The 104,851-nt window shown below is 62.6% G+C and carries 114 protein-coding genes; 51 read left to right on the forward strand and 63 right to left on the reverse strand.

What is annotated here, in order from left to right; translation table 11 throughout:
* The first annotated feature begins 392 nt into the window (after positions 1 to 392).
* From EV664_RS15265 to EV664_RS15285, 5 genes are all read left to right on the forward strand, one after another.
* Entirely contained in the window at positions 393 to 725 is a 333-nt protein-coding gene (locus tag EV664_RS15265; RefSeq protein WP_133496587.1) for a hypothetical protein, read from the forward strand.
* 157 nt (positions 726 to 882) lie between these two features.
* Positions 883 to 1,068, forward strand: a complete 186-nt coding sequence (locus tag EV664_RS15270; protein ID WP_133496588.1) for a hypothetical protein — start codon at positions 883 to 885, stop codon at positions 1,066 to 1,068.
* A gap of 162 nt (positions 1,069 to 1,230) precedes the next feature.
* Positions 1,231 to 1,443, forward strand: a complete 213-nt coding sequence (locus tag EV664_RS15275) for a cold-shock protein (RefSeq protein WP_133496589.1) — start codon at positions 1,231 to 1,233, stop codon at positions 1,441 to 1,443.
* A gap of 76 nt (positions 1,444 to 1,519) precedes the next feature.
* A complete protein-coding gene (locus tag EV664_RS15280) occupies positions 1,520 to 1,720 on the forward strand; it encodes a hypothetical protein (RefSeq protein ID WP_133496590.1) in 201 nt (66 codons plus the stop codon).
* Between the two features lie 57 nt (positions 1,721 to 1,777).
* The gene (locus EV664_RS15285; protein ID WP_133496591.1) at positions 1,778 to 2,167 is read left to right on the forward strand and encodes a cupin domain-containing protein; all 390 of its coding nucleotides are present in this window, start codon (positions 1,778 to 1,780) and stop codon (positions 2,165 to 2,167) included.
* A gap of 13 nt (positions 2,168 to 2,180) precedes the next feature.
* On the opposite strand, the gene EV664_RS15290 is transcribed toward EV664_RS15285, so the two are convergent.
* Together EV664_RS15290 and ispG are read right to left on the reverse strand one after the other, a co-directional pair.
* Entirely contained in the window at positions 2,181 to 2,654 is a 474-nt protein-coding gene (locus tag EV664_RS15290; protein WP_133496592.1) for a GNAT family N-acetyltransferase, read from the reverse strand.
* Between the two features lie 3 nt (positions 2,655 to 2,657).
* Entirely contained in the window at positions 2,658 to 3,782 is a 1,125-nt protein-coding gene (ispG, locus tag EV664_RS15295) for a flavodoxin-dependent (E)-4-hydroxy-3-methylbut-2-enyl-diphosphate synthase (RefSeq protein ID WP_133496593.1), read from the reverse strand.
* Between the two features lie 173 nt (positions 3,783 to 3,955).
* On the opposite strand from ispG, the gene EV664_RS15300 reads away from it, so the two are divergent.
* Both EV664_RS15300 and EV664_RS15305 read left to right on the forward strand, forming a co-directional pair.
* Complete coding sequence (locus tag EV664_RS15300) at positions 3,956 to 5,107, forward strand: acyltransferase family protein (RefSeq protein WP_162848879.1); 1,152 nt, start codon at positions 3,956 to 3,958, stop codon at positions 5,105 to 5,107.
* 44 nt (positions 5,108 to 5,151) lie between these two features.
* Entirely contained in the window at positions 5,152 to 6,000 is an 849-nt protein-coding gene (locus tag EV664_RS15305; RefSeq protein ID WP_133496595.1) for a S1/P1 nuclease, read from the forward strand.
* Positions 6,001 to 6,002: 2 nt separating this feature from the next.
* Here EV664_RS15305 and EV664_RS15310 read toward each other — a convergent pair whose 3' ends face one another.
* The 9 genes from EV664_RS15310 to EV664_RS15350 all read right to left on the reverse strand — a co-directional run bounded on the left by EV664_RS15310 (position 6,003) and on the right by EV664_RS15350 (position 12,004).
* Positions 6,003 to 6,302 (reverse strand): hypothetical protein, encoded by a 300-nt coding sequence (locus EV664_RS15310; RefSeq protein WP_133496596.1) that lies wholly within the window; start codon positions 6,300 to 6,302, stop codon positions 6,003 to 6,005.
* Complete coding sequence (locus EV664_RS15315) at positions 6,299 to 6,511, reverse strand: type II toxin-antitoxin system antitoxin (RefSeq protein ID WP_133496597.1); 213 nt, start codon at positions 6,509 to 6,511, stop codon at positions 6,299 to 6,301. Before EV664_RS15315 ends, EV664_RS15310 begins: the two co-directional genes overlap by 4 nt.
* Positions 6,512 to 6,520: 9 nt before the next feature.
* Entirely contained in the window at positions 6,521 to 7,423 is a 903-nt protein-coding gene (locus EV664_RS15320) for an SPFH domain-containing protein (protein ID WP_133496598.1), read from the reverse strand.
* Positions 7,424 to 7,567: 144 nt separating this feature from the next.
* Positions 7,568 to 8,083: a peptidoglycan-associated lipoprotein Pal gene (gene pal / locus EV664_RS15325; RefSeq protein ID WP_133496599.1), complete on the reverse strand. Its 516-nt coding sequence runs from the start codon at positions 8,081 to 8,083 to the stop codon at positions 7,568 to 7,570.
* 77 nt (positions 8,084 to 8,160) lie between these two features.
* A complete protein-coding gene (gene tolB / locus EV664_RS15330) occupies positions 8,161 to 9,495 on the reverse strand; it encodes a Tol-Pal system beta propeller repeat protein TolB (protein WP_133496600.1) in 1,335 nt (444 codons plus the stop codon).
* Between the two features lie 22 nt (positions 9,496 to 9,517).
* On the reverse strand, positions 9,518 to 10,393 hold the full coding sequence (locus EV664_RS15335; protein WP_133496601.1) for a cell envelope biogenesis protein TolA: 876 nt from the start codon (positions 10,391 to 10,393) through the stop codon (positions 9,518 to 9,520).
* A 13-nt stretch (positions 10,394 to 10,406) separates the two neighbouring features.
* The gene (gene tolR, locus EV664_RS15340) at positions 10,407 to 10,841 is read right to left on the reverse strand and encodes a protein TolR (RefSeq protein ID WP_133496602.1); all 435 of its coding nucleotides are present in this window, start codon (positions 10,839 to 10,841) and stop codon (positions 10,407 to 10,409) included.
* Positions 10,842 to 10,846: 5 nt separating this feature from the next.
* Positions 10,847 to 11,539, reverse strand: a complete 693-nt coding sequence (gene tolQ / locus EV664_RS15345) for a protein TolQ (RefSeq protein WP_133496603.1) — start codon at positions 11,537 to 11,539, stop codon at positions 10,847 to 10,849.
* Positions 11,540 to 11,545: 6 nt separating this feature from the next.
* Positions 11,546 to 12,004 (reverse strand): YbgC/FadM family acyl-CoA thioesterase, encoded by a 459-nt coding sequence (locus EV664_RS15350; RefSeq protein ID WP_133496604.1) that lies wholly within the window; start codon positions 12,002 to 12,004, stop codon positions 11,546 to 11,548.
* A 141-nt stretch (positions 12,005 to 12,145) separates the two neighbouring features.
* On the opposite strand from EV664_RS15350, the gene EV664_RS15355 reads away from it, so the two are divergent.
* Positions 12,146 to 12,343, forward strand: a complete 198-nt coding sequence (locus EV664_RS15355; RefSeq protein ID WP_133496605.1) for a hypothetical protein — start codon at positions 12,146 to 12,148, stop codon at positions 12,341 to 12,343.
* A gap of 1 nt (position 12,344) precedes the next feature.
* On the opposite strand, the gene ruvB is transcribed toward EV664_RS15355, so the two are convergent.
* Positions 12,345 to 13,370 (reverse strand): Holliday junction branch migration DNA helicase RuvB, encoded by a 1,026-nt coding sequence (ruvB, locus tag EV664_RS15360; RefSeq protein WP_133496606.1) that lies wholly within the window; start codon positions 13,368 to 13,370, stop codon positions 12,345 to 12,347.
* A 97-nt stretch (positions 13,371 to 13,467) separates the two neighbouring features.
* Between ruvB and EV664_RS15365 the strand changes: the two genes are divergently transcribed.
* Positions 13,468 to 13,989, forward strand: coding sequence for a hemerythrin domain-containing protein (locus tag EV664_RS15365; protein WP_133496607.1), 522 nt, complete (start codon positions 13,468 to 13,470; stop codon positions 13,987 to 13,989).
* 21 nt (positions 13,990 to 14,010) lie between these two features.
* Here EV664_RS15365 and ruvA read toward each other — a convergent pair whose 3' ends face one another.
* From ruvA to EV664_RS15410, 9 genes are all read right to left on the reverse strand, one after another.
* Entirely contained in the window at positions 14,011 to 14,607 is a 597-nt protein-coding gene (gene ruvA, locus EV664_RS15370) for a Holliday junction branch migration protein RuvA (protein WP_133496608.1), read from the reverse strand.
* Positions 14,608 to 14,776: 169 nt separating this feature from the next.
* A complete protein-coding gene (locus EV664_RS15375; protein ID WP_133496609.1) occupies positions 14,777 to 15,892 on the reverse strand; it encodes an MFS transporter in 1,116 nt (371 codons plus the stop codon).
* Entirely contained in the window at positions 15,885 to 16,430 is a 546-nt protein-coding gene (locus EV664_RS15380) for a TetR/AcrR family transcriptional regulator (protein ID WP_133496610.1), read from the reverse strand. The genes EV664_RS15375 and EV664_RS15380 overlap by 8 nt, the downstream gene beginning before the upstream one ends.
* A 130-nt stretch (positions 16,431 to 16,560) precedes the next feature.
* Positions 16,561 to 17,052, reverse strand: coding sequence for a crossover junction endodeoxyribonuclease RuvC (ruvC, locus tag EV664_RS15385; RefSeq protein ID WP_133496611.1), 492 nt, complete (start codon positions 17,050 to 17,052; stop codon positions 16,561 to 16,563).
* The gene (locus EV664_RS15390) at positions 17,049 to 17,462 is read right to left on the reverse strand and encodes an endonuclease domain-containing protein (protein WP_229668298.1); all 414 of its coding nucleotides are present in this window, start codon (positions 17,460 to 17,462) and stop codon (positions 17,049 to 17,051) included. The genes ruvC and EV664_RS15390 overlap by 4 nt, the downstream gene beginning before the upstream one ends.
* Positions 17,463 to 17,540: 78 nt before the next feature.
* Entirely contained in the window at positions 17,541 to 18,284 is a 744-nt protein-coding gene (locus EV664_RS15395) for a YebC/PmpR family DNA-binding transcriptional regulator (RefSeq protein ID WP_133496612.1), read from the reverse strand.
* Between the two features lie 174 nt (positions 18,285 to 18,458).
* Complete coding sequence (locus tag EV664_RS15400; RefSeq protein ID WP_133496613.1) at positions 18,459 to 18,779, reverse strand: heavy metal-binding domain-containing protein; 321 nt, start codon at positions 18,777 to 18,779, stop codon at positions 18,459 to 18,461.
* A gap of 248 nt (positions 18,780 to 19,027) precedes the next feature.
* Positions 19,028 to 19,270, reverse strand: coding sequence for a DUF2312 domain-containing protein (locus tag EV664_RS15405; RefSeq protein WP_133496690.1), 243 nt, complete (start codon positions 19,268 to 19,270; stop codon positions 19,028 to 19,030).
* Between the two features lie 168 nt (positions 19,271 to 19,438).
* On the reverse strand, positions 19,439 to 19,819 hold the full coding sequence (locus tag EV664_RS15410) for a DUF1244 domain-containing protein (RefSeq protein ID WP_133496614.1): 381 nt from the start codon (positions 19,817 to 19,819) through the stop codon (positions 19,439 to 19,441).
* 72 nt (positions 19,820 to 19,891) lie between these two features.
* On the opposite strand from EV664_RS15410, the gene pyk reads away from it, so the two are divergent.
* Positions 19,892 to 21,349, forward strand: a complete 1,458-nt coding sequence (pyk, locus tag EV664_RS15415) for a pyruvate kinase (RefSeq protein ID WP_133496615.1) — start codon at positions 19,892 to 19,894, stop codon at positions 21,347 to 21,349.
* 452 nt (positions 21,350 to 21,801) lie between these two features.
* On the opposite strand, the gene EV664_RS15420 is transcribed toward pyk, so the two are convergent.
* The 3 genes from EV664_RS15420 to gpmA all read right to left on the reverse strand — a co-directional run bounded on the left by EV664_RS15420 (position 21,802) and on the right by gpmA (position 24,291).
* Positions 21,802 to 22,869 carry a 5-(carboxyamino)imidazole ribonucleotide synthase gene (locus tag EV664_RS15420; protein ID WP_133496616.1) on the reverse strand — a complete coding sequence of 356 codons (1,068 nt, stop codon included), beginning with the start codon at positions 22,867 to 22,869 and terminating at the stop codon, positions 21,802 to 21,804.
* Positions 22,866 to 23,351 (reverse strand): 5-(carboxyamino)imidazole ribonucleotide mutase, encoded by a 486-nt coding sequence (gene purE, locus EV664_RS15425; RefSeq protein WP_133496617.1) that lies wholly within the window; start codon positions 23,349 to 23,351, stop codon positions 22,866 to 22,868. Before purE ends, EV664_RS15420 begins: the two co-directional genes overlap by 4 nt.
* 253 nt (positions 23,352 to 23,604) lie before the next feature.
* The gene (gpmA, locus tag EV664_RS15430; protein WP_133496618.1) at positions 23,605 to 24,291 is read right to left on the reverse strand and encodes a 2,3-diphosphoglycerate-dependent phosphoglycerate mutase; all 687 of its coding nucleotides are present in this window, start codon (positions 24,289 to 24,291) and stop codon (positions 23,605 to 23,607) included.
* A gap of 225 nt (positions 24,292 to 24,516) precedes the next feature.
* On the opposite strand from gpmA, the gene EV664_RS15435 reads away from it, so the two are divergent.
* Together EV664_RS15435 and EV664_RS15440 are read left to right on the forward strand one after the other, a co-directional pair.
* Entirely contained in the window at positions 24,517 to 25,143 is a 627-nt protein-coding gene (locus EV664_RS15435; RefSeq protein ID WP_133496619.1) for a YqiJ family protein, read from the forward strand.
* A gap of 39 nt (positions 25,144 to 25,182) precedes the next feature.
* Positions 25,183 to 26,898, forward strand: a complete 1,716-nt coding sequence (locus EV664_RS15440; RefSeq protein WP_133496691.1) for a flotillin family protein — start codon at positions 25,183 to 25,185, stop codon at positions 26,896 to 26,898.
* A gap of 396 nt (positions 26,899 to 27,294) precedes the next feature.
* On the opposite strand, the gene EV664_RS15445 is transcribed toward EV664_RS15440, so the two are convergent.
* The 3 genes from EV664_RS15445 to EV664_RS15455 are packed head-to-tail and all read right to left on the reverse strand — an operon-like array spanning position 27,295 to position 29,512.
* A complete protein-coding gene (locus EV664_RS15445; protein ID WP_133496620.1) occupies positions 27,295 to 27,753 on the reverse strand; it encodes a GNAT family N-acetyltransferase in 459 nt (152 codons plus the stop codon).
* A 50-nt stretch (positions 27,754 to 27,803) separates the two neighbouring features.
* Positions 27,804 to 28,922, reverse strand: a complete 1,119-nt coding sequence (locus EV664_RS15450) for a M14 family metallopeptidase (protein ID WP_133496621.1) — start codon at positions 28,920 to 28,922, stop codon at positions 27,804 to 27,806.
* Positions 28,919 to 29,512, reverse strand: coding sequence for a DUF4136 domain-containing protein (locus EV664_RS15455; protein WP_133496622.1), 594 nt, complete (start codon positions 29,510 to 29,512; stop codon positions 28,919 to 28,921). Before EV664_RS15455 ends, EV664_RS15450 begins: the two co-directional genes overlap by 4 nt.
* 155 nt (positions 29,513 to 29,667) lie before the next feature.
* Between EV664_RS15455 and ykgO the strand changes: the two genes are divergently transcribed.
* Both ykgO and EV664_RS15465 read left to right on the forward strand, forming a co-directional pair.
* A complete protein-coding gene (ykgO, locus tag EV664_RS15460; RefSeq protein WP_133496623.1) occupies positions 29,668 to 29,793 on the forward strand; it encodes a type B 50S ribosomal protein L36 in 126 nt (41 codons plus the stop codon).
* Between the two features lie 5 nt (positions 29,794 to 29,798).
* The gene (locus EV664_RS15465; protein WP_133496624.1) at positions 29,799 to 30,419 is read left to right on the forward strand and encodes an HAD family hydrolase; all 621 of its coding nucleotides are present in this window, start codon (positions 29,799 to 29,801) and stop codon (positions 30,417 to 30,419) included.
* 262 nt (positions 30,420 to 30,681) lie between these two features.
* Here EV664_RS15465 and EV664_RS15470 read toward each other — a convergent pair whose 3' ends face one another.
* The 3 genes from EV664_RS15470 to EV664_RS15480 all read right to left on the reverse strand — a co-directional run bounded on the left by EV664_RS15470 (position 30,682) and on the right by EV664_RS15480 (position 35,254).
* Complete coding sequence (locus EV664_RS15470) at positions 30,682 to 31,281, reverse strand: superoxide dismutase family protein (RefSeq protein ID WP_133496625.1); 600 nt, start codon at positions 31,279 to 31,281, stop codon at positions 30,682 to 30,684.
* 131 nt (positions 31,282 to 31,412) lie between these two features.
* A complete protein-coding gene (locus tag EV664_RS15475; protein ID WP_188656448.1) occupies positions 31,413 to 33,326 on the reverse strand; it encodes a CocE/NonD family hydrolase in 1,914 nt (637 codons plus the stop codon).
* Positions 33,327 to 33,337: 11 nt separating this feature from the next.
* Positions 33,338 to 35,254: a CocE/NonD family hydrolase gene (locus EV664_RS15480; RefSeq protein ID WP_162848880.1), complete on the reverse strand. Its 1,917-nt coding sequence runs from the start codon at positions 35,252 to 35,254 to the stop codon at positions 33,338 to 33,340.
* A 214-nt stretch (positions 35,255 to 35,468) separates the two neighbouring features.
* On the opposite strand from EV664_RS15480, the gene EV664_RS15485 reads away from it, so the two are divergent.
* The gene (locus EV664_RS15485) at positions 35,469 to 35,789 is read left to right on the forward strand and encodes a hypothetical protein (protein WP_133496626.1); all 321 of its coding nucleotides are present in this window, start codon (positions 35,469 to 35,471) and stop codon (positions 35,787 to 35,789) included.
* Between the two features lie 119 nt (positions 35,790 to 35,908).
* Here the strand turns inward: EV664_RS15485 and EV664_RS15490 are convergent, their stop codons facing one another.
* The 3 genes from EV664_RS15490 to EV664_RS15500 form a co-directional block, all read right to left on the reverse strand.
* Positions 35,909 to 36,211, reverse strand: a complete 303-nt coding sequence (locus EV664_RS15490; RefSeq protein WP_133496627.1) for a hypothetical protein — start codon at positions 36,209 to 36,211, stop codon at positions 35,909 to 35,911.
* A gap of 115 nt (positions 36,212 to 36,326) precedes the next feature.
* Positions 36,327 to 37,304: a hypothetical protein gene (locus tag EV664_RS15495; protein WP_133496628.1), complete on the reverse strand. Its 978-nt coding sequence runs from the start codon at positions 37,302 to 37,304 to the stop codon at positions 36,327 to 36,329.
* Positions 37,301 to 38,038, reverse strand: coding sequence for a glycosyltransferase family A protein (locus EV664_RS15500; RefSeq protein WP_162848881.1), 738 nt, complete (start codon positions 38,036 to 38,038; stop codon positions 37,301 to 37,303). The genes EV664_RS15495 and EV664_RS15500 overlap by 4 nt, the downstream gene beginning before the upstream one ends.
* A gap of 89 nt (positions 38,039 to 38,127) precedes the next feature.
* On the opposite strand from EV664_RS15500, the gene EV664_RS15505 reads away from it, so the two are divergent.
* Positions 38,128 to 39,186 (forward strand): glycosyltransferase, encoded by a 1,059-nt coding sequence (locus EV664_RS15505; RefSeq protein WP_133496630.1) that lies wholly within the window; start codon positions 38,128 to 38,130, stop codon positions 39,184 to 39,186.
* A complete protein-coding gene (locus tag EV664_RS15510; RefSeq protein WP_133496631.1) occupies positions 39,183 to 39,980 on the forward strand; it encodes a glycosyltransferase family 2 protein in 798 nt (265 codons plus the stop codon). The genes EV664_RS15505 and EV664_RS15510 overlap by 4 nt, the downstream gene beginning before the upstream one ends.
* A 321-nt stretch (positions 39,981 to 40,301) precedes the next feature.
* Here EV664_RS15510 and EV664_RS15515 read toward each other — a convergent pair whose 3' ends face one another.
* Positions 40,302 to 43,271, reverse strand: coding sequence for a M16 family metallopeptidase (locus EV664_RS15515; protein WP_133496632.1), 2,970 nt, complete (start codon positions 43,269 to 43,271; stop codon positions 40,302 to 40,304).
* 211 nt (positions 43,272 to 43,482) lie between these two features.
* On the opposite strand from EV664_RS15515, the gene clpB reads away from it, so the two are divergent.
* Positions 43,483 to 46,062 (forward strand): ATP-dependent chaperone ClpB, encoded by a 2,580-nt coding sequence (gene clpB / locus EV664_RS15520; protein ID WP_133496633.1) that lies wholly within the window; start codon positions 43,483 to 43,485, stop codon positions 46,060 to 46,062.
* Between the two features lie 87 nt (positions 46,063 to 46,149).
* On the opposite strand, the gene EV664_RS15525 is transcribed toward clpB, so the two are convergent.
* Entirely contained in the window at positions 46,150 to 49,308 is a 3,159-nt protein-coding gene (locus tag EV664_RS15525; protein WP_133496634.1) for a TonB-dependent receptor, read from the reverse strand.
* A 388-nt stretch (positions 49,309 to 49,696) separates the two neighbouring features.
* Here EV664_RS15525 and EV664_RS15530 point away from each other — a divergent pair, with 388 nt between their 5' ends.
* Positions 49,697 to 50,182 (forward strand): hypothetical protein, encoded by a 486-nt coding sequence (locus tag EV664_RS15530; RefSeq protein ID WP_133496635.1) that lies wholly within the window; start codon positions 49,697 to 49,699, stop codon positions 50,180 to 50,182.
* Between the two features lie 261 nt (positions 50,183 to 50,443).
* On the opposite strand, the gene EV664_RS15535 is transcribed toward EV664_RS15530, so the two are convergent.
* The 4 genes from EV664_RS15535 to xseA form a co-directional block, all read right to left on the reverse strand.
* Positions 50,444 to 53,218, reverse strand: coding sequence for a TonB-dependent receptor plug domain-containing protein (locus tag EV664_RS15535; RefSeq protein WP_133496636.1), 2,775 nt, complete (start codon positions 53,216 to 53,218; stop codon positions 50,444 to 50,446).
* A 224-nt stretch (positions 53,219 to 53,442) separates the two neighbouring features.
* On the reverse strand, positions 53,443 to 54,369 hold the full coding sequence (locus EV664_RS15540; protein ID WP_133496637.1) for a M23 family metallopeptidase: 927 nt from the start codon (positions 54,367 to 54,369) through the stop codon (positions 53,443 to 53,445).
* Positions 54,366 to 54,566, reverse strand: coding sequence for a DUF2093 domain-containing protein (locus tag EV664_RS15545; RefSeq protein WP_133496638.1), 201 nt, complete (start codon positions 54,564 to 54,566; stop codon positions 54,366 to 54,368). The genes EV664_RS15540 and EV664_RS15545 overlap by 4 nt, the downstream gene beginning before the upstream one ends.
* A gap of 22 nt (positions 54,567 to 54,588) precedes the next feature.
* Positions 54,589 to 56,001 carry an exodeoxyribonuclease VII large subunit gene (gene xseA, locus EV664_RS15550; protein WP_133496639.1) on the reverse strand — a complete coding sequence of 471 codons (1,413 nt, stop codon included), beginning with the start codon at positions 55,999 to 56,001 and terminating at the stop codon, positions 54,589 to 54,591.
* Here xseA and purD point away from each other — a divergent pair.
* From purD to EV664_RS15565, 3 genes are all read left to right on the forward strand, one after another.
* Complete coding sequence (purD, locus tag EV664_RS15555) at positions 56,000 to 57,265, forward strand: phosphoribosylamine--glycine ligase (protein ID WP_133496640.1); 1,266 nt, start codon at positions 56,000 to 56,002, stop codon at positions 57,263 to 57,265. The genes xseA and purD overlap by 2 nt on opposite strands.
* 84 nt (positions 57,266 to 57,349) lie before the next feature.
* Complete coding sequence (locus tag EV664_RS15560) at positions 57,350 to 58,039, forward strand: helix-hairpin-helix domain-containing protein (RefSeq protein ID WP_229668297.1); 690 nt, start codon at positions 57,350 to 57,352, stop codon at positions 58,037 to 58,039.
* A 23-nt stretch (positions 58,040 to 58,062) separates the two neighbouring features.
* A complete protein-coding gene (locus tag EV664_RS15565; protein ID WP_188656446.1) occupies positions 58,063 to 58,410 on the forward strand; it encodes a hypothetical protein in 348 nt (115 codons plus the stop codon).
* Between the two features lie 13 nt (positions 58,411 to 58,423).
* Here EV664_RS15565 and EV664_RS15570 read toward each other — a convergent pair whose 3' ends face one another.
* Entirely contained in the window at positions 58,424 to 59,734 is a 1,311-nt protein-coding gene (locus tag EV664_RS15570; protein ID WP_133496642.1) for a hemolysin family protein, read from the reverse strand.
* Positions 59,735 to 59,900: 166 nt separating this feature from the next.
* On the opposite strand from EV664_RS15570, the gene EV664_RS15575 reads away from it, so the two are divergent.
* Positions 59,901 to 60,593 (forward strand): YiaD family glycine zipper/OmpA-like lipoprotein, encoded by a 693-nt coding sequence (locus tag EV664_RS15575; RefSeq protein WP_133496643.1) that lies wholly within the window; start codon positions 59,901 to 59,903, stop codon positions 60,591 to 60,593.
* A gap of 36 nt (positions 60,594 to 60,629) precedes the next feature.
* On the opposite strand, the gene EV664_RS15580 is transcribed toward EV664_RS15575, so the two are convergent.
* Positions 60,630 to 61,079: a nucleoside deaminase gene (locus EV664_RS15580; protein WP_229668296.1), complete on the reverse strand. Its 450-nt coding sequence runs from the start codon at positions 61,077 to 61,079 to the stop codon at positions 60,630 to 60,632.
* 46 nt (positions 61,080 to 61,125) lie between these two features.
* Positions 61,126 to 61,377 carry a hypothetical protein gene (locus EV664_RS15585; RefSeq protein WP_133496644.1) on the reverse strand — a complete coding sequence of 84 codons (252 nt, stop codon included), beginning with the start codon at positions 61,375 to 61,377 and terminating at the stop codon, positions 61,126 to 61,128.
* Positions 61,378 to 61,556: 179 nt separating this feature from the next.
* Between EV664_RS15585 and rpmB the strand changes: the two genes are divergently transcribed.
* A complete protein-coding gene (gene rpmB, locus EV664_RS15590) occupies positions 61,557 to 61,853 on the forward strand; it encodes a 50S ribosomal protein L28 (protein WP_133496645.1) in 297 nt (98 codons plus the stop codon).
* A gap of 35 nt (positions 61,854 to 61,888) precedes the next feature.
* Here the strand turns inward: rpmB and EV664_RS15595 are convergent, their stop codons facing one another.
* The 4 genes from EV664_RS15595 to EV664_RS15610 form a co-directional block, all read right to left on the reverse strand.
* Positions 61,889 to 62,869, reverse strand: a complete 981-nt coding sequence (locus tag EV664_RS15595) for an esterase-like activity of phytase family protein (RefSeq protein ID WP_133496646.1) — start codon at positions 62,867 to 62,869, stop codon at positions 61,889 to 61,891.
* Between the two features lie 255 nt (positions 62,870 to 63,124).
* Positions 63,125 to 63,847, reverse strand: coding sequence for an acetoacetyl-CoA reductase (gene phbB, locus EV664_RS15600; protein WP_133496647.1), 723 nt, complete (start codon positions 63,845 to 63,847; stop codon positions 63,125 to 63,127).
* A 38-nt stretch (positions 63,848 to 63,885) separates the two neighbouring features.
* Entirely contained in the window at positions 63,886 to 64,890 is a 1,005-nt protein-coding gene (gene hemH, locus EV664_RS15605) for a ferrochelatase (protein ID WP_133496648.1), read from the reverse strand.
* The gene (locus EV664_RS15610; protein WP_133496649.1) at positions 64,887 to 67,136 is read right to left on the reverse strand and encodes a xanthine dehydrogenase family protein molybdopterin-binding subunit; all 2,250 of its coding nucleotides are present in this window, start codon (positions 67,134 to 67,136) and stop codon (positions 64,887 to 64,889) included. The genes hemH and EV664_RS15610 overlap by 4 nt, the downstream gene beginning before the upstream one ends.
* Before the next feature lie 140 nt (positions 67,137 to 67,276).
* Here EV664_RS15610 and lgt point away from each other — a divergent pair, with 140 nt between their 5' ends.
* The 5 genes from lgt (at position 67,277) to EV664_RS15635 (ending at position 71,977) form a co-directional block, all read left to right on the forward strand.
* Positions 67,277 to 68,173: a prolipoprotein diacylglyceryl transferase gene (gene lgt, locus EV664_RS15615; RefSeq protein WP_133496650.1), complete on the forward strand. Its 897-nt coding sequence runs from the start codon at positions 67,277 to 67,279 to the stop codon at positions 68,171 to 68,173.
* Between the two features lie 64 nt (positions 68,174 to 68,237).
* Complete coding sequence (locus EV664_RS15620) at positions 68,238 to 69,296, forward strand: class I SAM-dependent methyltransferase (protein WP_133496651.1); 1,059 nt, start codon at positions 68,238 to 68,240, stop codon at positions 69,294 to 69,296.
* Entirely contained in the window at positions 69,296 to 69,802 is a 507-nt protein-coding gene (locus tag EV664_RS15625) for a GNAT family N-acetyltransferase (RefSeq protein WP_133496652.1), read from the forward strand. Before EV664_RS15620 ends, EV664_RS15625 begins: the two co-directional genes overlap by 1 nt.
* Positions 69,803 to 69,837: 35 nt before the next feature.
* Complete coding sequence (pgeF, locus tag EV664_RS15630; protein WP_133496696.1) at positions 69,838 to 70,563, forward strand: peptidoglycan editing factor PgeF; 726 nt, start codon at positions 69,838 to 69,840, stop codon at positions 70,561 to 70,563.
* 103 nt (positions 70,564 to 70,666) lie between these two features.
* The gene (locus EV664_RS15635) at positions 70,667 to 71,977 is read left to right on the forward strand and encodes a cystathionine gamma-synthase family protein (protein ID WP_133496653.1); all 1,311 of its coding nucleotides are present in this window, start codon (positions 70,667 to 70,669) and stop codon (positions 71,975 to 71,977) included.
* 185 nt (positions 71,978 to 72,162) lie between these two features.
* On the opposite strand, the gene EV664_RS15640 is transcribed toward EV664_RS15635, so the two are convergent.
* The 8 genes from EV664_RS15640 to EV664_RS15675 all read right to left on the reverse strand — a co-directional run bounded on the left by EV664_RS15640 (position 72,163) and on the right by EV664_RS15675 (position 78,162).
* The gene (locus EV664_RS15640; protein ID WP_133496654.1) at positions 72,163 to 72,627 is read right to left on the reverse strand and encodes a hypothetical protein; all 465 of its coding nucleotides are present in this window, start codon (positions 72,625 to 72,627) and stop codon (positions 72,163 to 72,165) included.
* Positions 72,628 to 72,827: 200 nt separating this feature from the next.
* A complete protein-coding gene (locus tag EV664_RS15645; protein WP_133496655.1) occupies positions 72,828 to 73,838 on the reverse strand; it encodes an asparaginase domain-containing protein in 1,011 nt (336 codons plus the stop codon).
* Complete coding sequence (locus EV664_RS15650; RefSeq protein WP_133496656.1) at positions 73,835 to 74,293, reverse strand: OsmC family protein; 459 nt, start codon at positions 74,291 to 74,293, stop codon at positions 73,835 to 73,837. Before EV664_RS15650 ends, EV664_RS15645 begins: the two co-directional genes overlap by 4 nt.
* A 9-nt stretch (positions 74,294 to 74,302) precedes the next feature.
* Positions 74,303 to 75,058 carry a 3'-5' exonuclease gene (locus EV664_RS15655; RefSeq protein WP_133496657.1) on the reverse strand — a complete coding sequence of 252 codons (756 nt, stop codon included), beginning with the start codon at positions 75,056 to 75,058 and terminating at the stop codon, positions 74,303 to 74,305.
* 54 nt (positions 75,059 to 75,112) lie between these two features.
* The gene (locus tag EV664_RS15660) at positions 75,113 to 75,661 is read right to left on the reverse strand and encodes an AAA family ATPase (protein ID WP_133496658.1); all 549 of its coding nucleotides are present in this window, start codon (positions 75,659 to 75,661) and stop codon (positions 75,113 to 75,115) included.
* Positions 75,661 to 77,046 (reverse strand): phosphoglucomutase/phosphomannomutase PgmG, encoded by a 1,386-nt coding sequence (gene pgmG / locus EV664_RS15665; RefSeq protein WP_133496659.1) that lies wholly within the window; start codon positions 77,044 to 77,046, stop codon positions 75,661 to 75,663. The genes EV664_RS15660 and pgmG overlap by 1 nt, the downstream gene beginning before the upstream one ends.
* Positions 77,047 to 77,099: 53 nt before the next feature.
* Positions 77,100 to 77,366: a J domain-containing protein gene (locus tag EV664_RS15670; protein WP_133496660.1), complete on the reverse strand. Its 267-nt coding sequence runs from the start codon at positions 77,364 to 77,366 to the stop codon at positions 77,100 to 77,102.
* A gap of 1 nt (position 77,367) precedes the next feature.
* Complete coding sequence (locus EV664_RS15675; protein WP_229668295.1) at positions 77,368 to 78,162, reverse strand: division plane positioning ATPase MipZ; 795 nt, start codon at positions 78,160 to 78,162, stop codon at positions 77,368 to 77,370.
* Positions 78,163 to 78,245: 83 nt separating this feature from the next.
* Here EV664_RS15675 and panC point away from each other — a divergent pair, with 83 nt between their 5' ends.
* Positions 78,246 to 79,094, forward strand: coding sequence for a pantoate--beta-alanine ligase (panC, locus tag EV664_RS15680; protein ID WP_133496662.1), 849 nt, complete (start codon positions 78,246 to 78,248; stop codon positions 79,092 to 79,094).
* A gap of 119 nt (positions 79,095 to 79,213) precedes the next feature.
* The gene (locus EV664_RS15685; protein ID WP_133496663.1) at positions 79,214 to 79,504 is read left to right on the forward strand and encodes an SEL1-like repeat protein; all 291 of its coding nucleotides are present in this window, start codon (positions 79,214 to 79,216) and stop codon (positions 79,502 to 79,504) included.
* Positions 79,505 to 79,742: 238 nt separating this feature from the next.
* Here the strand turns inward: EV664_RS15685 and topA are convergent, their stop codons facing one another.
* Both topA and EV664_RS15695 read right to left on the reverse strand, forming a co-directional pair.
* A complete protein-coding gene (gene topA / locus EV664_RS15690; RefSeq protein WP_133496664.1) occupies positions 79,743 to 82,289 on the reverse strand; it encodes a type I DNA topoisomerase in 2,547 nt (848 codons plus the stop codon).
* A 111-nt stretch (positions 82,290 to 82,400) separates the two neighbouring features.
* On the reverse strand, positions 82,401 to 82,916 hold the full coding sequence (locus tag EV664_RS15695) for a hypothetical protein (protein ID WP_133496665.1): 516 nt from the start codon (positions 82,914 to 82,916) through the stop codon (positions 82,401 to 82,403).
* Positions 82,917 to 82,983: 67 nt separating this feature from the next.
* Between EV664_RS15695 and EV664_RS15700 the strand changes: the two genes are divergently transcribed.
* Together EV664_RS15700 and EV664_RS15705 are read left to right on the forward strand one after the other, a co-directional pair.
* The gene (locus EV664_RS15700) at positions 82,984 to 83,682 is read left to right on the forward strand and encodes a DUF4396 domain-containing protein (RefSeq protein WP_229668294.1); all 699 of its coding nucleotides are present in this window, start codon (positions 82,984 to 82,986) and stop codon (positions 83,680 to 83,682) included.
* A complete protein-coding gene (locus tag EV664_RS15705; protein WP_133496666.1) occupies positions 83,679 to 84,728 on the forward strand; it encodes an NAD(P)H-dependent flavin oxidoreductase in 1,050 nt (349 codons plus the stop codon). Before EV664_RS15700 ends, EV664_RS15705 begins: the two co-directional genes overlap by 4 nt.
* On the opposite strand, the gene dprA is transcribed toward EV664_RS15705, so the two are convergent.
* Both dprA and plsY read right to left on the reverse strand, forming a co-directional pair.
* A complete protein-coding gene (dprA, locus tag EV664_RS15710) occupies positions 84,714 to 85,820 on the reverse strand; it encodes a DNA-processing protein DprA (protein ID WP_133496667.1) in 1,107 nt (368 codons plus the stop codon). The genes EV664_RS15705 and dprA overlap by 15 nt on opposite strands.
* A complete protein-coding gene (gene plsY, locus EV664_RS15715) occupies positions 85,817 to 86,419 on the reverse strand; it encodes a glycerol-3-phosphate 1-O-acyltransferase PlsY (protein ID WP_229668299.1) in 603 nt (200 codons plus the stop codon). The genes dprA and plsY overlap by 4 nt, the downstream gene beginning before the upstream one ends.
* 112 nt (positions 86,420 to 86,531) lie before the next feature.
* Between plsY and murI the strand changes: the two genes are divergently transcribed.
* The gene (murI, locus tag EV664_RS15720; RefSeq protein WP_133496669.1) at positions 86,532 to 87,329 is read left to right on the forward strand and encodes a glutamate racemase; all 798 of its coding nucleotides are present in this window, start codon (positions 86,532 to 86,534) and stop codon (positions 87,327 to 87,329) included.
* Between the two features lie 3 nt (positions 87,330 to 87,332).
* On the opposite strand, the gene EV664_RS19335 is transcribed toward murI, so the two are convergent.
* Entirely contained in the window at positions 87,333 to 87,509 is a 177-nt protein-coding gene (locus tag EV664_RS19335) for a hypothetical protein (RefSeq protein ID WP_162848882.1), read from the reverse strand.
* Positions 87,510 to 87,733: 224 nt separating this feature from the next.
* On the opposite strand from EV664_RS19335, the gene hemA reads away from it, so the two are divergent.
* Positions 87,734 to 88,978 (forward strand): 5-aminolevulinate synthase, encoded by a 1,245-nt coding sequence (gene hemA / locus EV664_RS15725; RefSeq protein ID WP_373287524.1) that lies wholly within the window; start codon positions 87,734 to 87,736, stop codon positions 88,976 to 88,978.
* 75 nt (positions 88,979 to 89,053) lie between these two features.
* Complete coding sequence (locus EV664_RS15730; RefSeq protein ID WP_133496670.1) at positions 89,054 to 90,130, forward strand: endonuclease/exonuclease/phosphatase family protein; 1,077 nt, start codon at positions 89,054 to 89,056, stop codon at positions 90,128 to 90,130.
* A gap of 73 nt (positions 90,131 to 90,203) precedes the next feature.
* Here the strand turns inward: EV664_RS15730 and EV664_RS15735 are convergent, their stop codons facing one another.
* From EV664_RS15735 to EV664_RS15745, 3 genes are all read right to left on the reverse strand, one after another.
* On the reverse strand, positions 90,204 to 90,857 hold the full coding sequence (locus EV664_RS15735; protein WP_133496671.1) for a class I SAM-dependent methyltransferase: 654 nt from the start codon (positions 90,855 to 90,857) through the stop codon (positions 90,204 to 90,206).
* Positions 90,854 to 92,086, reverse strand: a complete 1,233-nt coding sequence (locus EV664_RS15740; protein ID WP_133496672.1) for a BtaA family protein — start codon at positions 92,084 to 92,086, stop codon at positions 90,854 to 90,856. The genes EV664_RS15735 and EV664_RS15740 overlap by 4 nt, the downstream gene beginning before the upstream one ends.
* A gap of 287 nt (positions 92,087 to 92,373) precedes the next feature.
* On the reverse strand, positions 92,374 to 92,856 hold the full coding sequence (locus EV664_RS15745; RefSeq protein ID WP_133496673.1) for a hypothetical protein: 483 nt from the start codon (positions 92,854 to 92,856) through the stop codon (positions 92,374 to 92,376).
* A gap of 51 nt (positions 92,857 to 92,907) precedes the next feature.
* Here EV664_RS15745 and rpiB point away from each other — a divergent pair, with 51 nt between their 5' ends.
* Positions 92,908 to 93,351 (forward strand): ribose 5-phosphate isomerase B, encoded by a 444-nt coding sequence (gene rpiB, locus EV664_RS15750; RefSeq protein ID WP_133496674.1) that lies wholly within the window; start codon positions 92,908 to 92,910, stop codon positions 93,349 to 93,351.
* On the opposite strand, the gene EV664_RS15755 is transcribed toward rpiB, so the two are convergent.
* Positions 93,348 to 93,809 (reverse strand): DUF3429 domain-containing protein, encoded by a 462-nt coding sequence (locus tag EV664_RS15755; protein ID WP_229668293.1) that lies wholly within the window; start codon positions 93,807 to 93,809, stop codon positions 93,348 to 93,350. The two genes, rpiB and EV664_RS15755, sit on opposite strands and share 4 nt — an antisense overlap.
* Before the next feature lie 155 nt (positions 93,810 to 93,964).
* Between EV664_RS15755 and glyA the strand changes: the two genes are divergently transcribed.
* From glyA to EV664_RS15825, 14 genes are all read left to right on the forward strand, one after another.
* The gene (gene glyA / locus EV664_RS15760) at positions 93,965 to 95,272 is read left to right on the forward strand and encodes a serine hydroxymethyltransferase (protein ID WP_133496675.1); all 1,308 of its coding nucleotides are present in this window, start codon (positions 93,965 to 93,967) and stop codon (positions 95,270 to 95,272) included.
* A 97-nt stretch (positions 95,273 to 95,369) separates the two neighbouring features.
* Entirely contained in the window at positions 95,370 to 95,831 is a 462-nt protein-coding gene (nrdR, locus tag EV664_RS15765; protein WP_133496676.1) for a transcriptional regulator NrdR, read from the forward strand.
* Between the two features lie 64 nt (positions 95,832 to 95,895).
* Entirely contained in the window at positions 95,896 to 96,474 is a 579-nt protein-coding gene (locus EV664_RS15770; RefSeq protein ID WP_133496677.1) for a NifU family protein, read from the forward strand.
* A 39-nt stretch (positions 96,475 to 96,513) separates the two neighbouring features.
* Complete coding sequence (locus tag EV664_RS15775) at positions 96,514 to 97,107, forward strand: malonic semialdehyde reductase (RefSeq protein ID WP_133496678.1); 594 nt, start codon at positions 96,514 to 96,516, stop codon at positions 97,105 to 97,107.
* 10 nt (positions 97,108 to 97,117) lie between these two features.
* On the forward strand, positions 97,118 to 97,738 hold the full coding sequence (gene tsaB, locus EV664_RS15780; RefSeq protein WP_133496679.1) for a tRNA (adenosine(37)-N6)-threonylcarbamoyltransferase complex dimerization subunit type 1 TsaB: 621 nt from the start codon (positions 97,118 to 97,120) through the stop codon (positions 97,736 to 97,738).
* A complete protein-coding gene (locus EV664_RS15785; RefSeq protein ID WP_133496680.1) occupies positions 97,735 to 98,217 on the forward strand; it encodes a GNAT family N-acetyltransferase in 483 nt (160 codons plus the stop codon). Before tsaB ends, EV664_RS15785 begins: the two co-directional genes overlap by 4 nt.
* A gap of 105 nt (positions 98,218 to 98,322) precedes the next feature.
* Complete coding sequence (locus EV664_RS15790; RefSeq protein WP_133496681.1) at positions 98,323 to 98,736, forward strand: Ros/MucR family transcriptional regulator; 414 nt, start codon at positions 98,323 to 98,325, stop codon at positions 98,734 to 98,736.
* A gap of 119 nt (positions 98,737 to 98,855) precedes the next feature.
* The gene (locus tag EV664_RS15795) at positions 98,856 to 99,278 is read left to right on the forward strand and encodes a Fur family transcriptional regulator (RefSeq protein WP_133496682.1); all 423 of its coding nucleotides are present in this window, start codon (positions 98,856 to 98,858) and stop codon (positions 99,276 to 99,278) included.
* Complete coding sequence (locus EV664_RS15800) at positions 99,250 to 100,161, forward strand: lysophospholipid acyltransferase family protein (RefSeq protein WP_133496683.1); 912 nt, start codon at positions 99,250 to 99,252, stop codon at positions 100,159 to 100,161. Before EV664_RS15795 ends, EV664_RS15800 begins: the two co-directional genes overlap by 29 nt.
* Positions 100,162 to 100,230: 69 nt before the next feature.
* Positions 100,231 to 101,538: a tRNA (N6-isopentenyl adenosine(37)-C2)-methylthiotransferase MiaB gene (gene miaB / locus EV664_RS15805; protein ID WP_133496684.1), complete on the forward strand. Its 1,308-nt coding sequence runs from the start codon at positions 100,231 to 100,233 to the stop codon at positions 101,536 to 101,538.
* 94 nt (positions 101,539 to 101,632) lie between these two features.
* The gene (locus tag EV664_RS15810) at positions 101,633 to 102,634 is read left to right on the forward strand and encodes a PhoH family protein (protein ID WP_133496685.1); all 1,002 of its coding nucleotides are present in this window, start codon (positions 101,633 to 101,635) and stop codon (positions 102,632 to 102,634) included.
* A gap of 66 nt (positions 102,635 to 102,700) precedes the next feature.
* On the forward strand, positions 102,701 to 103,213 hold the full coding sequence (gene ybeY / locus EV664_RS15815; protein ID WP_133496686.1) for an rRNA maturation RNase YbeY: 513 nt from the start codon (positions 102,701 to 102,703) through the stop codon (positions 103,211 to 103,213).
* Between the two features lie 9 nt (positions 103,214 to 103,222).
* Positions 103,223 to 104,128 (forward strand): hemolysin family protein, encoded by a 906-nt coding sequence (locus EV664_RS15820; RefSeq protein ID WP_133496687.1) that lies wholly within the window; start codon positions 103,223 to 103,225, stop codon positions 104,126 to 104,128.
* 92 nt (positions 104,129 to 104,220) lie between these two features.
* Positions 104,221 to 104,772, forward strand: coding sequence for a RelA/SpoT domain-containing protein (locus tag EV664_RS15825; protein WP_133496688.1), 552 nt, complete (start codon positions 104,221 to 104,223; stop codon positions 104,770 to 104,772).
* Positions 104,773 to 104,851: the final 79 nt, after the last annotated feature.

Raw genomic sequence — 104,851 nt, forward strand, 5'->3', positions numbered from 1 at the left:
CCCCAATACGGTTGTTGCCATCACGCCCAGTGAAGGGCATCAAAACGGCCCAAGGCTCTACTCGTAAATGGTAGAAACTACGGGCTCAGACCACTGCCCGGTTCCCACGTCGCCTGATCCGCGTCGCGCTACCCGCCTGTGCGCCATTCGCTGCCGGGATGGGGGATCGAGGGGGGACGTAGTGTGAACTTCCACAACTTCCGATCCACGCTGCCCCGGCATCGGAGTGAATCCGATGCCGTCAGACGCGGCTGCGCCGCGCTGGCCGGGCGCGCCGCGCGGGCTTCCGCGCGCCTTGGATTAGCTGCGCTAATCCTGCGGTGCGCGCGCCGGAACCGCCACCCCCTCCTCCTCGTTCTTCCCGCAACCCATTGAACCGAAGGACACCAGCAATGCCGAACGCCCGTTCCACCGCGAAGCCTGCCGCTTTTTACCGCCGCACCCGCACCGCGCTGCTCGGGCTCAGCGTCTTTACGACCGGTGCCATTCTGGCGGGCGGCGTTGCGCTGTGGCGGCGCGCGCGGCGTCCGTCGGAGGGGCATGCCGCGCCCGATCTCACCGGCGACCGGCATCCCGACGGTTCGACCCGCGCGCCAGCGGACTTCCGCCCCGATCCCACCGCAAAGGTAACAAAGGCCGATCGCGAAGCGCTTCGCCCCGCAACCCGCCCCTCCCCCGGCTTCGACCATCGCAGCGAAGAACTTAACGGCACCACCACCCATTAACCCACATGAAGCGCGGGCGGTGGAGCCCCGTTCGCGCTTCGTTCGACTTTTCACGCCGTCTATGCTATAAGGGTTGCACCGTTGGCAGCTCTTATCCGTAAGCGCCGACGGCTGGAGAGACTATCGCGCTCCCGCTTACGAAGCACAGGGGCCATTTATGGACATCATTTATCTACGCGAACGACAGCGCGTTTCCCTCGAACGGGCACGCGCCGCGACCAACGCCGTTGCGGGCGCCGCACATGCCAGCCTTGCCGGGCTGTATGCAGAGTGGATTCAGCAGCATGAAGATATCGCGGCGGGCCGCAGCGTTATCCGCAAATACCCGATCCACCGCGTCTGAGATATGGCGTTTGCCAGCACCGGGCAAAGCGTGTACAAGCGTACTTGCTACAGTCGCAAATCGACGGACTTTTGTTGCTTTGCGGCTTCGATATCCTTCTTTCCCTACGCTTAGCGATGATGACGCCCGATTCTCCGGCGCGTCCCTAAGAAGGAATATCCAATGGCTTTCACCGGCACCGTAAAATTCTTCAACGCTGACAAGGGCTATGGCTTCATCCAGCCCGATCAGGGCGGCGATGACGCATTCGTCCACATCTCGGCAGTGGAAAAGGCTGGCATGGCGACCCTCGACAAGGAACAGCGCGTTTCTTACGAGCTCGAAAATGACCGCCGCGGCAAGCCCGCGGCCTGCAATCTGCAGCCCGCCGACTAAACGGCTTGAAAGGGGCGGCTCGGCAACGGGCCGCCCTTTTTGTTTGGGGGTATAACGGGAATTTGAAGGGAAGATTATGAGCACTGAATCCGAACTCTTCCGCAACCGCGCCGAACTCGATCACGAAGCCGCCGCCGCCGCGACGCTCGACAGCGTCCGCGACCGCCACCTGCGCTCCGAAGCTGCATGGAAGGCGATGGCCGAACGCTCCGAACGCGTCGCCGAAGCCCGCGTCCGCAACGAACAGGCGAAACAGGACGCGCAGGCGCTGGGCTGACGCTTGCCCGGCACATCCGCTGCGCCTACAGTCAGCGGGACCGATCGGGAGCGAGCGATGCCGCGTCTGGAAGAAAGCTTCATCCATCTCGGCCGCGGCGGCACCGCCTGCGCCGAACCGCTTTTCACCGGGATGGAATGGTATGCAGCCTATGCCGCCCGCCACGCCGATGACGGCGCTGAGGGACGGCTGGTGTCGCATTATCGCTTCACCGAAGACTGGCCGATGTGGGAAATGCACCCCCACGGTGCCGAGGTCGTGATCTGCAGCGAAGGCCGGATGACGCTATATCAGGAGCATCCGGACGGCACCCGCTCACAGGTGGCGCTGGCACCCGGCGACTATGCCATCAACCCGCCCGGCATCTGGCACACCGCCGATGTCGATGAACCGGTCGCGGCCATCTTCATCACGTCCGGGCTCGGCACCGAACACCGCCCCCGCTGACGCCGGGGCTCAGTCAGCCCGCCGCGAGCCGCTGCAACGCCGCGCCGCTCACCCGCTGCACGGTCCATTCGTCCAGCCCGACCGCGCCCATCTTTCGATAAAATGCGATTGCCGGTTCGTTCCAGTCGAGCACCGACCATTCGAACCGCGCGCAATTGCGCTCCACCGCGATTGCGGCGAGCCGCCGCAACAGCGCCTCGCCGACCCCCGCACCACGCGCCGCCGGGGTGACGTACAGATCTTCGAGATACAGCCCCTTGCGCCCCTCCCAGGTCGAGAAATTGTGGAAGAACAGCGCAAAACCAACCGCTTCCCCTTCCCGCTCCGCGATCAGTGCTTCAGCGGCTCGCTCGTCAAATAGCGCAGCCTCCAGCATCGCGACATCTGCCGTCACCGCATCCGGCTCCCGCTCGAACGCGGCCAGTTCCTTCACGAAACGCAGGATAGCCGGCACATCACCACGCGCCGCAAACCGGATGTCAGTCATCGATTACTCGGCAGCCTGCATCGCATCTGCCTCGCCCGCCTCGATCTCGGCAGCCTTGGCCTCGACCAGCTTGACGATATGCTCGATCATATCGGCATCCTGGACATGATGGTCGGTGACACCCGCCAGATAGACCATATGCTTGCCCGCACCGCCGCCGGTAATGCCGATATCGGTCTCCCGGGCTTCGCCGGGACCGTTGACCACGCAGCCGAGCACCGACAGCGACATCGGCGTGCGGATATGGCTCAGCCGCTCCTCCAGCGTCTGCACGGTGCGGATCACGTCGAACCCCTGTCGCGCGCAGCTTGGGCAGCTCACCACCCGTACCCCGCGATTGCGGATGCCGAGCGCTTTGAGAATCTCGAACCCGACGCGCACTTCCTCTTCCGGTTCGGCCGAAAGCGAAACGCGGATCGTATCGCCGATCCCGAACCACAGCAGCGAGCCGATGCCGATCGACGATTTCACCGTCCCGCCGATCAGCCCGCCCGCTTCGGTAATGCCCAGATGCAACGGGCAATCAGTCGCCTCGGCCAGCCCCTGATAGGCAGCGACGGCAAGAAACACGTCCGACGCCTTCACCGCCACCTTGAATTCATGGAAGTCATGATCTTCGAGGATGCGGATATGGTCGAGCGCGCTCTCGACAAGCGCCTCGGGACACGGCTCGCCATATTTTTCGAGCAGATCTTTTTCGAGGCTGCCCGCATTCACGCCGATGCGGATCGAACAGCCATTCGCCTTCGCCGCGTTCACCACCTCCTGAACGCGCGCCGCCGATCCGATATTGCCCGGATTGATGCGCAGGCACGCAGCGCCCGCATCCGCCGCCTCAAGCGCGCGCTTATAGTGGAAATGGATGTCCGCGACGATCGGCACGCGCGAGGCGCGCACGATCTGCTTCAGCGCGGTGGTGCTTTCGACATCGGGACAGGAAACGCGGATAATGTCCGCCCCCGCCTCTTCGCACCGGCGGATCTGGTCGATCGTCGCCTTTGCGTCAGACGTCACCGTATTGGTCATGGTCTGCACCGCGATCGGCGCGTCGCCGCCGACGGGCACATTGCCGACCATGATCTCGCGGCTCTTTCGGCGCATGATATCGCGCCAGGGACGAACGGACATGAAAGAAATTCCCGCAAATCAGCTTGCTGTCAGAATGAACCATATAGCCGTTCGAAAGCGTTGAGGAAAGGCGGTGAAGACCGGTCGCTGCCCCGAACCGAATGCGCTTCGGGTGGCGGCAGCGGCCTGGCGCTGCTAGGCGAGCCGCCCTGCGGCGCCGTTGGAGAATCGAATTGGAACGCCATTACGGGATGGACTGGCTGCGGGTCGGCGCATTCGCCCTGCTCATCCTCTACCATATCGGCATGGTGTTCGTGCCCTGGGGCTATCACGTCAAATCGCCCCTGATCGCGGACTGGGCGGTGGTGCCGATGCTGGCGGTCAACGCGTGGCGATTGAGCCTGTTGTTTCTGGTGTCCGGCTTTGCCAGCCGGGCATTGCTCGAACGGTCGGGCGGTATCGCCCCGTTCGTGCGCAATCGCAGCTTTCGCCTGCTGGTGCCGCTATTGTTCGGCATGGCTGTAATCGTTCCGCCGCAGGCCTGGGTCGAGCTGGTAACGCAGCGTGATTATTCGGACGGCTTTTTCCATTTCTGGACCGCCGATTATTTTCGCTTCGGCACGCTGGACGGCATGGTGCTCCCCAATTGGAACCATTTATGGTTCGTCGCCTATCTGTGGTTCTATACCATGGTCGTGGCGAGCATCACGGCGTTGTTGCGACCGCGCTGGATGCAGGCCGTGTTTGACCGGCTTTTCGGAACTGTAGCGATGCTGATCCTGCCGCTTGGCTGGCTGATCTGCGTCCATGTCTTCTGGTTTCCGATGGTCGGGGAAACGCACAGCTTTGTCGGCGACGATATCGCGCATTTCTCTTACTTTCCGCTGTTTCTGTTCGGCATCGGCCTTGCCCGGTCGGTACCTGCGATGCAGGCAATACGCCGCTGGGCAAAGCTTGCCGCGCTGCTGGCGGTGGCGGGATATGGCTTTATCGTCTGGTGCGAAGTGCATTGGGCGAATGGCATGGCGCGCTGGGCAGTGCGGCCCTATCTGCTCGCCCATGCGACGCAGCAATGGTGCGGGATCGTCGCGCTGATCGCGATCGCCGACCGTTTCTGGAATCGTGACCATCGCTGGCGGGCCGTGCTGACCGAGGCGGTGTTTCCCTTTTACATCATTCATCAGACGATCATCGTCGTGGTGATGTGGGTATTGCTGCGAAACGGCATAAGCGGCCTCGGTGCGTTCGCCGCACTGGTCGCGGCGACCGTGGCGGGGTGCTGGGCCTTTTACCTGATCGGGCGGAAGGTCCGCCCGCTGCGTCCGCTGGTCGGGCTGCGCTACCACCGTCCGCAGCGACCGGGCGCCACGCTGGCGGTGCGCTGAAGGACCATCTTCCGGTTGCGCCAAAGCCGGAGTAACAGGCGAGCATGAGTCGTTTGCTTGCCCTGTTCGCCGCGCTGTTCGCGTTCCTGACCCCCCTCACCGCCAATGCCTATTGGGAGTTCGGCCACGAAACCGTGGCGAAGATCGCGTACCTGAACGTCCGTCCCGATACCCGCGCGGCGATCGACGCGCTGCTGCGCCGGTCGAAGCTGCTCGACACGCCGACCTGTCCGGCGCGGACGATTGAGCAGGCGAGCGTCTGGCCCGATTGCATCAAGCAATTGGGGGAGCGGTTCAGCTATGCCTATTCCTGGCACTATCAGAATGTGAATATCTGTGAGCCGTTCGACCTGAAATCGGCGTGCAAGGACGGCAATTGCGTATCAGCGCAGATCGAACGGGATATGAAGCTGCTCAAGGACAAAAGCGTTCCGGCGCGCGAGCGGCTGCAGGCGCTTGCCTTTCTGGTCCATTTCGTCGGCGATCTGCATCAGCCGCTTCATGCCGCCGATCGCGCTGATCTGGGCGGCAACCGGCAAAAGGCGCAATATGGCGATTATGCGACCGACCGTCTGAACCTGCATAGCATCTGGGACGGGCCGCTGGCCGAGCGGGCAATCACCACCCCGCCCAGCATTGTCCGCACATATTCGCAGGCCGAAAAGGACAAGATCGCGGCGGGAAGCGTCGAGGACTGGAGCCGTCAGAATTGGGAAGTCAGCCGCGATGTCGCCTATAAGACCGCGATGGGCGGCGATCCCTGCGGCCCGCGCCCTGATGTGGCAAAGCTCGACAATGACACCATCACCAAGGAGCTGGTGCCGGTGGCGAAGCTGCAGGTCGAACGCGCCGGGCTGCGCCTCGCCAAATTGCTCGACGAAGCGCTGGGATAGGATCAGTCCGGCTTTTTCAGGCCCCAGTTCCACTGCCAGCCGCCATCGGTCTTGCGCCAGATGAGCGCCAGCCAGCCGAATGCAACCGGGATAGCCCATGCAAGCTTGGCGAATAGTCCCGGCAGCAAGGCGATCCCGCCTGCGATGAGAAGGCTGCCCAATATCGTTACCGCCCAGCCCTGCCACGTCACCGGTGTCGACCCGAGACCGAACCGCTTTTGCGCGAACCAATAGCCGGGGCGAACGGTATAGGAGGCCTGAAGCCGATCGACCAGATCGGGGCGGTGTGACTGTTTTGTCATCCCTCTTCTCCTTCTTCTTTCGGCGGGCGCCCGCGCCGGGGCCGCGCCGGTTCGGAAAGCTTTACGCCGCGCCGGGCGAGCGCTTCGCGAAGCAGACATTCGATTTCGGCATTCACGCTTCGCAAGTCGGTCGCCGCCGCCCGCTCGACCGCCGCGTGCAATGCGGGGTCGAGACGCAGCGGAAACGCCTTTTTGGAAGCCTGCGCCAATCGATACTCCTATTGGTACAGCGTACCGGTATTGACGACCGGCTGGGTATCGCGCTCCGAACACAGCACGACCATCAGGTTGGACACCATCGCCGCGCGGCGTTCATCGTCCAGCTCGACGACATTTTTTGCCGATAGCTGTTCGAGCGCTGTCTCGACCATCGTCACCGCGCCTTCGACCAGCGCCTGACGCGCGGCAATCACCGCTTCGGCCTGCTGGCGGCGCAGCATCGCCTGTGCGATCTCCTGCGCATAGGCCAGATGCGTCAGGCGGCATTCGTCGATAAAGATGCCCGCGACCGCCACCCGGTCCTGCAACTCGTCGCGCAGTTCGTCGCTGACATAGCCGGAATCATTGCGGAGCGTTTTTTCCTGATGCGTGAAATCGTCATAGGGGTAGCGCGAACCGATTACGCGCACCGCGCTTTCGATCTGAATGTTCACGAACTGTTTGTAATCATCGACGTCGAACAGCGCCTGCGCGGTGTCCGACACGCGCCAGACGACGTTTGAGGCGATTTCGATCGGATTGCCGCGAAGATCGTTGACCTTCAGCCGTTCAGAGGTGGTGTTGTAGACGCGTACCGACACCGTCTTGCGCGTCATCCATGGCCAGACCCAGCGCAGCCCGGTGGCGCGGTCGGTGCCGCGATAATCCCCGAACAACAGGATCGCCGCTGCCTGATTGGGTTGCAGCAGATAAAATCCGAACGCCACGAACAGGACACCCGCCGCACCGGCGGCGATCAGCAGCGCACCGAAGCCGTTCAGATGCATCGCCTGCATCACGCCGATCGGGATCAGAGCAAGAAAGAACAATCCGACCAGCAGCATGATGTAGCCGTTCACGGTCGATGCCGGACGCTCGGCAGATGTGCGCAGGGCATGGGGACGGGCAATCGAATCAACCATCGCAACCTCCATAAATATGATATCATATTTATATCGATTTGATGTCGGGTCAATCGGAATCGACCGGCTTTCTCTGCAACGCAAAGACGCCGCCGGAGCGCATGGCCCCGGCGGCGTCCTTTCCGCCCGTTGCGGGGGAGAATATTATTCGATGACGACGGTCACCGCACGGCGGTTCTGCGCCCACGCCGCTTCGTTCGAACCCAGCGCGATCGGGCGTTCCTTGCCATAGCTGATCGTGTTGATCCGAGAAGCATTGACCCCGCGCGCGATCAGATAATTTGCCGCCGATGTCGCACGGCGATCGCCGAGCGCGAGGTTATATTCGCGCGTGCCGCGTTCGTCGGCATGACCTTCGATCGTGATCCGCGTGTTGGGATATTTCACCAGCCACTGCGCCTGACTGTCGAGGATACGGCGCGCTTCGGGATCGATGTCATAGGCATCGAGCGCGAAGTGGATCGTATCGTCGATCACCGTCTGTTTGAAATCCTGCGCGCTGCCCGGCTGCACCATATTGCTGTTGTCGGTCGGCTGCGGCGTCGGGGTCGGCGCGGTTTCCGCCGGTGCAGGCGGCAGCACTTCGGGACGCTTTTTCGCGCAACCCGCGGTCGCAACGAGCGCGGCGGCGATTGCCAGTTTTGCAGTCATATTTGCCATGATCGCTTCTCCTTTTATCGATCTTCTTCCCGCTCCCTCTGCGGGAAAGACGCACGGTACGAGCCTCTCTAAACGTTTCAGGGCCGCAATGGGCCCCAGTTCGGGTCGGAGCCGCCAAGCGGCGTCGGAATATGACGCTCATTCACCCCGGTAAGATCCACCGACCAGATTTCTGCATTGCCCGATCCGCGACCGTTACGGAAGAAGGTGATGACGCGGCCATTGGGCGACCAGCTCGGCCCCTCATCGCCCCATCCGTCGGTCAGCAGCTTCTCATTGCCGCCCGACGGGCTCATCACGCCGATGCGGAAATTGCCCGTCATCTTCGTAAAGGCGATCAGGTCGCCGCGCGGACTCCACATCGGCGTCGCATAGCGTCCGCCGCCAAAGCTGATGCGATGCTGGTTCGAACCGTCGGCGTTCATCACGTAAAGCTGCTGACTGCCCGAACGATCGCTTTCGAACACGATCTGCGTTCCGTCGGGCGAGAAGCTGCCGCCTGTATCGATACCCGGCGTATTGGTCAGTTGCTGCGGCGCTCCGCCCGACATCGGCACGCGATAGATATCGGCATTGCCGCCGATCGACATGGTGAAGACCACCCAGCGGCCATCGGGCGAAACATGCGGCCCGAAGGCGAGATGGTTGCTCGACACCAGTTTGCGCGAGCGGCCGGTATTCAGGTCATACGCATAGATGGTCGGCCGCTGCCCTTCATAGCTCATATACACGATCGTCTGCTGATTGGGCGCGAAGCGCGGCGTCAGTACGATCGACTGGCCATTGGTCAGGAAGCGGTGATTGGCACCGTCCTGATCCATGATCGCGAGCCGTTTGATACGATGATCTTTCGGCCCGGTTTCCGACGCATAAACGATGCGGCTGTCGAAATACGGGCCTTCGCCGGTCAGCCGGGTATAGACCGTATCGGCGCATTTATGCGCGGCGCGGCGCCAGTCGGCGGGCTGAACGACAAAGCCCTGCCGGGTAAGCTCGTTGCGCGCGAACACGTCATAGAGATAGCAACCGACGGTCAGCGTGCCGTCGCCATTGGCGCGAACATACCCCTGAACCAGCGACTGCGCGCCGGTCGTACCCCAATAATCAAAGGCAGGCGCCGACACCTGATCAAAGGAAACCGGGCGCAGCAGGTCCGGCCCCAGCGGGCGGAAGAGGCCTGATTTTTTAAGGTCATTGGTGATGACCTGCGCGAGCTGCTTACCGAGTTCGACCGTATTGCCCGCCGCGGTGTTCGCCGGTGCGACGGCCGGCATGGCGGGAATGGCGATCGGCATCGGCGCGGAAATGCCGCCGACGACATCCACCTCGACCTGTGCCGCAGCCGGTCCGGCCGCCACCAGCGCCGCGAAGGGCGCAAGGGCAAGCGCTACCTTTCCGATTAGCCTGTGCATCTTTGTCCTCCGCATCGTGCCCTCATCCGGGCAGCTTGTAGTTCAGAATAATGTCTTTCCAGCCCTGACCGTTCACATCGTAAAATTCGGCCGGGAGGTCATAGGGCGCGCACGCAATGAATGCACTCATGGCGAGTTCGGCGACGCGCTGCGCATAGCGGCGATTTTCGCCGTCCACACCCGACTGGCCGCGCAACTGCGGTTTGGCGGCGAGCGAGCCGTCGCGATTCATCTGAATCCGGATTTTCGACGTGATCTCGTTCGCCCCGGGGCCGGGATTGGTGATGCGATTGGCGCACGGTTGCACCTGACGCTGGATGGCATCGGCAAGTCCGGCCACGACCACCCCGCTGATATTCTGGGCGCGCGGCGTCACTGCCTTGCCCTTGCTGTTATCGGCAATGCCCTTCAGAAAATCATCGCCGAGCCGCGATCCGCGCGGCTTTTCGGGCTTCGCATTAGCGCTTTTGCCCTGTGACTTGGTCGGCGCGCTCTTTTCGGTCTTGCGGCTCGATTCCTTGCGCGAGGCGGTCTTGCTGTCCGACGATTTGTCGGAAGCCGGCTTGGGCTTTTCCGGCGCAGGCGTTTCAGACGGTTTGCTGGCCGGTGCCTTTTCCGGAGCGGGCGATTCGGGGGTGGGATCGCTCATCGAAGCACTCGACGGCGGCGGTGCGTCGCTGGGCTTCCCGATATCGGGCGCGATCGATTCGGCGGGGGGTTCGATCGAGGACGGCGCGGCGGACTGCATCGCGACTTCATCGACCATGGACACGTCGATCGATTTCGAGTTGAGCTCCATAGGGCTCGACTGCTCGCGCAGGCCAAGCGACAACAGGCCGAACAAAGCGGCATGAAGGATCGCGGCACCGGCGAGCGCGCCTGCTTCGCCACGAGTCATGGCGTCCCCTTCTTCACCGCTGATCTTCGCCCGTGGTGACCAGCGCGACCTTGTTCATGCCGGCACGATTGAGCTCGCCCATCACGCGCATCACCTTGCCATAGCCGAGCGAACGGTCGGCGCGCAGAAAGACGCGCGGCGGTTCGCCGTCCGGCCCTTTGGCGCGCTTTGCGAGAACATCCGGCAGGATCCCCTCAGTCACCTCATCCTGATCGACATAGATGCGCCCGTCGGCATCAATCGAAATCTGGACCGGCTTCGCCTCCTGATCGAGCGGCTTTGCGCGGCTGTCGGGCAGGTTGACCTGCACCCCGGCGGTCAGCAGCGGCGCGGTCACCATGAAGATGATGAGCAGCACCAGCATGACGTCGACAAGCGGCGTCACGTTGATTTCGGCCATCGGCGTCCGCCTGCCGCGCCCCCGCGACGAAGGAAGCTGCATCGCCATGTCGGTTACTCGCCCGCGTCGAGCTGACGACTGAGCGTCGTATGGAAGCCGTCGGCGAAGCGGTTCAGCCGCGCCTCGACCGAGTTGATGCGATGGCTGAAGCGGTTGTACGCAATCACTGCGGGAATCGCGGCGAACAGGCCGATGGCGGTCGCGAACAGCGCCTCCGCAATGCCCGGCGCAACGACCGCAAGCGATGTGCTCTGTTCGCCCGCAATCGCCGTGAAGCTGCGCATAATGCCCCACACCGTGCCGAACAGGCCGACAAAGGGCGCGACCGATCCGACCGTGGCAAGGATGTTGAGCCGGTCGGCGAGCTGGTCGACTTCGGTCGCGACGGCGGCGCCCATTACCGTGCCGAGCCGCTCACGCGTCCCCTCGCGATCGATTGGGGCACGCTTGGTCGATCGGCGCCATTCGTTGACGCCCGCCGCGAACACGCGCGCCACCGACGTGTCGGCATCGCCGCGCATCCGGTAGAAGGCGTCGATATCGTCGGCGGCGCGATATTCCTTTTCGAACTGGTCGATCGATTTGCGCACCCCGCCGAGGCGGAACAGAAAGGTGAAGATGACCGTCCAGGTCCAGATGCTCGCGAAGAGCAGGCCCAGCATCACCAGCTTCACGACCCAGTCGGCCTGAAGAAACAGGGCGATGGGCGAAAGCGTCGCAGCGTCGGTGTTGAGTGCCAGGTCCATCGAGTGTCAGTTTCCCTTCCAGATCATCGGTTCGAACGCAGCGAGCCAGGACGCGGGTTGCCGCCGCGGCCGGCCCGAAGGCGCGACAAACGCCACCTGAACGCCGGCGCGCGCCAGAATGTCCTCCCCGCGCATGACCGTGTGATGAATATCAACGGCAGCCGCGCGGACTTTTGTCAGATGGCTCACCACCAGCAGCGCATCGTCGAGCCGGGCGGGGCTGAGATAGGCAAGATCGATCCCGCGCACCGCATAAGCGCCCTCCCCGCTCTCGAACGCAGTGCGCTGATCAATATCGAGCAGGCGCAGCATGTCCGAACGGGCGCGCTCCATATAGCGCAGATAGTTGGCGTGGTAGACGATTCCCGAAAGGTCCGTATCCTCGAAATAAACACGCACCGGAAAGCGATGTTCGCGCGCTGCGAACCGGCCTCCGACGGGAATGTCCTGATCACTTACTGTCATGAACGCAACGGGTTAGCCCAGCCGACCCGGCGGGGAAAGGCGATTCATCGCAGCCCCGTACCGCGTCACCGTCGTCGCACACGATATTGATCCAAAACATGGTTAATGCTTTATCTTTTCCCGGAGCGAGGAAAAGCAGCAATGTCAAAACGATCAACATATCTGGCCGCGATCCTGGCGGCGGCAGGCGCTTCGATCGTCGCATCGGCGATGGCCATGGGCCATTCGCTGTTTCCCGAAACCACCTGGGGCGACGTGCTCAGCGGTACGGTTATCGGCATTCTGACCGGCATTGCGGTCACCGCACTGCTGCATGCGCGCCACGGCCCGATTTCCTGATTCATACGTCGAACAGCCCGTCCTGAACGCCCGGCGGCGGGGCGATGCCGAGATGTTTCCACGCCGGACCGTTAAGGCAGCGCCCGCGCGCGGTGCGGGCGACCAGCCCGAGCTGGATCAGATAGGGCTCGATCACTTCCTCGATCGTGTCGCGCGGTTCGGAAAGGCCGGCCGCGATGGTCTCCACCCCCACCGGGCCGCCGCGATAGATATCGGCGATCATGTTGAGATAGCGCCGGTCCATCGCGTCCAGCCCCAGCGAATCGACCTCCAGCCGGTTGAGCGCCGCATCGGCGATCTTCGCGTCCACACTGGCGGCACCCGCAACATTGGCGAAGTCGCGAACGCGGCGCAGCAGCCGTCCGGCAATACGCGGCGTGCCGCGCGAACGCCGGGCGATTTCGCGTGCGCCGTCGCTTTCCATATGCAGGTCGAGCAGCCGCGCGGCACGGGTGACGACGAGTTCGAGTTCATCGACGGTGTAGAAATTGAGCCGCACCGGGATCCCGAAACGATCGCGCAGCGGAGTCGTGAGCAGTCCCTGCCGGGTGGTCGCGCCGACCAGCGTGAAGCGCGGCAGGTCGATCCGCACGCTGCGCGCCGACGGCCCCTCCCCGATCATGATGTCGAGCGCGCGATCCTCCATCGCCGGATAGAGCACTTCCTCGACCGCCGGGGCGAGCCGGTGAATCTCGTCGATGAAGAGGACATCGCCATCCTCCAGATTGGTGAGCAACGCGGCGAGATCGCCTGATTTGGCGATCACCGGGCCGGAGGTCGCGCGAAAGCCCACCCCCATTTCGCGCGCCATGATCTGCGCGAGCGTCGTCTTGCCGAGGCCCGGCGGGCCGAAGAACAGCACATGGTCGAGCGCATCGCCGCGCGAACGCGCCGCTTCGATGAACACGCGCAGATTCTCCCGCGCGCCCTTTTGCCCGATAAATTCATCGAGGCTTTTGGGACGCAGCGCAGCATCGACATCCTCCGGCTTGCGCTGGCTGGTCAAAACGCGATCGGCATCATTCATACGCCGTTCCGTAGCGGCCCGGTGCAAAGGCTGTCGAGCCGAAGCGAACATGAAACGTTAACAAATAGTGCCTTATGCAGGGGCCGACGGAGGACATATGTATACAGTAAACCGCCTCTTGGCCGATCAGGAATCGCTGGGCGATGCGCTTCGGGCGCTTTGCGCAATATGCGCGCGCTGCGAGCCGCCGGAACGCGCGGCCTTGTCCGAGATACGCTGGCGCTTTGCGCGAGGGCTGATGCGTCACCTGCCGCTGAAGGACCGGATCGTCTATAGCCGCCTTCGCCTGCATCCGGACCCTGCGGTCGTTGCGGTCGCCGAACGCTATTCGGCCGAAGCGCATCAGATGTATGAGGCTTTTCTGGCCTATAGCGAACGCTGGACGCCGGAGGCGGTTGAAGCTGACTGGGCCGGCTATTGCGCGCATATGCGGCTGATGACGCACGGGCTGGAGGAACGGGTGGCGCGCGAAAAAGCCGAGCTGCTCCCGCATCTTGCCACTGCGCCGGCGGTTCCGGCGGAGCGCCGCGACGGCGACCGCAACTGGGCGGCCGACGGGTGGCGGATGCGCGAGTTGCTTGGCATCGATCGGCCGAGCGACGAATCGGAAGCGGCATAATCCCGGCCGGTTGCACGCCGGTCATTTCGCCGCCTTTCTGAGCGCCAGGCGGACCAGCGCGTCGAAGCTGGCCCCGTCGCCCAGCTCTTCTTCCGCCGCTTTCACTGCGCTGCCCGCTTCATTCGGTTTGAAGCCGAGGTTGAGCAGCGCCGATACCGCATCGGCGGCTGCGCCCGCGACCGGCATCCCGGTGCCGCCGACGGGCGCGAAGGCGATCGCGCCGACCTTGTCCTTCAGTTCATTGACGATCCGCTGGGCGAGTTTGGGGCCGACGCCATTGGCGCGCGCGACCATCGCCTTGTCGCCCTTCGCCACCGCCGAATGGACTTCATCGGGAGAGAGAGTCGAGAGGATGGCAAGCGCGACGCGCGCACCCACCCCCTGAACGCTGGTGAGCAGGCGGAACCAGTCGCGTTCGTCCGCCGTGGCAAAGCCCATCAGCCGGATCGAATCCTCCGACACCAGCATTTCGGTGTGAACCGTGACGAACTCGCCATGCGCCGAAAGCGCGTCGAGCGTCCGTGCCGAGGCACCGACCAGATAGCCGACGCCGTTGACATCGATCACCGCATGATCGGCGCCGCTCGATTCGAGCCGTCCTTTCAGATGCGCGATCATGCCGGTGCTCCGGAAGTTGTGGAAGTTGAGACCAGGTCCCCCCTCCCTGCCCCTTGCCCACAGAGCGGGTGACAGCAACACATAAGCGGAGAGCGGCGAGCGGCGTTCATCATCACCGGCGGTACATATACGGAACGGGGGTGTGTAGGAAAGCCGGAAAGCGATCGCCTCAGGGTCGACGTCGCACGAAAAGCGGCGAAAGGGCAAGCAATGCAAAAACGACGCTGGATGCAGCGACCCCGCATTGCTCCAGCAACGCGCCGAACAGCGGTGCCCCCGCGACCTGCCCCGCCGCCAGTGCGAGAAAGCCGATGGTAAGCGCGGTTGCTGGTCGGTCGGGCAGCGCAGCGACGCCCCAGAGCAGATAGACGCTGGACAGGCCGATATAGGCGGCGCCGAACAACCCTCCCGCCGCCATTGCCGCGAGCGGCGAAGGGAGGAGGCCAAGCATGGCAATGGCAAATGCAGCCATCAGAAGCGCCGTGCGATGCGTCGCGATGAGACCGAAGCGGCGAACCACACTGCCGCACCCGCTTCCCACGAGCCCGAAAACGCCGATGACGAACCACAGATAGTCGATCCGTGCGCCCGACCATCCGAGCGTCTGCGCGATGATCGAACCACCGAACGACCAGATCGCAGTGCTTGCCGCGCCCGTCAGAAATGCCGCGAGTGACAGGCGTTTCAGATCAGGGGTGAAGAAAGGCCGGAGAGGTCGCTTCGCTGCGCCCTTACCCTTCGGCACGACCAGTAGGACCACCCCGGTTTCGACGAGCGCAAACCCCGTGAACCCGGCAAAACAAAGCCGCCAGTCGCTGCCGGGAAACAGCGCCGCGGGTGCCGACAATGCGACCCCCGCGCTGGTCCCGGCATTGATGATGCTGTTGGCGCGCTCCTGCGCAGTCGGGGCGATACGCAGGGCGACCGCAGCGGCGAGCGGGGGCGAGGCAAGTCCGGTACTCGTCCCGGCGAACAGCACCGCCGCGCCCAGCGCGACACCATTGGGAGCAAGTGCGATCCCGGCCATGCCGAGCGCCGCTATGCCTGCGGCAAGCACCGCCACGCCGCGCGGTCCGATCCGTTGGGTGAGCCGCGCCGAAACAAGGATCGCGACGCAATAGCCGAAAAACGAGCCCCCGGCGATCAGGCCGCTGAACGAGGCAGAGAGCGACAGTTCCGCAGCGATTGCAGGGAGGAATAAGCCGAAGGCGAAGCGGGCAAAGCCGTAGCAGACCGCGATCAGGGCAAAGCCGCCGGCGATGAGCGGCCAGGTGCGATCACGCATACGCTGCGCCCGACCGGATATGCGCGGCAGCGAGGAGCGTGGCGGCGGCCGCCCGCGCATCGGCCACTGCCGCTCTGCCGCGATAGACCGCGGCATGCGTCGCGCCTTCGAACAGGATCAGGATTTGCCCGGCAAGCGCATCGTCGCGTCGGCCGAGATCGCTGGCCACGCAATCGCCGATCAGGTCGAGCGTCTGTTGCTTCTGTGCCGTCAGCCGGGTTTGCGCGCGGGCGTCGCCCTCCCCAATCTCGCGCGCGGCGCGCAGGAAGAAGCAGCCATTGGCCCCTTGCGTTTCGAACCAGTCGCCAAGCGCGGCGAATAGCGCGTCCGTGCCGGTGCGCGGCATGGCGGCGAGAAACCGCTTTGCCCGCGCGTCGAGAATCGCGGCGATCAGCGCCTGACGGCTTCCGACATGTTTGTAAAAGGTGCGGCTCGACACTCCGGCGGCATCGGTCAGGCGGTCGATGCTGGTGGCGGAAAAGCCGTTGCGGTCGAGCAGCTTTTCGGCAGCGGAGAGGATAGCGTCGGTATCGGTCATGCGACCCATGTAAAACGATCGTTTTACATTTCAAGCGCGGCAATCGTGCTCGCCTGACCGGAGCCCGGTGCGGCGAGGCACACCGGCCCGCAGGTTCGGAGACGTAATTAGGTGGGCCCCGGAAGGAGAGTCAGCGCACCTTCACCCGCCGGGCGCTGGCGAGGTGGTGGGCGTGGCAGATGGCGACGGCGAGCGCGTCGGCGGCGTCGGCTCCGGCGATTTTAACGCCGGGAAGGAGGCGCTGGATCATGGCATGGACCTGCGGCTTTTCGGCATTGCCGACGCCGACCACCGATTTTTTGACCAGCCGCGCGGCATATTCGCCGACCTCTATGCCGGTGCGCGCGGCGGCGCAGATGACCACGCCGCGCGCCTGACCCAGTTTCAACGTGGTTTGCGGATTGGTGTTGACGAACACTTCCTCCACCGCAGCCGTATCGGGGGCGTGGTCGGCCATCAGCGCAGCGATCATCGAATCGAGATGCGAGAGGCGGCGGGGCAGCGGCTCCTTCGCATCGGTTTTGAGCTGACCGTTGCCGAGGTGCGACAGGCGGTTCCCGTCCGCCCGGATAACGCCCCAGCCGGTCGTGCCAAGGCCGGGATCAAGGCCGAGAATGATCATGATGTAGCGATATCAAGCCCCTCCCCATTTGGGGAGGGGTTGGGGTGGGGCCGACCCGGCCAGCGATCCGGCGTTGCGTTTGCGGTCGCGAGGATATGCTCCAGCACCCCCGTCATATTGTTTCGGACTTCCGCATTGGTGAAGCGCAGCGTGCGATAGCCCAGTTCTGAAAGGGTGGTGTCGCGGCGGGCGTCCGATTCCATGTCATGGGTGTCGCCGTCGATTTCTATGATCAGCGCCTTTGCGGGGCAGAGAAAGTCGCAGACGAACGGGCCGATCACCGACTGGCGGCGGAATTTATAGCCGCTGAGTTGGGAGTTGGACAGATGGCGCCAGAGGCGCTTTTCCCATTCGGTGGGGTTGTTGCGCATGTGTCGGGCGTGGGTGGTTAGGGTTGCGGGATTTGTCACTCTTGCCGCTTTCCCCACCCCAACCCCTCCCCCAAGGGGGAGGGGCTTATTTCTTTCTTTCGCCCCGCTAGCCTCGGATCAGCCCAGTTTCTCCATGACTTCGTCGGAGACTTCGTAATTGCCCCAGACGGTCTGGACGTCGTCGTCATCGTCGAGCGCGTCGATCAGCTTGAACAGCGTCTGGGCGTCGCTTTCTTCGACCGCGACCATGACTTGCGGACGCCAGGCGAGCTTGGCGCTTTCGGCTTCGCCAAGCGTCTTTTCCAGCGCGCTCGAAACTTCGTGCAGCGCGTCGGGCTGAGTCCAGATTTCGTGGCCGTCTTCGCTCGACTGGATGTCGTCGGCACCCGCTTCCAGCGCGGCTTCGAGAACCTTTTCCTCATCGCCGACGCTTGCCGGATAGGTAATCAGGCCCATCCGGTCGAAACCATGGCTGACCGAACCGGCCGTGCCCATATTGCCGCCATTCTTGGTAATCGCGGTGCGGACATTGGTGGCAGTGCGATTGCGATTGTCGGTGAGCGCTTCGACGATCAGCGACACGCCGCCGGGGCCGAAGCCTTCGTAGCGAATTTCTTCATAGGCCTCGGTATCGCCGCCGATCGCCTTGTCGATCGCGCGCTGAATATTGTCCTTGGGCATCGACTGCGCCTTGGCAGCGTTGATCGCGAGGCGCAGGCGCGGATTCATGTCCGCATCGGGCGCGCCCATCTTTGCTGCAACCGTAATTTCACGGCTGAGCTTGGAAAACATCGCCGAGCGCTTCTTATCCTGCGCGCCCTTGCGGTGCATGATATTCTTGAATTTGGAATGGCCTGCCATTGCTCGTCCTGCAGCTTTGTCGGTTTTTGCCGGGTCGGATCGGCCCGGTCGGAATATAAGGCGCGACGCTTACGCGCAAATGCCCCGGTTCGACAAGCGTCGCGGGGGCGGTTTTACGCGCGCGGGGTGGCACACGCTTGCGGCCCCGGCCTTCGCCGGGGCGACGATTGGGGCTTAGCTGATCGTGACGGCGGTGCCGGAGACCGAGACCATCAGCATCGATCCGCGTTCGCCGATGACTTCATAGTCAAGATCGATGCCGACCACGGCATTGCCGCCCAGATCGGCGCATTTGCGCGACAGTTCCTCGAACGCCTCTTCGCGCGCGCCGCCCAGCGCCTTTTCATAGCTGCCCGACCGGCCGCCGACGATATCGCGAATACCGGCGAACAGATCGCGAAAGATATTCGCGCCGATAATCACTTCGCCCGTCACGACGCCGTGATAGCGCGTGATGTCATGCCCCTGAATGGTCGGCGTCGTGGTCAGGATCATCGCGTGTCTCTCCGTTAAAGGCCTGTAGGGAAAGCATAACGCATCCGGCGCGAAGCGAATAGCCGTTGCCGGATTGCCTGCGGCTCTTCACTTCGGCTGGCGCGCGGCAGAACGCAAAGTCCGTCATGCCGGACTTGTTCCGGCATCCACTGCGCCGGGCAAAACAGCCATCGGCGATCAGGCGGGTGGCCCCCGGAACAAGTCCGGGGTGACGGCATCGGTCAGGTCCGCACGGGGCGGAAGAAGAATCAGAGCATGCCCAGCGCGTGCATATAGGTTTCGAGGATCGCTTCCTCTTCCTGATATTCTTCTTTCTTCTTCTTGCGGATCTGCATGATCTTGCGGATCGCCTTGGCATCATAGCCGCGGCTCTTCGCTTCCGACATCACGTCCTTGATATCGTCGGCAATGCCCTTTTTCTCTTCTTCGAGCCGTTCGGCGCGTTCGATCAGAAGGCGCAGCTCTTCCGCCGCGACGCGGCCGCCGCCCATGCCTTCTTCGTTCATCTCAGCCATTTTTTCCCATGCCTTTTCTTACCGGCCCCACCGCGCCGACGGGGCAGCGGACAGGGGCGCGCGGGGGTGGGCCGCCAGGGCGACCGTTGATCCAAGGCGGCGTCCTCTAAGCGAGCGCGCGCGCCCGCTCAAGTGGCTTGTCGATCAGCCCGGCCGGGTGACGGCGGGCGGGTCGCTCGCCGGGAAGCTTTCGTCGAGCGCTTCGTCCAGTTCGGCATCGAGCGGGTTCAGCTTCATGCTTTCCTGCATGCGCTGCAGCTGTTCGGCGCTTGCCTCGGCCTGATGATTCTTTTTCCACTCCGCATAGGGCATGCCGTAGATGATTTCGCGCGCAGCATCCTTGTCGAGCGATTCACCTTGTTTTTCACTGGCTTCCTGAATCCAGTCGGACAGGCAGTTGCGGCAAAAACCGGCAAGCCCCATCAGGTCGACATTCTGCGCATCCTTGCGGTGGCGCAAATGCCGGACGAGCCGACGGAACGCATCCGCTGCAATCTTGTCGTCAAGCGAATTGATATCGGCCATTCGTTCCTCCACGGTTGATTGTGTGCGGATATGGGATAGAGCGCTCGTCGGACAAGCCAAGGACCGACCAACATGACGACCTTCCTCCCTCCCCGTTCCCGCAAGGTGCGCGTTCTGGCGACGCTGGGCCCCGCGAGCAGCACCCCGGAGATGATCGAGAAGCTGTTTCTGGCCGGCGCGGACGCATTCCGCATCAATATGAGCCATGGCGATCAGCAGTCGAAAATCCCGCTGTTCGAGGCGATCCGCTCGCTGGAAATGAAGCTGGGCCGCCCGACCACGATCCTTGCCGACCTTCAGGGGCCGAAACTGCGCGTCGGCAAATTCGCCGATGGCAAAATCGTGCTGAAAAAGGGTCAGACCTTCACGCTCGACCGCGATTCGGCGCCGGGTGACGAAAATCGCGTGCAATTGCCGCATCCCGAAATCTTTGCCGCGATCGAAACCGGTGCGCGGCTGCTGCTCGACGACGGCAAGCTGGTGCTGCGCGTTACCGATCACAGCGAAGACACGATCACGACGCGGGTCGAGGTCGGCGGGCCGCTCTCTAATTCGAAGGGGCTGAACGTTCCCGACGTCGTGCTGCCGATGGCGGCGCTGACCGAAAAGGATCGCAGCGATCTTGCCTTTGCACTCGAACAGGGTGCCGACTGGATCGCGCTGAGCTTTGTGCAGCGGCCCGAAGATATTGCCGAGGCGCGCAAGCTGATCGAAGGGCGCGCGGCGCTGCTCGCCAAGATCGAGAAGCCGAGCGCGATTTCGCGGCTGGTCGAGATCGTCGAACAGTGCGACGGCGTGATGGTGGCGCGCGGCGATCTGGGCGTCGAACTGCCGCCCGAATCAGTGCCGCCTCTGCAAAAGCAGATTGTCGAGACCGCGCGGCGGCTGGGCCGTCCGGTGATCGTCGCGACGCAGATGCTCGAATCGATGATCCAGTCGCCCTCCCCCACCCGCGCCGAGGTGTCGGATGTGGCGACGGCGGTGTATGACGGCGCGGATGCGATCATGCTGTCGGCGGAAAGCGCCGCGGGCGACTGGCCCGAAGAAGCGGTATCGATGATGAACTCGATCGCCGAAGCGGTCGAGCGCGACCCGGCCCATGGCGAGCGCGTCCACTTCACCGTGACTCAGCCCGACCCCACCACCGCCGACGCACTGGCCGAAGCGGCGAAGCAGATTGCGGGAACGGTGTCGGCGCGGGCGATCATCTGCTTCACCATGTCGGGCTCGACCGCCCGCCGGATCGCGCGCGAGCGCCCGTCGGTGCCGATCATGGTGCTGACGCCGAAGAAGGAAACGGCGCGGCGGCTGGGCCTGCTATGGGGCGTGCACGCGGTCTATACCAAGGATGTCGGATCGTTCGAGGAAATGGTCGCCAAGGCAAAGCGCATGGCGCTGCGCCACAAGGTCGCCGATGCGGGCGACGGCGTGATCCTGTGCGCAGGCGTTCCCTTCGGTACGCCGGGCACGACCAATGTGCTGCATGTGGTCCGCATCCTGGGCAATGAACTGAAAAATTATCAGGGATGAGGGTGCGGGGCGGCCCGAGGGTCGCCCCACGCATCGCGATTTTCTGCGGAGCGGAGCCATCGTCATGCCGGACCTGTTCCGGCATCCGCTGCCCGCGCACCCAATGGCTACGATACAAATACCAACCTGCGTTGATGCCAACCTGTTGTACGAACGTCATTGCGAGCCCCGAAGGGGCGCGGCAATCCAGAGCGGCGGCACATCGCTGGATCGCCGGGTCGCTGCGCTCCTCGCGATGACGACCTTGCGGTGAGCCGGGGTTATTGCAGGTTGGTATAAGCGACGTGCCCGCGACAAGCGTAGGCCAATTGATGCGGCCGCAACGGCTTCTCGACTTCGCTCGAACCAACGGGGTTTAGGGTAGCTGGAAGAAGGGGGGCGGGCTTCAACCCGGCGCAGCCGTTATCACGTATAACTCTGGATGCCGGGTCGAGCCCGGCATACGGCGATTATTACCGCCAGACGCGGGTGACGTGGCCCATTTTGCGGCCGGGGCGGATCTCCGCCTTGCCATATAGGTGCAGGTGCGCTTCGGGTTCGGCGATGATGTCGGACCAGCGGCGGGCCTGTTCGCCGATCAGATTCTCCATCTCGACCCGGGTGCCGGTCACCGCCGTCGATCCCAGCGGCAGGCCGCAAATCGCGCGGATATGGTTTTCGAACTGGCTGGTGACCGCGCCCTCAATCGTCCAATGGCCGCTATTGTGCACGCGCGGGGCCATTTCGTTGAAGATCGGCCCGTCTTTTCCCGCGAAAAACTCCAGCGTCAGCACGCCGACATAATCGAGCGCATCGGCAACCCGTCCGGCAAGCGCCGCCGCTTCGGTCCATTGCGATGCAACCTCTGCCGGTGCGGGCACGGTCGAACGGGCGAGGATGCCATCCTCATGCCCGTTGAGCGGCGGGGGATAGCTGACATGTGCGCCATCCTGCCCGCGCGCCAGCACGATCGAAAATTCATGGTCGAAGGTCACAAACCCTTCAAGGATCGCCGGATTGCCGCCGATCGCATCCCATGCCGCGTCCGCATCACCGGTCGAGGCAAGCCGCGCCTGCCCCTTGCCATCATAGCCGAAGCGCACGGTTTTGAGGATCGCCGGGCAGCCGATTTCGGCAATCGCCGCGTCCAGTTCTTCGCGGCTGTTCACCGCGCGCCATGGGGCAGCCCGCCCGCCGAGATTTTCAACGAATGTCTTTTCCTCGATCCGATTCTGCGCGATTGCGAGCGCCTTTGCCGAGGGGCGTACCGGTACCAGTTCGACGAGGCGCGCAATCGGCGCCGCATCGATATTTTCGAACTCATAGGTGACGACATCGACCGATTTGGCAAATTCGGCGAGCGCGGCCTCATCGTCATAGGCAGCGGCGGTGAAAGCGTTGTTCACATCGCATGCGGGCCCGCTGGCGGGCGCAAAGACATGGATGCGATAGCCGAGCTGCGCGGCGGCAACGCCGAGCATCCGGCCAAGCTGTCCGGCGCCGATAATGCCGATGGTCGATCCGGGGCGGAGCATGGTCATGCCGGTTCCTGTACTACGCTCTCGGTCTGCTTTTCGCGCCATGCGTCGAGGCGCTCGGCAAGATCGTCATCGCCAAGCGCGAGGATCGATGCCGCCATCAGCCCCGCATTGGTCGCCCCCGCCTTGCCGATGGCAAGCGTGCCGACGGGAACGCCGCCGGGCATCTGAACAATCGAAAGCAGGCTGTCCATGCCGTCGAGCGCCTTGGACTGGACCGGCACGCCAAGAACCGGAAGCCGCGTCATCGACGCCGTCATACCGGGAAGATGCGCCGCGCCCCCTGCGCCTGCGATAATCACCTTCAGCCCGCGCTCCACAGCGCCGGTCGCATAGTCATAGAGACGTTTCGGCGTGCGGTGGGCCGACACGACCTTCACTTCATGCGCGACACCCAGCGTGTCGAGAATATCGGCGGCGTGGCGCATCGTCTCCCAATCGGAGGTACTGCCCATGATGATGCCGACAAGGGGGGTCTGGGTCATTGTTCGCGCCTTTTGTGAAGGTGGAAGCGGAGGTTCCTAATGATCGCTTTGCGTAAGGGCAATGCAGCTTTGTTAGCCTTTTGCCCTTCACCCCGGCGTGGATGCCGGCACAAAGGCCGGCATGACGGTGACATTCGTCTTTGCGAGCCCCGAAGGGGCGCGGCAATCCAGAGCGGCACACGCCATCGCTCTGGATCGCTTCGTCGCTGCGCTCCTCGCGATGACGAAATCACGGGGAGCGCGCTTTTCCGTCTTACCGCTCGTGGAGGTAGAAGCGCTCCTGTTCGCGCATGTCCTGATCGAGTTCGTACACGATCGGCTTGCCCGTCGGGATTTCCAGCCCGGTGATCTCGTCATCTGGAATGTTGGACAAATGCTTGACCAGCGCGCGCAGCGAATTGCCATGGGCGGAGATGACGACGCGCTTGCCCGCTTTCAGATCGGGGACGATCGTGCTCTGCCAATAGGGCAGCACGCGTTCGATCGTGTCCTTCAGGCTTTCGGTATTGGGAATGTCGATTCCCGCATAGCGGCGATCCTTTTTCAGATCATATTTGTCGCCATCTTCCTGCGGCGGCGGGGGCGTGTCGAAGCTGCGGCGCCAGATATGGACCTGCTCGTCGCCATGCTTTTCGGCGGTCTCCGCCTTGTTGAGGCCGGTCAGGCCGCCATAGTGCCGCTCATTGAGCTGCCAGTTCTTTTCGACCGGAAGCCAGAGCCGTCCCATCGCCTCCAGCGCCAGATCGAGCGTCTTGATCGCGCGCGTCTGAACCGAGGTATAGCATTGGTCGAAATCATAGCCCTTTTCAGCGAGCAGCTTGCCCGCTTCGATCGCTTCCTCAACCCCCTGATCGGTCAGGTTGACGTCCCACCAGCCGGTGAAGCGGTTTTGCAGATTCCATTCGGACTGGCCGTGACGGATCAGAACAAGTGTCGGCATGCGGCGGACCTTTCATGAGGGTTGGCTTTGGGCGGCTGATAGAGAGGATCGCCCGGATAATACAAGCGCGGCGCGACGGGGCAACGTAGCGCGACCGTAAATGCTCCGGTCGCAGGACATTTCGTTTCCGATTTTTCTCCCCTCGCCTCGATTTGGCGCTAGACTGAATGCCAAAGAGGGGAGCGTCATGGTGTTGGTTGGTGCAGTCGTGCGGAACGCCGGGCGATGAGCGTGTTCGAACCCTATAACCTGCCCTTTGCGGTTGCGCTCGCGCTGATGGTGCTGCTCGCGATCAGCCAGCTGATCGGGCTGGGCGATATGCTGGGCGATGCCGATCTCGACATGGATGCCGATATGGATTCGCCCGATGCCGCGGGGATCGGCGACGGGCTGTTCGCGCTGCTCGGCATCGGCAGACTGCCGCTGCTGCTCTGGCTGTCGCTGTTCCTGCTGCTGTTCGCGGCAAGCGGCACCACGCTTCAGGCGCTGATCGCAACGCTTACGGGCGGGCCGGTCAGTCCGTGGATCGCCGGACCCGTGGCGCTCCTGCCCGCACTGCCGCTGACCGGGCTGATCGCGCGACCGCTGGGGCGCATCCTGCCGCATGACGAAACGAGCGCGGTGTCGCGCGATACGCTGACCGGCAGACGCGCGACGATCACCACCGGACGGGCGACGCGCGGATCGGCAGCGCGGGCGCGCGTGCTCGACCGGTTCGACCAGCCGCATCATGTGATGGTCGAGCCGCATGACGAGGATGGGCGCTTCGACGAAGGCGAAGAGGTGCTGCTCGTCCGGCGCGAGGGCGAAGTGTTTTTCGCGATTGCCGTCGAGGCACGGTTTTTGCGCTGATTTTACCAAAGGGGGGAAGGTTTCGTGTCCGCTAATCTGATGGATATTCTGATCTGGGCCGGGGCGGCATTCGTCGTCCTGATCATCTTCGCGATCACGGTCACCCGGCTGTACCGCCGCGCGAGCAAGGAAATCGGCTTTGTCCGCACCGGCTTCGGCGGGGAGCGCGTGGTGATGAACGGCGGCGCGCTGGTCCTGCCGGTGCTGCACGAAACCACGCCGGTGAACATGAACACCGTCCGGCTGGGCGTGGAGCGCAAGAATACCGATGCGCTAATCACGCTCGACCGGCTGCGCATCGATGTGAAAGCGGAATTCTATGTCCGCGTCCGCCCCGATGCGGGGTCGATCGCGATGGCGGCGCAGACTTTGGGGCAGCGCACGATGAACCCCGAAGCGCTGAAGGATCTGGTCGAGGGCAAATTCGTCGACGCGCTGCGTTCGGTCGCGGCAGGCATGACGATGAACGAGCTGCACGAGCAGCGCGCCGAATTCGTGCAAAAGGTGCAGCAGGTTTCGTCGAACGATCTGTCGATGAACGGGCTTGAGCTCGAATCGGTATCGCTGACCGGGCTGGATCAGACGTCGATCGAACATTTCAACGCCAACAACGCCTTCGACGCCGAGGGTCTGACCAAGCTGACCGAACAGATCGAGGCGCGCAAAAAACTGCGCAACGATATCGAGCAGGACACGCGCGTTCAGATGGAGATCAAGAATCTCGAAGCGGACAAAAAGTCGCTCGAGATTGCGCGCGACAATGAATTCGCCCGGCTGGAGCAGGAGCGCGAGGTCGAAATGCGCCGCGCGAAACAGGGGTCGGAAGTCGCGCGCGAACAGGCCGAACGCAATCAGGAAGCCGATGCCGCGCGGATCGAGGCAAAGAAGCAGGTCGATGCGCAGCAGATCGAGGCCGACCGGCTGGTCGAGGAAGCGCGGATTGCGCAGAAACAGGCGCTCGAAATCGCACGGCAGGAACAGCAGATCGCCGTTCAGAACAAGAGCCGCGAGGAAAGCCAGGCGCGCGCCGAAGCTGATGAGGCCCGCGCAAAGGCAATCGCTGCGGAGGAAGCCGTCACGACCGCACGCGATACCGAGATCGCCGATCGCGAAAAGCGGATCGAACTGATCGAAGCGTCCAAGGCAGCAGAGCGCGACGCCATCCGCGTCCGTATCGAAGCCGAGGCGGAGCGCGATGCCGCCGCCAACCGCGCCGAAGCGGCCAAGCTGGAAGCAGAGGGCGAGGCAGAGGCGGCGAAGCTGCGTGCCGAGGGCGACCGCGCCCGGTTCGAAGTGGAAGCGGCGGGCCAGCGTGCGGTGAACGAGGCGGCGAATATCCTGTCCGACGGGCAGATTTCGTTGCAAACCAAGCTCGCGCTGCTCAAAGTGCTGCCCGAACTGGTGCGCGAATCGGCCAAGCCGATGGAGGCGATCGATTCGATCAAGATCGTTCAGGTCGATGGGCTTACGCGGCAGTCGGGCGGATCGGGCGCGGGCGCGCCGGGCGGTGCACCGTCGGGCAATCTCGCCAGCGATGCGGTTGCCGCCGCGCTTGCCTATCGCGCGCAGGCGCCGGTGCTCGACGGGCTCATGAAGGAGCTTGGCCTCGACGGCAGCACGCTGTCCAACATGGTCGAGGGTCCGGCTGGATTGCGCCCCGCGCCCGGCGGGTCAGATGCGGTTTCAACCGACGCGAGCGAGAAACCGCACGATGCAGCGGCGAACAGCGATGGCGAGGAGGAAGCGGCGTCGTGAGGCTTGGGAGGCGCGGCACAGGCTGCCCCCGGAATGCAGTGATCCGAAGCTGACGCACGATAGTCATTGCGAGCCCCGCAAGGGGCGCGGCAATCCAGAGCGGCACACCTCACCGTTCTGCATCGCTTCGCCGCTTCGCTCCTCGCGATGACGATTTGTTCAAGGCGTCACGCCTACTGCAACACGGTATAATATCAAGCTGCGCTCAGGTGGACCTATCCGCGTATTGCGATCCTCGCTACCAATCGTCACCCCAGCGAAAGCCCGGGTCTCCGGAGGCTTGGGGAGAACGGAGCATTGCACCTGCAACAGATGCCAGCTTGCGCTGGCATGACGGCAGGGGGATGGGTCGCCATCCATCCAGCCTGGTATAACCCGTGACGCGCGCCGGACGTTTCAGAGCGTCAGGGTCAGGAAGCGGCTGAACGGGTCGCCGTCTTTATAGTCGCCGAACGCAGCGCAGTCGGTAAAGCCAGCCGCGCGGTACAGCTTGTGGGCGGGTTCGAAGCTCGCCCCCGATCCGGTTTCGAGGCTTAGCCGCTGATAGCCCCGCGCCCGCGCCGTGGCGATGATATGGGTGAGCAGCATCGCCCCAACGCCCCGGCGCAGATGGTCGGGATGGGTGCGCATCGATTTGATCTCGCCATGGGCGGCGTCGAGCGCTTTCAGCGCGCCGCAGCCTGCCACGACATCGCCGTCCCACACGGTCCAGAAGGTGACCGAGGGGATGCGCAGGCCCGAGAGGTCGAGAAAATGACAACTGTCGCGGGGGCTGTGGGCCAGCATCCCCGCAGCATGGAGTTCGAGCAGCGCCTGAACCTGCGGATCATCCAGTCCGCCTTCGACGATTCGCATCGCCCGTCCCTCCGGATGGTGGGCGGGACTTTCGCCCCGCCCCCTTCGCATCAGATTTCGTCGATCATCCCGGCCAGCGTGTCGAGGCACGCATGAGCGAGCGTCTTGCACCGCTCGGGCGACCATGCGCGCGCCGCATCGGCGTTCGGATCGTGATCCTTGAACGGCATTTCCAGCGTCATCGACACCGCACCGAACCGCTCGGCAAGCTGGTTGGTCGAAAGCGCCAGATTGGCTTTTCCGGGCGGCGATTTGTCATAGCCCTTTTCGGTCTGGAAATCGGGCGTCGCAGCCTCCAGCCGGCGGGCATAGTCGTAGAATTTCTCGCCCAGCGCGTCCGTCCAGCTGGGGATACCCTCAAAGCCGGCGAGGAAGTTGGCGGGAATCGCTTCGTCGCCATGCACATCCATCGCAAAATCGACGCCGGTTTCGTCCATCCGCTTCAGCGTCAGGAAGACTTCGGGGCTCTTTTCCATCGACGGCCCATGCCATTCCCGGTTCAGGTTGACGCCCACCGCATTGGTGCGCAGATGGCCGCGAAAACTGCCGTCCGGGTTCATGTTCGGGATGATGTGGAACGTCGCCTTTTGCCGGAGTGCCTTCGCTGTCGCGTCTGATTCGTCGGTCAGCTTTTCCAGCGCGCCTTCCATCCACCATTCGGCCATCGTCTCGCCGGGATGCTGACGCGCATAGAGCCAAACCTGTTTGGGACCGCTGCCGAAGGTCAGATAATCCATCGCGCGCCCGTCGAGCGTCTTGCCCAGCTCGCGATGCGACACGCCCGGCTTTGCCGCCATATCGGCGACAAGCTGGTTATGCCGTTCGACCGTATAAGGCGCGAAATAGGCAAACCATGCCACATCGCTGTCGATATCGGCGGTGATGGTCAGCACGCCATCGCTATATTCGGTCGGCGTGGTCACCCAATCGTGCCGATCCTTGCTCATCCGGGCGGCATAGCCGGGCCAGCCGCCCGGAAACGCCGAATTGCCCGCATTGACGATGCGCAGGCTCAGGCGTCGGCCGTTCGCCCCCGCAACGCGGAAGTAGAACCATTGGTAGAAATCGGAATCCTTGTCCTTCACGATTTCCAGATCGATCCGGTCGCCACTGGACCCGACCGTGCGGATGTTCCCGCCGTCAAAGGCGGCATTGATTTCGATGCTCATTTGACTGTGATAGTGATCCCGGATTCGCCCGGGAACCCCTTGAAGAGTGCAGCGGCCAGACGCTGGGCGAGGTCGGAGGTCGCATTGTCCTTTTCGCCAACCACCGACTGGGTAACCGCGCGGCCTTCCCAAACCACGGTGTCGTCGCTCCTGCGGCGTAGCTGCACGGCGAGTTCCGTGCCGATCACCTGACGCGGGCCGCCGCCGATTCCGACCGAGGCACCGCCGCCCACGCCGACATTACCGCCGAACGATCCGCCGCCCAGCCCGATGCGAAAGGGCGATTGCTTCTCGATCACGCCCATCGGCGCGCGGGTGAGCGACATTCCGACGATATAGCCCGACGACGCCACATCCTTTGTCGGCACGAAGTCGAGCGCGGTCAGCTGCGCCTGAACCGCATCGGCAAATGCCTGATATTCCGGGCTGATCGTGTCGTTGGTTCGCAGCGGTTCGACGGTGAAGGTCGTGCGCGCGATTGGGCCGTCAAGATGATAGCGGGTGGCATCGACCGGCGCCTGATTGTAACTGGCGCACCCGGACAGGGCGAGCGCCGCCGCGCCGATGACGAACAAACTGCTACGCTTCATGTCTTGCTCCCGCTGGGCTGTGTTGTTTCTCTATGGCAGAACGATTGCGCGGGTGAAATGGGTTCCGTTTGCGACGGCTTGACTCAAGGCGGCGACAGGCCTAGGTGACCGCTTCGAAATTTTCCGCACAAATAGCCATTAAACGGGATCGATCCATGAAGATCGTGAATTCACTGAAGTCGCTCAAGAACCGGCACCGCGATAACCGCGTGATCCGTCGTCGCGGGCGTACCTATGTCATCAACAAGACGGTTCGTAAGTTCAAGGCCCGCCAGGGCTGAACTCCATGGCGGGACGTGCAAAAGCCGTTATCTTCGATATCGGCAACGTCCTGTTCCATTGGGATCCGCGCTATCTGTACGAGCGCCTGATCGACGACGATCGGGCGCTTGATGCGTTCGTGCGTGATGTCGTCACGCAGGAATGGCATTTCCAGCATGATGCCGGACGCGACTTTGCCGAAACATCGGCAGAGCTTGCCGCGCTGTATCCGCAGCACGCCGACCTGATCGCCGCATGGGGCCCGCGCTTTAACGAAAGCATCAGCGGGCCGGTGCCGGGCATGCACGAAATCGTCGCCGAGCTCGATTCGGCGGGCGTGCCCATCTTTGGCATCACCAATTTCTCGCACGAATTCTGGCCGCCTTTCCGCGCCGAATGGGAAAGCGTGTTCGCGCCCTTCCGCGATGTGGTGGTTTCGGGCGAAGAGAGACTGGTGAAGCCCGATCCGGCGATTTACCGGCTGGCGCTGGACCGCTTCGGGCTGGAGCCGCAGGACGCGGTGTTCGTCGACGATAACCCCAATAATGTCGCGGCAGCGGCTGCGCTGGGCATCGACGCAGTGCAGTTCACCGACGCGGCGGCGTTCCGCGCGAAACTGGTCGAGGCGCGGTTGCTGCCGGGTTGAGGGTTGGCGGGAAGCGCGTTTTCTGGCCGGCCACTTATACCAAGCTGCATGGATGGCGACCGATCCCACGCCGTCATGCCAGCGCTGGCATCCGCTGCAGGTGCGCTGCTCCGTTCTCCCCAGGCCGCCGGAGACCCCAGCTTTCGCCGGGGTGACGGCTGGTGGGTAGGACCGCAATACGCGGACAGGTCCGCATCAACGCAGCTTGGTATTAGCCGCCGGGAGGAAGGGTTCCTCCGGGCGGCATTGAGGTCTTTGCCGGTCAGCTCGCCGCTTTGAACACGCCGCAGGCGATGCGGTCGCCATTGCCGTCTGCGGCTTTCATGCCGGGATTGTCCTTGCGCTGGTGGATCATGAAGGACGAGCCGTCGCCTTCCATCATACCGGCAAGCGTCACGCCGTCGCTGAGCGTATATTCGAGCGTACCGTTGCCGTCCTGCCCGACTTCGACCATCGCATTCTTGCTGTCATCCGCGGTGCTTTCATTGCCAAGGCCCATCGCCTTGTCGAACGGTGCCCAATGGGGGCCGGACGCCATGAAATTGGGCGTGCAGGTGCCGACATCATGGATATGCGCGCCATGCGGTCCGGCGGGCAGGCCCTGGACCTTGATCGTCATCTGTACGCCGTCGGGAAGCTGCATCGCCGTGACGGTGCCGACATCCTTGCCATCGGCGGTCTGCAGCGTCGCCATCGCCTCGGTCGGCTGAGCGGTTGCGCTGTTGCCGGTCATCATCGTGTCGGTTGCCGTCATATTGTCGGCGGCAGCCATATTGTCGGTGGCGGCGGTTTGCGTTTCGGGAGAATTGCAGGCCGCAAGACTCATGGTCAGGACGGCGGCGGAGATCATCTTGATGCGCATTGGTCGCTCCTTCACTGGTGCTGAACGTCATCAGCAATCGAGGCGGCTTTGGGTTCCCTTGCCCGGGACAGGGTAGACCCGGAACCGCCCTACCCTATCCCGAACGCGGCGCGAAGCGCCCGCCGATCCTCCTATTGCGCCAATGGCAGTAACACCGCGCTTTTCGCCATGCCGCCATGTTCGATGCTGACTGTCGCCTTCTGATAATCGCCCGGTTTGGCGAAGAAGATATTCTTCACATATTTCTGCGGGTTGCGATCATAGACGGGGAAGAGGCTCGACTGGATCTGCACCATGATGCGGTGGCCGGGCTTCACCTCGTAATTCACGGTGGGCAGGCGGAACTTATATTCCTGCACCTTGCCCGCCGGAATAGGTGAGGGGTCGGAGAGGCTGTCGCGATAGCGGCCGCGGAAAATGTCCATCGCGATCGGCAATTGATAGCCGCCCATTTCGGGGTTTTCCGGATAGGTGGCGGGATAAACGTCGATCAGCTTCACGACGAAATCGCCATCGGTGCCGGTGGTCTTTGCAAAGATATCGGCAACCGGCGCACCGTGGATCGTCACCGTCTTTGTCAGTACCGGCGTGGTGTAGGAAACCACATCCGACCGATCGGCGACGAAGCGCTGATCCTGAACCAGCCAGGTACGCCAGCGATCCTCATCCCCCGCGACGATCGGCCGCTGAATATAGGGCACCGGCTTTGCGGGGTCGGAGACATAGCTGTCCTCCCCCTGCCCGCCCGGCGTTTCGAAGCCCAGCCCCTTATCCGCCTGAAGATACAACGGGGTCATCGTGCGGTCGGCATTCACCTTCCAGTCGGCGAAGCTGTCCCAGTGATTTTCGGCGGGGTTGTAGATCATCGCGGATGGCAGCGGATGGGCGGGCGCACCATCCTTCAGATATTGGTCAAAAAACGGGATCATCACCTGTTGCCGGAAATCGGCGGCGGTATCGCCATTCCATTTCAGCGGGCCGAGATTCCATGCCGAACGGTTGATCTGGCTATGCCACCACGGCCCGATGACGAGATGGTTGGTCGCGCCATATCCGGCCTTTTCCATCGCTTCCCAGCTATGCACCGCGCCGTAAATATCTTCCTGATCCCAAAAGCCCTGAAGCCACATGGTGGGGACATTGGAGGGTTTCGCCGCAACCATGCGATCGACCGCCTGTAACTGCCAGAAGGCATTATACGCGGGGTTCGCCGACAGGCGCTGCCAGAAGGGAAGTTTGTCGACGCCGTTCGCCTTTGCGATGTCGCCCACCGATCCCTGCAACCAGAAATCATATTCGTCGCGGGTATCGCGCGGCATGGCGGGGCCGCTGCCCGCCTCGGTCATCTGCCCGGTGAAATAATCGAGGTTGCTGGTGCGGAACGCACCGTAATGGAACCAGTCATCGCCCATCCAGCCATCGACCATCGGGCTTTCCGGTGCGGCGACCTTCAATGCCGGGTGCGGATCGAGCAGCGCCATGGCGACTGTCCAGCCGTCATAGGACGAACCGATCATCCCGACCCGGCCGTTGGTCCCCTGCACATTCTTCACCAGCCAGTCGATCGTGTCCCAGGCGTCGGTGGTGTCGTCGGTGGTTCCGGGGTTGAGGGGGCCGCGCGGCGGGCGCACCATCACATAATCGCCCTCCGAACCATATTTGCCGCGAATATCCTGCCAGACGAGGATATGCGTGCCGTCCGCCCAGTCGGTATCGCCCGACCAGACGGCGTCCTTCATCTTCGGGCTGTTATTGGGCGCAAAACCGCTGGCATTGTACGGTGTGCGTTCGAGCAGGATGGGAAGGTCCTTCGCGCCCTTCGGCACCATGATGACGGTGTGCAGCTTCACCCCGTCGCGCATCGGGATCATCACATCGGTCTTGGTATAATCAAAGCCGGTCTTCGGCGCCTGCCAGTCGGCGGGAATGTCGCTGCCCGTCTGCACCATTTCGGGAGTGACCTTGCCCGACTGGTAAGGAGCAGCGCCGATCAGGCTGGCAGCGATACCGGCAAGCAGCGCCGAACGGATCATCGGTGTCTTCATGGAAACCCCCTTCACTTCGCCACCACCGGCAGGTCGATATAGCTGGCATTCGGGCCGGAGACGGTCACCTTTTGCGTCGCCTTTTTGAAATCGGCGGGCTTGGCGAAGAAGATGTTCTTCACGAAGGTCTGGGGGTTGCGGTCGTACAGCGGGAACCAGCTCGACTGGACCTGCACCATGATGCGATGGCCGGGCAGGAACACATGGTCGGCGTTGGGCAGGTCAAACGTATATTCGAGCGGCTTATCGGGCGTGATCGGCTTCGCTTCGGCAAGCGATTCGCGGTAACGGCCCCGGAAAATGTCCATCGCGATCGGGAATTCATAACCGCCCATTTCGGGCTTTGCGGGCACCTGATCGGGATAGACGTCGATCAGCTTCACCACCCAGTCGCTATCGGTGCCCGAGGTGGAGGCGTGGAGGTGCACGATCGGCTGACCCGCAATCGTCACCGGCTTGGTCAGCACCTCGCTGGTGAAGGTCAGCACGTCGGGACGCGAGGCAGCGAAACGCTGATCATCGGTCAGCCATTGGTGCCAGGTCGATCCGGCGGCATAGACCGGCGGGATCGGGCGCGGGCGATAGGTGACCGGATGCGCCGGGTCGGAGACATAGTCCGCCGTCTGCACCGGCCCCGCCGCCTTGTCGAAGCCGAGGCCGCCATCGGGCTTCAGATAGAGCGGATCGGTCGCCTTTGCCTCGGGCCAGTTTTGCAGCCGCTGCCATTCATTGGTGCCCGACTGGAACACCGTAACCGGCGCGACGTCCATCGGCGTGCCTTTGAGATAATGCGACAGGAACGGCGCGAGCACGTGCCAGCGCCACCATTTCGCCGTGTCCTGATCCCAGTCGATATTGCCCAGCGACGACCCTTCGCGCACTTCCTGACCATGGTACCACGGCCCCATGGTCATATAGATCATGTCGTTGTTCACATCTTTGGGCTTCAGCGCCTTGAACACCGCCGGGGCGCCGTAAATATCCTCCTGATCCCATTGCCCGTCGACCAGCATCATCGGCACTTTCAGCGGATGGCCGGCAAGAATCTTGTCCATCGCCTGTTGCTGCCAGAATTCATCATACGCGGGATGTTCGCTGATCTTCTTCCAGAAGCCGATCTGCCCCAGATTATGCTGCGCCGCCGCCGCACCGGCAGAGCCCGCACGCAGATAATAGTCATAATCGTCATAGACGGTGGAGAACCACGGATTGGAGTTCGCCTTCGTCGCCTCCTGCTCCCAGATATAGGTCATGTTGGTTTCGCGCAGCGCGCCATTGTGGAACCAGTCATCGCCGCGCCAGCCATCGACCATCGGGTTCATCGGCACTGCGACTTTCAGCGCCGGATGCGGGTCGATCGTCGCGGTCAGCGACAGATAGCCGTCATAAGAAATGCCCAGAATCCCGACCTTCTTGTTGGATTCGGGAACGTTTTTGACCAGCCAGTCGATCGTGTCATACGTGTCGGTGCTATCGTCGGTGTCAGTCGGATTCAGCTTCGTGCCGTGCGGCGGCGGGTTCATCATATAGATGCCCTCCGACCCGTATTTGCCGCGCACATCCTGAATGACGCGGATATAACCGCCCTTGATGATCACATCGGCGGGACCGTCCGAATGCTGCAGCACTTCGGCAAGGTTCGCGCTGCTCCCTGCCCCGCCGGTCATCCCTTCGGCATTGTACGGCGTGCGGGTGAGCAGGATCGGCGCATCCTTCGCGCCCTTGGGGATCAGGATGACGGTGTGCAGCTTCACCCCGTCGCGCATCGGAATATCGACGACGCGCTTTTCGTAATTCCACCCCTGATGCGACAGGTTCAGCTCGGCCGGTCGTTCGTCATATTGCTGGTTGGGATTTTGGCTCTGCGCCTGCGCTCCCCCTGCCAGAAGTGCGATGGAAGCCGCGGCGGCGAGAAGGTGGATGCGCATGAATGTCCCTCATGTAATGTTGTTTTATATCATTTGCTGCATTGGATCGCAGTCTGTCCAGAGCAAAGTCCCTCCTTATCGGCCCGGTGTAAACGGCCTTTTTCCCACGCAGTGCGTCGGGGTTGCTTTTGCTGCAGGGATTCGCAGATCAGGCGCTTGTCGCTATCGTCACGGGCCGGGATAACGAATCCATACGCAAAAGAGGGTTAGCGCGATGACCGATATCAGCTTTTCCGACCTTAGCTTCGGTACGATCTGCCGGATCGCAGTCACGCTCAGCACCTGTTTCTGGATTCCCGTATCGATATTGCTTGGCATCGTCGGCGCGACAGGCGCAACGCCGATCGAGGGACTGCATCATCATGTGAACGGCTTTGCGGGCTTTGTCGCCGGCGCGGCACAGGGCATTGGAATGTCCGTCGCGATGGACGTCATGCTGGTGGCGGGAGCCTTGTCCGCGCTGGTTGCGCACAGGCTTTGGGGCGGTGCGACGTTCCGCCTCAAGCTGCGTAAAGCGCCCGGCTCCGTGCAGTAATGTTTGTTGCGGCAAGGATCGCGGCGCGCGCTGCGACGGCGCAAACGGGTCTTGCACGAAAAGGCCCGCCGCTTCCGCAACCGGAAAGGCGGGCCCCTTTGCGCTACGTGTGCAGCGGTTTAGCCCTTGCGGGTGCCCGACATAGGGAACGCGCCGAACGCGCCGGCCTTTACCGTGCCGGTCATGGCGTCGCCATCGACCGTGGCTTCGCCGTCCAGCGTCATCGGCATCGGCGATTTGATCGAGATTTTGAAGGTCAGCGTGTCGCCATCGACCTTACCATCCTCAATCTCGGTTTCGCCCATATCGCCGGAAAAGGTGCCGGTGAAGCTGTCGCCCGAACTCTTGACGGTCATCACCGCCTTTTGATCGCCCATCGGCGTTTTGGTTACCGTGTCCCAGCTGCCATCCACTTGCGCCATAAAACTCTCCCTTGAAATGCCATCGGGCAGAACCCGTCCGACGCCAGAGGTCGGCTGCGCGGGCGCCTGTGTCAAGCGATGCTGCGCCGCGTCGCCTTGCCGCAGCGTCAGCCGGTCAGCGTGCGGGCGGCGTGGCGATCAGCGTGTCGTCGCTCGGCAGTGATTCGCCCTGTGGAATGTCGGCGGGCCGGAAAATCGACGTGAGCAGGAAGAAGAGCAGATTGCTCCCCTGTGTCAGCGCGCCACCCGCGAGCAGCAGGCCCGCCATCGCCTCCTGCGGCAGATGCACCGAACCGCTCAGCTGCAACCCTGCCGACAGGAAAAGCAGATCGCGATTGGGGATCAGCGGCAGGCGGGAGACGACCATCTGCATCGTCAGGAACAGGATCCAGACGCTCCACGGCGCCTGTGGCAGGACGATCGCCCATTGCGTCGCCTGAAGCAGGACGACGATGGTGATGCGCGCCATATGGATGCCCAGCACGGCCAGCGCGGTGCGCAGCGGGATTGAGAAGATGCGCCGCCGCAGCCGATAGGCAAAGGGCGCGACAAAAGCGATGGCGAGCCCCCCCGCAATGATCCAGCCGGTCGCCGAATCCAGCCAGTCGGCAAATGCGCTCGCCTGCCCCGTCGCGACAAATGCGGCGAGGAGCAGCGCGGTGATGAGCGCCGACGATACCGCCGACAGGATCGCATTATCCTTGATCCCCAGCAGGATGCGGCGCGGCGGCAGGCCCAGATTGCGCTCTGCCCATAGGAAATAATAGACCTCCCCCGAATAGCCGATCAGCGCAGCGTTCAGGATGCGCTTTCGAATGAAGATCGGAAATTCGCGCAGGATTCCACCGCCAAGGATCAGGCGAAAGATCAGCGTTTCGGATGCCGGAAGCATCAGGAACATGACCACGAACAAGAGATAGAAAAGCGGATTGGTCGGCAGCGAACGGGCGACTTCGCGCCAGCCGATCGAATCGACTTTCAGCACCAGCCATGTCACCATCGCGGCGAAGAACAGCCAGCGCGCGACGCGGGCGACACGCTTTCCGGTCGGGGATTCGCCCCAGCAGCGCAGCCGGGCAATCCGCTCCTTCACGCAAAAATCCCTAACCGGCGCGAATCGGCCAGATATTGGGCGAATGCCGCGCGCGTATCCGGCCCCAGTCGGAAGCGGCTATGTCCGTAGACATTGCGCAGCAGATACCGGCGCAGGAAATATTCTATCCCGCTGGCCGGGGTATTGCGGATGCGGCGGGTGAAATGCTGCCGCTCCCATGTATTCGACCCGTGAAAGGCGCGCAGGAACAAATGCGGCGCGTCGATGATGCTGAGCGCATCGCGCGGCCAGTTGTCGAGGAACACCGTATCCTCCCCGCGCCGCTCATCGGGATAGCGCGCATCGCTTCGCGCGCGGTGCAGGATGGTGCCGGGAACGCCCGGGTTGAGCGTGCCGACATAGGGATGATCGAACCATTCGGGCGAATCGAGATGCATCAGCGTTCCGCCAAGCAGGCACACATCACGCCCCAGCCCCAGCGCCGCCGCCTGAACCGTCAGCCGGTCGGGATGATACCAGTCATCATCATCCCATTGCGCGATCAGATCGCCCTTCGCGACATCGAGCGACAGGTTGCGCAGCGTGCCAAGCGTGTTGTGGGGAAGCTTTTCCACCTTGCGATAGGTGATGCGGCCGGGCGGAATCGCGACGAAAAGGGGGGTATAATCCTCCGCCCCGTCGTCGATCACGACGAGTTCGCGATTCCCCCATGTCTGGGAAAGGAAACAGTTCACCGCACGCGCCGCAAGCGCCGCACGGTTCGCCGTCACCATCACGCAACTGATGCGCGGTCCGGTATCGGACCAGCGGATATCGGGGATACTAGTCAGCTTGCCCGCCGCCTGTTAGCGCGCCGATCACGATGCGCATCATCTTCGTTCTGACCTATCCCGTCTATCATGGCATCGCCGATCTTTCGGAATGGCTGCGCTGGGACAACCGCGACCGGCGAATGCCGGGCCTGTTAGCCGCGCAAGGAGTCGATGTCGAGCTATGGGGTGTCGGGCACGAACAGCTCGACCTGATCTCCGACCTGCCGGACCGCCCTGCTTATCCGATCCGTATCTTTCCGATGTCGGGCGGGGGCGCCAAGACGCGCGATCATGTCAGCGACGCGATGGCGGCAGCGGCGCGCGACGATACGGCCGATCTGTTCGTGCTGATCGGGACGAACGGCGGGGCGGGCTATCATTTCCACGATAGCGCGCTGAAGCCCGACAGGCGACGCTATGCCATCATTATCGGCGGCGATTACTGGAGCCGGATCGTACCGGGCGCGGACTTCGTCTTCACCGAAAGCGCGGCGCAGGAGGCAGCGCTCGGCCATCCCGGCTGGCGGATATGGCGGCGGCGCATCGCGGCGGAACGGATGCAGCGCCTGCCCAAGACGATCGATATCGACCGGTTCGCACCCGCACCCGGCGCGACCAAGCGCTGGGACGTGATTGCGGTCAGCCGCCTCACCCGCTGGAAACGGTTCGACGAGATCGGCCGGCTGTCGGCGTCGCACCGCGTCGCGGTGGTGGGCGGCGGGCCGCAGGCGGCGATGCTCGCACGGCGCTTTCCCCGCGTCGAATGGCTGGGGCATCGCCCGCATGACTCAGTGCCTGCACTACTCCATCAGGCGCGGCTGTATTTCCATGCCGGGCGGCGCGATTATTTCCCGCGCGCCATTCCAGAAGCCATGGCGTGCGGCGTGCCGGTGGTCGCGATGGACGACCGGATCGGACCCGATGTCGTGCCGCCAAGCTGCGGCGCACTGGTCGACGATCATAGCTATGAGCCGCTGGTCGCGCGGTTGCTGGACGATACCGCCCGGCTGGGCGCGATGGCGAAGGCGGCGCGCGCGCATGTCGTCGCCCGGCACGGTCCCCAGTCGAGCGAAGCTGCCTGTGCGAGGCTGATGGAGCTGGCGCGATGAGCGAGCCGCGATGGAGCTTCGTGATTGCGTATTACAACGAGGCCGACTTTCTGGCGGATACGATCGCGTCGCTGGACGCGCAGACGCTGAAGCCCTTTCGACTGATCCTGATCGACAACGGCTCGACCGACGGGTCGGAAAGGATCGCGCGCGAGGCAATAGCGGGCCTTGCCGGGGTGGAGGCGCTGCATTTGTCCGAGGCAAAACCGGGCAAGATCCATGCCCTCGAAACCGCGATGCCGCACATCGATACGCCGTTCGTGGCGTTCGGCGATGCCGATACCTGGTATCCGCCCGACTATCTGGCGCGCGCCAATGCTGCCTATCGCGCGGGAGGTGAGGATGTGGCGGCAGTGATGGCGGTCGACGTGCCCGATCCTCCGCATGGCAGCGCGGCACGGCGCAAGCGCTTCCTGCGATCGAAGGTCGCGAGCCGGATCTGGCCGAAACAAACGCATAGCGGCGGGTTCGGGCAGACCTTCCGCACCGACATGCTTCGTGCGGCGGGCGGATATTCGCACCGATACTGGCCCTATGTGCTGATGGATCACGAGATCATGCAGCGCGTGCTGAAACGGGGTCGCGCGGTCTATCCGGCGGATTTCTGGTGCATCCCCTCGCCCCGCCGGACCAGTCGGCGAAACGTGCGCTGGACGCTGGCCGAGCGGCTGCTCTACCATTTCACGCCCTTCGCGGCGAAGGACTGGTATTTCTATCGCTTTTTGGGGCCGAGACTGGCGCGGCGGCGCCTCACGCATCTCAACCTTCGCGAAAAGCCTTGGCAACAGGAGTGACCGGCGATCGGTGCAATTATTGCGTAAGGTCGTCATCGCGAGCGGCGTAGTCGCGCGGCGATCCAGCGATGTGCGCACCGCTGCCGGGTTGCCAACCTTCTCGCAAAACGGGTTTGGGTTGGAGTGGTGGCAGACGATGGCGGCCCCGGCCTGCGCCGGGGCGACGCATGCACCGCGATTTCTACAATCGTCGCCCCGGCGCAGGCCGGGGCCGGCGGCGTGTGACGTGTGGCGCTGTGGGGGCGCAGCGCGGCGGAGCGCGCAATAACGATGGGGGAAATGGGGGGAGCCGGATCGACCGGCCCCCTGCCCCGTTCCGGCTTATTCGCCCGCTTCGTCGGAGCCGCCCGCCATTGCGGTGACCTCGACCGGCAGGCCCAGCGTATCGAGCTGCGGCTTCACCTTTTCCGCATCGCCGATCACCACCCAGGTGATTTTAGCGGGATCGATCGCCTTGCGCGCCGCCGCATCGAGCTCCTGCGCCGTCATCGCGCGATAGCGGCTGGCGAGCGTTTCGTAATAATTGTCGGGACGGCCATAGCGCGCGTTCGATTCCAGCGCCCCCAGAACATCACCCGCAGTCTGGAAGCTGCCCGGCAATTCACGGATCGCGCCGCTGATCGTGCGTTCCAGTTCGGCGCTGGTGATCCCCTTGGTCGAAAGGAACGCCTTCATATCCCCGGTCATCGCGGCGATCGACGGGCCGGTCTTGTCCGCCTGAACCGGCGCGTAGATCATGTACGGCACCTGATGCTGGACGCGATAGATAAAGCCCTGAACGCCATAGGCCCAGTGCTTGTCCTCACGCAGGTCCATGTTCATGCGCGACAGGAAGCTGCCGCCCAGCACGTCATTGGCCTGCATCAGCGGTTCGAGATTGTCGGTGCCCTGAACCGGCATCAACTGGCCGCCGAAGATCAGCGATTGCGGCGAATTGGGCCGGTTGATCAGCATGACGCGATTTTCCGCCTTCGGCGTCGGCGCATCGAAATTCTTTACCGGTTTTACGCCGCTGACCTTCCAGTCGCCGAAGCTCTTTTCCAGCAGCGGCATCACTGCAGCAAGCGTGGTATCGCCGACCACGAAGATCGTCGCATTGTCGGGGCGCAGCCACTGGCCGTGAAAGCCCTTCAGATCGGCAGTGCTCAGCTTTGCGACCACCGCCGGATCGCCGGTGCCGCGGAACGGCACGCCATAGGGATATTTTTCGCCGTACAGCAGCGGCGGCAGGGTGCGCAGCGCGATGCCGATCGGGCTCTTCATTTCTTCCGCGATCGAGGCAAGCTGCTGCGCGCGAACGCGATCGACATCGGCGGGGCGGAAGGCCGGGTTGCGCACCACATCCGCCATCAGGCCCAGCGACGGGGCAAGATTGGGGGTCAGCGCGCTGAGATACACGCCGCTGCTGTCCATCGAACCGCTGGCACTGAGCGTCGCGCCGAGCCGCTCCTGCTCCTCGGCGATCTGCACGCCGGTCAGCCGCGTCGTGCCCTCATCGAGCAGCGAGAGCATGAACGACTGCGTGCCGAGCGCGTCGCGCGGATCGGCGGCTGCGCCCGCATCGAAATCGATCGCCACATTGACGACCGGTACGCCGCTGCGCTGCGCGAAAACCACCGGAATGCCGTTCGACAGTCTGGCATGTTCGACGGTCGGGAAATCGAGATCGGGAATCTTGCCCACTTCGGGCAGTTTCGACCGATCAACGCCCGCGCTGGTGCTTTGCGGCGCGGTTTCGGCGGCATCGGAGGCGGCACGTTCCAGCGGCGTAGCGGTGTGGGCGGGCGTTTCCGCCATCGGATGTTCGCCAGCGAGCGGCGCGCGGTAATAATTGGGCGCACTGCCCGATACCACCTTGCCCGCGCCGACGCCCGTCGCCTCTTCATAATCGCCGCTGCGCTGCCCCGGCGAAAGCGTGTAGGAGAATACCGGGCGCGACAGCCATTTGTCGGCAACGCTGCGCACTTCCGCGGGCGTCAGCGCCACCGTCGCGTCGAGCCGCTTTTTGTAATAATCGGGATCGTTCGCATAGACCGCGCCCTCGGCCAGCGTCACTGCCTTGCCCGAAAAACCGCCGACCGATTCCAGTCCGCGAATGGTGCTTGCGACATTTTGCGTCTTGGCGCGCTGAAGCTCGGCCGCAGTCGGACCGTTTTTGAGGAAATCGGCAATGATCGCGTCGAGGCGCTTACCGAGCATCTCGGGATCGACGCCGGGCTTCGCCACCGCCGTCACCGTGAACACGCCGACGCGTTCGAACTCTTCATACCCGGCCGACACGCTGACCGCGAGCTTTTCATCGCGGACAAGCTGATTGTCGAGGCGCGAGCTGGCAAGCCCGCCCAGCACGCTCGCCGCCATGTTGAGCGCCGCCGCATCCTTCGACAACATACCCGGCACTGCCCAGACGCGTGCGATGGTGGTGTTCGCGACCTGATCCTTGAAATCCTTGTGCACCGGCGCGGAAAGCGTCGGGACATCGGCCTCTGCGGGATGCGATTGCGGCCCGCGCGGAATGTCGCCGAAATATTTGGTGACGAGCTTTTTCGCGTCGGGAAGGTCGATATCGCCCGACAGCACCAGCACGGCGTTGTTGGGGCCGTAATGGTCGCGGAACCAACCCTTCACCGTGTCGAGGCTTGCCGCATCCAGATCGGCCATCGAACCGATGGTGGTGTGGTGATAGGGATGGCCTTCGGGAAACAGCGTTGCATACAGATCATAATCGATCAGCCCGCCGGGCTGGTTATCGCCCTGACGCTTTTCGTTCTGAACGACGCCGCGCTGGATATCGAGCTTCTTCTGCGTGACCGCGCCGAGCAGATGGCCCATCCGGTCGCTTTCGAGGAAAAGCGCCGTGTCGAGCGCGCCGCGCGGCACCGTTTCGAAATAATTGGTGCGGTCGAAATAGGTCGTGCCGTTCAGGTCGGTCGCGCCGATCGCCTGCATCGGGGTGAACCAGCTCTGATCGCTGTTTTCCGACCCGCCGAACATCAGATGTTCGAACAGATGCGCAAAGCCGGTCTTGCCCTTCGGTTCGTCCTTCGACCCGACATGATACCAGACCGAGACCGCGACGACCGGCGCCTTATGATCGGGCGCGACCACAACGCGCAGACCGTTCGGCAGGGTAAAGGTCTGGTACGGGATATTCACGTCCGCGACGAGCTGCGAAAGCGGCGCCGCATCCTGCTTCTCAAGCGCAGCCGGCCCCGAGGACTGGGCAAGCGCGGTGGAAGAGACGGACAGCAACAAGCCTGTCGCAGCAAGCGAAATGGTCGAGCGAATCATAAAGGGTCCCCCATGCAGAACTGCACTTCTTTGCATGTGTGACATGGTGACAATACACCCGCGAAAGGCAAGCCCTTTCGTCACAATCGATACGGTATGCGTATCAGTCCCGATTGCACTTGTGCGTCCGGCTGCACACATTGGAACGGATGGGACTTGTGTTGTATATTTGCAACACTATCTGTTAGTCAAAGCCTGACAGGGAAATGACATGAATCTCGAAAAATTTACCGATCGCGCGAAGGGGTTTCTCCAATCCGCGCAAACCGTCGCCATCCGCATGAACCATCAGCAGATCACGCCTTCGCACCTGTTGAAGGCGCTGCTCGAGGACAGCGAAGGCATGGCATCCGGCCTGATCGCAAAGGCCGGTGGCGATCCGCGCCGCGCGGTCAGCGAAACCGACGCCACACTTTCCAAACTGCCCGCCGTTTCCGGTTCGGGCGCGCAAAGTGCCCCCGGCCTGACCAACGATAGCGTCCGCGTGCTCGATCAGGCGGAGCAGGTCGCGGCGAAGGCTGGCGACAGCTTCGTCACGGTCGAGCGGCTGTTGCTGGCGCTCGTGCTGTCGACCACCACCGCGGCGGGCAAGGCGCTGGCCGATGCAGGCGTCGAGGCGGAAAAGCTGAACGCCGCGATCAACGATCTGCGTGGCGGACGCACCGCCGATACGGCCAGCGCCGAAGACCGCTATGATGCGCTGAAGAAATTCGCCACCGACCTGACCGAGGCTGCCCGCGCGGGCAAGCTGGACCCGGTGATCGGGCGCGATGAGGAAATCCGACGCACGGTGCAGATTCTAGCGCGGCGGACCAAGAACAATCCCGTGCTGATCGGCGAACCCGGCGTGGGCAAGACCGCCATTGCCGAAGGACTGGCGCTGCGCATCGTCAATGGCGACGTTCCCGATAACCTGAAAGACCGCACGCTGATGGCGCTCGATATGGGTTCGCTGATCGCGGGCGCAAAATATCGCGGCGAGTTCGAAGAGCGGCTGAAAGGCGTGCTCGACGAAGTTAAGGGGGCCGAGGGGCATATCATCCTGTTCATCGATGAGATGCACACGCTGATCGGTGCAGGCAAGACCGATGGCGCAATGGATGCCGGCAATCTGCTGAAGCCCGCGCTTGCCCGCGGCGAACTGCATTGCATCGGCGCGACGACGCTCGACGAATATCGCAAATATGTCGAAAAGGATGCGGCGTTGCAGCGGCGGTTCCAGCCGGTGTTCGTCGATGAACCTTCGGTCGAGGACACGATCTCGATCCTGCGCGGGATCAAGGAGAAATACGAGCTGCATCACGGCGTGCGGATCACCGACGGCGCGATCGTGGCGGCGGCGACGCTCTCCAATCGCTATATCACCGACCGTTTCCTGCCCGACAAAGCGATAGACCTGATGGATGAGGCGGCAAGCCGGATCCGCATGGAAGTCGAGTCCAAGCCCGAAGAGATCGAAGCGCTCGACCGGCGGATCATCCAGCTCAAGATCGAGCGCGAGGCGCTGAAAAAAGAAACCGATCAGGCATCGCAGGACCGGCTGGCGAAGCTCGAAGACGAGCTTGCCGGGCTGGAGGCGGAATCGGCGCAGCTTACCGAACGCTGGCAGGCCGAAAAGGTCAAGATCCAGTCTGAGGCGAAGCTGAAGGAACAGCTCGATCAGGCGCGGATCGAACTGGAACAGGCGCAGCGTTCGGGCGATCTCGGCCGGGCGGGCGAGCTTTCCTATGGCACGATCCCGTCGCTCGAGAAACAGCTTGCCGAGGCGCAGGGCGCGACCGAGGGCGCGATGCTGCGCGAGGAAGTGACCAGCGACGATATCGCCTCGGTCGTCAGCCGCTGGACCGGCGTGCCGATGGACAAGATGATGGAGGGCGAGCGCGAGAAGCTGCTCCAGATGGAGCAGGCGCTGGGCAAGCGTGTGATCGGTCAGGCGGACGCGGTAAAAGCCGTGTCGACCGCCGTGCGCCGTGCCCGTGCGGGACTGCAGGACCCGAACCGGCCGCTGGGATCGTTCCTGTTCCTTGGCCCCACCGGCGTCGGCAAGACCGAACTGACCAAGGCGCTCGCCGAATTTCTGTTCGACGACAGCAACGCGATGGTGCGCATCGACATGAGCGAGTTCATGGAAAAGCACGCGGTCGCGCGGCTGATCGGTGCGCCTCCGGGCTATGTCGGCTATGAAGAAGGCGGCGTGCTGACCGAAGCGGTGCGGCGGCGGCCCTATCAGGTCGTGCTCTTCGACGAGGTCGAAAAGGCACATAGCGATGTGTTCAACGTGCTGCTGCAGGTGCTCGATGACGGGCGGCTGACCGACAGTCAGGGGCGCACGGTCGATTTTTCGAACACGATCATCATCATGACGTCGAACCTCGGCTCGCAATATCTGACCAATCTCGACGCCGGTCAGTCGGTCGAGGATGTCGAACCGCAGGTCATGGACGTGGTCCGCGCCCATTTCCGGCCCGAATTCCTCAACCGCCTCGACGAGATCATCCTGTTCCACAAGCTGGGTCAGGAGCATATGGGGCCGATCGTCGATATTCAGGTGGCGCGCGTGCAGCGGCTGCTCGCCGATCGCAAGATCACCATCGACCTCACCCAGGGCGCGCGCGACTGGCTCGGCCGGGTGGGATACGACCCGGTATACGGCGCCCGCCCGCTAAAACGCGCAGTGCAACGCTATCTGCAAGACCCGCTCGCCGACATGATCCTGCGCGGACAGGTGAAGGACGGGGTTACGGTGCATGTTGAAGAAGGCGATGGCGGGTTGGTGCTGGGGGTGGTTTGAATAAAAAAAGGGACCGGCACTAGCCGGTCCCCCAATTCAATGCCGCTGAGGCTGGTCACTCGACCAGCCTCAGCCAGTTGAAGCTCTTTATAGCGCGATATCCAATCCAAGCCGGACATAACGCGGCGACTGATAGCGATTTGGCAGCCCATAGGTTGGGTCTGGAACAAAAGTCACTGTACCATCAGCTGATACGGTGCGTCCCAGATCTCCAAGCTGATTGCGGTTCATAACCGCTCTGGAATTGAACAGATTGAACACGTCGGCGCGCAGTCGAACCTCACGATCACCAAAGTGGAGATTATAACCCAGTTGCACATCGAACTGGGTCAACCAATCAGTCTTTTCCCCCTCTCCACGCGGACTTGGCTGGCCTCCGCAGTAGTGCGAAGCCGCACGATAAGCACGTGCGAACCGATCTGTCGGGTGATAACCATAGCAGCTAAGGTGGTTAGGCGACGCAAATTGTGAATTCACGCCAATAGTGAAATCATCGTTTAGTGCCACAGCGCCATAAAGTTTGAGGATATGGCGCCGATCGCTGGGCAGATATCCATAGGAATAGTCGACGAAGCCCGGCTGATCAAAATCTTGCGTAATGCCTGCGTCCGTTTGACCGAAATCAGACTGCACATAGCCTTCAATGTTACCTCTCGATTTCGACCAGGTGTAGCTGCCACCAACCGAAAACGAACCGTTCCATGCTCGATCGAATTTTAATTGCAACGCATCATAGGTCCTCTTTGCTGGACCATAACCGAGTTGATCTGCAGTAAGCGTCACCTCTCGTCCGTCCAGATCGGTTCCCGGTGCGAGCAAACCAACCGTAATGTCTTTCCCAGGGTTGTTGATAACATATTGGTTGAAACCGGTCCAGATATCGCCACACGCGACCGGATCGCCGGTTGCATTATCCGTGGCGACGATCCCGTTAGCATTGCAATAATCGATAACCGCAGCGTCGATTGCAGAGTCTTCCGCCGTACGATCAAGATTGCGATGAGTGAACGTGAGGCGGAACGACCACATATCAATGCGATGTTCATAGCCCACGATGACTTCGCTCTCGCGCGTTGCCTTTAACCCCGAATCGATGGCCTGCGTCGTATCGATATCTGCGCCGTTGCCCGTCACAGCACAATTCGTCGTCGCACCATTAGGAACAAGAGCAAAGGGGCACGCAGTCTGATATTCGCTGTCCGTCTGCACCAATTCGTCAAGGGACGGCAGACCGGTCTGCGGATTGATAGAATCGGAATAGTAGCGCTGGCTAAAGTAATATGACGGCGCACCTTGGCGGAAAGCCGTATTGCTCGCTACAGGGAGATAGTACCAGCCATAAGAGCCAAACAGCTTCCCGGTCGTGCCCGGCACATCATACGTAAATCCGAGCCGCGGAGCATAGTTCTTTTTCAGATCGACAAGTGGATTACCACCCGGCTTGTTCACGCGGAAATCATCGCGCCGTACACCAAGATTCAGCGTCAAACGATCCGTCAACTGCCACTCATCTTCGAGATAGTACGCTTGATTCTTTGACTCAAAGGAACCGCCCGTGTTGAAATAATTCAACTCCACTACATTGCGACCATTTAGCGGCGCTCTATAGAACAAATTATAACCGGCGTTGCCTAACTGAGCATTGTATGCTTCCTGCGAAAGATATCCATCGGCCAACAATTGATCAGCACCGGTACGCACAGAAACCTTGTTCAAGGTGTTCTTTTCTTGATCGTAGCCGAACCGGATATGGTGGTCACCAAAAGCAGAGAAATAGATATCTGCATCAGCACGAATAAATTTTCGCTCGGTGTTATATGGACTATCTATTGTGTCATTCGTCTGATCCGTAAATAGCCCGCCATTAGGTACGCCAGATATAGTCCCCCCTGACGAATTCTGAACGTAAGGCAGACTGCCCGCGCCGGCGATACTGATTTGGTCAAAACGATCCCGAACGCGTCCAAAAGCGGCCGATACTGTAAACCAGTCTGTGAAATTTCCGGTGTATTTACCAACATAGCTCACGCCACCGTGCGGCTCATCGATTACGGTTTTGGCCGCACCAATATTCGGCGATCCGTCAACCACGCTATAAGCGCGATCATAAACTGTGTCGGTATTGCGGTTGTCAAAAATTGTGAATTCGAGATGCTGACTATCGATTGGATACGCATCAACCTTCACCCCCCAGAATGGATCTGAATTCTCGGTTCGACGTGAAATTTCCGAAACGGGATAGTTTACGATGCTTTTGGTGTTCTGTAACTGCAACAGCCCGTAGACGAACAAACGGTCTTTGATGATCGGACCGCTTGCTTCGATTGCTGTCAGCAAACTACTCGATTCGTCATATTTCCGATTGGTTCGAGCGAAATAATTACCATCACGATCGCGAGTATAAATGTCTTTCGCACGAGATTGAAGGAAGTTCGGCGCCCAATCAACATGAAGAGCAGCAGAGAAATCGTTGCTTCCTGATTTGGTTACTGCATTAACAATTCCGCCGGTAGCTCGGCCAAATTCCGCTTGATAGCCGCCAAGTTTCACATCCACGCTTTTATAAAAATAAAACGGAACTTTTGCGGACCCGAGATAATTATCGAAGTTGGTGATATTCAGGCCATTCACGTAATAAGCGTTCTCCGCGACAGAGGCACCGCCAAGCGAAGACAGACCGTTGAACGTACTGTTTGTCGAATTTCCCGACACCGTTCCCGGTGCAAGCTGAATGATAGACTGTAAGGTCCGGCCCAAAGGCTTGTCTTTGATGAAGCTCTCTACGTCAACATTCAAACCAGTTGTGGTGCCAGTAAACGCTTGCACCGCAGCTTCGCCCGTAACGACGATGTCCTCTCCACCCGCAACCAGCGTGACGGGAATATTGGCGGTCTGCGATGCCAGCAACCGAACGCCAGTCGCCGTATACGGTGACAACCCTGCTGCCTGTACAGTTAGATCGTACGTGCCGGGGAGAAGCGACGTGAATCGGTAAGATCCGTTGCTGCCGGTCGTCGCCGTACGTGTAACGCCTGTCTGGGTATTGGCGGCGGTTACCGTAGCGGCGGCGACCGGGCTGCCTGTGCCATCTGTTACGGTACCGGAGATCGCACCCGACGTATAATCCTGCGCTGCCGCAGGTGCTGCGAACATCGCCGCGCCGCCGATGCTTGCGCCCATCAGCGCCAGCGCGTGAAGCGCGGTACCACCGCGCAGTTTCTTTCGGTTGAGATAGATGTTTGTCATCACAGGATAGGTTCCCTCGCTTTGATCCAAGGGGCAGCCGCGTTGTCGCGTTTTCCCCTGGACGGTCCCTGGTTCCCCTCACGCGGTTGCTGCGGTGCATGAGGCGAACATTGCTATTTGATGAACGGGGATTTCGCGGCTGTAAAGGACGCCAAATTGTAACATGCGCGCCTTTAACGCAGGTGTTACCGGAATGTCACAGGTCGCAAATCAGGAAGAATCTTTCGCAAAGGCGTAGTTTCGCGCGTGTTGGAACGTGCTCCCGGCCGTGTGTGCGCAACCCGAAATTTTTTTCTCAGACGCGTTTTTATGTGTTTTGACCGAGCCATTGCAATCGGCCGCTCCCTGAAGCAGATTTACATGTATCTCGATTTTTCAGGAATTGGTTGTGCGCAAAATCACTTTTCCCATTGGCGGAATGGCGCTTGCCGCCTTATTTTCAACGGGCCAGCCGGCAAATGCGCAGGAGAGCGATGGCAGCCAGCAGATCGATGAGTGCCGTTCGATAAAAGATCGCGATGCCCGACTTGCCTGTTACGACGCTTTGCCCGTTACGGCGGCGTCACCTGGCACCGCAACACGCCGCAGAGACATGCCAAAGGATGATTTCGGGCTGTCCGAGCGCCGGATGCGATCTGAGCGGGCGACTGCGCAAAGTGTGGATTCGACCATCAAAGCGCTACGGATATCAGACGGTGGTGAGCGTGAGCTAACGCTCGCCAATGGTCAGGTCTGGACGGTGGCATCCGATGGAAGACTGGGGAAATGGCTTGAGCCGGGCCAGACTGCGCATATCTCGTCGGGCTTTATGAGCGGATACCGGCTTCGCATCGATGGCGTGAAGGGAATAGCGGCAGTGCACCGGGTCCGCTGATCCGGGCTTCGCTATTCTTCGGTCGATTTAACGGTCGGCGACGCTGGTTCGGCGTTCGCTCCCCCATGCGTTGTCGGGCAGCGATATCACACGTTGTGCGGCAGTCGACTGCCGTGCCTCCCCAACACGGAAATTACATTCAAGCATTGAATCATTTACGCGCTACCTGAACTTAAATCTTTCAAAAATCTAAAACCCTCAAGACAAAAAAAGGGCGGAGCATCAAATGCTCCGCCCTTCCCATTTACACGCTTATGCGGATCAGAAGCGAAGCTTCGCACCCGCGTAGAAGCGGCGACCGATCGGGTCATAGACACCGGTGTTGGTGTCCTGACCGGTCGTGGCATCCACAGTACCACCGAAATACATCGGCTTGTTGTTCAGGAGATTATCCGCACCGACATACATTTCCATCGCATCGGTAACGAAGAAGCGCACCTGGCTGCCCAGATAGAATTCGGAATGGACCTTCCATTCCTTATACCCGTAGGTCTGATCATCAAGGTACGACGGGCCAACATAAGTACCATTCAGCGTAAGTTTCCAGTCGCTGTTGCCCAGACCGGTGTTGATGGTGAAACGGTCAGTAGCAGCGCCGACCTCACCTCCAAAACGATCTTTGTCAGCACCCGGCAGCGGCCGGCTATAGCCCGTGAACAGATGCGTATAAGCGGCGTGGAATGTCGCCTGATAGCGATCCGATCCGATGTCCAGACCCTGAACATAGTTCACGGTCACGTCGATACCCGACGTCTGCAGACCGCCGCTGTTTGTGACAGCCGTGTTCACCTCATCAAGCGATCCAGCGCTGTTCAGACCCTGCGGGGCAGAGCGACGAACAATAAAGTCGCAATAATCGCTGCGGCCCTGCTGATAGCACTGGTTGAGGATGAAGGGTAGCGGCGTGCCCACGATTGCATCCTCGATCTTCACGCGGAAATAATCCGCAGTAATGGTCAGGTTGCGAAGCGCATCGATCGAACGGGGGTTGATCAGAACGCCAGCGGTGAGCGTCTTGCCCTTCTCTTCCTGCAGATTGGGGTTACCGCCAGAGAAGCTGGTCACGCCCTGAATATCCGATTGGGTCAGGGTGAACGTACCGTTCGCAGCAATGTTGGCCAGCACGCCCGGAGCGGCACGACAATTTTCGCCGAGCGCACCACCGCCCGTCGCGCCGATCCCCACGCAGGGATCGGTAACAGTCGGGAAGTCCTGGCTACGACCAGCAAAGAGTTCCGAAATGTTGGGGGCCCGGACGGTTACCGCATACATGCCGCGGAAACGAATGTCCTGGATCGGAGCGAACTCGGCACCAGCATTCCAGCTGAAGGTGTTACCAACCGTGCTGTAATGCGAATAGCGCGCAGCGCCACGGATCGAAAGATCGTAGACGAAGCTGTTCGAAATCAGCGGAACAAGCGTTTCGCCGTAGAATTCGTACAAGTCGAACGAACCCTTGGTCGGCGGAAGCGCATTACCACCGTTCAGACCGGCCGCCTGCAGAGCATCCCACTGCGAAGACTGCGATTCACGGCGATATTCGGTACCGACGGTCAGACCGATCGGGTTGGCACCCCAAAGGGAATTGACCGAACCGGTGATGTTTCCGCCGATCTGCGTCTGCTTCTGGACCGCATTATACATTTGCGGTGCCTGGAGATACTGGATCGCAGCCGCATCGAAGCTGTTCGGCCCGAACACATTGACCGGAACACAGCCGTCGCTAACCGCATCAGGATTGGCGCACTGATAACCACCCACACCATCGGGAACGAACGGATTGCGAACAATGCCGCCATTGTAGCGAGTTTCGATCGCCTGCTGACCATTGGAATAGGTCGGGCTGTCAGTATCGAACGGGAAGGGTTCGATTTCGGACCGCGCATGCGTGCTTTCGAATGCACCTTCAACGAAGGCGGTGATCGAATCGGTCACATCATAATGCGCGTTGAGGTTCATCAGATAGCGCTGAACCGGAACCGCAAGATACCGATAAGCGGTACGGTTGAACCCGTTTGGCCCGGTGCCGGTACCAAGAGCGTTCGAGCAGCTTGCTGCGTTGGTCGCGAAGCACGGCTGCAGCTGACCATCGGGCCCATAAGTGAACGTGTAGTCACCAGCGGTATAACGCCCCTGAGGCGCGTAGGAGGAATAAAATGGCTGATCACGCTCAAACGGCGTATCACCGTAGAAACTATCGAGGTTGGATCGCCCTTCTTCGGTGTAATGGTTGCGCTTATACGCGGCACCCTGCTCAGTATAACCGAAGAACACTGTCGCATTACCACGGCCGTCGGCAAAATTGCCGCCCAGCATTACATGCGTGTCGAGCGTAAAGTTATCGCCCGTTTCCGCCACACCGGTCTGAGCGCCGAGTTCCAGCCCTTCAAAATCGTCCTTCAGGATGAAGTTGACGACGCCGGCAACTGCATCCGAACCGTAAATCGCCGAACCGCTACCGCTGGTCAGCGTTTCGACGCGCTCCAGCATCGCAGTCGGGATCATGTTGATGTCGACGGCGGATGAACCGGGGATACCCGAAACGACCCGGCGACCGTTGATCAGGACCAGCGTACGGTCAATGCCCAGGTTACGCAGATCAATCGTAGCCGCACCGGCGCTGCTGGTATTGAAGGCTGAGTTGTTGCGCGAATAGGTCGGAGCGCCGAAGACGGGGTTCTGCAGCAGCGCTTCCTGAACGTTGACCGTACCGGTCGATTCGAGCTGCTCCGCACCGATTACCTGAACCGGAACCGCGTTCTGCGCTTCGGGCGTCTTGATGCGCGTGCCGGTGACGACAATATTGTCGATCTGACCTGCTGCCGGAGCAGCGGGCGTCGCCGGAACGCTCTGATTCTGCTCGGTGTCGCACGTGCCGTCGGCATTAACGTCCGCGCAATTTTGCTGATCGGCGGTCTGCGCAGCCGCAGTGGAGGCAAAGCCGGTTACGCTGACGACACCGGTGCCGAACAGCGCCAGCACGCCGAGCGCAGCGCCGCCGCGGAGCCGCTTGCGGAAAAAAGTTGTGGTACTCATTAGAAAGGTTCCCTCGCTTTACCTTCTGCCGCCGCAATCATGCGGTCGACGGAATCGCTTCCCTGAACTTTTCGCAACAAAGTCACGAAATTGGAGCAGCTGATGAACCCGCCAAAGAACGGTGTAAAGCGCGCAGGAAGGTGCAAAACGCGACTTCCTCGTCACATGTCGCTTTTTTGTCACATCCCCGCGCCAGAGAAGCGAATCGTATTCGTTGCGGCTGTTTAACGACTTCCCATCGGACCCGCGACCAGCAGCGGGTCGATGCGGGCGCCGTTCCACATCAGGCCCCAATGGAGATGGGGCCCCGTAGCGCGGCCGGTGGCACCGGATTCGGCGATTTTCTGGCCCTGTTTCACATGCTGACCCGGTTCGACATCAATCCCGGACAGATGGATGAACACGCTGTTCAGCCCCATGCCATGGTCGATGAACAGCAATTTGCCCTCCAGTGTGAAGGGCGCGCGGGAGATCATCGTGACTACGCCATCGGCGGGCGCGACGATCGGCGTTCCGGTGGGCACGGCGATGTCGGTGCCCGAATGATACGCCCCCGGCTCGCCGCGATAGAAACGCTGCGATCCGAACAGACCGGAAATCCGCCCCCGCACCGGCCAGATGAACTTCTGACGCCAGCCGGTGGCGTCGGTGTGCTCGGCGCGCGCCGCATGGATCTGTTCGAGCTCGCCCGGGCGGCGGCGCTGAAATTCGGCGCTCGGCTGCGACACTTTGCGCAGACGGTTGAGTCGTTCGATCCGCCATTCGCGCTTCGCGATAGGCAGCGTGTCGCTGACCGTGCTGCCGTCCGCCAGTGTCGCGACCAGCGCAGCGGTGTCGCCATGATCGCGATCGAAGGCGATCAGGAACCGGCCATCAGGCGCGACCTCGATCGGCTTTCCGTCAAAGGTCAGGCGCTGCGTGGTGTCGGGCGCTTCCCCACGCACCAGTCCGCCCTGAATGAATTCGTCGCTGTCGAAATGAAAGCTGCGGTCGATCGGCACTACGGGCGTGGCGATCGGCGCAGGCGTGGGCGGCGTCACGGAAGTAGGCGCAGGCGCGGGCGCGGCGCGCGTTGCGGGGGGCGGCACCGCCGCACAGCCCCCGGCCAGCGCGGTGAGCGCTGCGACGAACCCGACCTTCTTCACTCTCATTTGCCGAGAAACGCCTCGGTCGAAAGCTCCGCCGTGGCATACGGCTCCTGCGCCGCGACGCTCCAGTAGCGCAGCTCTTCCAGCGGGATCGGCTGGCCGCTTCTGGCGCACAGGACGTGATCGCCCGGCGTCAGGACGCGAAAACCGTTGGGCAGGTACCGCAGCTTCGCCGCGCGCGGCAGTTGAGACATTAACATCGTTACTCGCTTCTACTGGCTATTAAAGCAGCTTGGGCTGGTCGACCGGCGGTCCGGATTCCGTTTTCGCAGGCTTCGCTTTGGGGGGAGTGTAGGGCTTCGCTCCCGCCTGCTCAACCACTGCGGCAACCTCACCATCGCCGAAGCGCAGCATCAGCGCGCCGACCCCCCGCGCCTGCGCCGCGCTCGTCACCACTGCGCCTGACCCCTGCGCCGTGACGCGGACATAGCCCCGCTTGAGCAGATTGTCGGGATTTACCGCGTCGAGCATCCGGCTTGCGGCAGCCAGCCGGGCGGCGGCGGCGCTGTGCCGATGCGCCAGCATCGCCGGACGAAGCGCCGCGCCCGACTGATCGAGCCGCCGCCGCGCGACGCCGAGCCGCCGTTCGAGCCCCAGGCCCAGTCGCTGCGCAAGATCGTCGGTCCGCTGCCGCTGCGGGGCGAGCAGCGCGTCGCGCTTCGGCATCACCCGGACCAGCGCCTGCAACCGTTCCCCGCCCCGCTCATGATAGCGCCGCACGCAGCGTTCGGTGCGCAAGGCCATGGTCGCGATCGTGTGGCGCAGGTCGGCGAGAACCGGGACGGCCAGCTCCGCCGCCGCAGTAGGCGTGGGCGCGCGCAGATCGGCAGCATGGTCGGACAGGCTGGTATCGGTCTCATGCCCCACCGCAGAGATTACCGGAATGCGGCAATCGGCGATCGCGCGCACCACGACCTCTTCGTTGAATGCCCACAGATCCTCGATCGACCCGCCACCGCGCGCGACGATCAGCAGATCGGGCCGCGGCACCGGCCCGCCGGGGGCGAGCGCATCGAAGCCGCGCACTGCGGCGGCGACTTCCTCCGCAGCGCCCTGCCCCTGCACCTTGACCGGCCAGAGCACCACATGGCTGGGGCAACGATCCTCCAGCCGGTGGAGAATGTCGCGGATCACCGCGCCGGTGGGTGAGGTCACCACGCCGATGACGCGCGGCAGGAAGGGCAGGCGCTTTTTGCGCTCATTGGCGAACAGCCCCTCGGTGCCCAGCTGCGCCTTCAGCTTTTCGAACAACGCCATCAGCGCGCCCTCACCCGCCAGTTCGAGCGAATCGATGACGATCTGATATTTCGACCGGCCCGGATAGGTGGTGAGCTTGCCGCTCGCCACGACCTCCAGCCCGTCCTGCGCGGCGAAGGCGATGCGCGCTGCATTACCGCGCCACATCACCCCGTCGATGACTGCCTTGTCGTCCTTCAGCGCCAGATAGACATGCCCCGATGCAGCGCGCTTGAACCCCGAAATCTCACCGCGCAGCCGGACATTCCCAAACTCGCCTTCGACCATGCGTTTCAGCGCGGCGGATAATTCGCTGACGCTCAGCGCCATCGCATTGTCGCCGGGCATGTCCTCGGCTACCAACCGTGACGATGGTGAATCGAATGGAAAATCTTGCATGAACGTCCTGCTGATCGGATCGGGGGGACGCGAACATGCGCTCGCTTGGAAGCTGGCGCAATCGCCGGCCCTTACGAAACTCTATGCCGCGCCGGGAAATCCCGGCATCGCACATTACGCCGAATGCGTCGATATTCAGGCGAACGATCATCGCGGGCTGATCGATTTCTGCCTGCGCAATTCGGTCGAATTCGTGGTCGTCGGGCCGGAGGCGCCGCTGGTCGGCGGTCTGTCGGACAATCTGCGCACGATGGGGATCGCGGTGTTCGGGCCGGGGCGCGATGCCGCGCAGCTGGAAGGATCGAAGGGCTTTACCAAGGATCTGTGCCGCCGGGAGAAAATCCCGACCGCCGGCTATGTCCGCGTCGAATCGATCGACGGTGCGCGTGCGGCGCTGAGCGATTTCGGGTTGCCGGTGGTGATAAAGGCGGACGGGCTCGCTGCGGGCAAGGGCGTGACGATTGCCTTTTCGCCGGAGGAAGCCGAGGAAGCTGTGGCAGCGCTGTTTTCGAACCGGCGCGGCGAAGCGGTGATCGAGGAGTTTCTGACCGGCGAAGAGGCAAGTCTCTTCGTCCTGACCGACGGCACGACGATCCTGCCCTTCGGATCGGCGCAGGATCACAAGCGCGTCGGCGATGGCGATACCGGCCCCAATACCGGCGGCATGGGCGCGTACAGCCCCGCTCCGGTGCTCAGCCCGGCGCTGGAACAACAGGCGATCGACGAGATCATCCGTCCCACGGTCGAGGCACTGGCGCGGATCGGCTCGCCCTATTCGGGGGTGCTGTATTGCGGGCTGATGCTCACCAAGACGGGGCCGAAGCTGATCGAATATAATGTCCGTTTCGGCGATCCCGAATGTCAGGTGCTGATGATGCGGCTGGAGGACGATCTGCTCGACCTGATGCTCGCCACCGCAAAGGGTGAGCTGGGGGGGCGCGCGGCGCCGACCTTCTCGTCCGAAACCGCGCTGACCGTGGTGATGGCGGCAAGGGGCTATCCCGGCACGCCGGAAACCGGCGGCGCGATCGCCGGGATCGATGCGGCGGAAGCGAACGGCGCGCGGGTGTTTCAGGCGGGCACGGCCGAAGCGGACGGCAAACTGATTGCAAACGGCGGGCGCGTGCTCAACGTCACCGCACTGGGCGGCAGCGTCGCCGAGGCGCAGCGCCACGCCTATGCAGCGATCGAGCGGGTGGATTTCCCAACCGGTTTCTGCCGCAGCGATATCGGCTGGCGTGAGATCGAGCGGGAGCAGGCATAGCCTCTCCCGCCACGCTCCCCGGTGGACGCTGCGGCATGGCGCGTTATGCAGGGGCAGTCATAATATAAGGAGCGGACCGCTGATATGGACGATTCCCTGCAAAGCACCTCGCCTCTCGGCGCAGCGGATCAGATGATGGGTATTACCGCCGTGCATCTGGTGCTGATCGTGATTTTCGCGATTCTGGCGGTGATTGCGCTGTGGTGGGGCACCCGGCTGGTCCGCAAACGGCGCGAAGGGATCGAGCGGCTCGAAGAGGATAACCGGCTCGAACGCGTTGAACGCGACGCGCCGGTTCCAGCCCCTGCCGATACGCAGGAGAAGCGCGCCGAAACTCCGCCGCCACCTGCGCACCCGGCCCCCCCGCCGATTGCCGAAGGAGAGGCGTTCGCTTCGCCCGAACCCGCGCCTGCACCTACTGCTGAGGCAGCGCCCGCTCCCCCGGCTTCGCCCGAGGCGGCACCGAAGCCCGTTGCGCCGGAACCGGCTCCCACGGCAGCACCTGCCCCTGCCCCGGCTCCTGCAGCCGGCGACGGCGATACGCTCACCACGCTGAAAGGCGTCGGGCCGAAGGTCGCGGCGAAGCTCAACGAGCTCGGCATCCGTCGCTTTGCCGATCTCGCCGCACTATCTCCTGAGCAGGCAGCGGCGATCGACGCCGAAATGGGCAATTTCAAGGGCCGGATGGAGCGCGACCGCTGGCAGGAACAGGCAGCGCTGCTCGCGGCCGGTGACGAAGCGGGCTATGAAGCGAAATTCGGCAAGCTTGGCTGAACCGCTGCCCCGAGCACGATAATATGCCGGTGCCGCGCCGTATCGCGACGCTGATCCTCCTCAGCGCGATCGCCATTGCCTATTGGTGTTTCGTGGCGCGGGCGGACCATGTCGACGAGCCATGGGACGGCGCGCGCTACTGGGCGCTCTGGTATCCGCTTTCGCTTGCCCTGAGTGCGGCGGCAGGCGCGGTGCTGCGCAGACGCGGCTGGATTGCCGGCGCAGCCATCACGTTCGGCCAGATCCCACTGCTGCTGCGGAACGATGATCTGTCGCTTCTGCCGCTGGGGCTGGGGCTGATCGCATTGCTCGCCCTGCCCGCGATTGCCGTGTCGGAGATTGCGTCGCGGCTTCGGTCGCGGATGCGCTGATCGCGCCGCCCGCTCAGTCCTCGCTGAGGGCGCTCACCAGCAATTTGTCGATCTTGCGTCCGTCGAGATCGACAATCTCGAACCGCCAGCCCTGTTCGGTGAACACCTCGCCCTCATCGGGCAGATGTTTGAGCACGGCGAGCGCGAGGCCCGCTACGGTCGCATAATCGCGATCCTCATCCAGATCGATCCCGATCCGGTCGGCCAGCGCATCGACCGGCATCTGCCCCGATACCAATAGCGACCCGTCCTCGCGCTCGACGACATTGGGCGCTTCGCCGATATCGACATCGCTGGCGAATTCGCCCGCAATCGCTGCGAGCAGATCGGCAGGCGTCACCAGCCCTTCGAAATGGCCATATTCGTCATGGACGAAGCCCATCGGCACTTCGGCGGCGCGCAGCGCATTGAGTGCGTCCATCGCATCGACCTGATCGGGCAGGACCGGTGCCTGACGCATGATCGCGCGCAGGTCGAGCGCTTCGCCGCGGAACAGCGCGGCGACGATATCGCGCGACTGCACCACGCCGATCACCGCATCGACCGACCCTTCGGCCACCGGCAGGCGGGTATGCGGCGTTGCGAGCAACGCAGCGCGGATTTCGGAGGCATCGAGATCGACATCGATCCAGTCGACATCGGTGCGCGGCGTCATCACCTCGCGCACCGGCCGGTCGGCAAGCCGCACGACGCCCGAAATGATCGAGCGTTCATGCTCCTCGATCACCCCCGATTTGGTCGCTTCGCTGACGATCAGCTGCAATTCCTCGGCCGTGACCTGATTATCCGATTCGCGCCGCATGCCGAGCAGGCGGAACAGCAAGGCGCTGGTCGAATCGAGCAGCCATACGATCGGCGCGCCGATCCGGGAGAGCCACAGCATCGGCACCGCGACCAGAATCGCGATCGGTTCGGGCGAACGCAGCGCGAATTGCTTGGGCACCAGCTCGCCGATGATAAGCGAGACATAGGTGGTAATGCCGATCACGATCGCAAAGCCCAGCGTCTGCGCCGTATCGGGCGCGACGCCCAGCAGTTCCAGCCGCTCAGCGGTCGGCATGCCGAGGCTGGCACCCGAATAGGCGCCCGCGAGGATGCCGATCAGCGTGATCCCGATCTGCACGGTCGAAAGAAATTTGCCGGGCGATTCGGTGAGCCGCCTGGCCGTGTCCGCACCGCGCTTGCCCGCCCGCGCCAGCGCATCAAGTCGCGCGCGGCGTGCCGACACGATCGCGAGCTCTGACATCGCGAACACGCCGTTCAGCGCGATAAGCGCTAGGATGATGACCACATCGATCCAGGGGAAGGGAGAAGGCGCGTCCATTGGCGTGTCTGATCCGCCCATAGCGTTACTTTGGCAAGCGACACAACCATGAACGCACGCAATTTGCTGAACCGGCAAGACAGGCGAGGTTCAGGCCGGATGCGGAACAACCCCGAACGGGACGACGTTTTTATCGTCACGATTGAACAAGGGAGACCCCTGACTTATGCGTATCGCATCGAAGCTTTTGACGGCGGGGGCCCTGTCCTCGCTCGTACTCACCGCCGCCTGCGTCACCGATCCGGTGACGGGCCAGCGCCATATTTCGAAGGCAGCGATCGGCGGCGTCGGCGGCGCTGTGGGCGGATATCTGCTCGGCGATCTGGTCGGCGGGCGCAACGATCGCACTGAAAAGATCGTCGGTGCGGGCATCGCGGGCATCGCCGGGACCGCGATCGGCGCCTATATGGACAAGCAGGAAAAGGAACTGCGTCAGCGTACCGCAGGCACCGATGTCGATGTGGTGCGCGAGGGCGATGATCTGTTGCTGCGCATGCCGTCGGGCATCACCTTCGCAACCGACAGTTCGAACATCCAGCCGCAATTCCGCTCGACTCTCGATCAGGTCGCGCAGACGCTTTCCCAATATGACCAGACATATATCGATGTGTACGGCCATACCGATTCGACCGGCAGCGAGAGCTATAATCAGGCGCTGTCCGAACGCCGTGCGCAATCGGTCGCCGATTATCTGTCGAGCCATGGCGTGCAGGCTGCGCGCATCGCGACCAGGGGATTTGGCGAGACTCAGCCGATCGCGTCGAACGACACCGAAGAGGGCCGCGCGGCCAATCGCCGTGTCGAAATCAAGCTGGTACCGATCACCCAGCAGGATATGCAACAGCAGCAGCGTTATTGAACCGGGACGGCGGGGCTTTTACGGCCCCGCCACACCTTATCGGCGGGCAGCGAAAAATCCGCGCAGCAGTGCCGCCGCTTCGCCTTCTCCGATTCCAGGAAAAATTTCGGGCCGATGATGACAGGTGGGCTGTTCGAACAGGCGCGGCCCATGTTCGATCGCGCCGCCCTTCGGATCAGCAGCACCATAATATAGCCGCCGGATTCGCGCATGGGCGATCGCGCCCGCGCACATTGCGCACGGCTCCAGCGTCACCCATAAGTCGCAATCGATCAGCCGGTCGGTACCCAGATATTCCGCCGCCGCGCGAATGGCGACGATTTCGGCATGAGCGGTCGGATCAAAGCCGCCGCGCGGGCGATTGCCGCCGGTCGCGATGATCCGCGATCCGTGCGTGACCACCGCGCCGACGGGAACCTCTCCCTGATCGGCGGCGGCCTGCGCCGCATCCAGCGCGGCGCGCATCGGGGCGGGCAACGGAAACATGGCGCCTTATGCGACCATGTTTCCGCCAATGCCAAGCGCGATACGATCAGTTCACGTTTTCCGCCTCGGCATCCTTCGCCTTTTCGACTTCCAGCTTCGGCACCTCGACGGTTTTGCGCTCGGTCTTGAGCCGCACCTCACCGACATCGGCGTCGAATTCGGGGGCCTTGCCGCCTTCGACCTGAATCTTAGGCAGCGAAGCCTCCTGCGTCTGGTTCAGCGAAACGATACCCAGCGCCATCAACGCGGCAAGAATCAGGACGGCGATGCCGATCAGCACCAAAATTGCGCGAACCATGGAAATCCCCTATTATCAGGCTCCGAAAGCCGGAACGTGTCCGTAATAACGCGGGGCCGTGCGAAAGCGTTGCACGACTATCGCCATGCCCGGCGGTTGACGAACCGGCGATATGCCGCTATCCGGCCCCCCTTTCCGGGCATTGTCCCGATCATGGCCGAAATTCAGGATTAAAAGCGATGTCGCGCATTTGCGAACTGACCGGCAAGGGCCGTCAGGTGGGTCACAATGTTTCCCACGCCAACAACAAGACCAAGCGGGTGTTTCTGCCCAATCTGCAGAATGTCACGCTGATGTCGGAAGTGCTCGAAAAGAGCGTCAAGCTGCGCGTTTCGACGCACGGCCTTCGTTCGGTCGAGCATGTCGGCGGGCTGGACAACTGGCTGATGAAGACCAGCGACGACGATCTGTCGCTGCGTGCACGCCGCCTGAAGCGCGATGTGCGCAAGGCGCTGGCGAGCAAGCAGGCCGCCTGATCCGCGATTCGCGTTGTTGCTGATGCGCTCGCGGTTTATCGCGGCGGCAGCATGAGCGCGAATTTCAGCAGATAGCTTTTCTCGAACAGGGATTGATTGTCGTCGGATGCGATCCAGACGACGGTCCGTCCCTGTTCGCGCGTCGCTGCCAGCGCTTCGAAATTATCGTGCAGCGCGGGCGCGGCGAGCGTCGCGATCACCGGGCCGGTAACGAGCTTGCCCGGCCGGATTCGGGTGGGATCGAGCAGAGTCAGCTTTGCCGTGAATCCCCCGCGCAGCGATAAGCGCCGGTTGAGTATGAGCAACCGCCCGTCGGGCAGCTCGATCATGTCGCTCGGGTCATATTCCGCCGGCGGCTGATACGCGAAGCGAAAGCCGCGGCGCGGATGTTCGACAGGATCGCCGGTGAACAGGATCGCCGCCCGTCCCTTCGCGCCGCGCCATCTGCCCATCTCCGAGATCACCACGAAGCGCCCGTCGCGCAGCCGCACCATCGATTCGGCGCCGCCCCCTCTGGGCCAGCGACGCATTGCGGCGGGCCGGACATGCCCTGTCGCGCGCCCGCCCAGCGAATCATATCGCCAGATCGCGTTGGAATTTTCGAAACCTGCCCAGAATTGTCGCCCGTCCGGCGTGGCGGTCAGCGATTCCGAATCGCGATCGGCCTTTTCCCATCCGATTCCCGGCCCGCCCGGAAGCGCGCCGAATGTGAGGTCCCTGACATTGCTACCGGCGAGGCGAAAGCTGATCCAGCTCCCCATATCGCTGAGCAGGGTGAAGCGGCCATGATCGAACCGCATGGCGGAATAGCCGCCAAAGGCCGGGTCGCTGCTTTTGAGGACAACCCCACCGAGATATTCGAGCGCGCCGATCCTGCGCCGCGCCGGATCGCCGGGAAACAGGTCCACCGGCCGGGCGGTTACCGTCATATTGGCGGAATAGACGTCATTTGCCGGCGGGCCGGAATAGCCCGGCAGCGTCGCCAGTGTCAGCAAGACCGCAAGCGTTTTTTTCATCCGGCGGCTCTAATGAGTCATGCTGCGCTGCGAAAGAGTTCTTGTCGCCCGATCGGCTTATCGATTTGAGATTGCGGGACAGCTGACCGGTTCGATGAACGGCAAATGAGCGTGCCGTTCAGTCAGCACTCAACCTTTCTCTGCCAGAGATGCAGTCCGATGCTGGCAGGCCGAGCCTGTATCGGACCGTTCCCTCCGGTTGTGTAACGAGGGCGGGGACCGGTCGCCTATGGGCCGACCGGTCCCCGTTACGGATCAGTACATATGCTGGCCGCCATTGATCGACAGGGTCGATCCGGTCACGAAACCTGCGTCCTCCGAACACAGAAATGCGACGCCGCGCGCGATTTCATCCGCCTGACCCAGACGGCCGACTGGCACGCGCGCAACGATCTTTTCCAGCACATCGGCCGGGACCGCCGCGACCATGTCAGTGTCGATATATCCGGGCGCGATGGCATTGACGGTAACGCCGAACCGCGCACCTTCCTGCGCCAGCGCCTTGGTGAAACCGTGAATACCCGATTTGGCGGCGGCATAGTTCACCTGACCATATTGGCCTGCCTGCCCGTTAATCGATCCGATATTGACGATCCGGCCCCATTTGCGCTCGCGCATGCCGGCGAACACCGCCTTGGACATGTTGAAGCACCCGCCCAGATTGATGCGAATCACCTCATTCCACATCTCGGCGGTCATCTTCATGATCGTGCCGTCGCGCGTAATGCCTGCATTGTTCACGACCACATCGACCGGCCCGAGATCGGCCTCGACTGCCTTCACGCCTTCCTGACAGGCGTCATAATCGCCGACATCCCATTTGAACGTGCTGATATGCGTCCGGTCTTCGAAAAGCCGCGCCGCCTCTTCGTTTCCGGCATAATTTGCCGCGACCTTATATCCCATCTTGTCGAGGGCGAGGCTGATGGCCTCCCCGATCCCGCGCGTTCCGCCCGTTACGATCGCTACCCGTGCCATGCAGTCTCTCTCCAGCAGTCTTTCGTGAGGCCAAAAGGCTAGGCGTCGCTCGCCCAGCCTGCAAGTTCCCGCATAAGGATCGTGCGCAGCATTTCCACCCCGCCTTTGTCCGCGTTGAGACAGGGAAGCGCCGCGAAATGGGTACCGCCGCTTTCGATAAAGGTCTCGCGCCCGCGGATCGCGATTTCCTCCAGCGTTTCGACGCAGTCCGCCGAAAAGCCGGGCGTTACCACCGCGACCTTGCGAATCCCGCGCCCCGGCATCGCGGCCAACACGGTGTCGGTCGCCGGCCCCAGCCATTTCGCGCGCCCGAATCGCGACTGGAACGCGATTTCGAGGTCGCGGCCCAGCGCATCGCGCAGCAGCCGCGCGGTCTTCTGACAATGGCAATGATAAGGATCGCCAAGCTCCAGCGTACGCTGCGGCATGCCGTGAAAGCTCGCCAATATCGTGTCGGGTTCGAAATCGAGCACGGCAAGGCTCGCTTCAACCGACTGTTTCAGCGCGTCGATATAGGCCGGATCGTCATGATAAGGCGGCAGCGTGCGCAGCGCGGGCTGCCAGCGCATCGCGGCAAGCGCGGCAAAGGCGGCATCGTTCGCAGTCGCGGTCGTCGCCGCGCAATATTGCGGATAGAGCGGCGCGAACAGGATGCGCTCGCACCCCGCCGCCTTCATCGCGGCGATCCGCTCGGCGATCGCGGGCCTGCCGTATCGCATCGCCCAGTCGACCATCACGCCCGGCCCGAACGCATTCTTAAGCGCCAGTGCCTGCGCGCGGGTGATCGCGGCGAGCGGCGATCCGTCCTCGCGCCATACCTGTTTATACGCTTCCGCCGATTTCGCCGGACGGGTGCGCAGGATGATGCCACGCAGGATCGGCTGCCAGGCGATGGCGGGCAGTTCGACGACGCGCCGGTCGGAGAGAAATTCGGCAAGATAGCGGCGGACCGCCCCCGCTTCGGGCGCATCGGGCGTGCCGAGATTGGTGAGCAGAACGCCGATCTTCGACGCCGGGATATCGGGATGATCTTCGGGCTTCATGGGTTCTCCTCCGCCATCAGCGGCAATCGCCGGAACCGGATTCCGGTCGCTGCCTGCAACGCGTTGGCGATCGCCGGCGCGACCGGCGGCACGGCGATTTCGCCGACTCCGCCCGGATCTGCATCGCTGGCGATCAGTTCGATGGTGATTTCGGGCATATCGGCAAGGCGCGGCAGGCCGATATCGCTGAACCTTCGCGCATCGGCGAGATTTTCGGTAAAGCCGGTGCTGCACCCAAGTGCTGCGGCCATGCCGAAGACGAGCCCGCCCTCGATCTGCTGCCGGGCGATATCCGGATTGATCTGCCGCCCGCAATCGACCGCGGCGACCAGCCGGGCGACCTTGATTTCGCCGCTCTCCATCGTCGCTTCGGCCAGCACCGCGATATAGGAACCGCGAAATGCGTGGCAGGCAATTCCCTGTCCGCTGCCCGGCACCCCGCCCTGCCATCCGCCGAGCGAGGCGACGGTCGACAGGCACCGGGCGAGCCGCGGCTCGCCGCCCAGCATCGAGATGCGAAAGCTATGCGCCTCGATCCCGGCGACATGCGCCAGTTCATCGATAAAGCTTTCGGTGAAGAAACAGCTATAGCTATGCGCCCCCGATCGCCATTCGCCGACCGGCACACCGATCTCCGCCGGATGGTGATCGACCGCATAATTGGGGATGGCATAGATCGGTTCAGCGCCCTCGACCGCCGAAGCATCGCCTACTCCCCCGCCCGGCAACGAGAGCGACAGCGATGCAGCAAGGTCGCCGCCCAATAGCCGCCCGGTCAGTTCATGCCCGACCGAGGGCGCCGCGATCTTCGCGAGCCAGCCGGCAACCGCACCGTTCGGGCTGAGCCGCGCGCTGAGCCGCGCACGCGCTGCAGGGCGATAGCGGTCATGCAGGAAATCCTCAGCACGCGACCAGGTGAGTTGCACCGGCTTGCCCACTTCTTTGGTGAGCAGTGCCGCCTGTTGGGCGACCAGGCTCTCCAGCTTCGCGCCGAACGATCCCCCTGCCATCATCGGATGGATCGTCACCGAATTTTCCGAAATCCCCGCCACCCGCGCCGCTGCCGACCGGGCAAGCCCCGGCGCCTGTGTGGGCATCCAGATGCTGAGATGGCCGTTGGCGAGATAGGCGGTCGCGGTCATCGGCTCGATCGCGGCGTGGAGGGCAAGCCCGACCTGATATTCGGCGGCGACGATGTCGGCGCCCGAAAAGACCGGGGAAAGATCGCCCGCTTTTGCGATCCGCTGCCCCTCTCCGTCCAGCGCGGTGCCGAGCGCGGCATCGATCGAATCGCTGTCCACGATCGCGCCGCGCGTTTCGAACCGCGGGGCAAGCGCGTCGAGCGCGCGATTGGCCGCCCACCAGTTGTTCGCGACTGCCGCGACCCAGCGCGGATTGGTGACGACCTGACGCACCCCGGCGATTGCATCAGCGGCTTCCCGATCGACATCGATCAGGCGGGTATCGCCGACCGGCCCCTGCCGGATCGCGGCGAACATCATGCCGGGCAGGCGGATATCGCCCGCAAAATTGGCCGAGCCGTCGACCTTTGCCGGGACATCGCTGCGCGGCACGCTGCTGCCCGAAAGCCCGGTGCCGCCGGGATTGCGCAAGGGGATTTCGCGCGGCAGCGATTCGTCCGCCGCTGCCTCTGCCAGTTCGGCGAAGCGCAGCCGGTCCTTGCCGTGCACGACAAAGCCCTCGGCAGTGTCGCACGATCGCCAGTCGACGCCCCAGCGCCGCGCCGCCGCCTTGCACAACAATATGCGCACCCCCGCCCCTGCCTTGCGCAGATCGCCCTCGAATGCGCGGACCGACGTCGATCCGGCGGTCAGCATCAGCGCGCTGCGCTGCGCATGGCGTTCGACCAGATTGTCGGGCAAGCGGGCGAACGCATCGCGAAACAGGATTCGCGCCGCCATCGGATTGGCGTACAATGCATTGAGCGGCGCGGGCTGCACTGCGACCGTGCGCCAGTCGGCACCCATTTCGTCCGCCGCGATCTGCGGCAGCGCGGTATAGACTCCCTGTCCCAGCTCGGCCTGCGGCACCGCGATCGTCACTTCGCCGTCGCGGGCGATCTTGATCCACGCGCCGAATATCTGTTCGCCCGGCCCGGCGGTCAGGTTCGACACATAATCGCGCGGCCAGAGCGCATAAGCGAGAACCAGCCCCACCCCGGCCCCGCCGCCGATCAGCAGCCTGCGCCGGGTGATCCCGCGCGTTCGATCATCGTCTTGCGCCATGCCCACGCATCTAACCGGGCGAATGATGCAGCGCCAGTACCGGCGGACCAGCATTCGTTCGTCGCAGTCCGGAAACGGCTTGGGTTATCGACGCGATGCCTCTATTGGACAGAGCGAACCTGCCGGGAGCTTGAAAAGCCGTGATCCTTTCGGAGGTCGCAGCCAGCGGCCAGTATCTCCATTTCACCTCGTTGCACCTCGACCGCGACGTATTCGACATCACGCTGTTCGGGCATCAGTTGGGGCTGAAATGGTATTCGCTTGCGTATATCGCGGGCATTCTGATCGGCTGGTGGTATCTGCTGAAGCTGCTGGCCCAGCCCGGCGCTCCGATGGCGCGGCGCCATGCCGACGATCTGGTCTTTTACGCCACCATCGGCATCATCGCGGGCGGGCGGATCGGCTATGTGCTGTTCTACGCCCCCGAAATGCTGGCACGGCCACTGCGCGTGCTTGCGCTTTGGGACGGCGGCATGTCGTTTCACGGCGGCGCGATCGGCACCAGCCTTGCCATGTTCTATCTCGCCCGGCGCTATCGGCTCGACTGGATGCGGGTGCATGATTATGTCGCGTGCTGCGTTCCTTTCGGCCTGTTCTTCGGACGCCTTGCCAATTTCGTGAACGGCGAGCTTTGGGGACGCCCCACCACCGTTCCCTGGGCAATCGTGTTCCCGCACACCGTGCCCGGCGGCTTCGACCCGCCGCGCCATCCCAGCCAGCTTTACGAAGCGGGGCTTGAGGGCATCGTTCTCGGCCTCATCCTCTGGTTCTTCTTCTGGAAGACGCGGGCGCGCTATCAGCCGGGCAAGCTGGTCGGCATCTTCCTGCTCGGCTATGGCTGTGCCCGCTATTTCGTCGAATTTTTCCGCGAAGCCGATATCCAGTATCTCAACAACCCCATTCTCGGCACGCCGGGGCTGCATATGGGGCAGTTGCTGACCTTCCCGATGATATTGGGCGGCATCTATCTGATCGCGACGGCGAAAGGACGAGAGGGGCGGCGCAAACCGTTTGTCGACGAACAACCTGCCGCCTGAGCGTCGCCAAAAATTCCGGGCATAGGCGTCGCGAGGCGGAGCCAAAGCCGTTAAAGGCCGTGGCATGACCGATTCCAGCGCCACCGAACCGATGCTCGCCGAACGGCTGGCCCGCGCGATCACGCTTGCCGGGCCGATCCCCGTGTCGCAATTCATGGGCGCGGCGAACCACCATTATTACGCCACGCGCGACCCGCTGGGCAGCGCGGGCGATTTCACCACCGCGCCCGAAATCAGTCAGATGTTCGGCGAACTGATCGGGCTGGGCCTGACCGATCTGTGGCATCGGGCCGGACAGCCCCCCGCCCGCTATCTGGAATATGGGCCGGGTCGCGGCACGCTCGCTGCTGATGCGCTGCGCGCGATGAAGACGGTCGGCCTCACCCCGCCCGTCCATTTCATCGAAACCAGCCCGGTATTGCGCGAGGCGCAGGCAAAGGCGGTGCCGGACGCCGAATGGAATGTCGATCTGATCGGCGTGCCGGAGGACGGCGCGCTGCTGGTCGTCGCCAATGAATTTTTCGACGCCCTGCCGGTGCGGCAACTGGTCAAGACGAACGAGGGCTGGCGCGAACGACTGATCGCCTGTCAGGACACGCTGTTCCTCCCCATCGCGGGCGGCAGCAATTTCGATCAGATCATCCCGCCGCATCTGCGCGGGGCGGAAAACGGGTCGATCCTCGAAACCTCGCCCGCCGGCGTCGCGGTGATGCGCGCGCTCGCAAAGCGGATCGTGGCGCAGGGCGGCGCTGCGATCATCATCGATTACGGCTATGAAGGCCCGGCGATCGGCGACACGCTGCAGGCGGTGAAGGGCCATGAATATGCCAATCCCTTCGATGCCCCCGGCGAGCAGGACCTGACCGCCCATGTCGATTTCGCGACCCTGGCAGAGGCGGCGCGCGCCGAAGATGCGGTCATGCACGGCCCGGTGACGCAGGCCGATCTGCTGCGTGCACTCGGCATCGAAGCACGTGCCGAGGCGCTGGCCACGGCAGCACCCGAACGCGCGGGGTCGATCCGGGCCGACCGCGACCGCCTGATCGGTGCGCAGGCAATGGGGCATCTGTTCAAGGCGATCTGCATCACCGCGCCGGGCTGGCCCGTGCCGGCAGGCTTTTGATGATCGACTATCGCGATGCGGTGCTCGATGACGGGCCGGAACTGTCGCGGCTCGCCGCGCGCAGCTTCACCGAAACCTTCGGCACGCTCTATCCCGCGTCCGACCTTAACGCATTCCTGACCGAGACGTTCGGCCGCGGCCTGCCCTCGCATCTGCGCGATCCCGCCTATCGCGTCCGCCTCGCCATCGAGGAAGGGAGCATGGTCGGCTTTGCCAAGATCGGGCCGGTGCTGTTTCCCGGCGACTGGGGCGCGACTACGATCGAATTGCACCAGCTCTATGTGCTCGGCGGCTGGCAGGGCGAAGGCGTCGGCCCCGCGCTGATGGAGTGGGCGATCGATAGCGCGCGCGATGCGGGCAAGGACCGGATGGTGCTGAGCGTCTATGTCGACAATATCCGCGCCCAGCGTTTTTACGCCCGCTATGGCTTTGAAGAGATTGGTGCCTATGAATTTCGGGTCGGGGAAACCATTGATGACGACCGCATCTGGAGCCTGTCGCTGTGAATAGTGATGTAGAGGTTATTCGCGCCGGTGCATTAATGGGCGTCACGCACGGCTTTCTGGGGCGGCGCGGCGGCGTTTCGACCGGCGTTCATGCGGGACTGAATGTCGGCAAGGGGTCGAAGGATGATGCAGAGGCGGTCGAGCGCAACCGCCGGATCGCGACCGATGCGGTATTACCGGGCGCGACGCTGATTACCGCCTATCAGATTCATTCGGCCGATGCCGTGACGCTGCGCGGCGATGCAGACCCCGCCTTTCGTCCGGAGGCCGATGCGCTGGTCACCGACCGGCCCGGTCTGGCGCTTGGCATTCTGACCGCCGATTGCGCTCCGGTGCTGCTCGCCGATCGCAAGGCGGGCGTCGTCGCCGCCGCCCATGCCGGATGGAAGGGCGCGCTTGCCGGGATCACCGATTCGACGCTGTTTGCGATGGAGGCGCTCGGTGCCCGGCGCGAGCATATCCACGCGGCGATCGGGCCGTGCATCGCGCGGGCAAGCTATGAGGTGGACGAAGCGTTCGTCGCGCGCTTCACCGATGATGATCCGGAAAATGAGCGCTTCTTTTCCGCCGGAAAACCCGGCCATGCGCAGTTCGATCTGGAAGGTTATGTCGCCGCGCGGCTGGCCGCGGCTGGTGTCGGACGGGTCGATGCGCTGGGGCTGGATACCTATGCCGATCCCGACCGTTTCTTCTCCTATCGCCGCGCGACCCATCAGCGCGAACCGGATTACGGACGGCAAATCGCGATCATCGGGCTATAAGGCGCAACGCTGCGCTGGCGGCAACTGGTTTCGCTTGTTACGACCTTCCGCAATCGGCTTCGCGAAGATGGATCGCGCGCCACCCAATTGCAGGAGAGTATCCATGACGAAGGAAACCGAAGCCGACATGACCGGCATCACGCCGCGCCGCCGGCCCAAGCCCGATGTCGAGGAAATCGGCGGTCGCAAGCTGAAGCCATCGACGCTGATGATGGGCCACGGCTTTGACCCCGCTTTGTCCGAAGGATCGCTGAAACAGCCGATCTTCGCCACCTCGACCTTCGTTTTTCCCAATGCGGCTGCGGGCAAGCGTCACTTCGAAGGGATTACCGGAAAGCGGCCCGGCGGTGCAGAAGGGCTGGTCTATTCGCGCTTCAACGGTCCCAATCAGGAGATTCTGGAGGATCGTCTGGGCGTGTGGGAAGATGCCGAGGAGGCGCTCGCCTTCTCCTCCGGCATGTCGGCGATCGCGACGCTCTTCCTCGCCTTTTGCAGCCCCGGCGACACGATCATCCATTCCGGCCCGCTTTATGCCGCGACCGAAACGCTGATCGCGCGCATTCTGGGCAAATTCGGGGTGAAGTTCCTCGACTTCCCCGCCGATGCGAGCCCCGAAGAGATTGAGGCAGTGCTGCGCAAGGCCGGCGACAGCCGGGTCGCGATGATTTATCTCGAAAGCCCGGCCAATCCGACCAATGCGCTGGTCGATATCGAAGCGGTGGCGCGGCTTCGCGACGAAGTGTTCGCCGATGCCGAGGAAAAACCGCCGATCGCGATCGACAACACCTTCCTCGGACCGCTCTGGCAGAAGCCGCTGCTCCATGGTGCCGATATGGTGGTGTACAGCCTGACCAAATATGCGGGCGGCCATTCGGATCTGGTCGCGGGCGGTGTGCTCGGCACGCGCAAGCATATGGACGTGGTCCGCGCGATGCGGAACACGATCGGCACGATCTGCGATCCCAATACCGCATGGATGCTGTGCCGCAGCCTCGAAACGCTCGAACTGCGCATGAGCCGCGCGGGCGAAAATGCGGCGAAGGTGTGCGAATTCCTGAAGGATCATCCGAAGGTCGAAAAGGTCGGCTATCTCGGCTTTCTGAAGGATGATGCGCAGTATGACATCTACGAGCGCCATTGTTCGGGCGCGGGTTCGACCTTCTCGCTCTACCTGAAGGGCGGCGAGCGAGAGAGCTTCGCGTTTCTCGACGCGCTGCGGATCGCGAAGCTGGCGGTCAGCCTTGGCGGCACCGAAACATTGGCCAGCTGCCCGGCTGCGATGACGCATATCTCGGTGCCCGACGAGCGTAAAAAGGCGCTGCGCATCACCGATAATCTGGTGCGCATTTCGGTCGGGGTGGAGGATGCCGACGACCTGATCGCCGACTTCGACGCCGCACTGAACGCGATTTAAGGCGCAAGGGGCGCGGGCAAAGCGCTCGCGTCCCTTTTCGATGCTCGACGGACATACGCCGAGGTTGATCGGATCGCCGAGCAGGACGCGTGGGGCGGGCGTAAAAGTCCAGAACTCAAAGAATGTCCGCTATCGGAAAGCGAGTAAGGCCGCTTGAATTTCCGAGATTGGGCGGAAATCGAACGTTAGGAACAGCCCAGATTTTCGACCGTCCTGTCCTGACGAATGATGAAGCGGCCGCATCCATACCCTGTTGCACCCGTTACTGTGGAAACGGTGTATGCCACTCCAGTGTGTAGTGGCTTGGGCGCGACCGACGGGGCACGCTGACCGGCCATGTCGGCTGGCACTCCTCCATTGTCATAGACGTGCGCTCGCCCCTTGAGCGTGTATCCGTAGGCGATGGGAAAATGGTTTTTGCAGCCGTCGTCATGTGAGATGGACTGCCTCAAGAATGTTCCCGTCCTCACCAAATCCTCGTCATCCCCCGAAGCAGCGGTGGCCCGCACCGAGTCGTCGTCCGCAGTAACCGACACTACACGAACACAGTCGGCAAACCACTGCGGATTGGCGTCGAAGATCAGTCGGCCATGCGACATGCTGACAGTGACATCATAGACATAGGAGCAGCTACACAGCATCAACGTCACGACGGGTAGGATAGCGGCTCGCATCATCGAGCACAGAATGCTGCTTATTGCGAATGTCCGCAATGGGGTCGATACGGGGCAGTCTGGATTTCATTTGTCAGGCAGGAAAAGCAGACGCTTCGGAATCTGCCCAAGCTGACTGACATTTTCCCCGGAACGGTGCCAAAATACCTCTCGGCTAAGCTCCCACAACCCCGTCCTCAAATCAGATAGGCGTCGAACGCAGCGAGCGTTTCGCGAGCGGACAGTCCCTGCCCCATGCCGATCAGCCCTGCGACCAGCAGCAGGTGGAGCGGCAGGTCGCGATAGACGGCGATGCCCGCTTCTGTCAGCCGCTTCGACCCGGCATAGGGGATGGGGACGTTGGGCGACGGCACCGAACATACGCCGATCATCAGGTCGGGCCGCCGCTCGTGCAACGCGACAAGAGAGCTTTCCGTGCGGGCCGAACTCGCCGTGCCGCTATGATAGCCCTCGACCAGCAGCAGGCCGCCCTGCGGCAGCGAATCATAGATCCGCATGTCGATGCCGGGAAATACCAGAGCCGCCGCGACCTTGCGCTTCGCCTGCGCCAATCCATCCGCCGTAATGTCGCGAGGGATGCTGTCCCATGCGATCCGGGTGAAGAGCGAGCTGGCCTCCGCCACCGAATTGGTGACGTGCGGCAGATCGGCATAGACTTGTCGAAAATATGCCTCGTCAAAGCGCGGCGGCACGAGGTCCGTCGCCGGAATAACGCCCAGCCCGTCGCAATCCGCGTCGTAAAAGGCGGTATAGACGCCCGCCTTCAGCGTCGCCTCAGCGGCGGCGCGGAGCGCGGCGCGCAGATTGGCATCTGCGTCCGATGCCTCATGATTGGGCGGGTAAAAGGCCCCGGTCAGGCAGATTTTGACATCGCGCCCCTGAAACAACAGCGCCAGAAACGCCGCGCTGAAATGCAGCGTGTCGGTGCCATGCGTCAGGACGATCGAATCATGCCCGTCGACGATGCAGCGCTCTATACAATCAGCGAAGGTCATCCAGTCCTCCGCCTCGAACTCGCTCGATTCGCTGTTGGTGGCGGCGATGATGTCCGCCGCTACGCCGACTTCTGCCGCCATCGCGGTCAGCCGGCCGTGCAACACCGCGCTGCTATCGTCGATCGCAATCGCTTCGCTGCCGCGCAGTGACCCGATCGTGCCGCCGGTGGTGATAACCGCAACGCGCTTCATGCGTCCCGCTCAGCAAAGACGGTATGGACATGCAGCGTGCCGGTCAGCGTGCGGTGCACCGGGCATTTATCGGCGATCGAAAGCATCCGTTCGCGCTGCGCATCGGTCAGATCGCCTTCGATCATGATTCGGCGAAATATCGCCTCGATCTTCGCTTCCGGTCCCTCGCAATGGTCGCAATCCTTTGCATGGTTGCGGTCATGGCGCAGGCGGATCTGCACCGATTGCATCGGTATCCCCTCACGCTCTGCCACCATCTTCATCGTCATGACGGTGCAGGAGCCAAGCGCGGCGAGCAGCAGGTCATAGGGCCCCGGCCCGATATCACTGCCGCCGACCGACACCGGTTCATCGGCGACCCAGCGATGCGTGTGCGTGGAAAGTTCGGTCGCGAAGGTATCGAGGCCGCTTCGCGCCACGACCTCGCCCGGCGCGATGGAAGTATCGTCGATCATTACCCGCCCCTATAGCAGCAGCCAGTCCTCGGCAGAGCGGCCGACATAGCCGCCCTCGCCCCGCCGCTGCGCCTCCTGTTCGGCCGTATAGCGCACATCGGGATCGCGATCGTGCAGGAAACGGGCGAGCGATTCATCGTCGATCTCGTTCCATTCCTTACCCCGATCCGGGCCGACGCGAACGCGCGGGAGCAGACCGGGCAGGTTCGACCATTCGATCAGCTGCGCGATGCTCGCTTCGTTCAGCATGTCGCGCAAATGGTGTGCGGTGACATAAGCGTCGGGAAAGGCGCGATGCACCGGCAGGCCGCGTTCATGGATCAGCCCGTCGGGCCGCCGCCAGTAACGCAGCATCTGGTTGGAAAAGCTGGGCGAATCGGGCCAGAGCCGCATCGCGCACTTCCACGTGCAGATCCAGTCGGCGCCTCTGGTCAGCGGTGCCGTGCAGAATTGCTGCTCGAAATCGGCGCGGTGCGCTGCAAGCGCGACCCGGCGCGGCCAGGGATCAAGCACCTGCCGAGCGACATCATGCCAATAGGGCGCATCGGCGACCTGTTCGTCGAGAATATGGTGCACCGCCTGAGTCACTGGCGGGATGGGGCGTCCCGGATTGACGAGGATGCCGCCATGTTCGTCGGTCAGTTCCCAGCGCCCCGAGCTGCCGAGCGCCACGTCCTGCCAGCCGATTTCGCAAACGCCATGCGCCGGGGGAGCCGACCCGGTGGTTTCCAGGTCGATGACTCGAATGATACGGTCAGAAGCCATGCGCCCTAAGTGGCGGCTTGGCGCGACGATTGCCAGTCCTGTTTTCGCGAAAGGTTAAGCGAACAGCCGGTCGAGTACGAAATCGGCGCGGCCGGCTATATCGGTTTTGGGAAGTTCGACCAGCGTATAGCCAAGCGCGGGATAGGCGCGGGCAAGCCGGTCATATTCGCTCCGCGCCTCAGCGAAGCCATGCTGCCTTTGCGCATCGCTTTCGAACAGTTCGGGCCATGGCGGGGCGAAGAACACCTCACGCCGATACTGCCGCACCGGCCCCGGCAACGGCTCGATAGGGCTATCCGTCAGATGGCAGAAAAAAGCCGCAGCATCGACAAGCCCGCGATCGAAAAAGACCGGCCCGGATAATTTCGCAGCATAAGCGAAGTCCGCATGCGCCATTGCCATAGCGCGCCGGGCAAAGGCGAGCGGTTCGACCCATGGCAGCGCGTTTCCGCCATTTCGCTGCTCCTGCGCAACGATCCGCCGACCCGGCTCTTCGACAACCGAATGGCCGCGCCGCGCGAGTTCGGCGAGCAAGGTGGATTTCCCGCCGCCCGAACAGCCGGAAAGGACGACGAACCGGGGTTCGCCGTCCTCCCTTTGCATCAATGTGCGGCCTGCGGCCCGCGCTCTACGCCGCTCTTCGCAAGCTGATCGTCGATCTGCGCGACAAGGCGATCGAGCCCGTCGGCGCTTTTCGATTCGGCCCGCGCGACGAGCACATCCTGTGTGTTCGATGCACGCAGCAGCCACCAGCCGTCGTCGGTGTTCACCCGTGCGCCATCGGTGCGATTGACGTCCGAGCCGTCCGCTTCCAGCCGGTCGAGCACTTCATCGACGATCGCGAATTTGCGGCTCTCATCGACCTGAAAACGCATTTCCGGCGTGTTGATCATGTCGGGCATTTCGCTGCGAATCTGCGTCATCGATTTGCCGATCATATGCACTGCACGGATCAGCTGAACCGCAGCATATTGGGCATCGTCAAAGCCGTAATAATCATGCGCGAAGAAGATATGGCCGCTCATTTCGCCAGCCAGAGGCGCGCCCGTTTCCTTCATCTTCGTCTTGATAAGGCTGTGGCCGGTTTTCCACATCAGCGGTTCGCCGCCCAGTTCTGCAATCCGGTCGTAGAGCATCTGCGATGCCTTCACATCCGCAATGATCGTCGCACCGGGCACTTCGCGAAGCACAGGTACCGCCAGAATGGACAGAAGCTGATCGCCCCAGATTACGCGGCCTTCGCCGTCAATCGCGCCGATGCGGTCGCCATCACCGTCGAAAGCCAGTCCGAAATCGAGATTCTTCTCAGCGACGAGACGCTTCAGATCAGCGAGATTCGCCTCGTCAGTAGGATCGGGATGATGGTTGGGAAATTCGCCGTCCACTTCGGTGAAGAGAAGATGATGCTCACCCGGCAGGAGCTTGACCAGCTTCTCGATAACCGGGCCGGATGCGCCGTTGCCGCAGTCCCAGCCGATGCGATAGTCGCCTCCGGCATAGCCCGCCATCAGGCGACCGACATAATCGTCGATGATGTCGGCATCCTCGACCGTACCGGTTTCGCCGTCGTCCCAGTCGCCTTCCGCCGACATCGCACCGATTTTCTGAATATCCTCGCCGAAAAAGGCGCGGTGCTGAAATACCATCTTGAAGCCGTTATAATCGGCGGGATTATGGCTTCCGGTTACCTGAATGCCGCCATCGACCTCCAGCACCGCCTCGGCATAATATAGCATCGGGGTGGGGCCGAGCCCGACCCGGACCACATTGATCCCCGACTGACGCAGGCCGTCGACCAGCGCCGCCTCCATCTGCGGCGACGATGCGCGGCCGTCGCGGCCCACCGCGACGCGCGTGCCGCCCGCGCGGCGAATCAGCGTACCGAAGCTGCGGCCGATCGCATGGGCATCCTCCGCCGCGAGCGTTTTCCCGACAATGCCGCGAATATCATATTCCCGCAGCGTCGACGGGTCGAAACGATGTGTCACCTGGTGCCTCCTAAGCATGATGCCGGTGTCAAATCCCGGCATGTCGCGAAAGTTCAATCGGTTAGTTTGCCAATCAACAGATCGCGCGCGGCATTGATCCGGCGCGTTGCCTCTGCCGATCCACCCCGGTCGGGATGCACTTCGGCGATCAGACGGCGATGCGCGGCGCGGATTTCCTCGCGTCCGGCATTCGACCCCACTCCCAGGATATGGCGTGCCTTCGTTTCGTCGCCGGGCGGTCTCAGCCTTTCGGCCCTGCCCTTGCGCATCAACATCCACAAAGCCGCCACGATCAGCGCAACGAAAAGCAGCTTTGCCATATCAGTCGAACAGTCTGGCGGGCGGTTCGGGTAATGCAAGGCCGGCCATCATGTCGCGCAATTCCTGCCGCGCCGCGACATGGCTGAGGCCCATTGCGCCAAACTCCTTGGAATCCAGCATTGTCAGCCCCTTGGGGAATAATTCGCGATAGATGACCCGCTCCGAAAGTCCCGAAATGACACGAAAACCAACCCTTTTGGACAATTGGTCAATCGCATCGGACACACGCCGCATATTGCGCGCTTCGATATGCTGCATCCGGTTCCGCAGCACGACCCAATCGATCGCGCTGCCGTCCGCCTTTGCCCGGGTAGTGCGCGATTCCCAGATCAGTTCGGAATAGAAGCTGGGGCGCACGACCTTATAGCTGTCGGGATCGACCTGGCCGATCAGATCGAAATCGACGAAACTGTCGTTCATCGGCGTGACCAGCGTATCGGCATTGGTCACCGCGATCCGCCCGAAACGATCGTCGCGGCCCGGCGTGTCGATCACCAGATAATCAGCATCTGCGCCCAGTTCCTCCAGCATGTTCGAAAACAAGGCGAGGCTTTCGCCGTCATGGGTGCGATAGTCGGGCATGGGGAGCTTTCGCCCCGTTCGCCGTATCGTTTCGGCACGATTGTCGAGATAGCGGCCCAGTGTCCGCTGGCGATGGTCCAGGTCAAACGCAGAAACCCGCGCGCCCCGCGCGGCAAGCGCGATGGCGACATGCACCGCAGTCGTCGACTTGCCGGTGCCGCCCTTTTCATTGGCGAACACGATGACGTGCAACCGGTTCGATCCGTTGCCCAAAATACCGATATCCTCAGTTGATCCCCGCGAGCGCCCCTCATAGAAGACGCGCCTTCGATTTCCATATCCAAGGCCAGGTGCGCGTGCAAACCATCCGTCAGCTTCTCCAACTGCGCGAAACCATCGCGGCATGGCGCGCGGCCGGGCTGCGCGTCGCTCTGGTGCCCACCATGGGCGCGCTGCATGACGGCCATATGGCATTGGTCGATTCGGCAAAGCGCAATGCGGATCGAGTCGTCGTTTCGATCTTCGTCAATCCACGCCAGTTCGGCGAGGGCGAGGATCTGCAACGCTATCCCCGCCGCGAACAGGCCGATTCGCGGATGCTGACCGAAGCCGGCGCCGATCTGCTGTGGATGCCCGATGTCGACGCCATGTATCCGGACGGTTTCGACGCAAACATCCATATCGGAACGGTAAGCGAGGGCTATGAGGGGGCGCACCGCCCCGGCCATTTCGACGGTGTCGCTACCGTCGTCGCCAAATTGTTCAATCAGGTCCGCCCCGATGTCGCGCTGTTCGGCGAGAAGGATTATCAGCAGCTTGCCGTGATCCGCAAAATGGTGACCGATCTCGATTTCGGGATCGATATTGTCGGCGTACCGACTCAGCGAGAGGATGACGGCCTCGCGCTGTCATCGCGCAACATCTATCTGATCGACGAAGATCGTCAGGCGGCGGTCGCCCTGCCCCGCGCGCTGGGCGTCGCGGCACGCGACATTGCGCGCGGCGGCGATGTGGAAGCCGCACTCGCACAGGCACGCGAAACGCTCGAAAAAGCAGGGTTTGAGGTGGATTACGTCGATATCGTGCGCGAATCGACGCTTGGCCCCCATGATCCCGAAGCGCCATCCCGCCTGATCGCCGCCGCGAAGATCGCAGGCACGCGGCTCATCGACAATATCGTCGTGGAAATGGCGGATTCTCAATAGCTTGCTGTAGAATCCCGATAGGCATGTAGTAATCCTACGGTTAAAAAAATTAACCGCCCTTTGAACAGAGATGCCCCAATTCTGATCCTGCAAGTTGAGCAGGACCAGGGATGACTATCATGGGCACTAAGAACAACACGTTTCAGATCGACAGTCGGTTACAGCAGGCGGCACGCGGCGACAGCGAGGCATGGTTCGATCTGGGTATGGTATTTTCGACCGGTTCGGCGGGACTGGATGTCGATCTGATCGCGGCGCACAAATGGTTCAACCTCGCCGCGCTGAACGGCAATCTGCGCGCACAGGAATGCCGCGCGGAAATCGCCGATTTCATGAGCGCGGTGGAAATTTCGGAAGCGCAGAAGCAGGCACGCGCCTGGCTTCGCGAAACCGGAAACCGCCTGAATTAAAGCTTTGACGGAGCGGCGGCGCGGCAACCCGGTCCGGTGCCGCCGCTCCGACAGCACGGTCCGCCCCCGGAAGCGGGAACGGCAGGACTGTTGCAGAGGGAAAGAGGCGCAACTCACGGGTCAATTCGTCATCGCGAGAAGCGCAGCGACGAAGCGATCCAGTGGCACGCGTGACGCTCTGGATTGCCGCGCCCCTTCGGGGCTCGCAATGACAATCGCGCGATCAACGCGACCTGATTCACTCCTCAGCCGCCGCCTTCTTCTTCGCCGCAGGTTTCTTCTTGGCCGGAGCCTTTTTCTTCGGCGCCGCCTTTTTGGCGGTCTTCTTCTTCGCCGGGCCCTTCGCAGCCTTATCGTCGATCAGTTGCGCTGCTTCTTCCAGCGTCAGCGCATCCTTGTCGATCGTCTTGGGCAGCGTCGCATTGGTGGTGCCGTCGGTGACATAGGCGCCATAGCGCCCCTCCATCAGCTTCACCTCTTCGCCCGTACGCGGATGCGCACCGAAGACCTTTAGCGGCTCGCGGGCGGCACCGCGCGCACGCGGCCCCTTTTCGGCAGCCTCGGCCAGCTTCACGACAGCGGCGTTCATGCCCGTTTCGAACACTTCCTCGGTCGAGGACAGCCGCGCATATTTGCCGTCATGCTTCAGATAGGGGCCATAGCGCCCGATTGCCGCCTCGATCGGCTCGCCCGTTTCGGGGTGGTTGCCAATCGTGCGCGGCAGGCTGAGCAGCTTCAGCGCCCATTCCAGATCGAGTTCGCCGGGCAGATCCTTCGGGATCGACGCGCGCTTCGCCTCTTTGCCCTCACCCAGCTGGATATACGGGCCGAAGCGTCCGGTCTTGCGCTCGACCTCCAGGCCCGTCTCCGGATCCTTGCCCAGTCCTTCGGGGCCGGTATCTTCGGACGCGACACCCGGCTGTGCAAAGGCGCGGGTATATTTGCATTCGGGATAGTTGGAGCAGGCAACAAACGCCCCGAACTTGCCGCCGCGCAAAGCCAACCTGCCGTCCCCGCAATTGGGGCAGGCGCGCGGGTCCGACCCGTCGGCCTTGGGCGGGAAGAGGAAGGGTTCGAGGAACTGGTCGAGTTCCGCCGTCACTTCGGACGGTTTGAACTCCATGACCTCGCTGGTGCGCGGTTTGAAGTCGCGCCAGAACGCTTCCAGCACCGCCTGCCACGCCGCGCGTCCGCCCGACACATCGTCGAGTTCTTCCTCAAGCCCGGCGGTGAAATCGTAGCTGACATATTTTTCGAAAAAGCGCTCAAGGAACGCGGTCAGCAGCCGCCCGGTTTCTTCGGCGAAGAATCGGTTCTTCTCGGTCCGCACATAAGCGCGGTCCTTCAGCACCTGAATGATCGAGGCATAAGTGGACGGACGCCCGATGCCCAATTCCTCCAGCCGCTTGACCAGCGACGCTTCCGAAAAGCGCGGCGGCGGCTGGGTGAAATGCTGTTCGGCGCGCACGCCCTTCTTCGCGGGCGAATCGCCCTCGCGCAGCATCGGCAGACGGCGCGAATCCTCGTCGCCCTCATCGTCGCGGCCTTCCTCATACAGCGCGAGGAAGCCGGGGAAGAGCACGACCTGCCCGGTCGCACGCAGCGCGGTGCGGCCAGTCCCGTCCTCCATTTCGATCGTGGTGCGTTCGAGCCGCGCCGACGCCATCTGGCTGGCCAGCGCGCGCTTGAAAATCAGGTCGTACAGGCGGCCATGGTCGCCTGACCCGGCGCGGTCCTTTGAAAAGTCGGTGGGGCGAATCGCCTCATGCGCTTCCTGCGCGTTCTTCGCCTTGGTCTGATATTGGCGGGGCTTTTCGGGGACATAGCCGCCGTCATAGCGCGTCTGGATCGCCTTGCGGGCTTCGGCAATCGCACCGCCGTCCATCTGAACGCCATCAGTACGCATATACGTGATCGCGCCGTCCTCATACAGCGCCTGCGCGATCCGCATCGTGTGGCTTGCCGAAAAGCCGAGCTTGCGCGCCGCTTCCTGCTGCAGGGTCGAGGTGGTGAAAGGCGGCGGCGGGTTGCGCGTGCCGGGCTTGGTCTCGACCGATGCAACCGTGAAGCGGCCTTCCTCGACGGCAGCCTTTGCGCGCATCGCGGTCGCTTCATCGCCGATCGTCAGCCGGTCGATCTTGTCGCCTTCGAACCGCACGAGGCGCGCTTCGAAGCCGGTACCGTCCTGCTCCATATCGGCGGCAACCGACCAATATTCCTGCGCGATGAAGCTTTCGATCTCGCGCTCACGCTCGACCACCAGCCGCAGCGCGACCGACTGCACCCGGCCCGCTGATTTCGCACCCGGCAGCTTGCGCCACAGCACCGGCGACAGGGTGAAGCCGACCAGATAATCGAGCGCACGGCGCGCGCGATAGGCATCGATCAGATCGGTATCGAGCCCGCGCGGGGCCTGCATCGCGTCGGTGACCGCCTTTTTGGTGATCGCGTTGAAGGTGACGCGCTCAACCTCCTTGGGCAGCGCCTTCTTCTTCGCCAGCACTTCCTGCACATGCCACGAAATCGCCTCGCCCTCGCGATCAGGGTCAGTCGCGAGGATCAGTCGGTCGGCCTTTTTCGCCTCATCCGTGATCGCCTTTAGCTGCTTCGATTTGTCGGCATAGGTTTCCCACGACATTTCGAACCCGTGTTCGGGATCGACCGATCCGTCCTTGGGCGGCAGATCGCGGACATGGCCATAGCTCGCCAGAACGCGGTAATCCTTGCCGAGATATTTCTCGATGGTTTTCGCCTTTGCCGGCGATTCTACGATGACAAGCTGCATGGGGGTCTAAAACGGGTCCTTACGTGTGTGCGTACGAGGATGGGGAGCCTCCTAGCGCCTCGTCAAGTTCGGGGACAGCCGGATTGTTGGATTCGGTCCGTGAACCGCCGCTCACCCGAACGTGCAAAGGAAATAGCGTGGTTCGAGCGCGCTACAACCGTTCAGCGATCCGCCAGCCACCCGTTGAAACGTCCCGTAGGTCCATTTTTCCGGCGATTCGCCCTCGGTACGAATGATGGATGCGCCGCCGTCGGGAATACCCTGAACGACCGCAAACGCTGCGCTGCCAGCGCCGGCATATTGCGCGCGATGTTCGGACAACTGCGCCTTTGCCATCAGCCAAAGGCCCTGTTGTCGCAGCAGGGGCGCAAGCGCGAACGCGCCTAGGAGCGCAATCGGAACTGCAAGCGCGACGCGCAGACGGCGCCCGATGGTCCAGCTCTCGGTAAAAGCGTGATAGGCTCCAACGCACCCAAACGCGCCACCGAGCACCACCAGCATGGAAAGGAGCAATAAGCCGCCTACAAAAATTGTTTGATACAACCACCACCAGGTCAGCGCGACCACGCACAGGCCGGAAAATAATGCGATCGCCGCCCCTTCAAACATTGTCAGCCGCTTTGCCATAAACGCTCCGCATGTACCGTGGATCGGATCGATCGGCTGTACCGTTATCGATGCCGAGGAGGTTATATTGGCTGATTTTCCGGCATGGGTACACACGCTGTCGATCGTTTCGCTGGGCGTGGGCTTTCTCTGCGCAACCTATATCGCCGTCGATGAAATGCGATATCCGCAAAAAATGTGGATCATGAATCTGGTCTGGCCGCTGACCGCGCTGTTCGGCAGCGTCGTCTGGCTCGCTTTCTATCGCAGTTTCGGGCGCAATGACGGGACGCAGGACGATGATCCGCCGATGCCGATCGCAGTCGCCAAGGGTGCGTCGCATTGCGGGGCGGGATGTACGCTGGGCGATATCATCGTCGAATGGGCTGTCTTTGCGCTGCCCGGCATCGCGGTCTTCTTCGGCTGGCAGAGCCTGTTCGCGGAAAAGATTTTCGCGGCCTGGATTCCCGACTATCTGGTCGCCTTCGCGATCGGCATCGTGTTCCAGTATTTCACCATCGTCCCGATGCGCGGCCTCTCCTTCGGCAAAGGCATATGGGCAGCGATGAAGGCCGATACGCTGTCGATCACCAGCTGGCAGGTCGGCATGTACGGGCTGATGGCAATCGGTCAGTTTTTATGGTTCAAACCGGCCTATGGCGGGGTAGCGGAGGTGAACACCCCCGAATTCTGGTGGCTGATGCAGATTGCGATGCTCGCCGGATTTGCGACCGCTTATCCCACCAACTGGTGGCTGATCCGTTTGGGGTTGAAGGAGAAGATGTGACTCTGCTCGAGCGAATCGGCCTCACCGCACCGATTTTTCAGGCGCCGATGGCGGGGGTGGCGACCCCTGCCCTCGCCGCTGCGGTGAGCGAGGCAGGCGGCCTTGGTGCGCTCGGCCTTGGTGCAAGCGATTCTGAGGCCGCGCGTGCGATGATCGAGGAAACGCGAGCGCGCACCGATCGCGCCTTCCACGTCAATCTGTTCGTCCACGCGACACCACCAACCGATGCGGCGCGCGAAGCGGCATGGCTGGCCGCGCTCGCCCCGGCCTTTGCCGAAGCGAGTGCCGAGCCGCCTGAAGCGCTGACCAGCCCCTATACCAGCCTCGCCGAAGACAATGCGGTGCTCGCCATGCTGTGCGAGGAGCGCCCGGCGGTGGTGAGCTTCCATTTCGGCCTGCCCGAACCCTCGCACGCGGCCGCACTTCGCGAAGCGGGCTGCCTCCTGCTGGCGAGCGTCACCAGTCCGGCAGAGGCGCTCGCCGCCGAACGCGCCGGCATGGATGCAGTGATTGCGCAGGGCTATGAAGCGGGCGGCCATCGCGGCATGTTCGATCCCGATGCACCCGATGACCGGCTCAGCACGATGGCGCTGACCCGGCTGCTCGTACGCCGCTCGACACTCCCGGTGATTGCGGCGGGCGGCATCATGGACGGCGCAGGCATCGCCGCCGCTTTGTCGCTGGGCGCGGTCGCGGCGCAGCTCGGCACCGCCTTTGTCGCATGTCCCGAAAGCGCTGCGGATGCCGGCTATCGCGCTGCTCTGGCCGGCGCGGCTGCGGATCACACGATCATGACGCGCGCGATTTCGGGGCGACCCGCCCGCTGCCTCGCCAATCGCTTCACCCGGCTGGGCGAAACACTGCCGGTCCCTGTCCCCGATTATCCGCGGGCATATCACGCCGGGAAGGCGCTCAACGCCGCGCATAAGGCCGCCGGAGAGCCGGGCTATGGCGCGCAATGGGCCGGGCAAGGCGCACCGCTTGCCCGCGCGCTTCCCGCCCCCGAATTAATGACACTGCTGATCGACGAGTTAAAAGCCGTCTGAACCGGGGATCAGGCTTACCCGCCCGCCTGCATGGCGTTCCAGCCGCCCGGCCAGTTCGAGTTCGAGCAGCACGGTCTGCACCACCGCCGGAACCTCACCCGACTGGCGGATCAGCTCGTCGATCGCGACCGGCACAGGACCCAGCAGGGCAGTGATCGAACGGCGTTCGGCATCGCCCGCATCCGACGCGACGGGAGCGCCGCCGAACCGGGCGGCGGGCGAGCGAACCGAGCGCGGATCGATCGGGCGGATCATTTCCATGATATCTTCGGCCGACTGCACCAGCGTCGCGCCGTCGCGGATCAGCAGATTGCATCCCTGCGCGCGCGGGTCGAGCGGGCTGCCGGGCACCGCCATCACCTCGCGCCCCGCTTCCCCGGCGAGCCGGGCGGTAATCAGCGATCCCGATTTGGGCACCGCTTCGACCACCACCGTACCTTGCGCCAGTCCGGCGATGATCCGGTTGCGATAGGGAAAATGGCGTGCGCGCGGATCGGTGCCCGGCGGCTGTTCGGCGATCAGCAGGCCGCGATTCGCGACCGCTTCCTGAAGACGCGCATTTTCAGGCGGAAAGGCAATGTCGATGCCGCTGGCGATGACCCCGATCGTCCCGCCCTCGATCGACCCGATATGCGCCTGTGTATCGATCCCGCGCGCAAGCCCCGAAACCACACTCACCCCCATGCCCGACAAATTCTGCGCCAGAATTCGCGCGAATCGACAGGCGGCGGCGGAGGCATTGCGCGCGCCGACCATTGCGACGCAGGGGCGCTCAGCCAGCGACAGGTCGCCGCGAAGGATAAGCGCGGGCGGGGCATTGTCGAGTTCGGCGAGCAGCGGCGGATAATCGGGATCGTCGAGAAAGAGATAGCGCGCCCCGAGCCGCTCGACCGCCGCGATTTCGCGCTCGATCGCGCGCTCCTCGGCAATGACCGGCGCACGCCCGCCACCGCGCCGGGCGAGGTCGGGCAGCGCGTCGAGCGCGCCCTGCGCATCGCCGAACCGGGCGACGAGCTGAACATAGGAGACGGGGCCGATATTGGCCGATCGGATCAGGCGAAGCCGCGCGAAGCGGCGCTCCGCCTCGCTCATCGCGTCCCGCCGATTCGCGGCTCCTCGCCCGCAATCAGCCGTTCGATATTGGTGCGATGCTTCCACAGCGTCAGCAATGCGAGCGCAAGGAACAGCAGCACCAGATCGAACCGGCCGAACCATGCCGCGCTGACCGGCGTGCTGAGCGCCGCCGTCATTCCCGCCATCGAGGAGATGCGCAATGTCGCGAGCAGGCCGAGCCAGATCACCGCATAGACCAGCGCACAGGGCCAATAGAGCGCGAGCGCAATGCCCATCAGCGTCGCAACGCCCTTTCCGCCGCGAAATTTCAGCCAGATGGGATAGCAATGGCCCAGAAACGCAGCCGCGGCCGCGAGCAGTTCGTTGCCCGGAAAGACAAGGCTGGTGAGATACACCGCCGCCCATCCCTTTGCGACATCAAGCAGCAGCGTCGCTGCGGCCAGCCCCTTACGCCCGGTGCGCAGCACGTTGGTCGCGCCGATATTGCCCGAACCGATACTGCGCAGGTCGCCCCCGCCCGCCATCGCGGTGAGGATCATGCCGAACGGGATCGCGCCGAGCAGATAGCCCAGCAACAACGCACCCGCAGGCGATAGCCAGATGATTTCGGTCTGCACAATCCTCCCCTTGTAAGTCGCCTGATAGGCCGTCAATTGCGGAGCAGCAACAACCTCGATCATGTTTTGTGCCGCTTGACGCAGGCTGAACGGCGGATCATCAGCGCCCGCCATGCACGATGCGCGGCCATTGCTGTTTTTCGATTCGGGCGTCGGCGGGCTTTCCGTGCTCGGCCCTACCCGCGCGCTGCTTCCTCATGCACCGATCGTCTATGCCGCCGATTCGGCCGGATTTCCCTATGGAACGCGAAGCGATGCGGAGATTGCGGCGCGCGTTCCCGCGCTGCTCGGTCGTCTCACTGAACGGTTTCACCCACGACTGATCGTGATCGCATGCAACACTGCCTCGACCATCGCGCTGGCGGCAGTGCGCAGCGCGCTCGACCTGCCGATCGTCGGCACCGTTCCCGCGATCAAGCCGGCCGCCGAACAGAGCGTCACGCGCACGATCGGCGTGCTGGGCACGCTTGCCACGGTGCGGCAGGGCTATGTCGAGGATCTGACGGGGCGCTTCGCAAGCGATTGCACGGTGCTGCGCCACGGGTCGGCGGCGCTTGTCCGGCTCGCCGAAGCGAAGCTGCGCGGCGAGGCAACCGATATTGCGGCATATCGCACCGCGATCGCCGGTTTGTTCGATCAGCCGGGCGGCGAACGCATCGACATCGTCGTCAATGCCTGCACCCATTTCCCGCTGATCGCCGACGAACTGGCGCAGGCGGCACCGCATCCGGTTCGCTTCGTCGACGGCGGGCCCGGGATTGCACGCCGCATCGCGTATCTGACCGACGGTCAAACATGGCCGGAAGAGCCGGTGGCGGGTCGCGCGGTGTTCACACGGCTGGGCGATGCCGAGGCCGCGCTGGCCCCGGCATTGCGCCGCCATGGCCTCGATTCAATCGAGGCGCTGTAGCGATCAGCCGCGTTCGGGAATGGTCGAGTCGGCCAGCTCGCCGTCATGCGCCATGACGGAATAGCGCTGCGCCATCTCGCGATGCGCGCGTCGCGCCTGTCCGTCCTGCGCACGTTCGGCGGATTTCAGCGCCTGACGTTCGCGCCGTTCCCAATATTGTCGATCCGGAAAATCGATCATCTGCTTTCCCTCCGATTCGGAGCGGGAGCGCACTCGGTCTCTCAGCCGCGGCCATGCTCGTGAGTCGGACGGCCACGATGGTTACGGTGTAGCAGAAACGTTGCGCGACCGACTTGATCGAGAGCAAGTTTGACTCGCTTTCCGGGGCCCGTACCCCGGATGAATACGTAGAAACGGCCAAGGCACTGGTATTTGGCGGTCGTTCGGACTACCTCACTGGAATCATGAGCAGCGAAACCCATGCCGCCCCGGGGATCGATTATGACCGCGCCTTTGCGCAGGCGATCGACCGGCTCCACGCCGAAGGGCGCTATCGCGTCTTTATCGACATTCTGCGCAACAAGGGCATGTTCCCCAATGCGCGCTGTTTTGCAGGGCATAACGGCCCCAAGCCGATCACCGTCTGGTGCTCGAACGATTATCTGGCGATGGGACAGCATCCCGATGTGATCGCCGCGATGGAAGAGGCGCTGCACGATGTCGGCGCAGGGTCCGGCGGCACGCGTAATATCGGCGGCAACACCCATTATCATATCGATCTGGAAAACGAGCTTGCCGATCTGCACGGCAAACAGGGCGCATTGCTGTTCACGAGCGGATATGTCTCAAACGAGGCGACGCTGTCGACGCTCGCCAAGATCCTGCCCGGCTGCATCATCTTTTCCGATGAGCTGAACCATGCATCGATGATTGCGGGCATCCGTAATTCGGGCTGTGAAAAGCGCGTGTTCCGTCACAATGATGTCGCGCATCTGGAAGAACTGCTCGCAGCCGAAGACCCGGCGGTGCCGAAGCTGATCGCGTTCGAAAGCGTCTATTCGATGGATGGCGATGTCGCGCCGATCAATGCGATCTGCGATCTGGCCGACAAATATAATGCGCTGACCTATCTGGACGAAGTCCATGCGGTCGGCATGTACGGCGCGCGCGGCGGCGGCATTTCGGAGCGCGACGATGCCGCGCACCGGCTGACCATCATCGAAGGCACGCTTGCCAAGGCGATCGGCGTGATGGGCGGCTATATCGCGGCGGATAAGAAGATCATCGATGTGATCCGCAGCTATGCACCGGGTTTCATCTTCACCACCTCGCTTTCGCCCGTATTGGTCGCGGGTGCGCTCGCCAGCATCCGCCACCTCAAAAGCTCCAGCGCCGAGCGCGAGGGGCAGCAGGCAGCGGCCGCGACGCTGAAGGCGATGATGCGCGACAACGGCCTGCCGGTGATGGATTCGACCACGCATATCGTGCCGCTGATGGTCGGCGATCCGGTTAAGGCGAAGCGGATCAGCGACATTTTGCTCGCCGAATATGGCGTCTATGTGCAGCCGATCAATTTCCCGACCGTGCCGCGCGGCAGCGAACGGCTGCGCTTCACCCCCGGCCCGGCGCATGACGAAGCGATGATGCGCGATCTGGTCGATGCGCTGGTCGAAATCTGGGATCGTCTGGAGCTTCGCCTCGCCGCCTGACAGGCGATAAGGCCGATGCTATAAGCTGCACCCGGCGGACCGGGACTCGTTGTCCCCCTGCCATGGGAGGGGTGCATGACGATCATCCGTTCGCTTCGCTGGCAATTCATCGACCCGCATCGCAGCTTTGTCGCCGAGCGTCTCAAAGCGCTCAAGGCCGCACTGCGCGCCGAAATTCACGACACGACGCAGCAGAACAGCCTGCGCCTCGCCACATGGAATCTGATGCATTTCGGCGATGGCGGCGGCTATGACCGCAGCCCCGAATCGATGCTCTATATCGCCGAGATCATCGATCATTTTGATCTGGTCGCACTGCAGGAGGTCAATCGCGACCTCACCAAATTGCAGGAACTGATCGATCATCATCTGGGCGAGGAATGGGACTATCTCGTCACTGATACGACCGGCGGCGGGCCGAGCGATCGCGGGCCGGGCAATAATGAACGGCTCGCCTTTCTCTATCGCAAGGCGAAAGTGCGCTTTTGCAACGAAGCGGGCGAGATCGTGTTGCCCGAGGGGCAGAAGATCGTCGCGCCGCGCGCCGACGGGTCGAACACCGAACTGCAATTTGCCCGTACGCCCTTTTCGGTCGCATTCCGCGCAAGCTGGCTGAAATTCAAGCTATGCACGGTGCATATCTTTTACGGAACGGGCGCGGCAGGACTTGCCCAGCGCAAGGCGGAGATCGAGCGGCTCGCGCAATTTCTGGCGCAGCGGCAGGAGGATGAGGCAAAGGCGATGGTCGCGCGGGCTCGCTCGCGCGACTGGGCAAAACCTGAAGAGGCAGGATGGGATTCGAACCTGATCCTGCTCGGCGATTTCAACATCATCTCGCCCGAACATGAAACCATGAAAGCGCTGGAACAGGCCGGGTTCGATGTCCCGACCGCGCTTCAGACGACCAATCTGGGCAATGACCATCATTATGACCAGATCGCGATCAAGGCGGCGCATCCGGGGTTCAAAGTGCTGAAATCGGGCGTGTTCGACATGTTCGCTTCGGTGTATCGCGACGAAGACGCCGCCTATTATGTCGATGAGGTAAAACCCCCGATCATCGCAAAGCCGGGACGCGACCGCGCGGCGCAGATCGCTTACTTCAAACGCTATTACCGCGTGCAGCAAATGTCGGATCACAAATTGCTCTAGACCGAACTCTGCGTCGATTATGCGACCGAATATTTGAACGGCATTATCGGCACGGGCAGCCCCGATCCGGGGTTTACCGACTGAGCGTCGCGGCCCAGGCATAGCCGCGATATTTCGCGGTGAAACGGCAGGTCATCCCTTCCTCACGCGCAATATCTTCGAGCGTATCGCGAAGATCGGCGCGCGGGGTCACGTCGAACTTGTCGAGCCATGCGAACAGCCCGGCACGGAATGCGCCGGGTAGCTGCTCCTGCTGCCCGAAATCGACGATATGGAGCGCGCCACCCTCCCCGACCGACTGCGCGGCCAGCCGGATCGCCGCCTGCCAGTCAGGAATCATCGACAGCGTATAGCTCATGAACACCCGGTCGAACCGAGGCACGTCAAACAGCGCCGGGCCGGTGTCCGCCGTCGCGTCGCCCTGCGCCAGCCGGATGCGGTCGCTGAGCCGCTTTCGCGCAACATTGGCGCGCGCGGTTTCGAGCATCGCCGCAGAAATATCGAAACCATAAAACTCGCCCAGCGGCCAGTATTGCGCCGCCGCGATCAGATTGCGTGCCGTCCCGCATCCGACCTCCAGAACCCGCGCCCCCGGATCGGGGCGCAGATCGCGGATCAGCGCGTCGCGGCCGAGCAGATAATATTTGCGGGTCAGATCATAGAAATGCCGCTGGGTGCGGTAGATCGCATCCATATGGCCCGCATGGCCGCCCGCGCCCTCGCTCATTTCAGCACGTAAAGATGCACGCCGCCATAAATCGCCGACCGGTCGCGCCGGGTATAATCGAGCGATTCCGCCGCGCGATAGTCCCAGCGGTCGAGAATTTCCTGCGGCACCCGGCCCGGCAGCAGCGTCGGTTCGGCAGCGGTGCGGAACAGCACGCGCGCGCCCGGCTTTGCGGTGCGGGTAATCGCGCTCCACAGCCGGGTGAGCACTTCGTCGGTCATCCAGTCCTGCGCATCGAGCAGAATGTACCGGTCGAGCGAACCATCGGCCATGGTGTCGAGATAATCGCACATATTGGCGTGGCGGATTTCGACGCGATCCACCCGATCGACCACCGAATCGTAATTTGCGGGCTTCAGATAGGGCGGCAGCGGCGCGTCCGCGCCCTCGCCATAGCCGCGCCCGAATGCCTGCCAGGCGAAATAATTGTCGGCGAGGGCGAAGTCGCAGGCGAGCTTTTCCAGCCGCTGGCGCACCACCGCCGACATGCCGTCAGGTTCGTCGCCGGCCAGCGCCTCATATTGGGCGGGAGGGATGCCGAGGCCGAACAGCGAGGCTGGCTGATCGAGCAGCCAGCGCACGAATTTCTTGTCGAAAAAGGGCGCGAATTTGCTGTCGAAAATCACGCGCTGTTCTTCGATCGTCTTCGCCTCCAGCATGAGGCGCGGATCGACGCCGTACAGCTTCGCGATCCGGTGCGCCGCGCCGATAAACCCGCCGAGCAGCCCGCGCTTGTAAAAGCCGCGCGAAAATCCGCTGATCCGCCGCCGTCCGATCAGCCCGCGCCCTTCCCAATAGCGCCGCGTCGTCTCGTCAAGATGCGGGCGGACATAGGTGAGATAGGCAGCGATATTTTCCTTGCGATTGGCCTGCGCAAAGAAGCGGTGAAACGCCCCATGGTCGGGCAGATGCCGCGCCGCCGCGACCTTCAGCCGGTTGAGCGCGATATGCGCGGTGTTGAGGTCGACCGCCGTGATCGCCTTCGGATCGGCAGTGAGATAGGAAAGGACGTTGCACCCGCCGCTGGCGATCGTGACGACGTGGCAATCGGGTGTGATCGCCAGCGCCTCCAGATCAACCTCGGGGTCTTCCCATATCTGTGCATACACCAGCCCCCGAAATGCGAAGGTAAAGGCGCGTTCGAGCAGCCCCTGTTTCGAAAGCTGCTGATGCCGATGCACCGCGCCGCCGACAGCGCGGCCCGTACCGATGGAAGCCCTGGAGGCCATGGTCGCCAAATCCCGATCCGATTCACCCGCCCACCGCGGCGGGATCAGTCGGCACTAATCGCGCTGTATGACGCGGCTATTTCAATGCGGCTGCGCGATCATGACCGTGGCCATCAAGAAAGCGACATCAGATAGCGAATGCAGATGTTCGTCATCGCGCGAAGCGAAGCGACGAAGCGATCCAGCAGGCGCGCGCGCCGCCTCTGGATTGCCGCGCGCGCGCCCCGGGGTCCGCAATGACGGGGTTAGACCCAGGCCAACCGATACGGGTTCATATCGAACCCCGATCAGTCGCGGCAATAGCCCTCGCCCTGTTTGACCATCAGACAGTCCTGCTTGCCCGCCAGCCATTTCAGCCCGATTTCATCGCCGGTCGCCTTTTTCAGCACATAGTCGCCATCCGGGCGCGAAAAGGCGATGCCCGCTTTGGTCGCCTTGCCGTCATAGGTGCCTTTATGATCGAGATCATATTGCATGGTCAGCGCATAATCAGCGCTCGCATCTTCATCGCCCGGCTTTTTGATGTCGAGATAGGTGCCCTCGACGCCCACCCATTTGCCGACCCATTCGTCATAGCGTCCGGGCTTGACCGGGCCTGCGATCGCATTGCCCATATCCTCGATCCCGTTGCCGACCGCGGCGCTGGTATCGCCCACCGCGTTCGCGATTGCCGCGCCCGCATCCTCGGCGCCGCGCTGCCCCTCAGGGCTATTGCCGCCGCATCCGGAAAGCAGGGCAAGAACGGGGGCGGCAATGAACATGGTACGCATCTTTTCTCCTCCGACTTGGCGCGGGCGGCATTGCAGCGTAAGGAAGCCGCCATGCCACATCGTATCGCCATTGCAGCCGATCATGCTGCCTATCAACTCAAGTCCGAAGTCGCCGATTGGTTGCGCGACGCGGGACATGACGTGCTCGACCTGGGGACCAACGGCCCGGAAAGCGTCGATTATCCCGATTATGGATACAAGCTGGGCAAGGCGATAGCAGAGGGCGAAGCGCGCTTCGGCATTGCCCTGTGCGGATCGGGAATCGGCATTTCGATCGCGGTCAATCGCAATCCGGCCTGCCGCTCGGCACTGGTGTCCGAACCGCTTTCGGCCGAGCTGGCGCGCAGCCATAATGATGCGAACGTCATCGCGCTGGGCGCGCGACTCGTCGGCCCGGAAATGGCGAAGGCGTGCGTCGAACGCTTTCTCGCCACCGAATTTCTGGGCGATCGCCACAGCCGCCGCGTCGACAAGCTGGGCGAGCCGCAGCTTTAAGCGACCATACCGATGGCGAGCGTCATCGCGCCGAGCCCCAGCGACAGCGGAACGCGCAAGCGCAGCCACCAGCGCGGGGCGAATCCGCCGCGCAGCAGCGCCAGATCGATTACCGGACTTGCCAGTATGAACAGGCTGAGCACGATCAGCCATGGGCCGGGCCATGCGGCACTGAACGCCCAGGGAATTGCGCACCCCAGCGCGATGAGCGACGGCAGGACAGCCGCGCCGAACACCCATTGCGGTGCAGGGTGGCTTCGCGCGGCAAGGCCCCACCACGCCCCGCCCAGAAAGCTGAAGATCAGCGCCGCATAAGCAAATCCCATGGCAAGCGCGCCCAGCTGCCAGCCCGGCCCGCCCAGCACGAGCGCGAGCAGCGCCGCCGCCTGCGGCAACAACCCCGCCGCGCCCAGTATTGCAGCGGCAATCGGCATCCGCGCGTTGGTCTGTTCCTGCATTTCGCCTCCCGTCCCGTTTTTTCGCATCGTGCGCACAACCATGGTGGCAATCCATCCGGTCAGCGGATACATAGCCGCTGCCGATGCCCCGCTGCGTGGCGCGCCTTTCGCGCCCGGCGCTAATCGCAACCCGCTTACTTGTTAAGGGAACGCATATGAGCACCAATCCGATCACCGATGTGCAGCCCGATGGTTTCTTCACCCGCGGCCTTGCCGATGCCGATCCCGAGATCTTCGCGGGCGTGCGCCACGAGCTGGAGCGCGAGCAATATCAGATCGAACTGATTGCGTCGGAAAACATCGTTTCGAAGGCCGTGCTCGAAGCGCAGGGCAGCATCTTCACCAATAAATATGCCGAAGGCTATCCGGGCAAGCGCTATTATCAGGGCTGTCATCCCAGCGATGAGGTAGAGACGCTGGCCATCGAGCGCGCCAAAAAGCTGTTCGATTGCGGCTTCGTCAATGTTCAGCCGCATTCGGGCGCGCAGGCGAACGGCGCGGTGATGCTGGCGCTGACCAAGCCGGGCGACACGATCCTCGGCCTCAGCCTCGATGCGGGCGGGCACCTCACCCATGGTGCCAAAGCGGCGATGAGCGGCAAATGGTTCAACGCCGTGCAATATGGCGTTCGCAAGGAAGACCATCTGATCGACTTCGACGAGGTCGAGCGGCTGGCCAAGGAGCATCGCCCGAAGCTGATCATCGCGGGCGGCTCGGCGTATCCGCGCCAGATCGATTTCGCCCGCTTCCGTGCCATCGCCGATGAGGTCGATGCACTGTTCATGGTCGATATGGCGCATTTCGCAGGCATCGTTGCGGGCGGGCTTCACCCCTCGCCGCTGCCGCATGCGCATGTCGTCACCACGACCACGCACAAGACGCTGCGCGGCCCACGCGGCGGCATGGTGCTGACCAATGACGAAGCGATCGCGAAGAAGATCAATTCGGCGGTCTTCCCCGGCCTTCAGGGCGGCCCGCTGATGCACGTCATCGCCGCCAAGGCGGTTGCGTTCGGCGAAGCGCTGCAGCCCGAATATAAGACCTATATCAAGGCAGTGGTCGACAATGCGAAGGCGCTTGCTTCCACGCTGAAAGAGCGCGGCAGCGATCTGGTCGCGGGCGGTACCGACACGCATGTCGCGCTGGTCGATCTGCGTCCGCTCGGCGTTACCGGCAAGGATGCCGACGAAGCGCTCGAACGCGCGGCGATCACCTGCAACAAGAACGGCATTCCCTTCGATCCGCTGCCGCCGGTGAAGACCAGCGGCATCCGCGTCGGCTCGCCCGCAGGCACCACGCGCGGCTTCGGCGTCGCTGAATTCCGCGAGATCGGCAATATGGTCGCTGACGTGCTCGACGGCCTTGCCGCCAAGGGCGAAGCGGGCGATCCGAAGGTCGAGGAAGACGTCAAGAGCCGTGTTCGCGCCCTGTGTGAACGCTTCCCGATCTATCCGAACCAATAAAACACCGCGTTCGTATAGAGTGCAGTCGGGACAGGCTTTCACCAAACCTTCCCGGCTGCGGCTCGCGAACGAAAGAAAGACAGAGTAACCGACCGAGATGCGCTGCCCCTTCTGCGCCCATGAATATAGCCAGGTAAAGGATTCGCGGCCGACCGAGGACGGGGCCGCGATTCGTCGCCGTCGCCAGTGCGAGGCATGCGCGGCGCGGTTCACCACGTTCGAACGCATCCAGCTGCGCGACCTCACCGTGCTGAAATCCGAGGATAAGCGCGAACCGTTTGATCGCGACAAGCTGGTCCGATCGGTCTCGATCGCGTGCCGCAAACGGCCCGTTGGGCGCGAGCAGGTCGAAAAGCTGGTTTCCGGCATTCAGCGCCAGCTCGAAACCGGCGGCGATCCCGAAGTTGCCGCAAAAACCATCGGCGAGCTGGTAATGGAAGGGCTGAAAGGGCTCGATTCGGTCGCCTATATCCGCTTTGCCAGCGTGTATAAGGACTTTACGGAAGCGCGCGATTTCGAGGAATTCGCAGGAACCGTGAACGCGGTCGCGAAACAGTAAAGAAACTTTTCGTTTCGCGCGCCGCCACTTGATCAGAGCGCCGGGGACGCCCAAATGCGCTGCCATGCTGATCGAAACCGAAACAACGCCCAATCCCGCCACACTGAAATTCCTGCCCGGCCGCACGGTCATGGAATCGGGAACGCGCGATTTCGCCGATCCCGAAGAGGCGGAAGCCTCCCCGCTCGCCGAAACGCTGTTCGGGCTGGGCGATGTGACGGGGGTGTTTTTCGGGAAGGATTTCATCTCGGTCACCGCTGCGCCGGGCACGGACTGGGCCGCGCTCAAGCCTGATGTGCTTGCCGTGCTGCTCGACCATTTCTCGGCCGGAATGCCGTTGTTCAAACCCGGCAGCGCTGCGGGAATCCGCGTTCCGGGCGAAGCGGACGTGACGTTCGAAGAAAACCCCGAGGACGCCGATATCGTCGCGCAGATCCGTGACCTGATCGATACGCGTGTTCGCCCGGCGGTCGCCAATGACGGCGGCGATATCGTGTATAAGGGCTTTGTCGAGGGGAAGGTGTTCCTTCAGATGCAGGGCGCCTGTTCGGGCTGCCCCTCCTCGACCGCGACGCTGAAACACGGCATCGAACAGTTGCTGAAACATTATGTGCCCGAAGTGACCGAGGTACGCGCGGTCTGACCGCGACTGACTTTCCGTTTTGACCAAAGGATGATTGCCATGGGTACGCCGCTCGACGATGCCGGGTTGGACACGATTTTTCGCACCGCGCGCACGTTCAACGGCTATACCGATCAGCCGGTTACTGAGGCGGACATCCGCAAAATCTATGACCTGCTGAAAATGGGACCGACCAGCGCCAATCAGCAGCCTGCGCGGTTCGTGTGGTGCACCAGCGACGCGGCGAAGGAAAAGCTCGCCCAATGCGCGAGCGGCACCAATCCCGACAAGATTCGTCAGGCGCCCGCTTCGGTAGTGATCGGCATGGACGAAAATTTCCACGAAGAACTGCCCTGGCTGTTCCCGCATACCGACGCGAAAAGCTGGTTCACCGGCGATGCCGACAAGCGCAAGGAACATGCGTTTCGCAATTCCTCGCTTCAGGGCGCTTATTTCATCATCGCCGCGCGCGCGATCGGCCTCGATACAGGCCCAATGTCCGGCTTTGACCCCGAACAGGTGAACGCCGCCTTTTTCGGCGACGAACCCAATGTGAAGGTGAATTTCATCTCGACACTGGGCCATGGCGACCCGGAAACGATCTTCGATCGCAGTCCGCGGCCCGAATTCGAGAAGTTCAACCGGATCGTCTGACCATTAAAGCGTGCGAACCCTTGTCATAGAAACCGCCACCGCAGCCTGTTCGATTGCGCTGTTCGATGGCGATACGATAATCGCGAACGAACATCAGGTTGTGGGGCGCGGCCATGCCGAGCGGCTCATTCCGATGATCGGCGCATTTCCCGAACAGGGGCGCGCCGAGAGGATATTGGTCGATTGCGGGCCGGGAAGTTTCACCGGCGTTCGCGTCGGCCTTGCCGCGGCACGCGGGCTGGGCATCGGCTGGGGCGCGACGGTCAGCGGATTCAGCTCGACCGCACTGATTGCGGCAGCGCATTTTGCGAACCCGGCAGCGGCCGATGCGCTGATGGTTGTGCTGGAGGGCGGGCATGGCGAAGTGTTCGTTCAGGGGTTCGAAGCGCATCCCCTCCGCCCCGTAACCGCTCTGGCATCGATGAAGCCCGACGCCGCGCTCGGCTTGCTTGGCGGCCGGCAAGCCGTGGGCAACGGCGTTCTCCATCTGCTGGCGATCGACCCGGCGCTGGCCGCTGCCGAAGCGCTTCCCGATGCCGCCTGCACACTGACGCTGCCCGAGTCGCTTCGGTCGCTTCCTGCCGTCCCGATCTACGGACGTGCGCCCGATGCAAAGCCGGTGGCGCCATGACGCGGAAGGCCACGAATTTTCTGCTGCGCAGCGGCGGTGTCGAGGATCTGGGGATTGTCGGCGGACTGTGCGCCTGCGCCTTCGATCCGCGCTATGGCGAAGCATGGACTCCTGCGCAGTGCGCGGGGATGTTCGCATTGCCGGGCGTCTGGATGACGATTGCGGTGCGCGACGACCAGGCGGTCGGATTCGCGATGTCGCGTGCCATATTGGACGATGCCGAGCTGCTGCTGCTGGCTGTCGATCCCGCCGCGCGGCGCGGCGGTGCCGGGCGGGCATTGCTTCGGGCAACAATTGTTGAGGCGCAATTGCGCGGTGCGACCAATCTTCATCTTGAAGTTCGCTCCGGAAATCCTGCGGTTGCGCTATATGCCGAAGAGGGATTTACCAAGATCGGCGAACGGCGAAACTATTATCGCGGCGCGGCGGGCGAACAGTTCAACGCGCAGACTTTTCGTCGCTCGATCATAGAAGAATAGCGTAAATACTCTAATTTTCCTGTTGCATTGCAACGACCGAGCGCTGATAGGGACGGCAAGGGGAAAAACGCAAAATTATCGCCTTTTTGAAGTATGAGGAAAGTAATGGATAATCAGTCGGATATGCAGGAAACGCTGGTGACGCTGACGGCAGACATCGTCGCCGCCCATGTCAGCAATAACAGCGTGGCGGTTTCCGACCTGCCGCTGCTCATTCAAAATGTTCATGGTGCGCTGACCGGTCTTTCCGGTGCAGCCGAAGAAGCCGAAGTGAAGCAGGAGCCTGCCGTTTCGATCCGTTCTTCGGTAAAGCCCGATTACATCGTCTGTCTGGAAGACGGCAAGAAGCTGAAGATGCTCAAGCGCCACCTGATGACTCATTATCAGATGACGCCGGAGCAGTACCGGACGAAATGGAATCTTCCCGCCGATTACCCGATGGTCGCGCCCAATTATGCCGAGCAGCGCCGCAATCTGGCGAAGAAGATCGGTCTCGGCACCAAGCGCCGCAAGCGCTGATTGCCGCCTGAAAAGCCGCTGCGCGCTTTGTCTTTTCGGACAATCCGGCGAAGACAGGCGCGCGCGGTCTTTTCCCGGCGTGCGATCATGGCTACATCGGCCCTGTAAGAAGGAAGCTGATGCCCCGTAAAATCGATCTCGAAGCCCTGTGCCACGAAAAAGGCCTGCGCATTACCGAACAGCGCAAGGTCATTGCCCGCGTCCTGTCCGAAGCCGACGACCATCCCGATGTGGAAAAGGTCTATGAGCGCGCTTCGCAGATCGATTCGGGTATTTCCATCGCGACCGTCTATCGCACGGTCCGTCTGTTCGAAGAGGCGGGCATTCTCGACCGCCATGATTTCGGCGACGGACGCGCCCGGTACGAACCTGCTCCCGAAGCGCATCACGACCATCTGATCGATGTCGAAACCGGCAAGGTGATCGAATTCGTCGATCCCGAACTGGAATTGCTGCAAAAACAGATCGCCGAACGGCTTGGCTTCCGCCTCGTTGATCACCGCATGGAGCTGTATGGGGTCGCGCTCAACCGCAAGGGCTGAGCGGCTGGCGGCTGCCGCCGGTCATCCGCCGCACCACTCCGCCATCGCGCGGATTCGGCTGGCGATGCGCGTGGCGATGATGCTGCTCTGCGCGATTGTCTGCATTCCGCTCCATTATCTCTTCCGGCTGCTGCGCTTCCCCTCGCCCTGGCCGAAATATTTCCTCGCCGCCTGCGCGCGTATTTCAGGGGCGCGGGTAAGCCGGGTGGGCACCCCTCTAAAGCGCGACGTTTTCTATATCTCCAACCATATCGGCTGGATCGATATCCTCGCGATTGCGGGAACAAGCGGCAGCGCGTTCGTGTCCAAGGCCGAAATCCGTGATGCGCCGGTGGTCGGCTGGCTCGCGACGCTGAACCGCACCGTGTTCGTTTCGCGCGAACAAAGGCTGCGCGTCGCCGATCAGATCAACCAACTGCGCGAAGCCTTTGCCGATAACTGGGCGGTAACCGTTTTCCCCGAAGGCACGACGACCGACGGTGCGTCGCTGCTGCCGTTCAAATCGCCGTTGCTCAAGGTGCTGGAGCCGCCGCCTCCGGGTGTATTGGTCCAGCCGATCCTGCTCGCCTACGATGCACGCGGCCGCGATCTTGCATGGATTGGCGATGAGACGGGCAAGGACAATGCGATCCGCGTGCTGTCGCGCGCCGGATCGTTCGGCCTGCGCGTCGTGTTCCTTGACCCCTTCGACCCGCATGACTTTCCGGGGCGCAAGAATATCGCTGCGGAAGCGAAGCGGCGTATTTCGGAGGCGTTCGAAGCGCGCACCGGCGCGCCGCCCGACGACTTTATCGGTCACGACTGGTGGGCGGGACGCACGGACGATCCCGCACGCTGGCCCGATGGCGTCCAGCGCCGGTCCGAAGACCCACCCGCCGCCTGATCGGCCCTCCGGCCTGATCGAACGGCCATGCGTTGTGCGGACACGCGCAAATCAGTATAGCGCCCCGCCATGGCGACATCTCCCAAAACCTATCACGTCAAATCCTTCGGCTGTCAGATGAATGTCTATGACGGCGAGCGGATGAGCGAATTAATGGCCCGGCAGGGGCTGACCGAGGCCGATGCGGCATCGGCCGATCTGGTCGTGCTCAACACCTGCCATATCCGCGAAAAGGCGACCGAAAAGGTCTATTCCGAAATCGGCCGCCTGCGCCGCGACGATGGCAGCCGCCCCATGATCGCTGTCGCCGGCTGTGTCGCACAGGCCGAGGGGGAAGAGATTTCGCGGCGCGCCAAGGTCGATGTCGTGGTCGGGCCGCAGGCCTATCACAACCTTCCCGATCTGGTGGCGAAAGCTGCGTCGGGAAAGCGGGCGCTCGACACCGACATGCCCGCCGCATCCAAATTCGGCGCGCTCCCCAGCCGTCGCCGCGTCAGCCCTTCCGCCTTTCTGACGGTGCAGGAAGGATGCGACAAATTCTGCACCTATTGCGTGGTACCCTATACCCGCGGCGCGGAAATCTCACGCCCCTTCGCCGCGATCGTCGATGAGGCGAAGGCGCTGGTCGACGCAGGCGCGAAGGAAATCACGCTGCTGGGGCAGAATGTGAATGCGTGGGAAGATGACGGGCGCGGGCTCGACATGCTGATCCGCGAACTCGATGCGATCGATGGGCTGGCGCGCATCCGCTATACGACCAGCCATCCCAACGATATGCGGCAGGGGCTGATCGATGCGCATGCCGATGTCGAGAAGCTGATGCCCTATCTGCATCTGCCGGTACAGTCGGGCAGCGACCGCATCCTGAAAGCGATGAACCGCAGCCATAGCCGCGATTCCTATTTGCGCATCCTTGATCGCGTACGCGCCGCGCGACCCGATATCGCGCTATCGGGCGATTTCATCGTCGGCTTTCCCGGCGAAACCGATGCCGATTTCGAAGACACGCTGAGTCTGGTGCGTGAGGTGCGCTATGCGCATGCGTTCAGCTTCAAATATTCTCCGCGCCCCGGAACACCGGCGGCGGGTATGGAGGGCGAAGTCGAAGCGCATATCGCGGACGAACGGCTGCAACGGCTTCAGGCGGTGATCGGCGAAGGACAGGCAGCGTTCAATGCGGACAGCGTCGGACGGCGATGCGATGTGCTGCTCGAACGCAAGGGACGCCGTCCGGGCCAGCTGATCGGCAAATCGCCCTGGCTGCAATCGGTGCATCTCGTCACCGATTCCGCGATCGGCGATATCGTGACGGTCGAGATCGAAAGCGCGGGACCGAACAGCGTCGCCGGCATTGAGCAGATCCGGACGGCCGCCTGACCGGTTGAAAAGGCGAAGCTGCGATTTCGCGGGTTCCGCTCCCCCTTCCGAGCGGCTACGATTGCGAGACAATGGCAACGCTTCAAGGAATTGCATGAGCCGCAAGCCCGTACCCGCCCAGTCCGGCGAACGCAGCCGGGTAGAGGTTACGTTCGACAAGCCGCAGCTCCTCCCCCGCCTGTTCGGCGAATATGACGCGAATCTGCTCGCGCTCGAAGAGCGGCTGGGCGTCTATATCACCGCGCGCGGCGACCGGGTGGGGATCGAAGGGTCCGCCGAATCGGTCGCCCGCGCGCGCGAGGTGTTGCAGGAGCTGCAATCGCGCGTGATCCGGGGCGAAGAGGTCGATACCGGCCTGATCGACGCAGTGATCGCCATGTCGGCCGAGCCCACTCTGGCGGGCATCATCCGCGCGGAAAGCAACAATGCCCCGCCCTCGATCATGATCCGCACCCGGCGCAAGACGATCGTGCCGCGCTCGCTTACCCAGGCCGATTATATGCGCTCGCTGGTGTCGAACGACATCATCTTCGCGCTGGGGCCTGCGGGCACCGGCAAGACCTATCTGGCGGTCGCGCAGGCGGTGGTGCAGCTGATCACCGGATCGGTTCAGCGGCTGATCCTGTCGCGTCCCGCGGTCGAGGCGGGCGAGCGGCTGGGCTTTCTGCCCGGCGATATGAAGGAGAAGGTCGATCCCTATCTCCGCCCGCTCTACGACGCATTGTTCGATTGCATGCCGCCCGAACAGGTCGAGCGTCGGATCGCCAGCGGTGAGATCGAGATCGCCCCGATCGCGTTCATGCGCGGCCGCACGCTCGCCGATGCCTTCGTCATTCTGGATGAGGCGCAGAATACCACGCCTGCCCAGATGAAGATGTTCCTCACCCGCTTCGGCCAGAACAGCCGGATGGTGGTGTGCGGCGACCCCAAACAGGTCGACCTTCCCGGCGGAATTCCGGCATCCGGCCTTGCGGATGCCGTCGGGCGGCTGGAAGGGGTCGACGGAATCGGCGTGGTACGCTTCACCGCCGCCGATGTCGTTCGCCATCCGGTGGTCGGGCGGATCGTCGAAGCCTATGAAGGCAAAGCGGAATGAACTCTTTTCGCCGCTGCGCCGTTGGCGACGCATATCGCACACACGCTATGCACAAAGGGCTGACACATGCTTGACGTCGCCGTTCAGCGCGAAGACGACTGGAACGCGGATACCGACTGGGAGAAGCTGGCCGGAGCCGCGGCGCGCGCCGCGATCGCCCGTACCCCGCAGGCGGCATGGATCAACGATCCCGCGCTGATCGAAATCGCCGTTCGGCTGACCGGCAATGACGAGGTGCATCAGCTCAACCGGCAATATCGCGGGCAGGACAAGCCGACCAACGTGCTTTCCTTCCCGATGATTCAGCCCGACCTGCTCGACACGGTCACGCTGAACAGCGACGATGGCGAAGTGCTGCTCGGCGATATCGTGCTTGCGTATGATGTGTGCGTAAAAGAGGCGGCGGAACGTGAAATTTCGGTCGCAGATCATGCGAGCCACTTGATTGTTCACGGCTGCCTGCATTTATTGGGCTTCGATCATCAGGACGATGCGGAAGCCGAAGCGATGGAAGATATTGAGCGCGACGCGCTTGCCACGCTCGGCCTGCACGATCCCTATTCTGTTCGTGAGGACTAAAGACCCCTAATGTCAGAGGGCCAAAGTAGCGCCGGGAACGGCGACAGTAGCGGCAGTTTATGGCGCGGCATCCGCGCGCTTTTCGTCGGCAGCGAACATGCCGACACGCTTCGCGAACGGATCGAGGATGCGATCGTCGCGCATGAACGCGAAGCTGAGGAGCCGGTAGCGGGCGACCTTGCCCCGATCGAGCTTCAGATGCTCAAGAACCTGCTCCATTTCGGCGAGCGCGATGCAGGCGATGTCGGTGTCCCGCGCGGCGAGATGATCGCGCTCGAGGAACAAACGAGCTTCGACGATATGGTCGCGCTGTTCGCCGATGCCGGGCATAGCCGCCTGCCCGTCTATCGCGAAAATCTCGATACCGTGATCGGCATGATCCATGTGAAGGATGTGTTCAACATCCTCGCCACCGGCGCCGAGCGGCCGGAGAGCATCGCCTCGCTGATCCGCCAGCCGCTTTATGTGCCGCAGTCGATGGGATCGCTCGACCTGCTCGCGCGGATGCAGCAAAGCCGCACGCATCTTGCCATCGTGCTCGACGAATATTCGGGCACCGAAGGGCTGATCACGATCGAGGATCTGATCGAGGAAATCGTCGGCGAGATCGAGGACGAGCATGACGAAGAGCCGCCGCCCATGCTGGTCCCGCTCGACGAGGGCATCTGGGAAGCCGATGCGCGCGCCGAGTTGGAGGATGTCGCCGAAACGATCGATGCCCGACTGGAAGAGGTCGAGGAGGATGTCGACACGCTGGGCGGGCTGGCCTTCGTGCTGGCAGGGCACGTCCCCGAACCCGGCGAATGGCTGGAACATGCCAGCGGCTGGAAGCTGGAAATCACCGAAGCCGATTCGCGCCGGGTGACGCGGTTGCGGCTGCACCCGCCGGTGATCGAGGTTGAGGATGAGGGGTAGCGAGGAGTTGTACCTATTACGCTATTCAAAGCTATGGAATTGAATGTCCTGAAATAGATTGGCTGAGTGCGCGCTGATGCAGAGACAGAACTATGCCCCTCTTACTTGACGGAGAATATCCGGGCGGCTCGCGCAAACGCGTTAGCAAAGCAGGGGAAGCTATACGTGACGGAAAGCCTGCAGCCAGCGACTTCATGATATTAGAACAATGGCGGGCAGCGCACAGACATGTTCTAAATAGTTTTCAAGCTCTACTCCGCAATAGAACACGCGGCCAATCGGTTGTAGTAGCCCAGCGGCATAAACGGCGCCAGACAATCATCGGAAAGTTAAGACGCTTTCCTGACATGAAACTCCATAGAATGGACGATGTTGCAGGCTGCAGACTCATTTTCCAAGACATAGACCAACTGAATATCTTCAGAAGTAATTTTCATCGTGCTAATTTTAAGCATGAACTGCGCAACGCCCCGGGAAAATACGACTACATACAGAACCCTAAACCTGACGGCTATCGCGGCATACACGACGTATATAAATACGACGTAAACAGTCATCATGGCGCTGCATACAAGGGTTTACAAATTGAGCTGCAATATCGTACAATATTTCAACATGCGTGGGCGACTGGTCTGAGCCCGTAGTTTCTACCATTTACGAGTAGAGCCTTGGGCCGTTTTGATGCCCTTCACTGGGCGTGATGGCAACAACCGTATTGGGGGC

The organism is Stakelama pacifica (assembly GCF_004361835.1).
Taxonomy (GTDB): Bacteria; Pseudomonadota; Alphaproteobacteria; order Sphingomonadales; family Sphingomonadaceae; genus Sphingomonas; species Sphingomonas pacifica.

What these genes read in the sequence shown, in the direction of transcription:
- EV664_RS15265 (WP_133496587.1), top strand. Translation starts at nt 393, where the DNA reads ATGCCGAACGCCCGTTCCACCGCGAAGCCTGCCGCTTTTTACCGCCGC.
- EV664_RS15270 (WP_133496588.1), top strand. Translation starts at nt 883, where the DNA reads ATGGACATCATTTATCTACGCGAACGACAGCGCGTTTCCCTCGAACGG.
- EV664_RS15275 (WP_133496589.1), top strand. Translation starts at nt 1,231, where the DNA reads ATGGCTTTCACCGGCACCGTAAAATTCTTCAACGCTGACAAGGGCTAT.
- EV664_RS15280 (WP_133496590.1), top strand. Translation starts at nt 1,520, where the DNA reads ATGAGCACTGAATCCGAACTCTTCCGCAACCGCGCCGAACTCGATCAC.
- EV664_RS15285 (WP_133496591.1), top strand. Translation starts at nt 1,778, where the DNA reads ATGCCGCGTCTGGAAGAAAGCTTCATCCATCTCGGCCGCGGCGGCACC.
- EV664_RS15290 (WP_133496592.1), bottom strand. Translation starts at nt 2,654, where the DNA reads ATGACTGACATCCGGTTTGCGGCGCGTGGTGATGTGCCGGCTATCCTG.
- ispG (WP_133496593.1), bottom strand. Translation starts at nt 3,782, where the DNA reads ATGTCCGTTCGTCCCTGGCGCGATATCATGCGCCGAAAGAGCCGCGAG.
- EV664_RS15305 (WP_133496595.1), top strand. Translation starts at nt 5,152, where the DNA reads ATGAGTCGTTTGCTTGCCCTGTTCGCCGCGCTGTTCGCGTTCCTGACC.
- EV664_RS15310 (WP_133496596.1), bottom strand. Translation starts at nt 6,302, where the DNA reads ATGACAAAACAGTCACACCGCCCCGATCTGGTCGATCGGCTTCAGGCC.
- EV664_RS15320 (WP_133496598.1), bottom strand. Translation starts at nt 7,423, where the DNA reads ATGGTTGATTCGATTGCCCGTCCCCATGCCCTGCGCACATCTGCCGAG.
- pal (WP_133496599.1), bottom strand. Translation starts at nt 8,083, where the DNA reads ATGGCAAATATGACTGCAAAACTGGCAATCGCCGCCGCGCTCGTTGCG.
- tolB (WP_133496600.1), bottom strand. Translation starts at nt 9,495, where the DNA reads ATGCACAGGCTAATCGGAAAGGTAGCGCTTGCCCTTGCGCCCTTCGCG.
- EV664_RS15335 (WP_133496601.1), bottom strand. Translation starts at nt 10,393, where the DNA reads ATGACTCGTGGCGAAGCAGGCGCGCTCGCCGGTGCCGCGATCCTTCAT.
- tolR (WP_133496602.1), bottom strand. Translation starts at nt 10,841, where the DNA reads ATGGCGATGCAGCTTCCTTCGTCGCGGGGGCGCGGCAGGCGGACGCCG.
- tolQ (WP_133496603.1), bottom strand. Translation starts at nt 11,539, where the DNA reads ATGGACCTGGCACTCAACACCGACGCTGCGACGCTTTCGCCCATCGCC.
- EV664_RS15350 (WP_133496604.1), bottom strand. Translation starts at nt 12,004, where the DNA reads ATGACAGTAAGTGATCAGGACATTCCCGTCGGAGGCCGGTTCGCAGCG.
- EV664_RS15355 (WP_133496605.1), top strand. Translation starts at nt 12,146, where the DNA reads ATGTCAAAACGATCAACATATCTGGCCGCGATCCTGGCGGCGGCAGGC.
- ruvB (WP_133496606.1), bottom strand. Translation starts at nt 13,370, where the DNA reads ATGAATGATGCCGATCGCGTTTTGACCAGCCAGCGCAAGCCGGAGGAT.
- EV664_RS15365 (WP_133496607.1), top strand. Translation starts at nt 13,468, where the DNA reads ATGTATACAGTAAACCGCCTCTTGGCCGATCAGGAATCGCTGGGCGAT.
- ruvA (WP_133496608.1), bottom strand. Translation starts at nt 14,607, where the DNA reads ATGATCGCGCATCTGAAAGGACGGCTCGAATCGAGCGGCGCCGATCAT.
- EV664_RS15375 (WP_133496609.1), bottom strand. Translation starts at nt 15,892, where the DNA reads ATGCGTGATCGCACCTGGCCGCTCATCGCCGGCGGCTTTGCCCTGATC.
- EV664_RS15380 (WP_133496610.1), bottom strand. Translation starts at nt 16,430, where the DNA reads ATGACCGATACCGACGCTATCCTCTCCGCTGCCGAAAAGCTGCTCGAC.
- ruvC (WP_133496611.1), bottom strand. Translation starts at nt 17,052, where the DNA reads ATGATCATTCTCGGCCTTGATCCCGGCCTTGGCACGACCGGCTGGGGC.
- EV664_RS15395 (WP_133496612.1), bottom strand. Translation starts at nt 18,284, where the DNA reads ATGGCAGGCCATTCCAAATTCAAGAATATCATGCACCGCAAGGGCGCG.
- EV664_RS15400 (WP_133496613.1), bottom strand. Translation starts at nt 18,779, where the DNA reads ATGATCCTGACCACGACGCCGACCATTCAGGGGCATGACATCACGCGC.
- EV664_RS15405 (WP_133496690.1), bottom strand. Translation starts at nt 19,270, where the DNA reads ATGGGCGGCGGCCGCGTCGCGGCGGAAGAGCTGCGCCTTCTGATCGAA.
- EV664_RS15410 (WP_133496614.1), bottom strand. Translation starts at nt 19,819, where the DNA reads ATGGCCGATATCAATTCGCTTGACGACAAGATTGCAGCGGATGCGTTC.
- pyk (WP_133496615.1), top strand. Translation starts at nt 19,892, where the DNA reads ATGACGACCTTCCTCCCTCCCCGTTCCCGCAAGGTGCGCGTTCTGGCG.
- EV664_RS15420 (WP_133496616.1), bottom strand. Translation starts at nt 22,869, where the DNA reads ATGACCATGCTCCGCCCCGGATCGACCATCGGCATTATCGGCGCCGGA.
- purE (WP_133496617.1), bottom strand. Translation starts at nt 23,351, where the DNA reads ATGACCCAGACCCCCCTTGTCGGCATCATCATGGGCAGTACCTCCGAT.
- gpmA (WP_133496618.1), bottom strand. Translation starts at nt 24,291, where the DNA reads ATGCCGACACTTGTTCTGATCCGTCACGGCCAGTCCGAATGGAATCTG.
- EV664_RS15435 (WP_133496619.1), top strand. Translation starts at nt 24,517, where the DNA reads ATGAGCGTGTTCGAACCCTATAACCTGCCCTTTGCGGTTGCGCTCGCG.
- EV664_RS15440 (WP_133496691.1), top strand. Translation starts at nt 25,183, where the DNA reads ATGGATATTCTGATCTGGGCCGGGGCGGCATTCGTCGTCCTGATCATC.
- EV664_RS15445 (WP_133496620.1), bottom strand. Translation starts at nt 27,753, where the DNA reads ATGCGAATCGTCGAAGGCGGACTGGATGATCCGCAGGTTCAGGCGCTG.
- EV664_RS15450 (WP_133496621.1), bottom strand. Translation starts at nt 28,922, where the DNA reads ATGAGCATCGAAATCAATGCCGCCTTTGACGGCGGGAACATCCGCACG.
- EV664_RS15455 (WP_133496622.1), bottom strand. Translation starts at nt 29,512, where the DNA reads ATGAAGCGTAGCAGTTTGTTCGTCATCGGCGCGGCGGCGCTCGCCCTG.
- ykgO (WP_133496623.1), top strand. Translation starts at nt 29,668, where the DNA reads ATGAAGATCGTGAATTCACTGAAGTCGCTCAAGAACCGGCACCGCGAT.
- EV664_RS15465 (WP_133496624.1), top strand. Translation starts at nt 29,799, where the DNA reads ATGGCGGGACGTGCAAAAGCCGTTATCTTCGATATCGGCAACGTCCTG.
- EV664_RS15470 (WP_133496625.1), bottom strand. Translation starts at nt 31,281, where the DNA reads ATGCGCATCAAGATGATCTCCGCCGCCGTCCTGACCATGAGTCTTGCG.
- EV664_RS15475 (WP_188656448.1), bottom strand. Translation starts at nt 33,326, where the DNA reads ATGAAGACACCGATGATCCGTTCGGCGCTGCTTGCCGGTATCGCTGCC.
- EV664_RS15480 (WP_162848880.1), bottom strand. Translation starts at nt 35,254, where the DNA reads ATGCGCATCCACCTTCTCGCCGCCGCGGCTTCCATCGCACTTCTGGCA.
- EV664_RS15485 (WP_133496626.1), top strand. Translation starts at nt 35,469, where the DNA reads ATGACCGATATCAGCTTTTCCGACCTTAGCTTCGGTACGATCTGCCGG.
- EV664_RS15490 (WP_133496627.1), bottom strand. Translation starts at nt 36,211, where the DNA reads ATGGCGCAAGTGGATGGCAGCTGGGACACGGTAACCAAAACGCCGATG.
- EV664_RS15500 (WP_162848881.1), bottom strand. Translation starts at nt 38,038, where the DNA reads ATGGTGACGGCGAACCGTGCGGCGCTTGCGGCGCGTGCGGTGAACTGT.
- EV664_RS15505 (WP_133496630.1), top strand. Translation starts at nt 38,128, where the DNA reads ATGCGCATCATCTTCGTTCTGACCTATCCCGTCTATCATGGCATCGCC.
- EV664_RS15510 (WP_133496631.1), top strand. Translation starts at nt 39,183, where the DNA reads ATGAGCGAGCCGCGATGGAGCTTCGTGATTGCGTATTACAACGAGGCC.
- EV664_RS15515 (WP_133496632.1), bottom strand. Translation starts at nt 43,271, where the DNA reads ATGATTCGCTCGACCATTTCGCTTGCTGCGACAGGCTTGTTGCTGTCC.
- clpB (WP_133496633.1), top strand. Translation starts at nt 43,483, where the DNA reads ATGAATCTCGAAAAATTTACCGATCGCGCGAAGGGGTTTCTCCAATCC.
- EV664_RS15525 (WP_133496634.1), bottom strand. Translation starts at nt 49,308, where the DNA reads ATGACAAACATCTATCTCAACCGAAAGAAACTGCGCGGTGGTACCGCG.
- EV664_RS15535 (WP_133496636.1), bottom strand. Translation starts at nt 53,218, where the DNA reads ATGAGTACCACAACTTTTTTCCGCAAGCGGCTCCGCGGCGGCGCTGCG.
- EV664_RS15540 (WP_133496637.1), bottom strand. Translation starts at nt 54,369, where the DNA reads ATGAGAGTGAAGAAGGTCGGGTTCGTCGCAGCGCTCACCGCGCTGGCC.
- EV664_RS15545 (WP_133496638.1), bottom strand. Translation starts at nt 54,566, where the DNA reads ATGTTAATGTCTCAACTGCCGCGCGCGGCGAAGCTGCGGTACCTGCCC.
- purD (WP_133496640.1), top strand. Translation starts at nt 56,000, where the DNA reads ATGAACGTCCTGCTGATCGGATCGGGGGGACGCGAACATGCGCTCGCT.
- xseA (WP_133496639.1), bottom strand. Translation starts at nt 56,001, where the DNA reads ATGCAAGATTTTCCATTCGATTCACCATCGTCACGGTTGGTAGCCGAG.
- EV664_RS15560 (WP_229668297.1), top strand. Translation starts at nt 57,350, where the DNA reads ATGGACGATTCCCTGCAAAGCACCTCGCCTCTCGGCGCAGCGGATCAG.
- EV664_RS15565 (WP_188656446.1), top strand. Translation starts at nt 58,063, where the DNA reads ATGCCGGTGCCGCGCCGTATCGCGACGCTGATCCTCCTCAGCGCGATC.
- EV664_RS15570 (WP_133496642.1), bottom strand. Translation starts at nt 59,734, where the DNA reads ATGGACGCGCCTTCTCCCTTCCCCTGGATCGATGTGGTCATCATCCTA.
- EV664_RS15575 (WP_133496643.1), top strand. Translation starts at nt 59,901, where the DNA reads ATGCGTATCGCATCGAAGCTTTTGACGGCGGGGGCCCTGTCCTCGCTC.
- EV664_RS15580 (WP_229668296.1), bottom strand. Translation starts at nt 61,079, where the DNA reads ATGTTTCCGTTGCCCGCCCCGATGCGCGCCGCGCTGGATGCGGCGCAG.
- EV664_RS15585 (WP_133496644.1), bottom strand. Translation starts at nt 61,377, where the DNA reads ATGGTTCGCGCAATTTTGGTGCTGATCGGCATCGCCGTCCTGATTCTT.
- rpmB (WP_133496645.1), top strand. Translation starts at nt 61,557, where the DNA reads ATGTCGCGCATTTGCGAACTGACCGGCAAGGGCCGTCAGGTGGGTCAC.
- EV664_RS15595 (WP_133496646.1), bottom strand. Translation starts at nt 62,869, where the DNA reads ATGAAAAAAACGCTTGCGGTCTTGCTGACACTGGCGACGCTGCCGGGC.
- phbB (WP_133496647.1), bottom strand. Translation starts at nt 63,847, where the DNA reads ATGGCACGGGTAGCGATCGTAACGGGCGGAACGCGCGGGATCGGGGAG.
- hemH (WP_133496648.1), bottom strand. Translation starts at nt 64,890, where the DNA reads ATGAAGCCCGAAGATCATCCCGATATCCCGGCGTCGAAGATCGGCGTT.
- EV664_RS15610 (WP_133496649.1), bottom strand. Translation starts at nt 67,136, where the DNA reads ATGGCGCAAGACGATGATCGAACGCGCGGGATCACCCGGCGCAGGCTG.
- EV664_RS15620 (WP_133496651.1), top strand. Translation starts at nt 68,238, where the DNA reads ATGACCGATTCCAGCGCCACCGAACCGATGCTCGCCGAACGGCTGGCC.
- EV664_RS15625 (WP_133496652.1), top strand. Translation starts at nt 69,296, where the DNA reads ATGATCGACTATCGCGATGCGGTGCTCGATGACGGGCCGGAACTGTCG.
- pgeF (WP_133496696.1), top strand. Translation starts at nt 69,838, where the DNA reads ATGGGCGTCACGCACGGCTTTCTGGGGCGGCGCGGCGGCGTTTCGACC.
- EV664_RS15635 (WP_133496653.1), top strand. Translation starts at nt 70,667, where the DNA reads ATGACGAAGGAAACCGAAGCCGACATGACCGGCATCACGCCGCGCCGC.
- EV664_RS15645 (WP_133496655.1), bottom strand. Translation starts at nt 73,838, where the DNA reads ATGAAGCGCGTTGCGGTTATCACCACCGGCGGCACGATCGGGTCACTG.
- EV664_RS15650 (WP_133496656.1), bottom strand. Translation starts at nt 74,293, where the DNA reads ATGATCGACGATACTTCCATCGCGCCGGGCGAGGTCGTGGCGCGAAGC.
- EV664_RS15655 (WP_133496657.1), bottom strand. Translation starts at nt 75,058, where the DNA reads ATGGCTTCTGACCGTATCATTCGAGTCATCGACCTGGAAACCACCGGG.
- EV664_RS15660 (WP_133496658.1), bottom strand. Translation starts at nt 75,661, where the DNA reads ATGCAAAGGGAGGACGGCGAACCCCGGTTCGTCGTCCTTTCCGGCTGT.
- EV664_RS15670 (WP_133496660.1), bottom strand. Translation starts at nt 77,366, where the DNA reads ATGGCAAAGCTGCTTTTCGTTGCGCTGATCGTGGCGGCTTTGTGGATG.
- EV664_RS15685 (WP_133496663.1), top strand. Translation starts at nt 79,214, where the DNA reads ATGGGCACTAAGAACAACACGTTTCAGATCGACAGTCGGTTACAGCAG.
- topA (WP_133496664.1), bottom strand. Translation starts at nt 82,289, where the DNA reads ATGCAGCTTGTCATCGTAGAATCGCCGGCAAAGGCGAAAACCATCGAG.
- EV664_RS15695 (WP_133496665.1), bottom strand. Translation starts at nt 82,916, where the DNA reads ATGGCAAAGCGGCTGACAATGTTTGAAGGGGCGGCGATCGCATTATTT.
- dprA (WP_133496667.1), bottom strand. Translation starts at nt 85,820, where the DNA reads ATGAGCGAGGCGGAGCGCCGCTTCGCGCGGCTTCGCCTGATCCGATCG.
- murI (WP_133496669.1), top strand. Translation starts at nt 86,532, where the DNA reads ATGCACGATGCGCGGCCATTGCTGTTTTTCGATTCGGGCGTCGGCGGG.
- EV664_RS19335 (WP_162848882.1), bottom strand. Translation starts at nt 87,509, where the DNA reads ATGATCGATTTTCCGGATCGACAATATTGGGAACGGCGCGAACGTCAG.
- hemA (WP_373287524.1), top strand. Translation starts at nt 87,734, where the DNA reads ATGAGCAGCGAAACCCATGCCGCCCCGGGGATCGATTATGACCGCGCC.
- EV664_RS15730 (WP_133496670.1), top strand. Translation starts at nt 89,054, where the DNA reads ATGACGATCATCCGTTCGCTTCGCTGGCAATTCATCGACCCGCATCGC.
- EV664_RS15735 (WP_133496671.1), bottom strand. Translation starts at nt 90,857, where the DNA reads ATGAGCGAGGGCGCGGGCGGCCATGCGGGCCATATGGATGCGATCTAC.
- EV664_RS15740 (WP_133496672.1), bottom strand. Translation starts at nt 92,086, where the DNA reads ATGGCCTCCAGGGCTTCCATCGGTACGGGCCGCGCTGTCGGCGGCGCG.
- EV664_RS15745 (WP_133496673.1), bottom strand. Translation starts at nt 92,856, where the DNA reads ATGCGTACCATGTTCATTGCCGCCCCCGTTCTTGCCCTGCTTTCCGGA.
- rpiB (WP_133496674.1), top strand. Translation starts at nt 92,908, where the DNA reads ATGCCACATCGTATCGCCATTGCAGCCGATCATGCTGCCTATCAACTC.
- EV664_RS15755 (WP_229668293.1), bottom strand. Translation starts at nt 93,809, where the DNA reads ATGCAGGAACAGACCAACGCGCGGATGCCGATTGCCGCTGCAATACTG.
- glyA (WP_133496675.1), top strand. Translation starts at nt 93,965, where the DNA reads ATGAGCACCAATCCGATCACCGATGTGCAGCCCGATGGTTTCTTCACC.
- nrdR (WP_133496676.1), top strand. Translation starts at nt 95,370, where the DNA reads ATGCGCTGCCCCTTCTGCGCCCATGAATATAGCCAGGTAAAGGATTCG.
- EV664_RS15770 (WP_133496677.1), top strand. Translation starts at nt 95,896, where the DNA reads ATGCTGATCGAAACCGAAACAACGCCCAATCCCGCCACACTGAAATTC.
- EV664_RS15775 (WP_133496678.1), top strand. Translation starts at nt 96,514, where the DNA reads ATGGGTACGCCGCTCGACGATGCCGGGTTGGACACGATTTTTCGCACC.
- EV664_RS15785 (WP_133496680.1), top strand. Translation starts at nt 97,735, where the DNA reads ATGACGCGGAAGGCCACGAATTTTCTGCTGCGCAGCGGCGGTGTCGAG.
- EV664_RS15790 (WP_133496681.1), top strand. Translation starts at nt 98,323, where the DNA reads ATGGATAATCAGTCGGATATGCAGGAAACGCTGGTGACGCTGACGGCA.
- EV664_RS15795 (WP_133496682.1), top strand. Translation starts at nt 98,856, where the DNA reads ATGCCCCGTAAAATCGATCTCGAAGCCCTGTGCCACGAAAAAGGCCTG.
- EV664_RS15800 (WP_133496683.1), top strand. Translation starts at nt 99,250, where the DNA reads ATGGGGTCGCGCTCAACCGCAAGGGCTGAGCGGCTGGCGGCTGCCGCC.
- miaB (WP_133496684.1), top strand. Translation starts at nt 100,231, where the DNA reads ATGGCGACATCTCCCAAAACCTATCACGTCAAATCCTTCGGCTGTCAG.
- EV664_RS15810 (WP_133496685.1), top strand. Translation starts at nt 101,633, where the DNA reads ATGAGCCGCAAGCCCGTACCCGCCCAGTCCGGCGAACGCAGCCGGGTA.
- ybeY (WP_133496686.1), top strand. Translation starts at nt 102,701, where the DNA reads ATGCTTGACGTCGCCGTTCAGCGCGAAGACGACTGGAACGCGGATACC.
- EV664_RS15820 (WP_133496687.1), top strand. Translation starts at nt 103,223, where the DNA reads ATGTCAGAGGGCCAAAGTAGCGCCGGGAACGGCGACAGTAGCGGCAGT.
- EV664_RS15825 (WP_133496688.1), top strand. Translation starts at nt 104,221, where the DNA reads ATGCCCCTCTTACTTGACGGAGAATATCCGGGCGGCTCGCGCAAACGC.